Source organism: Nonomuraea sp. ZG12, assembly GCF_052068115.1.
Taxonomy (GTDB): Bacteria; Actinomycetota; Actinomycetes; order Streptosporangiales; family Streptosporangiaceae; genus Nonomuraea.
Genome location: NZ_JBQHCW010000014.1, coordinates 1 through 110,339 on the forward strand (window position 1 = coordinate 1; position 110,339 = coordinate 110,339).

109 protein-coding genes and 1 riboswitch are annotated in these 110,339 nt (G+C 69.9%); of the genes, 50 read left to right on the plus strand and 59 right to left on the minus strand.

The window, feature by feature from the left end; genetic code table 11:
- Positions 1-281 precede the first annotated feature (281 nt).
- On the plus strand, positions 282-1,214 hold the full coding sequence (locus ACTMTF_RS30715; protein ID WP_441113796.1) for a M23 family metallopeptidase: 933 nt from the start codon (positions 282-284) through the stop codon (positions 1,212-1,214).
- Positions 1,215-1,340: 126 nt separating this feature from the next.
- Here ACTMTF_RS30715 and ACTMTF_RS30720 read toward each other — a convergent pair whose 3' ends face one another.
- Both ACTMTF_RS30720 and ACTMTF_RS30725 read right to left on the minus strand, forming a co-directional pair.
- Entirely contained in the window at positions 1,341-2,387 is a 1,047-nt protein-coding gene (locus ACTMTF_RS30720; protein ID WP_441113797.1) for a CU044_5270 family protein, read from the minus strand.
- The gene (locus ACTMTF_RS30725; RefSeq protein ID WP_441113988.1) at positions 2,384-2,845 is read right to left on the minus strand and encodes an RNA polymerase sigma factor; all 462 of its coding nucleotides are present in this window, start codon (positions 2,843-2,845) and stop codon (positions 2,384-2,386) included. Before ACTMTF_RS30725 ends, ACTMTF_RS30720 begins: the two co-directional genes overlap by 4 nt.
- A 240-nt stretch (positions 2,846-3,085) precedes the next feature.
- Here ACTMTF_RS30725 and ACTMTF_RS30730 point away from each other — a divergent pair, with 240 nt between their 5' ends.
- Positions 3,086-3,973: a GNAT family N-acetyltransferase gene (locus tag ACTMTF_RS30730; RefSeq protein ID WP_441113798.1), complete on the plus strand. Its 888-nt coding sequence runs from the start codon at positions 3,086-3,088 to the stop codon at positions 3,971-3,973.
- Positions 3,974-4,037: 64 nt separating this feature from the next.
- On the opposite strand, the gene ACTMTF_RS30735 is transcribed toward ACTMTF_RS30730, so the two are convergent.
- On the minus strand, positions 4,038-4,160 hold the full coding sequence (locus tag ACTMTF_RS30735) for a hypothetical protein (protein ID WP_441113799.1): 123 nt from the start codon (positions 4,158-4,160) through the stop codon (positions 4,038-4,040).
- 130 nt (positions 4,161-4,290) lie between these two features.
- Entirely contained in the window at positions 4,291-4,434 is a 144-nt protein-coding gene (locus ACTMTF_RS30740; RefSeq protein ID WP_441113989.1) for a PhzF family phenazine biosynthesis protein, read from the minus strand.
- A gap of 178 nt (positions 4,435-4,612) precedes the next feature.
- Between ACTMTF_RS30740 and ACTMTF_RS30745 the strand changes: the two genes are divergently transcribed.
- Positions 4,613-4,996: a cell division protein SepF gene (locus ACTMTF_RS30745; protein ID WP_397017796.1), complete on the plus strand. Its 384-nt coding sequence runs from the start codon at positions 4,613-4,615 to the stop codon at positions 4,994-4,996.
- Here the strand turns inward: ACTMTF_RS30745 and ACTMTF_RS30750 are convergent.
- The 5 genes from ACTMTF_RS30750 to ACTMTF_RS30770 form a co-directional block, all read right to left on the minus strand.
- A complete protein-coding gene (locus ACTMTF_RS30750; protein WP_441113800.1) occupies positions 4,993-6,324 on the minus strand; it encodes a hypothetical protein in 1,332 nt (443 codons plus the stop codon). The genes ACTMTF_RS30745 and ACTMTF_RS30750 overlap by 4 nt on opposite strands.
- 107 nt (positions 6,325-6,431) lie before the next feature.
- The gene (gene argS, locus ACTMTF_RS30755) at positions 6,432-8,159 is read right to left on the minus strand and encodes an arginine--tRNA ligase (protein ID WP_441113801.1); all 1,728 of its coding nucleotides are present in this window, start codon (positions 8,157-8,159) and stop codon (positions 6,432-6,434) included.
- The gene (locus tag ACTMTF_RS30760; RefSeq protein ID WP_441113802.1) at positions 8,156-10,426 is read right to left on the minus strand and encodes an HAD-IC family P-type ATPase; all 2,271 of its coding nucleotides are present in this window, start codon (positions 10,424-10,426) and stop codon (positions 8,156-8,158) included. Before ACTMTF_RS30760 ends, argS begins: the two co-directional genes overlap by 4 nt.
- Before the next feature lie 43 nt (positions 10,427-10,469).
- On the minus strand, positions 10,470-11,489 hold the full coding sequence (plsX, locus tag ACTMTF_RS30765) for a phosphate acyltransferase PlsX (RefSeq protein WP_441113803.1): 1,020 nt from the start codon (positions 11,487-11,489) through the stop codon (positions 10,470-10,472).
- 114 nt (positions 11,490-11,603) lie between these two features.
- The gene (locus tag ACTMTF_RS30770; RefSeq protein WP_441113804.1) at positions 11,604-12,173 is read right to left on the minus strand and encodes a DUF1707 SHOCT-like domain-containing protein; all 570 of its coding nucleotides are present in this window, start codon (positions 12,171-12,173) and stop codon (positions 11,604-11,606) included.
- Positions 12,174-12,355: 182 nt separating this feature from the next.
- On the opposite strand from ACTMTF_RS30770, the gene ACTMTF_RS30775 reads away from it, so the two are divergent.
- Both ACTMTF_RS30775 and ACTMTF_RS30780 read left to right on the plus strand, forming a co-directional pair.
- The gene (locus ACTMTF_RS30775) at positions 12,356-13,678 is read left to right on the plus strand and encodes a KamA family radical SAM protein (RefSeq protein ID WP_441113805.1); all 1,323 of its coding nucleotides are present in this window, start codon (positions 12,356-12,358) and stop codon (positions 13,676-13,678) included.
- Between the two features lie 389 nt (positions 13,679-14,067).
- Positions 14,068-15,018, plus strand: a complete 951-nt coding sequence (locus tag ACTMTF_RS30780; protein ID WP_441113806.1) for a hypothetical protein — start codon at positions 14,068-14,070, stop codon at positions 15,016-15,018.
- Between the two features lie 473 nt (positions 15,019-15,491).
- Here ACTMTF_RS30780 and ACTMTF_RS30785 read toward each other — a convergent pair whose 3' ends face one another.
- The 3 genes from ACTMTF_RS30785 to ACTMTF_RS30795 form a co-directional block, all read right to left on the minus strand.
- Positions 15,492-15,647, minus strand: a complete 156-nt coding sequence (locus tag ACTMTF_RS30785) for a hypothetical protein (RefSeq protein ID WP_397017788.1) — start codon at positions 15,645-15,647, stop codon at positions 15,492-15,494.
- A 167-nt stretch (positions 15,648-15,814) separates the two neighbouring features.
- A complete protein-coding gene (locus ACTMTF_RS30790; protein WP_397017787.1) occupies positions 15,815-16,681 on the minus strand; it encodes an ABC transporter ATP-binding protein in 867 nt (288 codons plus the stop codon).
- Positions 16,674-17,609: an ABC transporter permease gene (locus ACTMTF_RS30795; RefSeq protein WP_441113807.1), complete on the minus strand. Its 936-nt coding sequence runs from the start codon at positions 17,607-17,609 to the stop codon at positions 16,674-16,676. The genes ACTMTF_RS30790 and ACTMTF_RS30795 overlap by 8 nt, the downstream gene beginning before the upstream one ends.
- A 471-nt stretch (positions 17,610-18,080) precedes the next feature.
- Here ACTMTF_RS30795 and ACTMTF_RS30800 point away from each other — a divergent pair, with 471 nt between their 5' ends.
- The 5 genes from ACTMTF_RS30800 (at position 18,081) to ACTMTF_RS30820 (ending at position 23,809) form a co-directional block, all read left to right on the plus strand.
- A complete protein-coding gene (locus ACTMTF_RS30800) occupies positions 18,081-19,718 on the plus strand; it encodes a peptide ABC transporter substrate-binding protein (protein ID WP_441113808.1) in 1,638 nt (545 codons plus the stop codon).
- Between the two features lie 128 nt (positions 19,719-19,846).
- Positions 19,847-20,791: an ABC transporter permease gene (locus ACTMTF_RS30805; protein WP_441113809.1), complete on the plus strand. Its 945-nt coding sequence runs from the start codon at positions 19,847-19,849 to the stop codon at positions 20,789-20,791.
- Positions 20,784-21,758, plus strand: a complete 975-nt coding sequence (locus ACTMTF_RS30810) for an ABC transporter permease (RefSeq protein WP_441113810.1) — start codon at positions 20,784-20,786, stop codon at positions 21,756-21,758. The genes ACTMTF_RS30805 and ACTMTF_RS30810 overlap by 8 nt, the downstream gene beginning before the upstream one ends.
- A 13-nt stretch (positions 21,759-21,771) precedes the next feature.
- Entirely contained in the window at positions 21,772-22,809 is a 1,038-nt protein-coding gene (locus tag ACTMTF_RS30815) for an ABC transporter ATP-binding protein (protein WP_441113811.1), read from the plus strand.
- Positions 22,793-23,809 carry an ABC transporter ATP-binding protein gene (locus tag ACTMTF_RS30820; protein ID WP_441113812.1) on the plus strand — a complete coding sequence of 339 codons (1,017 nt, stop codon included), beginning with the start codon at positions 22,793-22,795 and terminating at the stop codon, positions 23,807-23,809. Before ACTMTF_RS30815 ends, ACTMTF_RS30820 begins: the two co-directional genes overlap by 17 nt.
- 55 nt (positions 23,810-23,864) lie before the next feature.
- Here the strand turns inward: ACTMTF_RS30820 and ACTMTF_RS30825 are convergent, their stop codons facing one another.
- From ACTMTF_RS30825 to ACTMTF_RS30835, 3 genes are all read right to left on the minus strand, one after another.
- The gene (locus tag ACTMTF_RS30825) at positions 23,865-25,130 is read right to left on the minus strand and encodes a S8 family serine peptidase (RefSeq protein ID WP_441113813.1); all 1,266 of its coding nucleotides are present in this window, start codon (positions 25,128-25,130) and stop codon (positions 23,865-23,867) included.
- Entirely contained in the window at positions 25,127-25,699 is a 573-nt protein-coding gene (locus ACTMTF_RS30830; protein WP_441113814.1) for a hypothetical protein, read from the minus strand. Before ACTMTF_RS30830 ends, ACTMTF_RS30825 begins: the two co-directional genes overlap by 4 nt.
- Positions 25,700-25,826: 127 nt before the next feature.
- Positions 25,827-26,633 carry an S-adenosyl-l-methionine hydroxide adenosyltransferase family protein gene (locus ACTMTF_RS30835; RefSeq protein ID WP_397017778.1) on the minus strand — a complete coding sequence of 269 codons (807 nt, stop codon included), beginning with the start codon at positions 26,631-26,633 and terminating at the stop codon, positions 25,827-25,829.
- A 124-nt stretch (positions 26,634-26,757) separates the two neighbouring features.
- On the opposite strand from ACTMTF_RS30835, the gene ACTMTF_RS30840 reads away from it, so the two are divergent.
- From ACTMTF_RS30840 to ACTMTF_RS30850, 3 genes are read left to right on the plus strand one after another with little or no spacing between them, the layout of a single operon-like run.
- Complete coding sequence (locus tag ACTMTF_RS30840; RefSeq protein ID WP_441113815.1) at positions 26,758-27,060, plus strand: DUF3263 domain-containing protein; 303 nt, start codon at positions 26,758-26,760, stop codon at positions 27,058-27,060.
- 39 nt (positions 27,061-27,099) lie between these two features.
- Positions 27,100-27,870 carry a trehalose-phosphatase gene (gene otsB, locus ACTMTF_RS30845; protein ID WP_441113816.1) on the plus strand — a complete coding sequence of 257 codons (771 nt, stop codon included), beginning with the start codon at positions 27,100-27,102 and terminating at the stop codon, positions 27,868-27,870.
- A 34-nt stretch (positions 27,871-27,904) separates the two neighbouring features.
- The gene (locus ACTMTF_RS30850; RefSeq protein WP_441113817.1) at positions 27,905-28,501 is read left to right on the plus strand and encodes a hypothetical protein; all 597 of its coding nucleotides are present in this window, start codon (positions 27,905-27,907) and stop codon (positions 28,499-28,501) included.
- A gap of 6 nt (positions 28,502-28,507) precedes the next feature.
- On the opposite strand, the gene ACTMTF_RS30855 is transcribed toward ACTMTF_RS30850, so the two are convergent.
- A complete protein-coding gene (locus ACTMTF_RS30855; RefSeq protein WP_441113818.1) occupies positions 28,508-29,932 on the minus strand; it encodes an alpha,alpha-trehalose-phosphate synthase (UDP-forming) in 1,425 nt (474 codons plus the stop codon).
- Between the two features lie 31 nt (positions 29,933-29,963).
- Here ACTMTF_RS30855 and ACTMTF_RS30860 point away from each other — a divergent pair, with 31 nt between their 5' ends.
- The 5 genes from ACTMTF_RS30860 (at position 29,964) to groL (ending at position 34,665) form a co-directional block, all read left to right on the plus strand.
- A complete protein-coding gene (locus ACTMTF_RS30860) occupies positions 29,964-30,518 on the plus strand; it encodes an RNA polymerase sigma factor (protein WP_397017773.1) in 555 nt (184 codons plus the stop codon).
- Positions 30,519-30,602: 84 nt separating this feature from the next.
- Positions 30,603-30,744, plus strand: a riboswitch (SAM riboswitch).
- Between the two features lie 13 nt (positions 30,745-30,757).
- Positions 30,758-31,990, plus strand: coding sequence for a threonine synthase (gene thrC, locus ACTMTF_RS30865; RefSeq protein WP_441113819.1), 1,233 nt, complete (start codon positions 30,758-30,760; stop codon positions 31,988-31,990).
- A 25-nt stretch (positions 31,991-32,015) separates the two neighbouring features.
- On the plus strand, positions 32,016-32,291 hold the full coding sequence (locus tag ACTMTF_RS30870; protein WP_441113820.1) for a MoaD/ThiS family protein: 276 nt from the start codon (positions 32,016-32,018) through the stop codon (positions 32,289-32,291).
- 243 nt (positions 32,292-32,534) lie between these two features.
- Positions 32,535-32,738 carry a cold-shock protein gene (locus ACTMTF_RS30875; RefSeq protein WP_148035128.1) on the plus strand — a complete coding sequence of 68 codons (204 nt, stop codon included), beginning with the start codon at positions 32,535-32,537 and terminating at the stop codon, positions 32,736-32,738.
- A gap of 298 nt (positions 32,739-33,036) precedes the next feature.
- Positions 33,037-34,665 carry a chaperonin GroEL gene (gene groL, locus ACTMTF_RS30880; protein WP_441113821.1) on the plus strand — a complete coding sequence of 543 codons (1,629 nt, stop codon included), beginning with the start codon at positions 33,037-33,039 and terminating at the stop codon, positions 34,663-34,665.
- Between the two features lie 304 nt (positions 34,666-34,969).
- Here groL and ACTMTF_RS30885 read toward each other — a convergent pair whose 3' ends face one another.
- On the minus strand, positions 34,970-35,317 hold the full coding sequence (locus tag ACTMTF_RS30885) for a nuclear transport factor 2 family protein (protein WP_441113822.1): 348 nt from the start codon (positions 35,315-35,317) through the stop codon (positions 34,970-34,972).
- A complete protein-coding gene (locus tag ACTMTF_RS30890; protein WP_441113823.1) occupies positions 35,314-36,144 on the minus strand; it encodes an NAD(P)H-binding protein in 831 nt (276 codons plus the stop codon). Before ACTMTF_RS30890 ends, ACTMTF_RS30885 begins: the two co-directional genes overlap by 4 nt.
- A gap of 81 nt (positions 36,145-36,225) precedes the next feature.
- Here ACTMTF_RS30890 and ACTMTF_RS30895 point away from each other — a divergent pair, with 81 nt between their 5' ends.
- A complete protein-coding gene (locus ACTMTF_RS30895; protein WP_441113824.1) occupies positions 36,226-37,209 on the plus strand; it encodes an AraC family transcriptional regulator in 984 nt (327 codons plus the stop codon).
- Between the two features lie 47 nt (positions 37,210-37,256).
- Here the strand turns inward: ACTMTF_RS30895 and ACTMTF_RS30900 are convergent, their stop codons facing one another.
- The 3 genes from ACTMTF_RS30900 to ACTMTF_RS30910 all read right to left on the minus strand — a co-directional run bounded on the left by ACTMTF_RS30900 (position 37,257) and on the right by ACTMTF_RS30910 (position 40,353).
- Entirely contained in the window at positions 37,257-37,703 is a 447-nt protein-coding gene (locus tag ACTMTF_RS30900) for a GNAT family N-acetyltransferase (RefSeq protein WP_441113825.1), read from the minus strand.
- A 37-nt stretch (positions 37,704-37,740) separates the two neighbouring features.
- On the minus strand, positions 37,741-38,271 hold the full coding sequence (locus ACTMTF_RS30905; RefSeq protein WP_441113826.1) for a YbhB/YbcL family Raf kinase inhibitor-like protein: 531 nt from the start codon (positions 38,269-38,271) through the stop codon (positions 37,741-37,743).
- Between the two features lie 84 nt (positions 38,272-38,355).
- Complete coding sequence (locus ACTMTF_RS30910) at positions 38,356-40,353, minus strand: HelD family protein (protein WP_441113827.1); 1,998 nt, start codon at positions 40,351-40,353, stop codon at positions 38,356-38,358.
- Positions 40,354-40,466: 113 nt separating this feature from the next.
- Between ACTMTF_RS30910 and ACTMTF_RS30915 the strand changes: the two genes are divergently transcribed.
- Positions 40,467-40,802 carry a hypothetical protein gene (locus ACTMTF_RS30915; RefSeq protein WP_441113828.1) on the plus strand — a complete coding sequence of 112 codons (336 nt, stop codon included), beginning with the start codon at positions 40,467-40,469 and terminating at the stop codon, positions 40,800-40,802.
- A gap of 208 nt (positions 40,803-41,010) precedes the next feature.
- Here the strand turns inward: ACTMTF_RS30915 and ACTMTF_RS30920 are convergent, their stop codons facing one another.
- The 3 genes from ACTMTF_RS30920 to ACTMTF_RS30930 all read right to left on the minus strand — a co-directional run bounded on the left by ACTMTF_RS30920 (position 41,011) and on the right by ACTMTF_RS30930 (position 44,646).
- The gene (locus tag ACTMTF_RS30920) at positions 41,011-42,663 is read right to left on the minus strand and encodes a DNA repair helicase XPB (protein ID WP_397014665.1); all 1,653 of its coding nucleotides are present in this window, start codon (positions 42,661-42,663) and stop codon (positions 41,011-41,013) included.
- Positions 42,664-42,733: 70 nt separating this feature from the next.
- Entirely contained in the window at positions 42,734-43,084 is a 351-nt protein-coding gene (locus ACTMTF_RS30925; protein ID WP_397014663.1) for a hypothetical protein, read from the minus strand.
- Positions 43,085-43,164: 80 nt separating this feature from the next.
- Positions 43,165-44,646: a class I adenylate-forming enzyme family protein gene (locus ACTMTF_RS30930; RefSeq protein WP_441113829.1), complete on the minus strand. Its 1,482-nt coding sequence runs from the start codon at positions 44,644-44,646 to the stop codon at positions 43,165-43,167.
- A gap of 388 nt (positions 44,647-45,034) precedes the next feature.
- Here ACTMTF_RS30930 and ACTMTF_RS30935 point away from each other — a divergent pair, with 388 nt between their 5' ends.
- Positions 45,035-45,784, plus strand: a complete 750-nt coding sequence (locus ACTMTF_RS30935; RefSeq protein ID WP_441113830.1) for a hypothetical protein — start codon at positions 45,035-45,037, stop codon at positions 45,782-45,784.
- Here the strand turns inward: ACTMTF_RS30935 and ACTMTF_RS30940 are convergent.
- Positions 45,773-48,103: a helicase-associated domain-containing protein gene (locus tag ACTMTF_RS30940; protein WP_441113831.1), complete on the minus strand. Its 2,331-nt coding sequence runs from the start codon at positions 48,101-48,103 to the stop codon at positions 45,773-45,775. The genes ACTMTF_RS30935 and ACTMTF_RS30940 overlap by 12 nt on opposite strands.
- A gap of 45 nt (positions 48,104-48,148) precedes the next feature.
- On the opposite strand from ACTMTF_RS30940, the gene ACTMTF_RS30945 reads away from it, so the two are divergent.
- Complete coding sequence (locus tag ACTMTF_RS30945) at positions 48,149-49,024, plus strand: hypothetical protein (RefSeq protein ID WP_441113832.1); 876 nt, start codon at positions 48,149-48,151, stop codon at positions 49,022-49,024.
- Positions 49,025-49,043: 19 nt separating this feature from the next.
- Here the strand turns inward: ACTMTF_RS30945 and ACTMTF_RS30950 are convergent, their stop codons facing one another.
- The gene (locus tag ACTMTF_RS30950) at positions 49,044-49,700 is read right to left on the minus strand and encodes a TetR/AcrR family transcriptional regulator (RefSeq protein WP_441113833.1); all 657 of its coding nucleotides are present in this window, start codon (positions 49,698-49,700) and stop codon (positions 49,044-49,046) included.
- A gap of 159 nt (positions 49,701-49,859) precedes the next feature.
- Here ACTMTF_RS30950 and ACTMTF_RS30955 point away from each other — a divergent pair, with 159 nt between their 5' ends.
- The gene (locus tag ACTMTF_RS30955; RefSeq protein WP_397014651.1) at positions 49,860-50,480 is read left to right on the plus strand and encodes an HAD family hydrolase; all 621 of its coding nucleotides are present in this window, start codon (positions 49,860-49,862) and stop codon (positions 50,478-50,480) included.
- Between the two features lie 91 nt (positions 50,481-50,571).
- Positions 50,572-50,967 carry a cold-shock protein gene (locus ACTMTF_RS30960; RefSeq protein WP_397014649.1) on the plus strand — a complete coding sequence of 132 codons (396 nt, stop codon included), beginning with the start codon at positions 50,572-50,574 and terminating at the stop codon, positions 50,965-50,967.
- On the opposite strand, the gene ACTMTF_RS30965 is transcribed toward ACTMTF_RS30960, so the two are convergent.
- Positions 50,964-52,514 (minus strand): MFS transporter, encoded by a 1,551-nt coding sequence (locus ACTMTF_RS30965; RefSeq protein WP_441113834.1) that lies wholly within the window; start codon positions 52,512-52,514, stop codon positions 50,964-50,966. The genes ACTMTF_RS30960 and ACTMTF_RS30965 overlap by 4 nt on opposite strands.
- A gap of 168 nt (positions 52,515-52,682) precedes the next feature.
- On the opposite strand from ACTMTF_RS30965, the gene ACTMTF_RS30970 reads away from it, so the two are divergent.
- Together ACTMTF_RS30970 and ACTMTF_RS30975 are read left to right on the plus strand one after the other, a co-directional pair.
- Positions 52,683-53,483 (plus strand): DUF3027 domain-containing protein, encoded by an 801-nt coding sequence (locus tag ACTMTF_RS30970; protein WP_441113835.1) that lies wholly within the window; start codon positions 52,683-52,685, stop codon positions 53,481-53,483.
- A gap of 79 nt (positions 53,484-53,562) precedes the next feature.
- On the plus strand, positions 53,563-56,619 hold the full coding sequence (locus tag ACTMTF_RS30975) for a sacsin N-terminal ATP-binding-like domain-containing protein (RefSeq protein WP_441113836.1): 3,057 nt from the start codon (positions 53,563-53,565) through the stop codon (positions 56,617-56,619).
- A gap of 94 nt (positions 56,620-56,713) precedes the next feature.
- Here ACTMTF_RS30975 and ACTMTF_RS30980 read toward each other — a convergent pair whose 3' ends face one another.
- On the minus strand, positions 56,714-58,192 hold the full coding sequence (locus ACTMTF_RS30980) for an alpha/beta fold hydrolase (RefSeq protein WP_441113837.1): 1,479 nt from the start codon (positions 58,190-58,192) through the stop codon (positions 56,714-56,716).
- Positions 58,193-58,307: 115 nt separating this feature from the next.
- Complete coding sequence (locus ACTMTF_RS30985; RefSeq protein WP_441113838.1) at positions 58,308-58,520, minus strand: DUF2530 domain-containing protein; 213 nt, start codon at positions 58,518-58,520, stop codon at positions 58,308-58,310.
- Positions 58,521-58,704: 184 nt separating this feature from the next.
- Here ACTMTF_RS30985 and ACTMTF_RS30990 point away from each other — a divergent pair, with 184 nt between their 5' ends.
- The 4 genes from ACTMTF_RS30990 (at position 58,705) to thpR (ending at position 62,476) form a co-directional block, all read left to right on the plus strand.
- Positions 58,705-60,045, plus strand: a complete 1,341-nt coding sequence (locus tag ACTMTF_RS30990) for an NCS2 family permease (protein ID WP_397014637.1) — start codon at positions 58,705-58,707, stop codon at positions 60,043-60,045.
- Positions 60,046-60,159: 114 nt separating this feature from the next.
- Positions 60,160-60,612, plus strand: a complete 453-nt coding sequence (locus ACTMTF_RS30995) for a MarR family winged helix-turn-helix transcriptional regulator (protein WP_441113839.1) — start codon at positions 60,160-60,162, stop codon at positions 60,610-60,612.
- 32 nt (positions 60,613-60,644) lie between these two features.
- A complete protein-coding gene (locus ACTMTF_RS31000) occupies positions 60,645-61,868 on the plus strand; it encodes an MFS transporter (RefSeq protein WP_441113840.1) in 1,224 nt (407 codons plus the stop codon).
- Between the two features lie 50 nt (positions 61,869-61,918).
- Positions 61,919-62,476: an RNA 2',3'-cyclic phosphodiesterase gene (gene thpR / locus ACTMTF_RS31005; RefSeq protein ID WP_441113841.1), complete on the plus strand. Its 558-nt coding sequence runs from the start codon at positions 61,919-61,921 to the stop codon at positions 62,474-62,476.
- 94 nt (positions 62,477-62,570) lie between these two features.
- Here the strand turns inward: thpR and ACTMTF_RS31010 are convergent, their stop codons facing one another.
- Positions 62,571-63,539, minus strand: a complete 969-nt coding sequence (locus ACTMTF_RS31010) for an aldo/keto reductase (protein ID WP_441113842.1) — start codon at positions 63,537-63,539, stop codon at positions 62,571-62,573.
- A gap of 143 nt (positions 63,540-63,682) precedes the next feature.
- Here ACTMTF_RS31010 and ACTMTF_RS31015 point away from each other — a divergent pair, with 143 nt between their 5' ends.
- Positions 63,683-64,687 (plus strand): hypothetical protein, encoded by a 1,005-nt coding sequence (locus ACTMTF_RS31015; RefSeq protein WP_441113843.1) that lies wholly within the window; start codon positions 63,683-63,685, stop codon positions 64,685-64,687.
- Positions 64,688-64,742: 55 nt separating this feature from the next.
- On the opposite strand, the gene ACTMTF_RS31020 is transcribed toward ACTMTF_RS31015, so the two are convergent.
- The 6 genes from ACTMTF_RS31020 to ACTMTF_RS31045 all read right to left on the minus strand — a co-directional run bounded on the left by ACTMTF_RS31020 (position 64,743) and on the right by ACTMTF_RS31045 (position 71,380).
- Positions 64,743-66,155, minus strand: coding sequence for an alpha/beta hydrolase (locus ACTMTF_RS31020; RefSeq protein WP_441113844.1), 1,413 nt, complete (start codon positions 66,153-66,155; stop codon positions 64,743-64,745).
- 133 nt (positions 66,156-66,288) lie between these two features.
- Entirely contained in the window at positions 66,289-66,837 is a 549-nt protein-coding gene (locus ACTMTF_RS31025; RefSeq protein WP_441113845.1) for an SMI1/KNR4 family protein, read from the minus strand.
- Between the two features lie 953 nt (positions 66,838-67,790).
- The gene (locus ACTMTF_RS31030) at positions 67,791-68,771 is read right to left on the minus strand and encodes a methyltransferase domain-containing protein (RefSeq protein ID WP_441113846.1); all 981 of its coding nucleotides are present in this window, start codon (positions 68,769-68,771) and stop codon (positions 67,791-67,793) included.
- 155 nt (positions 68,772-68,926) lie between these two features.
- Entirely contained in the window at positions 68,927-69,904 is a 978-nt protein-coding gene (tgmB, locus tag ACTMTF_RS31035) for an ATP-grasp ribosomal peptide maturase (protein WP_441113847.1), read from the minus strand.
- 4 nt (positions 69,905-69,908) lie between these two features.
- Positions 69,909-70,151, minus strand: coding sequence for a putative ATP-grasp-modified RiPP (gene tgmA / locus ACTMTF_RS31040; RefSeq protein WP_441113848.1), 243 nt, complete (start codon positions 70,149-70,151; stop codon positions 69,909-69,911).
- Between the two features lie 98 nt (positions 70,152-70,249).
- Positions 70,250-71,380 carry a helix-turn-helix domain-containing protein gene (locus ACTMTF_RS31045; RefSeq protein WP_441113849.1) on the minus strand — a complete coding sequence of 377 codons (1,131 nt, stop codon included), beginning with the start codon at positions 71,378-71,380 and terminating at the stop codon, positions 70,250-70,252.
- A 158-nt stretch (positions 71,381-71,538) separates the two neighbouring features.
- Here ACTMTF_RS31045 and ACTMTF_RS31050 point away from each other — a divergent pair, with 158 nt between their 5' ends.
- A complete protein-coding gene (locus ACTMTF_RS31050) occupies positions 71,539-71,955 on the plus strand; it encodes a hypothetical protein (RefSeq protein WP_441113850.1) in 417 nt (138 codons plus the stop codon).
- The gene (locus ACTMTF_RS31055; RefSeq protein WP_441113851.1) at positions 71,952-72,173 is read left to right on the plus strand and encodes a hypothetical protein; all 222 of its coding nucleotides are present in this window, start codon (positions 71,952-71,954) and stop codon (positions 72,171-72,173) included. Before ACTMTF_RS31050 ends, ACTMTF_RS31055 begins: the two co-directional genes overlap by 4 nt.
- A gap of 96 nt (positions 72,174-72,269) precedes the next feature.
- On the opposite strand, the gene ACTMTF_RS31060 is transcribed toward ACTMTF_RS31055, so the two are convergent.
- The 4 genes from ACTMTF_RS31060 to ACTMTF_RS31075 form a co-directional block, all read right to left on the minus strand.
- Complete coding sequence (locus ACTMTF_RS31060) at positions 72,270-73,541, minus strand: RNA polymerase sigma factor (RefSeq protein ID WP_441113852.1); 1,272 nt, start codon at positions 73,539-73,541, stop codon at positions 72,270-72,272.
- Positions 73,538-73,876, minus strand: a complete 339-nt coding sequence (locus ACTMTF_RS31065; RefSeq protein ID WP_397014601.1) for a YciI family protein — start codon at positions 73,874-73,876, stop codon at positions 73,538-73,540. Before ACTMTF_RS31065 ends, ACTMTF_RS31060 begins: the two co-directional genes overlap by 4 nt.
- 43 nt (positions 73,877-73,919) lie before the next feature.
- A complete protein-coding gene (locus ACTMTF_RS31070) occupies positions 73,920-74,318 on the minus strand; it encodes a VOC family protein (RefSeq protein WP_441113853.1) in 399 nt (132 codons plus the stop codon).
- A 139-nt stretch (positions 74,319-74,457) separates the two neighbouring features.
- The gene (locus tag ACTMTF_RS31075) at positions 74,458-74,829 is read right to left on the minus strand and encodes a hypothetical protein (protein WP_441113854.1); all 372 of its coding nucleotides are present in this window, start codon (positions 74,827-74,829) and stop codon (positions 74,458-74,460) included.
- 96 nt (positions 74,830-74,925) lie between these two features.
- On the opposite strand from ACTMTF_RS31075, the gene lhgO reads away from it, so the two are divergent.
- From lhgO to ACTMTF_RS31105, 6 genes are all read left to right on the plus strand, one after another.
- Complete coding sequence (lhgO, locus tag ACTMTF_RS31080) at positions 74,926-76,137, plus strand: L-2-hydroxyglutarate oxidase (RefSeq protein ID WP_441113855.1); 1,212 nt, start codon at positions 74,926-74,928, stop codon at positions 76,135-76,137.
- Positions 76,138-76,154: 17 nt separating this feature from the next.
- On the plus strand, positions 76,155-76,847 hold the full coding sequence (locus ACTMTF_RS31085) for a response regulator transcription factor (protein WP_397014593.1): 693 nt from the start codon (positions 76,155-76,157) through the stop codon (positions 76,845-76,847).
- Positions 76,848-76,885: 38 nt separating this feature from the next.
- Positions 76,886-78,277, plus strand: coding sequence for a sensor histidine kinase (locus tag ACTMTF_RS31090; protein WP_441113856.1), 1,392 nt, complete (start codon positions 76,886-76,888; stop codon positions 78,275-78,277).
- A gap of 65 nt (positions 78,278-78,342) precedes the next feature.
- The gene (locus ACTMTF_RS31095) at positions 78,343-78,999 is read left to right on the plus strand and encodes a response regulator transcription factor (protein WP_397014683.1); all 657 of its coding nucleotides are present in this window, start codon (positions 78,343-78,345) and stop codon (positions 78,997-78,999) included.
- A gap of 9 nt (positions 79,000-79,008) precedes the next feature.
- Positions 79,009-80,721 (plus strand): ABC transporter, encoded by a 1,713-nt coding sequence (locus ACTMTF_RS31100; protein ID WP_441113857.1) that lies wholly within the window; start codon positions 79,009-79,011, stop codon positions 80,719-80,721.
- A complete protein-coding gene (locus ACTMTF_RS31105) occupies positions 80,718-82,421 on the plus strand; it encodes a GTPase (RefSeq protein ID WP_441113858.1) in 1,704 nt (567 codons plus the stop codon). Before ACTMTF_RS31100 ends, ACTMTF_RS31105 begins: the two co-directional genes overlap by 4 nt.
- Here ACTMTF_RS31105 and ACTMTF_RS31110 read toward each other — a convergent pair.
- The 3 genes from ACTMTF_RS31110 to tdh are packed head-to-tail and all read right to left on the minus strand — an operon-like array spanning position 82,399 to position 85,612.
- Positions 82,399-83,313, minus strand: a complete 915-nt coding sequence (locus ACTMTF_RS31110; RefSeq protein WP_397014585.1) for a LysR family transcriptional regulator — start codon at positions 83,311-83,313, stop codon at positions 82,399-82,401. The genes ACTMTF_RS31105 and ACTMTF_RS31110 overlap by 23 nt on opposite strands.
- A gap of 20 nt (positions 83,314-83,333) precedes the next feature.
- Positions 83,334-84,512: a glycine C-acetyltransferase gene (locus tag ACTMTF_RS31115; protein ID WP_441113859.1), complete on the minus strand. Its 1,179-nt coding sequence runs from the start codon at positions 84,510-84,512 to the stop codon at positions 83,334-83,336.
- Complete coding sequence (gene tdh, locus ACTMTF_RS31120) at positions 84,512-85,612, minus strand: L-threonine 3-dehydrogenase (protein ID WP_441113990.1); 1,101 nt, start codon at positions 85,610-85,612, stop codon at positions 84,512-84,514. The genes ACTMTF_RS31115 and tdh overlap by 1 nt, the downstream gene beginning before the upstream one ends.
- 164 nt (positions 85,613-85,776) lie before the next feature.
- Between tdh and ACTMTF_RS31125 the strand changes: the two genes are divergently transcribed.
- The 4 genes from ACTMTF_RS31125 (at position 85,777) to ACTMTF_RS31140 (ending at position 89,055) form a co-directional block, all read left to right on the plus strand.
- Positions 85,777-86,946, plus strand: coding sequence for a Gfo/Idh/MocA family protein (locus ACTMTF_RS31125; RefSeq protein ID WP_441113860.1), 1,170 nt, complete (start codon positions 85,777-85,779; stop codon positions 86,944-86,946).
- A 347-nt stretch (positions 86,947-87,293) separates the two neighbouring features.
- The gene (locus tag ACTMTF_RS31130; protein ID WP_441113861.1) at positions 87,294-88,214 is read left to right on the plus strand and encodes an ABC transporter substrate-binding protein; all 921 of its coding nucleotides are present in this window, start codon (positions 87,294-87,296) and stop codon (positions 88,212-88,214) included.
- 68 nt (positions 88,215-88,282) lie between these two features.
- Positions 88,283-88,537 (plus strand): hypothetical protein, encoded by a 255-nt coding sequence (locus ACTMTF_RS31135; protein ID WP_441113862.1) that lies wholly within the window; start codon positions 88,283-88,285, stop codon positions 88,535-88,537.
- A complete protein-coding gene (locus ACTMTF_RS31140; protein ID WP_441113863.1) occupies positions 88,534-89,055 on the plus strand; it encodes a hypothetical protein in 522 nt (173 codons plus the stop codon). Before ACTMTF_RS31135 ends, ACTMTF_RS31140 begins: the two co-directional genes overlap by 4 nt.
- A 131-nt stretch (positions 89,056-89,186) precedes the next feature.
- Here the strand turns inward: ACTMTF_RS31140 and ACTMTF_RS31145 are convergent, their stop codons facing one another.
- From ACTMTF_RS31145 to ACTMTF_RS31175, 7 genes are all read right to left on the minus strand, one after another.
- Positions 89,187-90,263 (minus strand): SPFH domain-containing protein, encoded by a 1,077-nt coding sequence (locus tag ACTMTF_RS31145; protein ID WP_441113864.1) that lies wholly within the window; start codon positions 90,261-90,263, stop codon positions 89,187-89,189.
- 3 nt (positions 90,264-90,266) lie between these two features.
- Entirely contained in the window at positions 90,267-90,698 is a 432-nt protein-coding gene (locus ACTMTF_RS31150; protein ID WP_441113865.1) for an NfeD family protein, read from the minus strand.
- Between the two features lie 78 nt (positions 90,699-90,776).
- Positions 90,777-91,946, minus strand: a complete 1,170-nt coding sequence (locus ACTMTF_RS31155; RefSeq protein ID WP_441113866.1) for an Ig-like domain-containing protein — start codon at positions 91,944-91,946, stop codon at positions 90,777-90,779.
- A gap of 72 nt (positions 91,947-92,018) precedes the next feature.
- Entirely contained in the window at positions 92,019-93,122 is a 1,104-nt protein-coding gene (gene fahA, locus ACTMTF_RS31160) for a fumarylacetoacetase (protein ID WP_441113867.1), read from the minus strand.
- On the minus strand, positions 93,119-93,907 hold the full coding sequence (locus ACTMTF_RS31165; protein WP_441113868.1) for a hypothetical protein: 789 nt from the start codon (positions 93,905-93,907) through the stop codon (positions 93,119-93,121). Before ACTMTF_RS31165 ends, fahA begins: the two co-directional genes overlap by 4 nt.
- Positions 93,904-95,073 carry a homogentisate 1,2-dioxygenase gene (locus tag ACTMTF_RS31170; protein WP_441113869.1) on the minus strand — a complete coding sequence of 390 codons (1,170 nt, stop codon included), beginning with the start codon at positions 95,071-95,073 and terminating at the stop codon, positions 93,904-93,906. The genes ACTMTF_RS31165 and ACTMTF_RS31170 overlap by 4 nt, the downstream gene beginning before the upstream one ends.
- An 80-nt stretch (positions 95,074-95,153) precedes the next feature.
- On the minus strand, positions 95,154-95,783 hold the full coding sequence (locus tag ACTMTF_RS31175) for a helix-turn-helix domain-containing protein (protein WP_397014566.1): 630 nt from the start codon (positions 95,781-95,783) through the stop codon (positions 95,154-95,156).
- Between the two features lie 123 nt (positions 95,784-95,906).
- On the opposite strand from ACTMTF_RS31175, the gene ACTMTF_RS31180 reads away from it, so the two are divergent.
- The 3 genes from ACTMTF_RS31180 to ACTMTF_RS31190 all read left to right on the plus strand — a co-directional run bounded on the left by ACTMTF_RS31180 (position 95,907) and on the right by ACTMTF_RS31190 (position 98,197).
- Positions 95,907-96,497, plus strand: a complete 591-nt coding sequence (locus ACTMTF_RS31180; RefSeq protein WP_441113870.1) for a hypothetical protein — start codon at positions 95,907-95,909, stop codon at positions 96,495-96,497.
- Positions 96,498-96,535: 38 nt separating this feature from the next.
- Complete coding sequence (locus ACTMTF_RS31185; RefSeq protein ID WP_441113871.1) at positions 96,536-97,663, plus strand: NAD(P)/FAD-dependent oxidoreductase; 1,128 nt, start codon at positions 96,536-96,538, stop codon at positions 97,661-97,663.
- Positions 97,664-97,735: 72 nt separating this feature from the next.
- On the plus strand, positions 97,736-98,197 hold the full coding sequence (locus ACTMTF_RS31190; RefSeq protein WP_441113872.1) for a hypothetical protein: 462 nt from the start codon (positions 97,736-97,738) through the stop codon (positions 98,195-98,197).
- On the opposite strand, the gene ACTMTF_RS31195 is transcribed toward ACTMTF_RS31190, so the two are convergent.
- Positions 98,189-99,433 carry an MFS transporter gene (locus ACTMTF_RS31195; protein ID WP_441113873.1) on the minus strand — a complete coding sequence of 415 codons (1,245 nt, stop codon included), beginning with the start codon at positions 99,431-99,433 and terminating at the stop codon, positions 98,189-98,191. The genes ACTMTF_RS31190 and ACTMTF_RS31195 overlap by 9 nt on opposite strands.
- A gap of 178 nt (positions 99,434-99,611) precedes the next feature.
- On the opposite strand from ACTMTF_RS31195, the gene ACTMTF_RS31200 reads away from it, so the two are divergent.
- On the plus strand, positions 99,612-100,901 hold the full coding sequence (locus ACTMTF_RS31200) for a hypothetical protein (RefSeq protein ID WP_441113874.1): 1,290 nt from the start codon (positions 99,612-99,614) through the stop codon (positions 100,899-100,901).
- Between the two features lie 11 nt (positions 100,902-100,912).
- Here the strand turns inward: ACTMTF_RS31200 and ACTMTF_RS31205 are convergent, their stop codons facing one another.
- The 3 genes from ACTMTF_RS31205 to ACTMTF_RS31215 all read right to left on the minus strand — a co-directional run bounded on the left by ACTMTF_RS31205 (position 100,913) and on the right by ACTMTF_RS31215 (position 102,585).
- Positions 100,913-101,350 carry an SgcJ/EcaC family oxidoreductase gene (locus ACTMTF_RS31205; protein WP_441113875.1) on the minus strand — a complete coding sequence of 146 codons (438 nt, stop codon included), beginning with the start codon at positions 101,348-101,350 and terminating at the stop codon, positions 100,913-100,915.
- Positions 101,351-101,354: 4 nt separating this feature from the next.
- Complete coding sequence (locus ACTMTF_RS31210; RefSeq protein ID WP_441113876.1) at positions 101,355-102,320, minus strand: helix-turn-helix domain-containing protein; 966 nt, start codon at positions 102,318-102,320, stop codon at positions 101,355-101,357.
- Positions 102,321-102,384: 64 nt separating this feature from the next.
- A complete protein-coding gene (locus tag ACTMTF_RS31215) occupies positions 102,385-102,585 on the minus strand; it encodes an EF-hand domain-containing protein (protein WP_397014550.1) in 201 nt (66 codons plus the stop codon).
- Between the two features lie 121 nt (positions 102,586-102,706).
- On the opposite strand from ACTMTF_RS31215, the gene ACTMTF_RS31220 reads away from it, so the two are divergent.
- On the plus strand, positions 102,707-104,365 hold the full coding sequence (locus ACTMTF_RS31220; RefSeq protein ID WP_441113877.1) for an alpha-amylase family protein: 1,659 nt from the start codon (positions 102,707-102,709) through the stop codon (positions 104,363-104,365).
- A gap of 4 nt (positions 104,366-104,369) precedes the next feature.
- Here the strand turns inward: ACTMTF_RS31220 and ACTMTF_RS31225 are convergent, their stop codons facing one another.
- A complete protein-coding gene (locus ACTMTF_RS31225) occupies positions 104,370-105,110 on the minus strand; it encodes a cytochrome d ubiquinol oxidase subunit II (protein ID WP_441113878.1) in 741 nt (246 codons plus the stop codon).
- Positions 105,111-105,289: 179 nt separating this feature from the next.
- Between ACTMTF_RS31225 and ACTMTF_RS31230 the strand changes: the two genes are divergently transcribed.
- Positions 105,290-105,754: an RNA-guided endonuclease InsQ/TnpB family protein gene (locus ACTMTF_RS31230; protein WP_441113879.1), complete on the plus strand. Its 465-nt coding sequence runs from the start codon at positions 105,290-105,292 to the stop codon at positions 105,752-105,754.
- A 46-nt stretch (positions 105,755-105,800) separates the two neighbouring features.
- Here the strand turns inward: ACTMTF_RS31230 and ACTMTF_RS31235 are convergent, their stop codons facing one another.
- The 3 genes from ACTMTF_RS31235 to ACTMTF_RS31245 all read right to left on the minus strand — a co-directional run bounded on the left by ACTMTF_RS31235 (position 105,801) and on the right by ACTMTF_RS31245 (position 108,938).
- Positions 105,801-107,051 carry a cytochrome ubiquinol oxidase subunit I gene (locus ACTMTF_RS31235; protein WP_441113880.1) on the minus strand — a complete coding sequence of 417 codons (1,251 nt, stop codon included), beginning with the start codon at positions 107,049-107,051 and terminating at the stop codon, positions 105,801-105,803.
- Positions 107,052-107,148: 97 nt separating this feature from the next.
- Entirely contained in the window at positions 107,149-107,817 is a 669-nt protein-coding gene (locus ACTMTF_RS31240) for a response regulator (RefSeq protein ID WP_397014542.1), read from the minus strand.
- The gene (locus tag ACTMTF_RS31245) at positions 107,814-108,938 is read right to left on the minus strand and encodes a sensor histidine kinase (protein WP_441113881.1); all 1,125 of its coding nucleotides are present in this window, start codon (positions 108,936-108,938) and stop codon (positions 107,814-107,816) included. Before ACTMTF_RS31245 ends, ACTMTF_RS31240 begins: the two co-directional genes overlap by 4 nt.
- An 80-nt stretch (positions 108,939-109,018) precedes the next feature.
- Between ACTMTF_RS31245 and ACTMTF_RS31250 the strand changes: the two genes are divergently transcribed.
- A complete protein-coding gene (locus ACTMTF_RS31250) occupies positions 109,019-109,231 on the plus strand; it encodes a hypothetical protein (RefSeq protein WP_441113882.1) in 213 nt (70 codons plus the stop codon).
- A gap of 33 nt (positions 109,232-109,264) precedes the next feature.
- Here the strand turns inward: ACTMTF_RS31250 and ACTMTF_RS31255 are convergent, their stop codons facing one another.
- Positions 109,265-110,200 (minus strand): fatty acid desaturase family protein, encoded by a 936-nt coding sequence (locus ACTMTF_RS31255; protein ID WP_441113991.1) that lies wholly within the window; start codon positions 110,198-110,200, stop codon positions 109,265-109,267.
- Positions 110,201-110,339 lie beyond the last annotated feature (139 nt).

Genomic DNA, 110,339 nt, shown 5'->3' on the forward strand with positions numbered 1-110,339 from the left:
CGGGAGGGTGTGGGAGAGTAGGTCACCGCCGGACAATCTTTCAGGTAGGGCTCCGACACTTTGGCTGTCGGGGCCCTACCTGCTTTGGAGGGGGTTCCACACCTGCGGGTGCGGAACCCCCTTTTTTTGCGTTCGAGGGCTCAGTCGCCGAACACCCATAGAGGGCGCATTGATCACGGTACGTCCCTCTTTGGCTACGATGTCGACAAATATCAACTCTCTGGGTGAAGTATCGGTTAATACGCTGGACGTCCTGATCATCGGGATGGCAGCCTTTCCGCATGCGCATGAAGATCCTGATCGCGGGCCTCTGTGGCGTCGCTCTCCCTTTGGTGGGCATGAGCACCGCCGGCACCGCCAGCACAGCGGAGACGGAAGGCGTGCGCGCCGCCGCCCCCACGTTCCAGCTGCCCTTCCCCTGTAAGGAGACCTGGGTAGGCAGCACCGGCAGCTCGGCCCACACCAGCTATGAGATCGACTTCAACGGGTCGGCCACCGATGGCAACGGCGATGAGGGCAGGACTGTGGTGGCCGCCGCGGCCGGCAAGGTCGTGATGTCGGAGTACCGCACCACCGACGGCTTCGGGAACGTGGTGAAGATCCGCCACTCCGACGGCAGCGTCACCCTCTACGCGCACCTCAAGAAGCGTCGGGTCTCCAATGGCGCCAACGTCGCCCAGGGCCAGCAGATCGGCGAGCTCGGCAGGAGCTCGGCCAAGTACAAGATGGCCGCCCACCTGCACTACGAGCAGCGCAACTCCAGCGGGAAGATCGTCCGGGCGTCCTTCAACGGCGCCACCTTCGGGTACCCGGGCCAGAAGATCAAGTCCAACAACTGCGGAAACGGCTCGACCCCGTCCAAGAGCACCTCGACCCAGACCAAGACGGGATCGAACCCCTACAGCCCTGAGCGGATCTGCGGATCCGGCTTCAAGCGCGTCGACTCCGCCAGTCTGGGCTCCCAGGGCAGCGTCTACCTGCTCTACTCCACGGCCACCGGCCAGAACTGCGTCACCGCCGTGCGCAAGAGCGGCAGCGGCAAGGCCAGCGCCCGCGCTTACCTGGAGGTCAAGGGTCACAAGCGCGTCACCGACGCCGGCTCCTTCCAGTACTACGCCGGTCCGGTCAAGGCCAAGGCACCGCGTACCTGTGTCAAGTGGGGCGGCGCCATCGGCTCGGCCACGTACGACAGCCCGTTCGAGCACTGCGACTGAGCACCGCGGCTGAGCATCCTGGCCCAGTTCCGCCAGGAGTGAGCCCGTACAGGCTGGACGGCGGCGGTCATCGCCGCCGTCCACGCCGCGCCCTCACGGTCCCGGCCCCGGAATGCCTGGACGCCGTCAGCAGAACGTGGAGCTGACCGCGTCCTGGGGCACCTTCGGCATGGCCTCGACGGTCTTGGTGGTCATCAGCGCTGTGCTGCCGCGCATGACCTCTGCCGCGCTGCCGTCCTCGCGCGTCATCTCCGTCCAACTGCGCCAGCCGAGGAAGCGGTACGTCTTCGGCTCGAAGACGAGCTCCTCCCGCTCCCAGGCGTCCGGCCCGTGATACCTGACCGAAACGCCCAGTCCGTGACGCCCCGCCGAGTCCGCCAGGTCGGGGATCAAGGTCGCGGTGGGCAGCTGCGACATCGCCTGGAAGACCGTGGCACGCAGCCGGGAGTCGGCCAGTGGATTCTGCACCAGCTTGATCAGCCGCATGGTGACGGACCGTTCGATTCCGCGGTTGAGCCGGTGTGTGGCAGGGGGCTGTGCGGCGGCGGCCGTCTCGTCGGCGCGGATGCTGTCCAGGAGCCGCTGAGGGTCCGCGGGCAGCTCGCCGATGGGGCGCGTGCCCGTGGTCGACGCCGTGCAGTGGCCGGCGCGCTGATACTCCACCTTCCCGGCCGCTCGGATGACCCGGTCGCTGGTGGACTTCGCGGTCCCGTACGTGACTCGTGCCAGGGCCCGGCCGGGATCGGAGACCGGCGTCCATATCTCCCTGCGCGCTTCCTGCGCGTGCTCGTGCCTGCCGCCGCCTCCGAGGATGATTCCCCACCTGATGTCCTTGCGATCCTCGTACACGAACTGCCCCGGTCGGGGGCGCGGCTCCTTGGCGGACGCCGCTGCCGCGTACTGGAGCAGCTCGGCCGCGTTGGCGGGAGGCACGCTGAGGGGAGAGGTGACGTCGGTCCCGTCCACCATGATCATGCCTGCGGTCATCGCGGCCGCCAGGCCGAGGACGGCGCCGGTCCTGCGCGCGAGGGCGGAGAGGCGGCGTGGCCGTACAGGAGGGCTGAGCGGCTCCGTCGCGAGCAGGGCTCGGGCTCGGGCTCGGGCGGTCACGGCGGGGGCCGGGGCGGGGAGGCTGTCGTGGTATGCCCTGAAGGGCTTGAGCTCGTCCGTCACAGCGTCTCCTCCTGTGGGCCGATGATGATGCGGAGCTTCCTGCGGGCGCGGTTCAGGCGGGAGCCGACCGTGCCGGGCGGGATGCCGAGGGCGTCGGCGACCTCCTCGTACGTCAGCTCGGCGCAGGCGATGAGCAGTACTACGGCCCGGTCCCCTGATGAGAGCCGGGCCAGGCCGGCGGCCAGGCGTGGCTGCATGGTGGCCGCCGACACGCGCTGGGCGACGCGGTCGTCATGGGCGGCGATCGCCGTCGGTTCGGCGCTTCTGGCCAGGGCCCGGTATCTGCGGGCCTCGTTGCGCGCGTGGTCGGCGATCAGGTTGGAGGCGATGCCGTACAGCCAGGCGCGGGCGCTGGGACGGCCGGGGTCGTAGCGGTCACGGCCGCGGAAGGCTCGCAGAAAGGTCTCGGCCGCGAGGTCGTCGGCCGCCTGTTCGCCCAGGCGCAGGTGTATGTAGATGGATGGTGTCGAAGTGGCGGTCGAAGAGCTCGCCGAACCGTTCGGGGTGACGCCGGGACTGCTCGATCACCTGGGCGTCGGTCATCTCCATGGCAGGCGGTCGTTCTTGTGGGAGGGCTTGCATGCACGCTGGCCTCTCGGTGGGTATGGCCGGATGCCCTTTGTTCGGCGATGGGCTGGTTCGTCTTCACGCGGATATGCGGATGCGGGTGGGATGCGCGGTCCGTGAGACTGCTGCGCATGGTCGACACGCGACGCTATGCCGGGCCCCGCGACCTGCGGGCGATGCAGGAGCTCACCAGCCGGATCTGGTCCCCGGAGTCCCGCTGGCATGTCGGGGATCTGGCCTGGGGGCGGTTCCAGCATGTGGGGCGCGAGGCTGAATGGCCGACCATGCTGTGGCACGCCGGCGGGCGGACGCTGGCGTGGGGGTGGATCGAGCTGCCGGGGCATCTTGAGCTGGCCGTGGATCCGGGCCGCCCGGAGCTGGCGGATGAGGTTCTGGGGTGGTTCGAGGAGACCGTACGCGACGCCGATCGCAGCGTCGTCGTCTCCAGCTCGGAAACGCACCTGGTCGAGGCGCTGGAGCGGCGCGGTTACCTGCGGGCCGACGGCGGGCCGTTCTTCGTGCACCTGAGCCGGGACCTCCAAGCGCTGCCGGAGATCCGGCTGCCGGCCGGGTACGTGGCGCGGGCTGTGGGCGACGAGGACGTGCCGGGGCGGGTGCTGGCACATCGGGCTGCCTTCCACCCGTCGCGGGTCAGTGTGGAGAGCTACAGCGCCGTACGGGTCGCCTGGCCGTACCGGCGGGACCTTGACCGGTGTGTGGTGGCGCCGGACGGGAGCGTCGCGGCCTACTGCCTGCTCTGGCTGGACGAGGCGGCCGGGGCGGCGAGGATCGAGCCGGTGGGCACCGTGCCGGAGCATCGCGGCCGGGGGCTGGCCGGGGCGGCGTGCTCGGCGGGGCTGCGCGCCGCGCGTGCGGCTGGGGCGGAGCTGGCGGTGGTGGCGCCCCGCGGCGACGACGCCTATCCCGTGCCGGCGCGGCTCTACCGCGGGCTCGGGTTTCAGGACAGGGCCCGGAGCCTGCACTTTCACGCCCGCGCCGCAAGCGATGCGCAATCGTGACATGCGTGGAGGTGATTTGCGATCTGAATGTGGGCAACCCCCGGGGGTAGTGGCTGTTGGGAGGCTAGATGTGCAAGGTGCCGGAGAGGACGGTGGCGGCGCGTCCCGCGAGACGGACGCGGTCGCCGTCGAGCGTCTCCCGCACGACACCGCCCCAGGCCGGCCAGGACGAAGTGGTTTTGTCCAAGCACTCGACAAGTGTGGCGGGAGTCACTTTCACAGCCCGGAAATCCATTGTGATCATGTCGTTGAGGTCGCGATTCACCATGAGGGCTCAGCCGCCGTGCGGAAATTGTCGGGGGCTGCCGTCATGATCGTCAAATACAGGATGTGGGTCGTGCCCCCGGCAGGCGCGGCTCCGTGGCGGCCGACTGCGTCCACTCGTCGGCAATCGGATCCTCCAGCAGGCAGAGCGCTGCAGGATTACCCTTGAATGCTGTGCCGGTGAAGGCGTCCGCGATGAACGGACGCGTGAACCGACGCTAAACGAGCCCAGATATTGAGATGAAACCAGGACGCAAGCCGTACAAAATACAATTAGCGCTGGGCGTGTCGCAAGGCGAACACGGAATCGTCGGTTACCGTCCAATGTGTCGGGACGTGCCGATTGCGGTGAGTTCCTGAGGAAAGGACAAGCCGATGGGGGCAGTGCGTAAGGTAGCGGGCTACCTTGGCCTGAGCGGGATCGACCACTACGACGAGGGCTACGACGACGACGGGCAGTACGAAGAGGAGTACATGCCTGCGACCGAGAGGGCGGCTCGCAGGTGGCGCTCCAGCGCCGAGTCGTCACGGATCGTCATGGTCCAGCCGCTGAAGTACAACGACGCACCGTTGATCGGCCAGTACTTCCGCGAGGGTCAGACCGTGATCATGGATGTGACGGGGATGGCGATGCCGGAGGCGACCAGGATGGTCGACTTCGCCGCGGGGCTGGCCTACGGGTGCGAGGGACGGATCGAGCGCATCGCCGACCGGGTGTTCCTGCTGGCCCCGGCGCACGTGGAGATCGAGACGAGCTAGGCCGCGCGCGGGCCGCGACGGATCAGCCGGGAAAGTTCGGTGGAGTCGTCGGCGGCCTGCTTGGCGCGGCCTTCGGCTTCGCGGGCGTAGGCGTGCAGCGCCCACACCGCGCCGTCGGCCAGCTCCTTCAGCTCGCTGATCTGGGCGGCCACGTAGCGAGCGTCGGATTCGGCGGCCTTGCGCCGCCGCCAGTGCCGCCAACCGGCCAGGCCCAGCAGGGCCACTCCCGCCGCCGCGAGCAGCGGAGGCCCGAGCACCGCCGCCACCGAACACGCCACACCTGCGACGATCAGCAGCGCCACGTCCCACGGGGGGCGGCGTGGCGTGGTGCCGGACAGGACGATCGCGGCCTCCGCGGCGGCGAGCGTGGTGGGGTCGGGGCCCTCGGGGTGGAGCTTGATGGGGTGGCCGAGCAGCGTCACGGTCACCGTGGCGGGCGGCTCCAGCCGGCAGTCGGCCTCCAGCTCCTCCGCGAAGCCGCGCAGTATCGGCCCGGCCACGTGCAGGGCGATGGCCGTCAGGTGCATGTCGGCGCCGGGGCGCAGGTCGTCGAGGAGATGCGAGCTGAGCGAGGCCAGCGGCCCCGGAGGGGTGCCCAGGCCGATCAGTGAGCGCAGCACCGCCAGCGGCTCGTCCTCGGCCCATGCCGTGGCCGGGCTGGCGGCGTCGTTGGTCAGCGTGGTGGAGGAGTCGTGGTCGGCCTGCCGGGTCGAGGTGATCTCCTCGCAGCGGGACCGCAGCCGGGCCAGCCGGGCGGCCGCCTGGGCGGGCCGGGCCAGCTCGGGGATCTCCGCCATCTCGGGGAAGTCGGTGAGAGAGGCGGGCACCACGACCGACGGCTCGCCGGGCACCAGAGCCTGCACCCACTGCTGCGGGTCGGCGTGCTCCTGCACCGCCAGCGCGTCCAGCTTGCGCAGCACGAAGATCTTGCCGGCCGGGCCGTAGGCGCCCCTGGCGGCGGCGAGCCACAGGGAGCGCTGGCCGTGGGTGACCGGGTGGTCGAGCGACAGGTCGCCGAAGGCGGTGCCGAGCCAGGAGGCGTGGACGCGGCTGCCGTGGCCCGCCACGGCCAGCGCCAGGCAGAGGAAGAGCGCTGTGCGCTGCTGGTCGCGGCCGGCCGCCTTGCTCAGCGGCTCCAGCGGGTCGTCCCCGCCGAGGATCGCCACCAGCGCCTCCACGGCGGGCGGCAGCCAGTGGCCGGGGATGTCGGCGAAGCCGGGCGCGGAGGGCGGCGCGGTGCCGTTGGCCGCCAGGTGCGACAGCAGCGCCTCCGCGTAGCGGCGAAGCTCCGCCGCTGCTTGGGGGCTCGCAGTCAGATCCGTGCTCAAGGCAGAGAACTCCCCCATGTCGGCCTCAGTTCATGACCGCGTAAAGCCTAACCCGGTGAGCGCGCCTTCGAGGCGTAGGCGCGCCCACGACGGGCCTAACGGCCTGCTTACATGCGGGCGGGGACCGGGACGCCCAGCAGGTCGAGCCCCGACTCCAGCACGCGCAGCGTCAGCGCGCACAGGGCCAGCCGGTGTGCGCTGGTCTCGGCGTCGACGCCTTCCTTGACCACCGGGCACTGCTCGTAGAAGGTGCTGAACAGGCTGGCCGTCTCGAACAGGAACGCCGACAGCCGGTGCGGCTCGGAGTGGGTCGCGACCTGGCCGACGACCTCGCCGAAGCCCAGCAGGTGCAGCGCCAGCGCGCGCTCGGCGGGCTCGGCCGGGACGATGGACGCGGTGGCCTCCGACGGCTCTGTCCCGGCCTTGCGGAAGATCGAGCGGATCCGGGCGGTGGCGTACTGCATGTAGGGGCCGGTGTTGCCCTGGAAGGCCAGCATGCGGTCGAAGTCGAAGACGTACTCGGTGTCGTGGTTGACCGACAGGTCGGCGTACTTCACCGCGCCCATGCCCACCGCGTGCGCGATCTCCTCGCGGGTGGCCTCGTCGTAGCCGCGGTCGGCCAGCCGCTCCGAGGCCCGGTCGACGGCCTCCTGCAGCAGGTCGGCCAGCTTGACGGACTCGCCGGAGCGGGTCTTGAACCTGCGCCCGTCCTTGCCCAGCATCATGCCGATCTGCACATGCTGGGCGTGGACGGTGTCGGGGAGCCAGCCGGCCAGCCGGCCCGCGGCGAACACCATGCGGAAGTGCAGTGCCTGGTCGGCGCCCACGACGTAGAGGATGCGGTCGGCCTTGAGGTCGTGCACGCGGTAGCGGATGGCGGCCATGTCGGTGGAGGCGTAGCCGTAGCCGCCGTCGCTCTTCCTGATGATCAGCGGGAGCGGCTTGTCGTCGGAGCCGATGAAGCCGGGCGGGAAGACGCAGAGCGCGCCGTCGCTGACGACGGCCACCCCGGCGGCCTCCAGATCCTGGCAGGTCTTCTCCAGCATCGGGTTGTACATGCTCTCGCCGGCGATGTCGGCGTCGGTGAGCGTGACGCCGAGCATGGCGTAGATCTTGTTGAAGTAGCGGACGGTGGCGTCCATGAAGACGTGCCAGAGCCGCATGGTCTCGGGGTCGCCCGACTGCAGCGTCGTCACCCGGACCCGGGCGCGTGTCTTGAACGCCTCGTCGGACTCGAACTTGGCCCTGGCCGCCTGGTAGTACTCGGTGCCCTGGCCGGCTTCGAGCTGCGCGACGGCGGCCTCCTCGCCGATGTCGAGGAGGTGCTCGATGAGCATGCCGAACGGGGTGCCCCAGTCGCCCAGGTGGTTCTGCCTGACGACATGGTTGCCGAGGCGCTCGTGGACGCGCGCCAGCGCGTCGCCGACGATCGTCGTGCGCAGGTGGCCGACGTGCATCTCCTTGGCCGCGTTGGGCGCGGAGTAGTCGATCACCACGGTCTGCGGCGGGGTGACGGTGGGGACGCCGAGGCGCTCGTCCTCGCGCATGCCGGTGGCCTCGCCGGCGATCCAGGAGTCGTCGAGCGTGATGTTGAGGAAGCCAGGGCCGCTGACCTCCACCGTGCCGGGGAAGCCGGTCAACGCCGCTCTGATCGACTCGGCGACCTCCCGCGGGGACCGTCGCAGGCGCTTGGCCAGGCTCATCGCGACGTTCGCCTGGAAGTCGGCGAACTGGGAAGGCCGGATCAGCGGGTCTGCGTCGGCGTGCTCGGAGCCGAACGCGGACGCCAGCGCCTGCTGGACGCGCTCGGTGAGCACTATCTGCGGGTCGGTCATGGTCTAAGGGTACCGGCGAGCCTGACCGCGATGCTGATCGCGGCGGCGGCCACCACGGAGATGCCGACGGCGGTCAGATCGTCGGCGAGATCGCCGGGCCGCAGCGCGAACAGATCCCGGACGAACGGCAGCGCCAGGGCCAGCCCGAACAGCGCGGCCATGGCCGCGACCAGGATGATCCGCCACCGGTTGAGCGGCCTGGCGACCAGCACGAGCACCCACCAGGTGGTGAGGAAGAGCGCGAGCACCGCCGAGGTGCGGTCCTGCTCCAGGCTGCCGCTGCGAGCCGCCGCGTACGCCAGCAGCACGGCGACGGCGCAGATCACCCCGGCCGGCACGGCCAGCCGGAGCACCCGGGGCACGAAGCCGGAGCGTGCCCGGTCCAGCGTCGGCGCCAGGGCCAGGAACAGGGCGGGGAAGCCGATGGTCACCGCGTTCACCAGGGTCGAGTGCCGCGGCGTGAACGGGAACATCATGCCCAGAACGCCCGTCGCCAGGGAGAGCACGATGGCGTAGAAGGTCTTGGTGAGGAACAGGCCGGAGACCCGTTCGATGTTGGCCAGCACCCTGCGGCCCTCGCCGACCAGGTGCGGCAGCGTCGCGAACCGGTCGTCGAGCAGCACCACCTGAGCGACGGCCTTGGTCGCCGGGCTGCCCGCGCCCATCGCGATGCCCAGGTCGGCGTCCTTCAGCGCGAGGACGTCGTTGACGCCGTCGCCGGTCATCGCCACCGTGTGGCCGCGCGCCTGGAGGGCGCCGACGAAAAGGCGTTTCTGCTGCGGGGTGACGCGGCCGAAGACGGTGTGGGTGTCGACCAGCTCGGCGAGCTCCTCCGGGTCGTCGGGCAGCGTGCGGGCGTCGACGGCGCGGTCGCCGCCGGGGATGTTCAGGCCGGTAGCGATGGCGGACACGGCGGCGGGGCTGTCGCCGGAGATGACCTTGACGGTGACGCCCTGCGCGGCGAAGTAGCGCAACGTCTCCTCGGCGTCGGGCCTGATCCGCTGTTCCAGCGTGATCAGCGCGACGGGCTTGCACCCCTCCGGCGCCGACAGGCTGCTCGTACGGCACAGCGCGAGCACGCGGGCACCGGTGGCGGACAGCTCGGCGGCTTGGTCGTAGCCGTCGTCGCCGGGGGCCAGCAGGACGTCGGGCGCGCCCAGCAGCCAGGTCCCGTGCGGTCCGAAGTCGGCGCCGCTCCACTTGCGGGCGGAGGAGAACGGCACGGTGTCGAGCGCCTGCCAGGGCGCGGCGGGGTAGCTCGCCCGGATGGCCTGGGCGGTGCCGTTGGGCCGGCTGTCCGCGCCGGCCAGCGAGGCGAGCGCGTCCTCCACGGGCAGCCCGTCCCGCAGGGGCAGCACCCGGTCCAGCTTCATGCCGCCGGCGGTGAGCGTGCCGGTCTTGTCCAGGCAGAGCACGTCCACCCTGGCCAGGCCCTCGATCGCGGGCAGCTCCTGGACCAGGCAGCCGCGCCGGCCGAGCCGTACGACGCCGACGGCGAAGGCGATCGAGGTCATCAGCACCAGACCCTCGGGGATCATGGTGACGATGCCCGCGACCGCGCCGGTGATGGCGGTGCCGAAGTCGACCGAGTTGCGCAGCTGGCTGTACATGAGCAGGGCGCCGATCGGGATGACCAGCCAGGTGATGTACCTGATGAATCTGGCCACGCCGTCGCGTAACTCCGAATGCGCCAGGTGGAAGCGGCTGGCCTCCTCGGCCAGCCGTACGGCGTAGGCGTCGGCGCCGACGGCGGTCGCCGTGACCGCGCCGGTCCCGGCGACGGCGAAGCTGCCCGAGAGGACCCGGTCGCCCGGCCGCTTGTGCACCGGGTCGGCCTCGCCGGTGAGCAGCGACTCGTCGATCTCCAGCCCGTCGGACGCGACGACCTCGCCGTCGACCAGCAGGTGGTCGCCGGGGCCGAGCAGGATGAGGTCGCCGAGCACCACCTGGTGGGGCGGGATCAGCCGGTCCTGGCCGTCGCGGCGGACCGTCACGGGGCTCTGGCCGACGACCGCCAGCTTGTCGAGGGTGCGCTTGGCGCGCAACTCCTGCACGATGCCGATCAGCACGTTGGCGACCATGATGAGGCCGAACACGCTGTCCTGCCACTCGCCGAAGATCAGGATGAGCGCCCACAACAGGCCGATGACCAGGTTGAAAAGGGTGAGGACGTTGGCTCTGACGATCGCGCTCAGAGACCTGCTCGACCGGCGCGGCACGTCGTTGGTCTTCGCCTCCGCGACCTGTGCGGATGTCAGCCCATGCACGCAGACCCCCCGATGTGCGAACGGGGCTTCACCCTACCGGGGGTCAGCGCGACCTGTGGGAACGTTGGACGGTGGTCACCCGCTCGCCGATGCCGGCCACGAGGCCGGCCGATGACAGGTCGGCCGCGAGCCGGCAGGCGGCGCTGATGCTCTTGGCCTTGGCCGAGCCGTGCGCGATGACCACCGTGCCGTTCAGGCCGAGCAGCACCGCGCCGCCCTGGGCCTCGGCGTCGAGGCGGTCGCTGAGCGCGCGCAGGCGGGGGCGCTGCATGAACGCGCCCAGTCTGGCCAGCGGGCTGCCGCCGATGGTCTGCCTGAGCTCGTCGAAGGCGTAGCGGACCGCGCCTTCCATGGTCTTGAGCGCCACGTTGCCGGTGAAGCCGTCGGTCGTGATCACGTCGGCCTTCCCGGTCAGCAGGTCGTAGCCCTCGACGTTGCCGACGAAGTGCAGGCCGGGTGCGGCCTCCAGCAGCTCGTGCGCCCGCCTGACGACCTTGCTGCCCTTCTCCGCCTCGCTGCCGATCGTGAGCAGGCCCACCCTGGGCGACTCGATGCCGTACGCCAGCTCGGCGTAGGCGGCGCCCAGGTGTCCGAACTGCACCAGCACCTCGGGCTTGACCTCGGCGTTCGCGCCCGCGTCCAGGAGCAGCGTGGGGTGCGGCAGGGTGGGCAGGGCGACGGCGATGGCCGGTCGCAGCACGCCCTGCTGGGTCTTGAGCCGCAGTTTCCCGGTGGCGACGATGCCCGCGGTCGAGCCGGCCGAGACCACCGACGACACGTCGCCGCGCCGCAGCAGATGGCAGGCGATCGCGATGCTGGAGCGTGGGCGGCGCAGGCTGGCCAGCGCGCCCTCATCCATGGCCAGCACCTCCTCGGCGCGCACGATGGGGATCTCGTGGGTGGCGTCGAGCTCGGCGAGGGACTCGTAGAGCACCCGCGGGGAGCCGACGAGCACCACCCGCAGTCCACGCTCCCGCACGGCGTGCACGGCTCCCGCGACGATCTCGTGGGGTGCGTGGTCGCCGCCCATGGCGTCGAGCGCGATCGGCCTGCTGTCGGACAAATGGTCACCTCGTACGGCCAGCGATCCGGTTCGTGTCGCGTGGCCGGAGCGCGGTTGTGCCTGATGTCCGCATCGTAGGCACGGCCATCCCCAGGTTAACCGGTGGGTAGACCGTCAGGCGTCGCCGCGCAGGTTCCAGTCGGAGACGGTGCGGGCTACGATGACCTTGCCGAACGTGGCCTGACCGACGACTCTGATCACCGGACCGTCGCCACCCGCGCCGCCGGAGACCTGGCGCTTGGCGAACAGTGCGCCCACCTCGTCGATGACCTGGGCGTTCGGCGGCACCCGGATAATCATTTTGGCGCAGAAGGCGCTGACGGACACCGTGATCTCGCGCCCCGGCAGGACGGCCTGGGACAGGTCCACGATGAGGGCGCCGAAGGTGGCCGCCAGATGGGTGTGCCGGGAGGCGATCCAGCGCCCGCGCTTGATGACCTTGCTGAACACGGCGTTGACGGTCTGCTGCTTGAGGGAGGCCGGGGTGCCCGTGTCGCCGGACACCTGGGGCAGGTCGCGGGTCAGGGGGACGAGCTCGCCCATGGTCTTGGCCGTGTACACGGCTTCGAGCCGGTCGGCGTGCTCGACGGTGGTCAGTCTGCCGGTGGCGTAGGCCTCGCCGAGCAGCGTGGCCACGTGGTCACGGTCGGCGTCGGAGGCTCGCAGGACGGGGTCGTCGGTCACGATGGCCAGTCTAGGTCGAATCACGATATGTCGCGAGTTCTTAGGTCACGAACCTCCCAAGAAACTTGGAGCTCACACGGAACCGTAGCCGTGGCGTGCCGCGTCCCGATATAAGAGCCCTAGACGCACGACGGGGGCATGAGGTTTACAGCAGATCGAACAAAAAAGATGGGAACGGCCTAGTGATCTTGAACCAAGCAGGAACGCGACGCTTCCGGGCATACACGTCCAAGCATCTCGATGACCTCCTGCTGCGAGCTGGACTCGACGATGAGGAGAGGCTGAAGGTGCGCGCCGTCGCGACGGTGCTGCCCTTCCGGACCAACGCCTACGTCGTCGACGAACTCATCGACTGGTCGGCGGCGCCCGACGATCCCATATACCGCCTGGTCTTCCCGCAGGAGGACATGCTCCCTGCGGCCGACGTCGCCAGGCTGGCCGACCTTCTGAAGGCCGAAGCACCCAACGTCGAGATCCAGGCCGAGGCCAACAAGGTGCGAGCCCAGCTCAACCCGCACCCCGCAGGCCAGAAGGAGCTCAACGTCCCGCGCATGGGCGACGAGCCCGTGCCCGGCCTGCAGCACAAATATCCGGAGACCGTGCTCTTCTTCCCCAAGCAGGGGCAGACCTGCCACGCCTACTGCACCTACTGCTTCCGCTGGGCCCAGTTCGTCGGCGACGCCGATCTGAAGTTCGCCTCCGACGACATCGACCAGATGGTCGGCTACATCCGCCAGCATCCCGAGGTCACCAGTGTCCTGATCACCGGCGGCGACGCCATGATCATGGGCGAGTCGGTGATCAGGCGCTACATGGGACCGCTGATCGAGCTGGAGCAGCTGGAGTCCATCAGGATCGGCACCAAGGCGCTGGCCTACTGGCCGCAGCGCTTCGTCACCGATCCCGACGCGGACGCCACGCTCGGTCTGTTCGAGGAGGTCGTGCGGTCGGGCAAGAACCTCGCGTTCATGGCCCACTTCTCACACCCGCGCGAGCTGGAGTCACCGCTGGTGGAGTCCGCGGTCCAGCGCATCCTCGGCAGTGGGGCGACGATCAGGACCCAGGCGCCGCTCATCAGGTCCATCAACGACGACCCCGCCGTGTGGACGGCCATGTGGCGCAGGCAGCACGCGATGGGGATGATCCCCTACTACATGTTCATCGAGCGCGACACCGGTCCTCAGGACTACTTCGCGGTGCCGCTCGCCCGGGCGTACGAGGTCTTCAGGGACGCTTACGCGAGCGTGTCCGGGCTCTGCCGGACCGTACGGGGACCGTCCATGTCGGCGACGCCAGGCAAGGTGTGCGTCGACGGCGTCACCGAGATCGACGGTCAGCGTTATTTCGTGCTCCACCTGATCCAGTCGCGCGATCCCGCGCTGGTGGGGCGGCCCTTCTTCGCCCACTACGATCCGTCGGCGGTCTGGCTGACGGACCTGCGGCCGGCATTCGCCGACCGTTTCCCGTTCGAGGTCTCCACTGAGGACGCCCTCCTGCCGGTCTGAGCGGTCAAGCGCGTCTACCGCAACCGGAAAATCTGCGCCCCCGGCCCGCGACATTTGTTTGTCGACGCTTGTTGACGGGCCGTGTGGGCGCGCTTCCATGTCGGCGGAGACGTCCGCTGAATAACCGAAATAGCCTCCTGCTATTTCCCGACTTATCCTCTCGCTCATTACCCTTACGCCGTTACGTAACTTGCCCACAAAGCCCGTGTCACGCTGGCTTTTAGTGGCCGACGCGGGCCTTCCGAGAGTGATAGAACTGCGTCAGTAGCTCAGCCGGGACGACGTGCTTCGTGTGGTGCCCATAGCGCGTACGCCACGGCATTCGGGGGTTATCGATTCGCATTTCCACTGCATTCGAGCGCGATCGATCACGAGCCGGGAAGGCAATCATGAAACGTGTAATCAAGACGGCGGTCGCCGTCACATCATTTGGGCTGGCGGCGGCTCTGGCCGCGCCGGTCCACGCCGAGGTCAACGACCACGGCGTCAACCACGCACCCAGTGACGACCCCATCGGCGGCCTGCTCGGCGGGGACGACGGAGGCATGGGGAACCTGCTCAGCCAACTCACGGGCGGAGGGGTGCTCGGCGGTCTGCTCAGCGGCGGCGCCCTTCCACTCGACGGTCAGGTGGACGACGCAGAGGACCAGGCCGAGTACATGGGCGGTCCCAACTCCTACGAGGACATCACCCCCGACTCCGAGCCGAGGCCCGAACTCGGCCCCAAGGTCGCCGGCCTGCCCTTGGGCGGCGAGCTGCTGGGCAACCTGCCCGCACTCGGCGGCATGGTGCCCGGTGGCACGACGCCCGGCGGCGCCTCCCGCATGGCGGCGCCCGGCGGCGTCAAGCAGGTCCAGAGCTTCCAGGTCAAGGCCGCCGAGCAGCAGACGCTGCACGGCGCCTTCGCCTCGGTGGCCGACCTGGTGGAAGGCTCCCTGGGCGGTGCGATGGCCCAGCTGTCCAGCACCAGCCTGCTGCCCGACACCACCGGCACCACCAGCAGGACGATGAACGGCACCACCCAGGGCGTCGGCAGCCTGTCCACGGAGAGCACGGTGGCCGGCCTGGCCGAGGCGGCCAAGCACGCGCTGCCCGCCGCCTCAAACGGCAAGCTGGCCCCGCTGATCGGGCGGGTGGTCCCGGCCGAGCTGGCGCCGCTCGTCGAGGTGCTTCCTGGCGCCACGCAGCTCGCCGCCATCGACGAGATCTCTCCTCTCATCGAGGACGCCTCCACGGTCGTCTCCGCCAACGGGACCAAGGCCGCCGGGATCTACGCCGACGCGATCACCTCGCTGGGCTGGACCACGGCCGCGCTGACCAGCAACGTCACGGGCCGCTAGGTCGCTCAGGTCGCTTCGGTCACTGCGGTCACGTGTTACTGCGGTCACCGAGGTCACTGCCGACCCCTATCGAACAGCGTGTTGAACGCCGGCCGGCCGGCGGCGATGCGGCGGTTCGCGAGCGTCAAAGGTGCCGACGTCTCGTAGACCACCGCGCCGCGGGAAGGTGGCGTTCACGCGCGACAGGTGCCCTTCGGCGGCGCGTCTCACGCGCCAGGGACACCGTCGCACCGGACGCGTCAAGCCTTCGAAGCCCCCTGAGATGCCAGGGCGTCGAAGCCTGACGCGTGCGGGTCAAGAGCCCTCGCGACAGCGAGCGAGCTCACCCCCAAGCCCGGCCGGACTCGTGCGGCGCCGCTACTTGCAGGGCAGCGTCGCCGCCGAGCCCCACCCGCCGCCGGCCCCGAGAGGGCCGGCGGCCTTTTCGTTCACGTCAGGCCGCCGGGCCGTCAGGCGGGGCTGGAACGTTGTCGTCAGGGCAGTCGGATCCCCGTGCGGCGAGCGATCTGGGCCTGCAGGCGCGCCATCTGCCAGTGCAACTCGAGCAGCTGCTCAGCCAGCTGCGTCCGCGGGATCTCGGACACGTCCTCGGTGTCCAGGTGGTCGATCGCGGCCGAAAGCTCGCCCATCGCGTCCCCCACTCCATCGCCGTTCCCATGCTCGAACCGACGTTCGAATCCTATCGGACACGGGTTGGCGATGTCAGTCTCTTACGCCACACCTGACTCGGTTTTCGCACACAGCAGCGAATGAAGTGGCACGGGAGAGGTCGGCTCAGCGCCGCGACAGTACCGGTCTAGCCCTTGGTGTAGGCGGCGAGGACCTCTTTGGGGTCGCCGTCCATCTTGATCTTCCCCTTGTGCAGCCAGATCACCCGGTTACACGTCTGCTCGATCACCCGCAGGTCGTGGGCGACGAGGAAGACGGTGCCGGCGGACTCGCGGATCTGGCGGATGCGCTGCTCGCTCTTCTTGCGGAACTCACGGTCGCCCGTCGCCAGCGCCTCGTCGATGAGGAGCACGTCATGGGTCTTGGCCGAGGAGATCGCGAAGCGCAGGCGGGCGCCCATGCCGGAGGAGTAGGTGGACATCGGCAGCTGGACGAACTCGTCGATGCCGGAGAAGTCGACGATCTCTTGGTACTTCTCGCGTACCTCGGCCGGGGTCATGCCCATCGCGTAACAGCCGAGGACGATGTTGCGCTCGCCGGTGAGCTCGCGCATGAGCGCGGCGTTGACGCCGAGCAGGGACGGCTGCCCGTCGGTGTAGACGGCGCCCTCGTGCGGCGGCAGCAGGCCGGCGATGGCGCGCAGCAGCGTCGACTTGCCGGAGCCGTTGCGCCCCACGACGCCGATCGCGTCCCCGTGATAGGCCACGAAGGACACGCCCTTGACGGCGTGCACCTCTTTCATCTCCGGCCGGCCCTGGCGCTTGAGAATGCGCGTGAGGGCGTTGACCGCGTTGCCCTTCTCGCTCTCCGACGCCGCGCCGTAGACGCGGTAGACGATGTGCAGGTCGTCGACGATGACGGTCGGCGTACCGGTGGGTGCGTCCAAGGGGCCCTTCGCCGGAGGCTCCGGGTTGGGGTGCACCCTGACGTCCTTGCCGCGGACGGCGGGCTCCTTACCCTTCACCTGTGACAGCTCCTTGGTCAGTTCAGCCACGCCCGTACCTCTCCTCGGCTCGCCAGAAGTACCAGAAACCGAAGCCGAGTGCGAACACTGCCCAGAATACGCAAGAGACCCACACCATTGTCGGGGGGTGGTGCCCCACCGAGTCGTTGTAGGTGCCGATGAGGATCTCCCGCATCCACTCGATGTAGGAGGCCGCCGGATTGAGGTACATCACGTTGGCGACCCACTGCGGGAGCTCGAGACTGCCGACCACCTTCTCCTGGATGGAGAAGAAGACTCCGGACGCGTAGAGCCAGGTGCGGGTGATGAAGGGCAGGAGCTGGTTGAGATCCCGCATGGAGGAGCCCAGCCGGGCTATGACCAGTCCCGCGCCGACGTTGAACATCGTCTGCAGCGTCAGCACGATCGGGATCATGAGCCAGTACCAGTTGGGCGCCTCGCCGGTCATCACCACGATCAGCCCGAGGACGCCCATGGAGATGGCGAGCTGCTGCAACTCCTGGATCGTGTAGGCGAGGGGCAGCGCGGCCCTGGGGAAGTGCAGGGCGCGGATCAGCGAAAGGTTGCTGGAGATCGATTTGGCGCCCGCGGTGAAGCTTCGCTGCGTGTAGGTGAAGACGAACATCCCGGTCAGCAGGAAGGCGGGGTAATTGACGATGTCGCCCTTGCCGCCAAGGATGAGGCCGAACATCACGTAGTAGATGGCGGCGTTCAGCAGCGGGGTCAGCACCTGCCAGAGCTGGCCGAGCGCGGAGCTGGAGTATTTCGAGACGTTGCGCGACGTGGCGTACGTCAGGATGAAGTGTCGCCGCTCCCAGAGCTGGCGAACGTAGACATGGAACCTCGGCCGCGCGATGGCGCGGCGAAGACCGTATCTCTGGGCGAGCTTGGCCAGCGGCTCCTGCGCGCTTCGGCCGCCCGCCTGGGCGTCCGCGACAGCGGATTCCGGCTGGCTCATGGCAAGGACTCTATTGGATCCGGGTGGTTGGGGTGCCTGCCACAGCGGACTGCGGCGACAGTTGGACGGACGCTCGGGGTGCTCGGTTCCAAGGCACCGTCAAGAGTCGCTCAACCGTAGCTCAGCGGCGGCGTCCGCGTCGGCAACGGCGCGAGCACCGTCTGGTAAGAGGTAATTTTCATCGTGCGTTCACGTCCTGGCCTATACCTGTCTGACCGTTTCGTTCGGTCTGGGGTCGTTTGGTGGGTATGGGTGTGACGCTGCATAGGCGCACGTGTGACCGAACTGCAACGCGCCAGAGACTCGCTGGTGGCAAGTAGTAAGGGATAGTCGCGATCGACTGGCAGGGCGTCAGCTGGTTTGACCAGGTCAGCCAAATCCGGGGATTCACCAGGAACCCCCCGTCAGGCTGCTCACGATCAACGCAGCTCAGGGCTTACGTCCACTTGGTTAGAGGGAGGATTTTTTACCATGCGTGTTACTAGAGGCGCACGGATCGTCGCCGGTACCGCGCTGCTCGCCCTCGCGGTCGCCGCGTGTGGCGGCGGTGCCACCCAGTCTGGCGACTCCGCGACGGGTGGCGGCGACACGCCGGTCCGCATGGAGCTGGGCGAGCCGCAGAACCTGCTGGTTCCCTCCAACACCACCGAGTCCGAGGGCGCCGAGGTGCTCGCCGCGGTGTTCGAGCCCCTGGTGAACTACAACGACAACAAGGAGGCGGTCGAGGCCGCCGCCGAGTCGATCACCAGCGATGACAACATCACCTGGACGATCAAGCTCAAGCCGGGCTACACCTGGCACAACGGTGAGCCGCTGATCGCCCAGAACTACGTCGACGCGTGGAACTACGCGGCCAACCAGGACAACGCCCAGGGCGCCGGCTACTTCTTCGGCCGCGTCGAGGGCTACGCCGACCTCAACCCCGGTGAGGGCAAGGAAGTCACGACCAAGGAGATGTCGGGTCTCAAGGTCGTCGACGACACCACCTTCACCGTCAAGCTGGCGGCTCCGTTCTCCCAGTTCAAGGTGATGCTCGGCTACACCGCGTTCTACCCGCTGCCCAAGGCCGCCTTCGGCGCCGACGGCAAGGTCACCGCGGCGTACGGCGAGCAGCCCATCGGTCAGGGTCTGTTCAAGCTCGACAAGCCCTACAAGAAGGGCACCGACCAGAGCATCGACATGACGGTGTACGACAAGTACCCCGCCACGAAGCCGAAGGGCTGGACCAAGCTCCAGTTCAAGCTCTACAACAGCTCCGAGACGGCCTACAACGACCTCCAGGCCGACAACGTGGACATCCACGACGCGCTGCCCGCCTCGGCGATCGCCAGCGCGAAGACGGCCCTCGGCGACCGCTACCAGGACCAGCCGGACGCCGGTGTCGGCTACATCGGCTTCCCCCTGCAGTACAACGACGAGTACAAGGACATCAAGGTCCGCGAGGCCATCTCGATGGCCATCGACAGGAAGACCATCGCCGAGACGGTCTTCTCCGGCACCCGTGCCCCCGCCGACGACTTCATCAACCCGGCCATCGCGGGCTACCGTCAGGGCGCCTGCGCGGCCTGCACCTACGACCCGGGCAAGGCCAAGGAGCAGTACGCCGCGGCCAAGGGCCCGGCGAAGCTGGAGCTCGGCTACAACGCCGACGGTGGCCACAAGGAGTGGATCGAGGCCGTCGCGAACAACCTGCGCGCCAACCTCGGTGTCGAAGTGACCGTCAAGCCGTTCGAGAAGTTCGCCAACATCCTCGACGACCTTGACGCCAAGAAGTACCAGGGCATGTTCCGCATGGGCTGGGCGATCGACTACCCGTCGGCCGAGAACTACCTGTCGCCGATCTTCTCGACCGGCGCGATCAAGACGGGCTCCAACTACGCCGGCTACTCCAACAAGGAGTTCGACGACCTGGTCGCCAAGGGTGACCAGGCGGCGACGGCCGAAGAGGGCCTGAAGTTCTACCAGCAGGCGGACGACGTCCTGATCAAGGATCTCCCGTACGTTCCGGTGTACTTCTACCGGAACAACTCCGGCTACTCGAACAAGGTCAAGAACGTAAAGATCAACCTGCTCAACCAGGTTGAATGGGCCGAGGTCGAGAAGGCCTGACATTGTTTTCGGAGGGTGGGCGACACTGGCGTCCCACCCTCCGGGAGCCCGCTTCGAAGGCAGTCGCCCTGGGCCCGAGTTGACCCTGGTTCCCAGGCGCTGCCTTCTGGCATGTACGGGAGACTTGTATGGGCCGATACATCATCAGGCGCCTCATCCAGGCGATACCAGTCCTGCTGGGCGCCACCCTGTTCATCTTCGCGATCGTCTTCGCGCTGCCCGGTGACCCCGTGGCGGCGCTGGCCGGCGAAAAGAGGCTGGACCCGAACATCGTCCGGATCATTCGGGAGCAGTACCACCTCGACGATCCGCTGTTGCTGCAGTACTGGTACTACATCAGCGGCATCTTCCTGCGCGGCGACTTCGGCGAGACCTTCGCGGGTGTCCCCGTCACTCAGTTGCTGGCGGGCAAGCTGCAGGTCACGCTCAACCTGGCGCTGGTCGCACTCGTCCTCGAAGCCGTCATCGGCGTCCTGCTGGGCCTGTGGGCGGCGCTGCGCCGCGGCAGGGCCACCGACACCGCGATCCTCGCCTCGACGCTGCTGCTCATCTCAGTCCCGACGCTGGTCAGCGGTTTCGTCCTGCAGTTGTGGCTGGGCGTCTGGCTCAAGCAGACCGTGGGCTTCGAGGTCTTTCCGATCGCGGGCGTGTCACAGGGGCTGAAGTCCTATCTGCTGCCAGGGTTCGTGCTGGCCGGAGGGTCGATCGCGTATCTCACCCGGCTCACCAGAACGAGCCTGGTGGAGACACTGAGATCCGACTACATCCGCACCGCCACGGCCAAGGGCCTGTCCAGGCGCAGAGTCGTCGGCAGGCACGGGCTGCGCAACGCGCTGATCCCGATGGTCACCTATCTGGGAGCCGACCTCGGCGCCCTCATGGGCGGCGCGGTGATCACCGAGACGATCTTCAACCTGCCGGGCATCGGCTTCCAGCTCTATCAGGGCGTTTACCTGCGCGAGCAACCGATCGTCGTGGGTATCGTGACCATCCTGGTATTGGTGTACATCGTGGCGAACCTGGTTGTCGACATGTTGTACGCAGTGCTCGACCCGAGGATCCGCTATGAGTGACACGCCACAGGCCGGGCCTGTGCCCCAGGACTCGCAGACGCTGACGACGGACGAGAAGGCCACGGCGGGTCCGCCGCAGGCCGAGGGCGGCAAGAAGAAGGCGGCCCGCTCGGCGAGCCTGTGGAGCGACGCCTGGTACGACCTGCGCCGCAGGCCGATGTTCATCTTCTCGCTGATCCTCATCGCCATTCTGCTGGTCATGTCGTTCTGGCCATCGCTGTTCACCTCGATCGACCCGCTCGACGCGCGCACCTGCGAGCTGTCCACCGCCCGTCAGGGGCCGAGCCCCGGTCACCTGTTCGGCCGCGACAGCCAGGGCTGTGACGTGTACGCCAGGACCATCTACGGCGCGAAGAACTCGATCATCATCGGGGTCACCACCACGGTCATCACCGCGCTGGTGGGCGGCCTGCTCGGCCTCATCGCGGGCACCCGGGGCGGTCTCACCGACACGATCACCTCCCGGATCACCGAGGTCTTCTTCGCCATCCCCGCGATCCTGGGCGCGCTGCTCATCACGGCGACATTCCGGGGCGCCGACCTGGGCATCTGGCTCGTGGTGATCGCGCTGTCGGTGCTGGCCTGGCCGATGACGTTCCGCATCATGCGGGCCGCCGTCCTCACGGCCAGAGGCCAGGACTTCGTGCTGGCCGCACGGGCGCTGGGGGCCGGGCAGAGCCGGATCATGTTCAAGCACCTGCTGCCGAACGCGGTCGCTCCGGTGATCGTCGTGGCCACCATCAACCTGGGCGTGTTCATCGCGGCCGAGGCCGCGCTGTCCTTCCTGGGGGTCGGCGTCCAGTCGCCCGACATCTCATGGGGTCTGATGATCGCCGACGCCCGCGCGCGGTTCCTGGAGGCGCCGTTGCCGCTGGTGTTCCCCGCGGTGTTCCTGAGCGTCACCGTGCTCGCGTTCATCATGATGGGCGACGCCGTACGCGACGCGCTCGACCCGAAGCTCAGGTAGGAGGGGGGATCAAGTGAGAAAGACATCGCTGGACGAGTTGCCCGCCGAGGGAGGGCGGGGCAACGGTCCACTGCTCGAAGTCGTCGACCTGCACGTGGAGTTCGCCACCCGCGCGGGCGTCGTACGGGCGGTCAACGGGGTGAGCTACTCGCTCAACCCCGGCGAGACGGTCGCCGTGCTGGGCGAGTCCGGCTCGGGCAAGTCCGTGACGGCCCAGGCCATCATGGGCATCCTCGACGTGCCGCCGGCGCGCGTCCCCAAGGGGGAGGTCCGCTTCCACGGCACCGACCTGCTCAAGCTCTCGGAGGAGGCGCGCACCCAGGTGCGTGGCCAGCGCATCGCGATGATCTTCCAGGACGCGCTCTCCGCGCTCAACCCGGTCTTCACCGTGGGCTGGCAGATCAGCGAGATGTTCCGGGTGCACCGCGGCATGTCCAGGCGTGACAGCCTCGTCAAGGCCGTCGAGCTGATGGACAAGGTGCGCATCCCGGCCGCCAAGCAGCGCGTCAACGACTATCCGCACCAGTTCTCCGGGGGCATGCGGCAGCGCATCATGATCGCCATGGCGATCGCGCTGGACCCCGAGGTGCTGATCGCGGACGAGCCGACCACCGCGCTCGACGTGACGGTCCAGGCGCAGATCATGGAGCTCCTCGCGGAGCTGCAGCGCGAGAGCAACATGGGCATGATCCTGATCACGCACGACCTCGGCGTCGTCGCCGACGTCGCCGACAAGATCGCGGTCATGTACGCCGGGCGCATCGTGGAGAACGCCTCCGTGCACGACATCTACAAGGCGCCCGCCCACCCGTACACGAAGGGCCTGCTGGAGTCGATCCCCAGACTCGACCACAAGGGCCACGAGCTGTACGCCATCAAGGGGCTGCCGCCGAACCTGCTCGACATGCCGACAGGCTGCGCTTTCCATCCGCGGTGCCCCTACCGCCAGGACAACTGCGTGACCGACGCCCCCCCGCTCTACGAGATCGGCGGCGCCCGTAACAGTGCCTGCCACTACTGGAGGGAGGTCCTCGATGGCGACCAAGGGTGAGCGCATCCTCGAGGTTCGCGATCTGGTCAAGCACTTTCCCCTGACCCAGGGGATCGTGATGAAGAGGCAGATCGGCGCCATCAAGGCCGTGGACGGCGTCTCGTTCGACCTCCACAGGGGTGAGACGCTGGGCATCGTGGGGGAGTCGGGTTGCGGCAAGTCCACGCTGGCCAAGGTCCTCATGGCGCTGGAGCGGCCGACCTCCGGCTCGGTCATGATCGGCGGCCGCGACATCGCCAAGGCCAAGGGCGGCGAGCTCAAGCGGATGCGCCGCAACATCCAGATGGTGATGCAGGATCCGTACACCTCGCTGAACCCGCGGATGACCGTCGGCGACATCATCGGTGAGCCGTTCGACATCCACACCGAGGTGGCGCCCAAGGGCGACCGCGCCCGCAAGGTGCAGGAGCTGCTGGAGGTCGTGGGCCTCAACCCCGACTACATCAACCGCTACCCGCACCAGTTCTCCGGCGGCCAGCGCCAGCGCATCGGCATCGCCCGTGGGCTGGCGCTGCAGCCGGACATCATCGTCTGCGACGAGCCGGTCTCCGCGCTCGACGTGTCGATCCAGGCACAGGTCATCAACCTGCTGGAGCGGCTGCAGGACGAGTTCAACCTGGCGTACATCTTCATCGCCCACGACCTGTCGGTGGTGCGCCACATCTCCGACAGGGTCGCGGTGATGTATCTCGGCAAGGTCGTCGAGATCGGCAACGACGTCGACATCTACGACAAGCCGGCGCACCCGTACGCCCAGGCCCTGCTGTCGGCCGTGCCGGTCCCGGACCCCGAGGGCCGGGAGCAGCGCGAGCGGATCATCCTGCAGGGTGACCCGCCCTCGCCGGCCAACCCGCCGTCGGGCTGCCGGTTCCGCACCCGGTGCTGGAAGGCGCAGGAGATCTGCGCGACGGAGGAGCCGTTGCTGCAGATCAGGCCCGGCACCACGCACGAGAGCGCGTGTCACTTCGCCGAGACGCACGACGTGGTCCACGTCAACTAGTCAGGCGCGAAGTAGTCAGGCGCCGAGTAGTCAGGCGCCGAGGCCCTCCACGGGATCACCGTGGGGGGTCTCGGCGTTCGTCGGGTCCGTACCAGCAGTGACGCCGCCGCTGCCGCCCGACCACCCGGGCGGACAGCCCCGCCACCAGCAGCACCATGCCCACCACCACGGCCATCCGCGAGGCGGGCGGCTCGGCGGGCGGCCCGTCGCCGAAGTATCCGCCCGGCAGCGGGGGCATCGAGACAGCGCCGGACCCGCCGGGCAGCGCGGGCAGTGTGGGCGTCGCGGCCAGCCGTCCCGCCTCGCGCAGGGCCAGCACCGCGTTCGCCACCCCGTGCCCGTAGGCCCTGTCGTAACCGCCGGGCGGCCGTTGCCGGGTGCCGCGCTCGATGGCCCGGCGCACCTTGAAGGGCGACAGCTCCGGATGGGCCGACTTGATCAGCGCGGCGATGCCCGCGACCATGGCCGCCGCGGAGCTGGTGCCGTCGCCTACCACGTAGTCGCCGAAGGCGCTCGCGGTGACGATCCCCGTGCCGGGCGCCACGACCGACAGATAGTCCCGCCGGTTGGAGAACCCGGCCGGTCTGAGCCGTCTGTCGATCGCGCCGACGGCGATCACGCCCGGGTAGGCGGCGGGAAAGGTCTTCTTGTTGGCCGTGTCGCCGTCGTTGCCGGAGGAGGCCACGAGGACGACTCCGTGGGTGATGGCGTACTGCACGGCCTCCTCCTCGGGGGCCGAGCCCTCCCACGCGCCGCTGCCTCCGCCCAGCGACATGCTGATCACGTCCGCGCCGTGGTCGACCGCGTAGCGGATGCCCTTGGCCAGTGCGTGACGCCCGCCCGCGCGCAGTCGCTCGCGGCGTGGGTCGGAGCTCTCCAGCGTGACCCTGACCGACAGCACCCTCGCCGCGGGAGCCACGCCGATCACCCCGAGGTCCGGGCCGTGGCCACGGCCGGCGATCAGGCTGGCCATGGCCGTGCCGTGGTGCCCCCACATGCCGCCGGTCGTGGAGGCGCCGGTCAGGTCGGGGCCCTGCACCACGGCGCCGCCGAGGTCCGGATGGTCGCCGCGGACGCCGGTGTCGAGCACCGCCACCAGCACGCCCTCGCCCCTGCTCGTCCGCCACGCCTCGGGCAGCCGCAGCAGGGAGATCTGCCACTGCCGGGCCCGCGCCATGGCGCCCACGTCGTCGTGGACCGTCTCCTGCGCGGACACCCTCGCCGTGGTGCCGCCGGCGGGCAGCGCCGCCACGCAGACCAGCAGCAGCAGGGGCATCAGCGGCAGCAGGACGGTTCGCGGCGGGCGCCGCCCGCGCCTCATCCGGTCAGACCTCGGTGCAGCTCGACGGCGAGTTGCCTGGCGATGCCGCGCAGCCGGCTGCCGGCCCGGTCGCCCGGCCGGTACGGCCTGCCGTCGGCGTGCCCGGCGGCCGTGGCCACCAGGTAGCGCTCGTGCGAGGCGATCACCACCCCGGTGACGTACTGGAGCTCGCCGAAGCGCTCGGCGGGCCCGCCGGGGAAGGCCACCGGCCGCACCGTGGGCGGCCGGGAGGTGCCGGACACCGCGGGCTCGCCGTAGCCGGTCAGGACGGCGATGCCGACCGTGGCCACGAAGGTGGACGTGCTGTCGGCGTACGTGGCGCGCAGGGCGGTGACGCACGACGGACGCGCGGGAAGCGCGCCGGGGTGGAACGCGGACCGGCAGGGCGCCTCGGGCGCGACGCCGGTCAGCAGGTAGGTGACCCGGGCCCCTGAGGGACTGATGCCGGGCACGGCCGCCGGGAAGACCCGGGAGACCGGCCACGAGCGCCAGCGGTCGGGGACGGGCGGTCCGGTGGCTGGCCAGACCGCGAACAGTATGGAGATCAGGACAACGCAGACGTGATGCACGGCGACCTCGAACGGGGGGAGGGGGCGCCCGAACTGCCGTGCATTCTGACACGCGATCGATGATTCAATCCGACGCTTCGGTAAACAGTCCGATACGCCGTGTAATTACCGTTCTGTGGCTTTCGTCTTAGCTCGTGGGGGAAAGCCTGACATGTGCACCTGGTGGCAGGCCCAGTCGCTGCGCCGCGTCACCGCTGTTCACGGCGAAGGCGATCAGCCCCGCCGAGTCCGCGAAGGCCACCAGCTCGCCCGGCGGCACCGCAGTGTACGACTCGCGGTAGGGCATCGACAGGCGGCGCCTGCCCAGCATCACCCCGAGCGTGTCGCCCACCCGCACCCCCAGCGCCTCCAGGTCGCCCGCCGAGATCGACAGCTGGGTGTTGCCGTAGCGGTCGACCGAGACGACCTCGCCCTCCACCGCCCCCTCGCGCAGCACCGAGGTCGGCTCCGGCAGCGCCACCAGCCGCTCCAGCGGCACCGCAGGGCCCAGGTCGGCCGGGTCGAGCCCGCCGCACAACCGCCCCGCGACCGGGGCGTACACGTCGCGGCCGTGGAAGGTGGGCGAGACCGGCCGCAGGAAGTGACGCTCGTCGCTGATCTCGTACGCCGCCCGCGCGCCGCCGCTGGCGTGGATCGCCCACGACAGCAGCCCGTTGTCCGGCCCCACGAACACGCTGCCGCCCGCCTCCACGGCCACCGCGCGCCGCGCCACGCCCGCCCCGGGGTCGACCGCGCCGATATGCACCCCGCTGGGTAGGTACGGGATCGTCTGGGCGAGAATCGCCGCACCGCGCCGTACATCACCAGAAGGGACGAGGTGGCACACGTCGATCACCCGGGCCGACGGCGCGATCGTGGCGATCACTCCGTGGCAGGCGGCGACGTAGCCGTCCTCCAGCCCGTAATCGGTGAGAAGCGTGATGACAGAGGTCACACCTGGTGACTGTACGTCTCCCGATACGCCATGAACAGCCGCACCACGCACATTACGATGGCGACGGGCCCCGTGCGCCGCCAATCTCTACGGTGCTCGCGCGCCCCTTCCCGAGGAGGACACCATGGACACTGCGCCGGCCGGCGGTGACAGTGCTGCCCCAGGACCCGATCGACAGCCCCTCACGGACCGCGAGCTCGAGCTCCTCGCCTTCGAACGCCACTGGTGGCGCTACGCGGGCGCCAAGGAGCAGGCCATCAAGGAGACCTTCGGGTTCTCCACCACCCGCTACTACCAGTTGCTCGGCGAATTGATCGACAGACCTGAAGCCCTGGAGCAGGACCCGATGCTGGTCAAACGCCTGCGCAGGATCCGCGCCGGCCGCCAGCGAGAGCGCGCGGCCAGGCGCTTCGGCATGCGTCCCTGACACGCTGGGTAGGGCAGGCGCGTGACGAACATCCCTGGTATGGAAGCGATCCTGAAAGATCCGACGGGCGCCGTGATCGGGCTCGACTTCGACGGGACCCTGTCCCCGATCGTGGCCGACCCCGCGACGGCCCGCGTCCATCCCGACGCGCCTGCCGTCCTCGCCGAGCTCGGCGAGTACGTCAACGCGGTGGTCATCGTGACCGGCAGGCCGGCGGCCACCGCACTTCAGCTGGGCCCCGGGCTGGAGCGCGTGCCGGGCCTGGTGGTGCTCGGCCACTACGGGTTCGAGCGGTGGGAGAACGGCCAGATCTCCGCCCCACCGCCCCCGGCCGGAGTGCCGAGGGCCGAGGCCGAGCTGCCGCTGCTGCTCGACTCCCTCGGCCTGCCCGGCGTGACGGTCGAGGACAAGGGCCGCGCGGTGGCTGTCCACACCCGGCGCGACGCCGACCCCGAAGGCGCGCTGGCCGCGCTGCGCGAGCCGATGGCCAAGCTGGCCGAGAAGCACGGCCTGGTCGTCGAGCCGGGCCGGCTGGTGCTGGAGCTCAGGCCGCCGGGCATGGACAAGGGGCACGCGCTCAGCCTGTTCCTGGCCGAACGGGCCGCCAGGTCCGTGCTGTTCGCCGGCGACGACCTGGGCGATCTGGCCGCTTTCGACGCGGTCAGGGCGTCCGGCCTGCCCGGCGTGACGGTCTGCAGCGGCTCGGCCGAGGTGACCGCGCTGGCCGAGCGGGCGGACATCGTGGTGGACGGCCCTGACGGGGTGTTGGCGCTGCTGAGAGAGCTGACGACGGCTTTCAGTCGATCGTGAGTGGCTTGCAAGTGCCTCGTTCTAACGTCGCCTCATGTCGAAGCGATCCCTTGCCGTCGTGGCGGTGGCCGCGGCTGCCGTCCTCATGGCGCCCGCCACCGCCACCGCCACTGCCACCGCTGCCGCCCCCGCCCACCAGCTGAAACTGCGCAACGGCCTGACCCTCTACCTGCCGATGAAGTGGCGGATCCACGGCGGCGGCACCGACTGGATCCACGTCGTCACCGGCAAGTGCGCCCACCCCGAGGGCGGCTTCTTCACCACGGACTGCAAGGGATTCTGGATCCTCGGACCGAAGGCGATCAAGCTGGGGGCCGAGGGGTTCGGGCCGTACAACGTGGACCGGGGCGGCTACTACCCCGCCTCGGACGTGCAGCGGTGCCCGGTCGACGGCAAGCTCCTGCGCGTGGAGAAGATCGGCCCGCACAAGAAGGGGCTGCGCCAGGTCGGGCCCGGCCACAAGGCCGCCTACCACGAGTTCCAGACCCGCTGCCGGACCCACTCGGGCAAGATCACCAGCACCCGCTTCACCACGCGCGAGTGGTATCTGCCGAAGACCAAGATCCTCGTCGTCGACACCTGGAAGACCCCAGGGCTGGCCACCGCCCTCCGGAACGCCGACTGGAACTGACCGGCCTCAGCCCAGCGCGTCGAGCTGGGCGGCCAGCCACTTCTGCGGGGGCAGCGCGGTGGCGGCCGACTCCAGCCCCTCGCGGCGGCGGGCCCGCTCCTCCTCCGGCATGACCAGCGCCTGGTGCAGCGCGCCGGCCGTGCCGCTGATGTCGTAGGGATTCACCATGAGCGCGTGCGGCCCGAGCTCGGCCGCCGCGCCCGCCTCGCGGGACAGCACCAGCGCGCAGCGCGGCGACAGGACCGGGCCCTCCTTGGCGACCAGGTTCATGCCGTCGCGGATCGGGTTGACCAGCAGCACGTCGGCCATCCGGTAGGCGGCCAGGGAGCGGGGATAGTCGTCCTCGACGTTGAGGATCAGCGGATCCCAGTCCTCCGTGGCGTACTCGTCCTCGATCTCCTGCGCGCAGCGCTGCACCGACGCGGTGTACTCGCGGTATTCGGGCAGGTCGTGCCTGCTGGGATAGGCGAACGCCAGGTGCACCACGCGACCGTGCCACTCGGGATGGGCGGCCAGGAACTCGCGGTAGGCGAGCAGGCCGCGCACGATGTTCTTCGACAGCTCGGTGCGGTCGATGCGCACGATGAGCCGGCGCTCGCCCACCTGCTCCCGCAGCGCCGCCATGTGGGACTCGACGTCCGGCTCGCCCGCTCGCGTCCACAGCGCCTTGCCGTCGACGCCCAGCGGGTGCACGCCGACGCGGGTGACCCGTCCCTCATGCGTGATCGTACGGTCCACCCGGTTCACCCGCGCGCCCAGCACGGCCTCGCAGCAGTCCATGAACGCCCCCGCCCACCGGTGGGTGAGGAAGCCCGCGTGATCGGCCCCCAGGATGCCCTCCAGGACCTCGCCGGCCACCTCGTCGGGCAGCAGCGAGAAGTACTCCGGCGGCGCCCACGGGGTGTGGCTGAAGTGCGCGATGCGCAGATCCGGCCGCTCGGCCCGGAGCATCGCCGGGGTCAGCGTCAGGTGATAGTCCTGCACCATCACGCGCGCGCCGTGCCCGGCCTCCTCGGCCAGCGCCAGTGCGAACGCCCCGTTGTAGTCGCGGTAGGACTCCCAGTCGCGCTGGAACCTGGTGCCGAAGTGGGGTGCGTTGGGGATGTCGTAGAGCAGGTGGTTGACGAACCACAGGGTGGAGTTGGCCACGGAGTTGTAGGCGCGGTGGAAGACGGCCGGCGCGATCTCGAGCATCCGCAGCGCCCCGGTCTCGTAGCCGGCGTGGTCGAGCCTGCCGCCGGGGGCCTGGCGGACGGCGCCGCGATCGCCGTCGGACAGGGCGGCGCACACCCAGAGCACGCCCTCGTCCTTGGCCACGCCGGACAGGCCCGACACGAGCCCGCCACCACCGCGTTTCATGGTCAGGTCACCGTCCTCGGATACGGTGAACGAGACCGGGCCTCTGTTCGAGGCGAGCAGGATGCTGTTCATTAAAGCTCCCTCCGACCTTAGGATCCCAGCTATGGCGCTTGATGAGCTAACCGAGGAACTGGCCCGCTCCGCCGCCGTCGGAGATCATCGCGCACTCGGCGAACTCCTGCGGAGGATCGAGCCGGACGTGCTGCGGCACTGCGCCCGCATCCTGCCCTACCACCAGGACGCGGAGGAGGCGGCGCAGGACACCTTGCTCGCCGTCGCGCGCAACATCGGGCGGTTCGAGGGGCGGGCCAGGTTCAGCACCTGGCTGCACATCGTGACCGCCAACTGCGCGCGCACCACCTACCGGTCGCTGAAGCGCAGGTCGGCCGAGCAGACCTCCGACGAGCTGCCCATGCAGAAGCCCGACGTCCGCCGGGTCAGCGTGATCGCCGGATCGCGGCTCGACCTGCTCGACGCCATGGAGGCGCTGGAGGCCGACAAGCCCGATCTGGCCCAGGCGCTGGTGCTGCGCGACATCGTCCAGCTCGACTACAGCGAGGTGGCCGAGCAGCTCAAGATCCCGCTCGGCACCGCCAAGTCGCGTATCCACCAGGCCCGCAAATATGTCCAGGCGGCGCTGGGCGAAGACTACCGATGAGACCTCGTATCTCGCATACTGAGATGACCGGGCAGGTCACGCGATTGATTGGGTAGAGTCCGGTCAGCAGCAACAACTGAATATTGCTCATCCAGAGGGGTGGAGGGACCGGCCCTGCGAAGCCCCGGCAACCCTCCCGGCTTGTGACTCGCGACCTGGCGAGGCCGACCGGGACTAGGTGCCAATTCCGGTCCGTGGTCAGGGTGGCCACGGGCGAAGATGAGGGAAGGCCTCGCTTCATGTCGCTCGACTTCGGTCCCGCCGTCGCTCTCTCCTGCCGCGAGTGCGGCACCCGCTATCCGCTCGGCCCGAGCTTCGCCTGTGCGGAGTGTTTCGGGCCGCTCGAAGCGGCCTACGATTTCGGCAACGTCACCCGGGCCTCCATCGAGGCCGGACCGGCCAACATCTGGCGGTACCGCGCGCTCCTGCCGGTGCCGGCCGACGTCGCCACCAAGCCCAACATGAACCCCGGCTGGACCAAGCTGGTCAAGGCGGGCAACCTCGGCAAGGCGCTGGGCATCAGGTCCCTCCACGTGAAGGACGACTCCGGCAACCCCACCCACTCCTTCAAGGACCGGGTGGTGGCCATCGCCGTCGAGGCGGCGCGCAACTTCGGCTTCCACACCCTGTCCTGCTCCTCCACCGGCAACCTGGCCGGCGCCGTGACGGCCGCGGCCGCCAGGGCCGGGCTGGACGCCTGCGTGTTCATCCCCGCGGGGCTGGAGCAGGCCAAGATCGCCATGGCCCGCGTGTTCGGCGGCAGGCTCGTCGGCATCGAGGGCACCTACGACGAGGTCAACCGGTTCTGCTCCGAGCTCATCGGTGACCCGATGGGCGACAAGTGGGGCTTCGTCAACGTCAACCTGAGGCCCTATTACGCCGAGGGCTCCAAGACGCTCGCCTACGAGATCGCCGAGCAGCTCGGCTGGAAGCTGCCCGAGCAGATCATCATCCCGGTGGCCTCCGGCTCCCAGCTCACGAAGATCGACAAGGGCTTCAAGGAGCTGATCGAGCTCGGGCTCGTCGAGGACGGCCCGTACAAGATCTACGGCGCGCAGGCGCTCGGCTGCTCGCCGGTGTCCACGGCCTACAAGGCGGGCCACGACGTGGTCCAGCCGGTCAAGCCCGACACCATCGCCAAGTCGCTGGCCATCGGCAACCCCGCCGACGGCCCTTACGTGCTCGACATCGCCCGCCGCACCGGCGGCGCGGTGGAGGACGTGACGGACCCCGAGATCGTCGCCGCGATCAAGCTGCTGGCCTCGACCGAGGGCATCTTCGCCGAGACGGCGGGCGGCGTCACGGTGGGCGTGCTGAAGAAGCTCGTCGACACCGGGCGGCTCGACCCGGAGCTGGAGACCGTGGTGCTCAACACCGGCGACGGGCTCAAGACGCTCGACGTCATCGCCGACGACGCCCAGCCCACGGCCGTGATCCGGCCCTCTCTCGACGCGTTCCGCGCGACTGTCTGACAATCAGGAAAGGCGAGGTTAATTCATGAGTGTTTCTGTGCGGATTCCCACCATCCTTCGCACCTACACCGGCGGTAACGCGGAGGTGAGTGGAGAGGGCGCGACCCTGCGTGACGTGCTCGCCAAGCTCGACTCCGACTACCCGGGGATTGGCGCCCGCATTCTCGATGAATCGGGCAAGATTCGGCGTTTTGTCAACGTTTATGTTGGCGAAGAGGACGTCCGTTTTGCCCAGGGCCTTGACACTCCGGCCCCTGAAGGCACTCAGGTCTCCATCATCCCGGCGGTCGCCGGCGGCTGAACCCGGTCACTGAAGAAGGCGCCCGCATGCGGGCGCCTTCTCTTTTTTCCGCAATCAAATTCAAGGTTGAACTACTTTCCGCACATGGTGAAATTTCCGGTTTGTCGGTTGACTCTGGTGCCAAACGTCGTGTCGCAGGTATGGTCGAGTGCGGTCGTCTGACTGATTCCCCAATTGTCACGACGATTGTGGGTCTCGCGGAGGAATGGGCGGGACCTATGAGCCCAGTAAGAGGAGTCGGAAGTGGCGCAGGGCACCGTCAAATGGTTCAACGCGGACAAGGGCTACGGCTTCATCGCGGTAGACGGTGGTAAGGATGTATTCGTCCATTACTCGGCAATCATGATGGATGGCTATCGATCTCTCGAACAGGGGCAACGGGTCGAGTTCGAGATCACGCAGGGCCAGAAGGGGCCGCAGGCGGAGTCCGTCCGTGCGGTCGCGTAGCTGGTAAGCCCCGGCAGCCCGCACGTCAGCGCAGTGCGTGCGGCCTGCCACCCCCTCGGTGTACGGCGGGCCGCCCTGGCCCGCCGTTCGCGCTGTACGGACTTGACCTGGGCGTGGGTGACGTCAGCTTGCACTCGACAGGGTAGAGTGCTAAACAATTCGTTGGCACTCTCTGTTGCAGAGTGCCAACCTGGGATCGAGACGATGGGGTCTGCCGACGGAGTTGCGGACCCACATGCCGTCGCGGGCGTCGGCTCGGTCCACAGCCAGCCACCCTGCAACTGGGAGGTCCAGCCTTATGGCAGCCAAGATGATCGCGTTTGACGAGGAAGCCCGGCGCGGTCTCGAGCGTGGTATGAACCAGCTCGCCGACGCCGTCAAGGTGACCCTGGGGCCCAAGGGCCGCAACGTCGTACTGGAGAAGAAGTGGGGCGCCCCCACGATCACCAACGACGGTGTGTCGATCGCCAAGGAGATCGAGCTCGAGGACCCGTGGGAGAAGATCGGCGCGGAGCTGGTCAAGGAAGTCGCCAAGAAGACGGACGACGTCGCTGGTGACGGCACCACGACCGCCACCGTGCTCGCCCAGGCGCTGGTGCGCGAGGGCCTGCGCAACGTCGCCGCCGGCGCGAACCCGATGGCCCTGAAGAAGGGCATCGAGGCCGCTGTCGAGCGGGTGAGCGAGGAGCTGTCCAAGCTCGCCAAGGACGTGGAGACCAAGGAGCAGATCGCTTCGACGGCCTCCATCTCCGCCGCCGACCCCGAGATCGGGGCGCTCATCGCCGAGGCGATGGACAAGGTCGGCAAGGAAGGCGTCATCACCGTCGAGGAGAGCAACACCTTCGGTCTGGAGCTTGAGCTCACCGAGGGCATGCGCTTCGACAAGGGCATGACGTCGATGTACTTCGTCACGGACTCCGACCGTATGGAGGCCGTGCTCGAGGACCCGTACATCCTGATCGTCAACTCGAAGGTCTCGGCGAACAAGGACCTGCTGCCCCTGCTCGACAAGGTCGTGCAGTCCGGCAAGCCGCTCCTGATCATCGCCGAGGACGTCGAGGGCGAGGCGCTGGCGACCCTGGTCGTCAACAAGATCCGCGGCCTGTTCCGCTCGGTGGCCGTCAAGGCCCCCGGCTTCGGTGACCGCCGCAAGGCCATGCTCGGCGACATCGCCACCCTCACCGGTGGTCAGGTCATCGCCGAGGAGGTCGGTCTCAAGCTGGAGAACGCCACGCTCGACCTGCTGGGCCGCGCCCGTAAGGTCGTGGTGACCAAGGACGAGACGACGATCGTCGACGGTGCCGGTGACGCCGACCAGATCGCCGGCCGGGTCAACGAGATCCGCGCCGAGATCGACCGCACCGACTCCGACTACGACCGCGAGAAGCTCCAGGAGCGTCTCGCCAAGCTGGCCGGCGGCGTCGCCGTCATCAAGGCCGGCGCGGCGACCGAGGTGGAGCTCAAGGAGCGCAAGCACCGCATCGAGGACGCCGTGCGTAACGCCAAGGCGGCCGTCGAGGAGGGCATCGTGCCCGGCGGTGGCGTCGCGCTGCTGCAGGCCGGCGCCAAGGCGTTCGACAAGCTCGAGCTCCTGGGCGACGAGGCCACCGGTGCCGCGATCGTGCGCAAGGCTCTGGAGGAGCCGCTCAAGCAGATCGCGGTCAACGCCGGCCTCGAGGGCGGCGTCGTGGTCGAGAAGGTGCGCAACCTCACCCCCGGTGAGGGCCTCAACGCGGCCACCGGCGAGTACGTCAACATGTTCCAGGCGGGCATCATCGACCCGGCCAAGGTGACGCGCTCCGCGCTGCAGAACGCCGCTTCCATCGCGGCGCTCTTCCTCACCACCGAGGCCGTCATCGCCGAGAAGCCCGAGAAGTCCCCCGCAGCCCCCGCCGGCATGCCCGGTGGCGGCGACATGGACTTCTAGCCCTTCAGTACCACGCGCCGGGTTTTTCCGGCACGTACAGCACCACATCAGAGCGGCCCGAAACCTGCCGGTTTCGGGCCGCTCTGGCGCTCTCCCCGCCTTTGCCCCGCTTTAGGCGCGGGCTTTTTTATTTACGGCCAGCCCGGTTCGACCGCCCGCCGCACAGGGCTGAGGGCCTCCAGGGAAACGGCCGCTGACCGGGTGACGGCGGGCCGCCGTTACGCGAGCCCGCACTTGACCATCCGCCGAATAACACGTCATCCCTCCACGTCCAGCCGCAGGCCCGGCCGATCGACCTAGGGAACTAGGCGAAGAAGCCGACCACCCGGCGAATGCGGTCGCCGGTGAAGTCCACGACGTCGTAGCCGGTTGCCGCAGGTGTGTCCGCGTTCGGTGCGCCCAGTTCCCAGGTGAACAGCGCCGTGTCATGGTGGGCGTTGATCACCCTGCCGAGGGTGAACACCATGTCGCCGAACTGCTCCTGGGAGCGGCCGATCGCCTCGGACAGCTCGCCGTGGCCGTGGAGACCGGCGTGGTCGGGAGCACTGTAGAACGAGTCCTCGGTGAAGACGGCCTTGATGAGGGCCTGGCGGGCGGCGGTGTCCCGCTCGTTCCAGATGTCGAGGTACCTGAGGATCAGGAGCGACCTCAACGCCAGGCCCCCGCTGCCGCCGCGCGCGCGACATAGGTCTCGAAATCGCGGGGTCGGCGGCCCAGGACGCGGTGCACGTCGTCGGTGACCTTGGCGGTCGCACCGCTGCGCATCAGGTCGAACATCTCCCCGACGTAGCTCGCGGTCTCGGGCGGGACCCCCTGCGCCACGAACGCGGTGACGTACTCCTCGGGCGAGACATCAAGGTAGCGAACCGGCCGACGCGACACCCGCGCGATCTCCTCGGTGGCCTCCCGGAACGTGAGCGCTCGCGGGCCCGACAGCTCGTAGATGCGGCCGTCGTGCCCGCGCTCGGTGAGCGTCGCCACCGCGACGTCGGCGACATCGTCCACGTCGATGAAGGGCTCCACGATGTCGCGGGCGGGCAGTGCCAGCTCACCCGCCATGATCGGGGCGTAGAAGAGGTCCTCGTCGAAGTTCTGGTTGAAGTTCGTCGGGCGCACGATTGACCACTCGACCCCGGACACGCGCACCGCCTCCTCGGCCGAGCGCATGTCCAGGCCGAAGGGGGAGTCGCCCCAGGTGTCGGCGCCGCGGCCGGACAGCAGCACGAACCGTCGCACGCCGGCGGCCACCGCCCTGGGGACGAAGTCGTGCGCGGGACCCGGCACGTCGGGCGCGATGACGTACACCGCGGAGACACCGTTGACCACGTCGTCCCAGGTGGACGGATCGGCCCAGTCGAAGCGCGCCGCACTCGATCGGGAGGCCGCCCGAACGGTCCTGCCGGCGGCCCGCAGCCTGGCGGCCACCCGTCGGCCGGTCTTTCCCGTGGCGCCCAGGACAAGGAATACGTCTTGACTCATGGTTCCCATGAAACCGTGGCGGACATGGACTCACCATGGGTCAAAACGGCGTATGCATGTCCATTCGTCTACGCTTCAGTCATGGACGCCTTTGCCGATCTCCTGCGCGGGGTACGCGCCGACGGCTCTGTCTTCGGGCACACGATGCTGTCGCCGCCGTGGTCGTTGCGGTTCGTCGACGGCGCGCCGCTGACGCTGTGCGCCCTCCTGCGAGGCGAGGGGTGGATCATGGCTGAGGCGCAGGCGCCTCAGCGCATCACGGCCGGTGAGACCGTGGTGGTGCGCGGTCCACGACCGTTCCTGTTCGTTGACGACCCGGCCACGGACGCGTCGGCGGGCATCGACTGCGGGGAGCACTGCGCCATCCCGGCGAACGGCGGCACGGTCCACCATCTCGGCTGGACGTGCGGCGACCCCGACGCGTCCACGACGCTGATCGTGGGCGCGTATCCGGTGCGCGGCGACGTCGGGCGGCGGCTGCTCAAGGCGCTGCCGCCGGTGCTGACCGTGTCGGAGGACGGCGACACCGCCGCGGTGAGCGCGTACATCGCGGCGGAGGTCGCGGCCGACCGGCCGGGACAGCAGGTGGTGCTGGACCGCCTCCTGGACTGGATGCTCGTCTGCACCCTGCGCGCGTGGTTCGACCGCCCGGAGACCAGCGCTCCGGCCTGGTACACGGCGCTGAGCGATCCGATCGTGGGCGAGGCGCTGCGCCTCATGCATGACGATCCGGCGCGCCCCTGGACGGTGGCGCAGCTGGCCTCCCGGGGCGGCGTCTCGCGCTCCGCGTTCGCGCGCCGGTTCACCACGCTCGTGGGCGAACCCCCGCTGGCCTACCTCACCCAGTGGCGCATGACCATCGCCTCGGACCTGCTCATCGAACCGGACACGACCATCGCCGACGTGGCCAAGCGGGTGGGCTTCGCCGACGCGTTCAGCTTCAGCGCGGCGTTCAAGCGCGTCAAAGGCATGAGCCCCAGCAAGCACCGGGCACAGCACACGCGACCGGTCGCATCCACCCGCTCGGCCCTCCGCACGCATGGCCAGCGTGACCTCACGCAGTAGTAGACGCCCGGCCCTGCCGGCCGTGAAGAGGACGAGCGCCCGCGTCGTCAGGGGAGCGGCTTCACCCAGCGGGACCATTCGGGTTGGGGTGCGTAGCCGACGGCGGACCAGGCCGGATGGGCGAGGGTGTTGTCCCGGAGGACCATGGCGTCGGCGCGGAAGGCGCCGAACTGGACGAAGCGGTCCTCGGCGGCCGCCAGGAGCGCGGTGGCGATGCCCTTGCGGCGGTGGGCCGGGTGGACGGCGAGGCGGTAGAGGTGGGCCCGCCAGCCGTCCCAGCCGGCGATGAGAGTCCCCACCAGCTCGCCCCCGGTAGTGCTCGGCTCGCCGAGTTCGGCGAGCAGCAGCGCGCCGGGGTCGCGGTGGAGGAGGGCGGTCACCTTGGTGGGGGAGTCGCGTCTGTCGGTGCCTTCGGCGGCCTGGAGCCAGAAGTCCAGGATGCGGTCCACGTCGTCCAGGCCGCCGGCACGGATGCTGATCCCCGGAGCGTTCATGGCCGCTGAACCTACCAGGCCCCGGAATCGGCCCGGTTCAGGTGCTGTAGAGGGCGACGATGTGGCCTCGGGCCAGGGTGTTGGCGGTGATGTTGAAGCCGACCACCGCCGGGCTGGTGTCGCTGTCCACGCCCAGGGAGTCCACCGACAGGGCGTGCACCGTGTAGACGTAGCGGTGCGGGGCCCCGGGCGGGGGCGCGGCGCCGCCGTAGGACTTGGTGCCGTAGTCCGTGCGGGCATGGGTGGCGCCCGGTGGCAGGCCCTTGAAGTCGGGGGCCGTGCCCGCTCCGGTGGGCAGCTCGGTGGCCGTGGCCGGGAGGTCGAAGAGCACCCAGTGCCAGAAGCCGCTGCCGGTCGGGGCGTCGGGGTCGAAGCAGGTCACGGCGTAGCTCCGGGTCTCGGCGGGGGCGCCGGACCAGCGCAGGTGCGGGGACAGGTTCTGGCCTCGCATGCCCCAGTCGTTGAAGACGTGGCGGTCGTTCAGCCTCTCGCCGTCGGTCAGGTCGTCGCTCTCGACCACGAGCGCGGGGACTGGCGGCAGGTATTCGTGGGGCAGCGGTGCCGGCACGGCATCCTCCTCGGTAGATCGTCCTGTCGTCATCCTAGAAGTCGAGGGGGCGGGCGCGGCCCCACCCGGGGCCGCGCCGGGGCGTCAGGCGGTCAGCTGGGCGGGCAGGGGCCTGCGGTGCAGGACCGTGAGGGAGGTGACGGCCCGGGTGAGCACCACGTACAGGCGGGCCAGGCCGCGGGGCTCCGCCTCGACGATGTCCGCCGGCTCCACCACGATCACGTGGTCGTACTCCAAGCCCTTGGCCAGCGTCGCGGGGACGATCAGCAGCCGGTGCTCGTCGGTCGAGTCGGGGCCGAGCACGACGTGCGGGACGTCGGCCAGCGAGGCGGAGGCCTCGGCGGCCATCGCGTCCGGCACGATCACGCCGATCGAGCCCTCCCTGGTCAGGACCTCGGCGACAGCCTGCCCGAGCTCGCCGTCAGGCCGTACGGACAGGGAGCCCGCGCCGGGGCGCAGCGAGCGGGGGGCGGCGAGGTCGGGGGCGATGGAGGGCAGCAGGCGGGCGGCGTAGTCGAGCACCTCGCGCGGCACGCGGAAGCCGAGCGTCAGCTCGGTGACCTCGCCCTCCTGGCCGAGGTGCTTGAGCACGGTCTGCCACGAGCTGGTCGACCAGGCGGTGGTGCCCTGGGCGAGGTCGCCGAGCACGGTGGCGGAGCCGTTGCGGCAGCGGCGGCCGAGGGCGCGCAGCTGCATCTCCGACAGGTCCTGCGCCTCGTCGACGACGAGGTGGCCGATCGAGGGCGTGCGCTCGATGAGGTCGCCGAGCTCGTCCAAGAGCGCGGCGTCCGCGGCGGACCATTTCGCGGACTTCCAGCTCCGGTACGGCTTCCGCCAAAGCAGCATTTCCTGCTCGTCGGGCGAAAAATCGGATTTGGCGGCTCGGGAGAGGAACTCCGGGTCCGACAGGAGACGGTGGAGGACCTGCTCGGGGGTGAGCTTCGGCCAGACGGCGTCCACGAGTTGCCTGACCGGCTTGGAGCGGGCCACCGCGTCCTGCACCCGGTCGTCGGGCGACTCGCCGCGCTGCTCCATCCGTACGAGGACCAGGTGCGCGAGACGCTGGGTCAGGGCCGCACGGCCGGGACCGTAGCGGGTGGTGCCGCGCAGGGAGGCCACGATCTCGCGCACCTCGTAGTCGGCCACCCGGTGGCGGTAGGCGCCCTTGCTGAAGACCAGGCCCTCCTCCGGCTTCACGATGTGCAGCCAGAGGGCGCGGCGCAGCACCTCCGCCATCCGGGCGTCGCCCTTGACGGCCGAGACCATCGGGTCCTCCGGCGTCGCGTGCTCGCCGAGCAGGCCGGACATGGTCGTCTGGTCGACCTTGACCTCGCCCAGCGCGGGCAGCACGGAGGAGATGTAGGACAGGAAGGCGCGGTTCGGGCCGACGATCATCACGCCTGACCGGGCGAGCCGCTCGCGGTGAGTGAAGAGCAGGTAGGCGGCCCGGTGCAGGCCGACCGCGGTCTTGCCGGTGCCGGGGGCGCCCTGGACGCACACGGTCTCGGTCAGGGCGGCGCGGACGATCTCGTCCTGGTCGGGCTGGATGGTGGCGACGATGTCGCGCATCGGGCCGGTGCGCGGGCGTTCGATCTCCTCGGTGAGGATCCTGGACGGGCCGATCTCGGCGCCCTGGCCCAGCGGCTCGTCCTCGAACGCGGTCAGCGCGCCGCCGTGGTAGCCGAAGCGCCGGCGCAGCGCCACGCCCATCGGGTCGGCGGGGCTGGCCTGGTAGAAGGCGCGGGACACCGGGGCGCGCCAGTCGATCACCAGCGGACGGCTGTTGCCGTCGTGCACGTGGCGGCGGCCGACGTAGATGACGGACGGCAGGTCGTCGTCCATCGAGCGGTCGAGCCGGCCGAAGAACAGCGGCGTGTCCGGATGGTCGGCCAGCGCGGCGACCCGCTGGTCGAGCAGCGACTGCAGGATCTGCTGCGAGACCCAGTCGCCGGCCGCGTCCGACGACAGCGACTGCGCGTGCGCGCGCATGGCCTGGAGCGCGGCCCTGGACTCGGCGAGATGGGTCTGTTCGGCGGCGAGCACGTCGGCGGGTATGTCGGGGGCCAGCTGGTGTGCGGGCATGCGAAAGTGCCTCCCGGAGGTGGTGGTCAAGGTAGCGAATCCATCAGCTTAGTGGGCCCGCCGACGGCCCTCCAAAGCATTTAGCCGGGCCTGTAGGAGGGTAGGAAGTCGGCGTGTCGCGCGTCCGGCTCGGTATCTCCCCGATCATCCCCACCGTCGCGAGCTTCCTGCTGGCGGCCCTCTGGAGCCTGTCGGTGTTCGCGGGCTGGGGGCTGGAGGCGTTCTGCGGCAGCGGTGAGTCGTCGTCCGCCTGCTCGCGCCGGCTGGCCACCGTCTCCACCGTGTCGGCGCTGTTCGCGGCCGTCGCCGCGAGCTTCACCCTGGCGGCGTGGCTGGTCCCGTCCGCCAGGTACGACCCGCGTCTGTTCGGCCGGCTCATGGGGACGGGCGTCGTGGCGTGGATCGCCGCCGAGGGGGTGCTTTTCCTCGGCGGCATGCTCGCGAAGTGATCGACACGGCCGCGTAACGAACCCCGGAAATACCGAAAAATCCGGGCATACCAGGTGGGAATGCCGGATCATCAGGGTATGTCGCTGCCGGATCCGGCAGTGTCGCGGAGAGGACGCAGTGAGGGGGGTGGTTCGATTGTCGACGGCCCGCGGAGTCTCGTGGACATAAGGCATTAGCGCCTGGCCGCTCCTGTCGGGCGGCCGGGCGTCACACCTCGTCGTGGATGTCGTCCGCGTCGATGATCTGGTAGGCGTATCCCTGCTCGGCCAGGAACCGCTGGCGGTGCGCCGCGAACTCCTGGTCGACCGTGTCCCTGCTCACCACCGTGTAGAAGCGCGCCCCGCCGCCGTCGGCCTTGGGCCGCAGCACCCGGCCGAGCCGCTGCGCCTCTTCCTGACGTGAGCCGAACGTCCCGGACACCTGGATCGCCACGGCCGCCTCGGGCAGGTCGATGGAGAAGTTCGCGACCTTCGACACCACCAGCACCTGGATCTCCTTGTCACGGAAGGCCTGGTAGAGGCGCTCCCGCTCCTTGATCCTGGTCTCGCCCTTGATGACCGGCGCGTTCAGCTGCTCGCCCAGCTCGTCGAGCTGGTCGATGTACTGGCCGATGACCAGCACCTGCTCGCCCAGGTGGCGGCGGACCAGCGCCTTGGTCACCTGCGTCTTGGACGGCGTGGAGGCGCAGAAGCGGTAGCGTTCCTCCGCCTCGGCCATCGCGTACGCCAGCCGCTCCTCGTCGGTGAGCGTGACGCGGACCTCGACGCAGTCGGCCGGTGCGATCCAGCCCTGGTTCTCCATCTCCTTCCAGGGCGCGTCGTAGCGCTTGGGGCCGATCAGGGAGAACACGTCACCCTCGCGGCCGTCCTCGCGCACCAGCGTCGCCGTCAGCCCGACCCGCCTGCGGGCCTGCAGGTCGGCGGTCATCCGGAAGATCGGCGCGGGCAGCAGGTGCACCTCGTCGTAGACGATCAGGCCCCAGTCGCGCGCGTCGAAGAGCTCCAGGTGGCTGTAGACGCCCTTACGCCTGGTGGTCATCACCTGGTAGGTGGCGATGGTGACCGGGCGGATCTCCTTCTTGGAGCCGGAGTACTCGCCGATCTCGTCCTCGGTCAGCGAGGTGCGCTTGAGCAGCTCCTGCCGCCACTGGTGGGCCGAGACGGTGTTGGTGACCATGATGAGCGTGGTCGCCTGGGCGTGCGCCATCGCGGCCGCGCCGACGATCGTCTTGCCGGCGCCGCACGGCAGCACCACCACGCCGGAGCCGCCGTCCCAGAACGCGTCGGCCGCATCCTGCTGGTAGGGACGCAGCGTCCAGCCGTCCTGGGTCAGGTCGATCTTGTGGTGCTCGCCGTCGACGTAACCGGCCAGGTCCTCTGCGGGCCAGCCCAGCTTGAGCAGCGCCTGCTTGACGTTGCCCCGGTCGCTCGGGTGCACGGCGACCGAGTCGGGGCCCAGGCGCTCGCCCAGCATCGGCTGGATCTTCTTCGAGCGCAGCACCTCTTCGAGCACGGCCCGGTCGGTGGAGGTCAGCATCAGGCCGTGGACCGGATCCTTCTCCAGCCGGAGCCGGCCGTAGCGGGCCATGGTCTCGGCGATGTCGACGAGCAGCGCGTGCGGCACCGGGTAGCGGCTGTGGCCGATCAGCGCGTCGATGACCTGCTCGGCGTCGTGCCCGGCGGCACGCGCGTTCCACAGCGCCAGCGGCGTGACGCGGTAGGTGTGCACGTGCTCGGGCGCGCGCTCGAGCTCGGCGAACGGCGCGATCGCCTTACGACACTCGGCGGCCTTGTCGTGATCGACCTCGAGCAGCAGCGTCTTGTCCGATTGGACGATGAGCGGGCCGTCGTTCACAGACATCCCTTCTACGGTTGACGCCTATCCAACACGCACGACGGCCGAATCAGTCCCGATCTGCGAAACGGCCCGGCTAGTCGTCGAGATAGCCGTTGACGCCGAGGAAGAGGAAGGTGCCGATGGTGAGCAGGAAACCCAGCCCGAACAGGACCCAGCTCCAGATCACCATGGTGCGGGCGGCACCGGGCTCGGTGGACGCTCGCAGGGACAGCCCGGCGAGGATCGCGCCGGGGATGGCGAGCAGGTTGCAGCAGCTGACGATGGCGATGAGGTTGAGCACGAGCGAGACGATCGCGTTGGCGTTCGGCCCGCTGTGTCGTGGGGGCGGGGGATAGCCGTAGCCGTACTGCGGAGGGGGCTGCTGGCCGTACGGCGCGCCGTAGGGCTGGTAGGGGTATCCGCCGGGGGGTTCTTCGTGGCTCATGTCACCTCCTTCGAGGTCAACATTTATCACGGATCAGCCACACGCCCGACCCGGCCATGCCTTACCGCACTGGATCGGCGTCAGTCGCGGAGCCTGGCTCGCAGGGCCTTGCGGTCGAGCTTGAGCACGCTGGTGACCGGGATCGAGTCGACGAACGTCACCTCGCGCGGATACTTCACCCGGCCGACCCGGTCGCGGGCCCACGTCATCAGCTCCTCGGCGGTGACCGTGCCGCCGGTCCTGAGCTGGACGAAGGCCACGACCTCCTCGCCGAGTCGTGGGTCGGGGCGGCCCACCACGCCGGACATCACCACGTCCGGGTGCTCGTTCAGCGCGTCCTCCACGTCGCGCGGGAAGACGTTGAACCCGCCCCGGATGATCAGGTCCTTCTTCCTGTCCACGACGTGGAGGTAGCCGTCGTCGTCCAGGCAGCCGATGTCGCCGGTGCGCAGCTCGCCGTCCTGCAGCGCGGTGCCGCCGGGGTCGGGCTCGTGCTCACCCCAGTAGCCGAGCATCAGCGCCTCGCCGGCGACGCAGATCTCGCCCACGTCACCGGTCTCCATGACCTCGCCCCACGGGTCGCGGATGGTGATCGTGTAGCCGGGCAGCGGCAGGCCCACGCTGCCGGGCTTACGCCTGCCCGGCGGGTTGAACGTGGTCACCGCGCTGGTCTCGGTCAGGCCGTAGCCTTCGAGGATCCGCACGCCGGGCATCCGCCGCTCGAACTCCGTCAGCACGTCCCTGCCGAGCGGGGCCGCGCCGCAGGTGAGGAAGGTCAGGTCGGGCAGCGGGTGTGACTCCAGCGGCTCGGCCAGCAGCATCTGCAGCATGGCGGGGACCACGGTGCCGTACTGAACGCGCTGCTCGGCGGCGAGGCGGAGGAACGCCTTGGGGTCGAACCAGCGCATCAGCACGGCCTGTGGCGGCTCGGTGGCGTGCATGCCGGCGACCGTGACGATCAGCCCGTAGGCATGGGAGAGGGGCACCGGCACGATCGCACGATTTATCCCCTCCTGGTGGGACATGTCGTAGGAGGCCTTGGCCACCTGCCACAGGCCCGCGTGGCTGAGCATGACGCCCTTGGCCTTGCCGGTGGTGCCGCCCGTGTACATCAGCGCGGCGAGGTCGCCCGGGTCTCTCGGCACCGGTCCGTGCTCGTCGGCGCGTTCGAGCTCAGCCGTGTCCACGAACACCGGCACGTCCACCCCGGTCGCCTCCACCGTGGCCACCAGCTCCGGCGAGGTGACCACGGCCACGGCGCCGCTGTCGAGCAGGATGTGCCGCAGCTCCTCGGCGCCGACCAGGAACACCACAGGCGTCACCACCGCGCCCGCCGCCCACAGCGCCTGGTAGATGAGCCCCACCTCGGGCGAGGTGGCCATCATCATCACGACCCGGTCGCCGGGCCGGATCCCGGCCTCGACGAATCCGCCACAGGTCCGGCGGACCCGCTCGGCCAGCGTGTGGCTGCGGTGCCAGACCCCCTCGTAGAACACCGAGTCGAAGTCCTCGAACCTGGTCCACGATTCCTCGGCCAGCCGGCCCAGTGTCTGCTCGGTCACATGCCCTAACTTGATGCGGTTCGCGGGGCGGCGTCAAGCCTCGGCGGCGCGCGAGTCGCGGGCTGACTAGTCATTGTGGAGGGTGCGCCACTTCCCTTTATTTAGGCATAAATCCGCCCTGTGGTGATTCCTGTTTTTCGCACCGGCCGATCCAGGATTGGGGGAGATGTGTTTAGATACCCAACTCCGGCCTTGTCCGGGCATGACAGTCACCAGCAAATGAAGGAGAAGATCGTCATGGCCACGCTCACCCCCGTTCGCGGGGATACGCCCAGCTCAGAGCGGCAGAAAAGTAATGGCCAACAATCCTTACCACTGGTGAAAGAGCCTGCCGGCCCACGATTACCGACGAGAACGAGCTTCATACCGCCTACTCACGGTGCGGTCCGTGGACCACGGGACTGAGCCGCCACGCGAGCACCCCGCCGACGTCCCCGAGCTCCCACCGGCCGTCCCACCGTTCGTCCCACCGGCTGTCCCACTGGCTGTCCCACTGGCCGTCCCACCGGCCGTGCTGGCGGACCTCAACCCCTACGACGTCGACCGGCTCCTGCGCACCTACCTGGAGCCGCCCTGCTTCCCGGACGCGGTGCGCAGGCTGGCCGTCGGCCACCTGCTGGTCCTGGCGGGCGCCGCGTCGACGGGCAAGAGGCTGGGCGCCATCGCCCTGCTCTCGCGGATGCCGCTGGCCGAGGGCAGCGTCGCGGTGCTCTCCCCGGTGGCGACGGTGGTGGAGCTGGCCGCGCGGATGGAGTTCGAGCCCGGCCGCGCCTACCTGCTGCACGACTGGGCCGGTGACGCCGGCGAGCGACACGACCTGCTCAAGCTGGCCGACGAGCTCACCGAGGTCGGCTGCTTCCTCGTGCTGACCAGGACCGGCCCGCCCGCGCCGGCGGTCGAGGTCGAGCACCGCTGGGAGCCACCCGCCTCCGGCGAGCTGTTCGAGCTGTGCGTCGCCGGATCCGGCACCACGCCGCGCAGAAGCGGCCACGAGCTGGCCGCGGCCAGAGCGTACGCCGCCACCCTGTCCTCACCCGCCGCGGTCGTGGACCTGGCCCGCCAGACGGTCCACCTCGACACGCCGATGGCGACCCTGTTGGCGCGAGCGGGAACGGGAGAGCGCGGCTCAGAGGCTTGAGACGCCGGTGATCCGGTGCAGGGCGAAGCGGTGGACGGCGGCCCTGGTCTCGTCGTACGCGGTCAGGTAGCCGCCCTCCATCCTGGCCGGCTCCAGGATGCGGGAGGTGGCGTTGCCCTGTGAGTCGCGGTAGCCGATCCACACCCGCACGCCCTGCCTGATCGCCTCTCGGAGAACCGAGATCGTGGCGGAGTTGGGGCTCTGCGGGATCTGGCCGCTGGGGGCGTCGACGGGCTCCCGCCGGGCCAGGTGCGCGGCGTCACCGGCCCGCAGCGCCCGCACGGCCGCCGTGGCCACATCCGGGTCGAGGCCGTTGGAGGAGGTCATCGGCCGGGCCGGCGCCGATCCCTCGGTGCGCCTGCTCTCCAACTGGGAGATGATCACGTCGCCGTCCAGCGACTCGGGGACGGGGGCGTACCCCATGGCGCGCAGCGAGTCGACCAGCGCGGCCCGTGACGAGCGCGAGGCGATGACGGTGGGCGCCAGCCTGCGCAGGCGCAGCGCGGCCGAACGGCGGTCGGCGGTGATCTGGTCGAGCAGCGCCGGGTCGTCGCAGCGGATGTAGGCGCCGGCGGTGCCGACCCGCATCCGGCCGTGCCTGCGGCCCACGTCGGAGATCAGGTAGGACAGCGCCTGCGGGACGGGCGTGGCGGAGTGGCGCTCCAGCATGGCCAGCAGCTCCTCGACGCCCTGACCGGCGTCTAGAGCGCGCCGGATGGAGCTCTCGCCGAACCGGTAGACCGTCGCGCCGCCCTTGGACTCCACGTCGGCGGCCAGCGTCATCCAGCGGTTCAGCTCGCTGGTCAGCGGCCCCGGCGCGACCGCCGTCAGGTCGGCCTGCAGCAGCACGTGGTCGACCGGCTGGGGCAGCAGCGGGTCGAGCACCGAGGCGGCGTCCTCGCCCGCGAGCAGGGCCCGCCCGTGGCCGGACAGCACGCCGAGCCCGGTGAGACCGAGCTGCTCGGCCTCCCGCAGCGCGAACTCGGTGAGCTGCTCGCGCAGCGGGCCGCGGCGGCGCGGCTGCTCCCATTCGAGCCGGCGCAGGACGCTGTCCCGCGAGGGCGCGAGGCCGGGCGCGGCGTGCAGCACGCTGAGGGTGGCGGCGCGCACCGCCGGCGCGGAGGAGCGGCGCAGGTCGGGGTGGAGCGCGTTGAGCGGGCGGTCCCGGTCGTCACGCTCGCCGACCAGGCCGGGCACCCGGTCCATCTGCAGCCAGGTGGTGGCCAGCACCACCCACCGGTCGGCGGTGCCTCTGATCCGCCACAGGTCGTAGCCGCTGGTCGGCAGCCACTCGCCGTCGACGCTGCCGCCCGAGGCGGTCAGCCCGGCCGCGTGCGCGACCTCCACGGCCAGCGCGGCCGCCCACTCGGGCAGATCGAGCTCGTTCGCCGTACGTTTCATGTCGCGTACGCCCAGGCCGCCGGTGCGCAGCACGCCGGGCGGCTCGATGCTCCACCGCTCGCACAGCTCCTCCACCGCCCGGACGAACATGAACGCCTGCCCGGCGGCGGTCCGGTCGGCCATGGCCTGGTCGCGGGTGGTGCCTTCCAGCGCGGGCGGAACGGGGAGCAGGTCCCGGTGCACCCGCCCGCCACGCAGGTGCAGGCCCACCTCGCGGGGCAGTGTCACGCTCTCCTCGCCGGTCGCCGCCAGCAGGCCGCGGGCCAGGAGTTGCTCGATGGGCGAGCGGGCGGAGGCGAGCCGCACCTCGCGGCGGGCGTTGGGCACCCGGCCGGTCGGCGGCCCCCAGGTGAGCTGTTCGAGCGCGTTCTTCGCCTCGGGCGAGACCTGATCGATGAGCGCCGCCGGGTCGGCCAGCGCGGCGGCCAGGCGTTCCTTGCCGGATCCCGCCGTGTCGGGCGCGATCTCGTCGGCCATCTCCTGCAACTGCTCCGGCGGGTGGTGCCGGAACGCCGTCTCGGCGGTCGGACCCAGCCCCGCCGGGTCCTCCAGCACCTTGCGCACGCCCGGGGCCAGGTCGATCGCGCTGTCGGGGCCGAAGACGAGGGCCAGGTCACGCAGCCGCGCCAGCGCCGCGCTCAGCGCGGGCTCGGGCTTGCCCGCCGCCAGCGCGCCGCCGACCCGCTCGCGCAGCGCCGTCTTCCTGACCGGCCCCTGCTGTACGGCCAGCGTCTCCACGACCGCCAGCGTGAAGCGGTCCAGCCGGTCGAGCACGCGCGCGATCGCAGAAGGGCTGCCCGCCCGCGACGCCAGGCCCTCCAGGTGTGCGGGCACCGGACTGATCAGCTCGGGACGCGCTGAGACGAGCGTCCGCAGCTCCTCGTCGGTGCGCCCCCTGATCCACTCCGTGAACTCCATCGTTGCCATGGTATGTCCCGGCTCATTGGGGCAGCATTGCTAGGCGTGACAGAGCGAGCGGACCAGCTCATCCTCAACTACGTCAGCAAGGCGGCCGACGCGGCTCACGGTGTGCTCCGGCCCGACCAGCGGCTCGACTTCAGCAGGCGGCTGCGGGCCAGGATCGAGGAGGAGCGGCACGGCAGCCAGGACCCCCGGCGGGTGTCCAAGGTGCTCGCCCGCTTCGGCGACCCTGTCCTGCTGGTCGAGCGGGAGGTGCGCAGGCTGGCCGAGTCCGCCCCCGGCACCGTGCGAACCCAGGCCGCACCGGCCCTGCCCACCTCTGGCCCCGCCCCGACGGCGCTCTCTCCCGCGCGGTCCGGCTCTCCCGCGCGGTCCGGCGCGACGGCGGCGTTCCCGAGGATCGCGGACGACGTGAGCCTGCCGCCGGGGGCGGTGCGCGGCCCCGGGCCTGCCGGGCGGGAGCGCGGTCTGCCGTTCGCCTCGCTGCGCAGGGCGGCCATGTTCTCCGCGAACCCGATGGCGACCGGCGGCAAGGACGCCAGGACCGTCGTCAAGGACCACCCGCGTGAGACCGCAGCCCTGGTGATCCTCGTGGTGGCCGCGCTGCTGGTGCCCTTCAACCTGCCCGCCGTGGCCATCTTCCGGGTGCCGGTGATGGTGTGGGCGCTCGGCGCGATCCTGGTGATGGCCGGCGACACCTGGACACTGCGCGACCGGTTGATCGGGGTCTGCGCTCCGCTGCTCGGCTACACCGCGGGCGGCGTGGTCGTGGGCGGCCTGCGGGTGGGCGACCAGCCGGGGCTGCAGGCGTTCATGCTGCAGTTCTTCAACGTCAGCGGCGTGATGTTCATGATCGGGACCGGCGCGGGCGTCGCCTGGCTGGTCTACCGGCTCCTCGACGGCGACGTCCACAGGTGAGACGTCCACAGGTGAGACGTCAGGTGACGGGCGCGGGGCTGGGCAGCAGGCCGACGGCCAGCCGCACCCACGCGGTCACGAACTGGTCCTTCTCGGCGTTGCCCGGTGACCTGCCCACCGTCTCCTGGAACAGCCGGTAGTGCACGACCGCCCCGCCGAGCACCGCGCCGATGCCCGCCCAGTCGACCTCCGCGCCCCGGTATTCGGGCTGGGCGCCGAACCAGGTGGTGATCGCGTCGAACATCGGCTGCAGCAGCCCCTCCCGCACCACCGCCACCAGCTCGGGGAACTGGCTGAGGTCGCGGAAGAAGACCCGGGTCAGCTCCGACTCCTCGCGGACCTTGGCCAGCCCGGCACGGCACAGGCGGGACAACCGCACCTCCAGGTCGACCGAGGCCTCCATGCCGCTCAGCTCCGCCAGGCTCTCGGCGACCTGGGAGCGGGTCCTGGCGGCGTGCTCGTTGATCGCCGCGGACAGCACCTCGTACTTGGACCTAAAGTGCCGGTAGAGCCCGCCCGCGCCGGGGGAGAGCCCGGAGGCGGCCTCGATCTCGGCCACGGACGTGGCGGCGTAACCCCGCTCGGCGAACAGCCGCAGCGCCTCGTCGACGATCCGGGCACGGGTGCTCACGGGCACGCCGGTGGGCTTGGCGCCCGTGCTTGACGATCTGGTCATCTCTCCTGATACCTCCGGGTAAGGAGCGTAGTCGTAGCGCCGGACCCTGCCCGCGATGGTGGCCCCCCGTCCCGGTAAGTAATTCCTTTCTGTCTTTCCCACGGTCCCACGGCCGGTGCCCGTTACGCGGACCGCGTCCTTCTTTGGCATCCTTCACCTGTGGGAACTTCGGTGGGATTCGACCTGGACATGACATTGGCGGATACGAGAACGGGGATCGCGGCGGTTTACGATGAGCTCTCCTCCCGGCTGGGTGTGCGCATCGACAGCCAGGCGATCATCACGCGGCTCGGCCCGCCGCTGGAGCACGAGCTGGCCAACTGGCTGCCCGCCGAGGCGATCCTGGACGCGGCCGAGCTCTACCGGGAGATCTACCCCGACGTCGGCGTGCCGGCGCACACCGTGATGGCCGGGGCGCACGAGGCGATCGAGAGCGTTCGCGCAGGTGGCGGCCGAGTCATCGTCGTGACCGGCAAGAACTCCCGGGACGCGAGGAGCACCGTGCGCCGGCTCGGGCTGGACGTGGACGAGGTGGCCGGCTCGGTCTTCGGCGCGGCCAAGGGCTCGGCGCTCACCCGCTTCGGCGCGGAGGCGTACGTGGGCGACCACGTCGCGGACATCGAGGCGGCGCGGGCGGGCGGCGCGGTCAGCGTGACGGTCGCGACCGGTCCCTACACGGTGGGAGAGCTGCGCGATCACGGGGCGGATGTGGCGCTGAGCGACCTGACGGAATTCGGCACCTGGTTCGCCGCTTGGCGCTCGCGCGAGGAAGTCCGCTAATTCAGCGGCATTTACCCGGTCGCCCTGCCGCTCTGCGGGGCATAACCTACGTCCATCACCTTAATCACGACTGTTTGAACGAGGTCCTCCTGTGCCGAGTGGCAAGGTCAAGTGGTACGACGCCGACAAGGGTTTCGGCTTCCTCACCCGTGACGACGGCGGTGAGGTCTTCGTGCATTCCTCCGCGCTCCCGGCCAACGCCGGGCCACTGAAGCCCGGCCAGAAGGTCGAGTTCGGCGTCGCGGAGGGCAGGCGCGGCCAGCAGGCGCTCTCGGTGCGGATCCTCGAGCAGCCGCCGACGCTGGCGAAGACGAAGCCCAAGGCCAAGCGGAAGAAGCCGGACGAGCTGGTGGTCATCGTCGAGGACCTGATCAAGTTGCTCGACGACGTCTCGACGTCCTATCAGCGCGGCAAGCACCCGGACGCCGCGCACGCCAAGAAGATCGCGCAGGTGCTCCGGGCCGTGGCCGACGACCTCGACGCCTAACCGTGCGGGTTCGTCAGCGGCTTGGTGGTGTCGAGTTTGGTGGTGTCGAGCGGCTCGGCGTCTGAATAGCGGTCCGGCCGCCGGCCCGCAGGTTGTTCCGCGGCCTGTTCCGCGGTCTGGGCCGGCTGGTGCTGGGCGCGCGCCCGGCGGTTGGCGGCACGGATGCGGGTGCGCCTGGTCACGACCAGCCAGCCGAGCACGGCGGTGAGCACCACGGCCAGCGTGACGAGCCCGGCCGTGCTGCTCTCGGTCAGCGACAGGACCAGCCCGATCAGCCCGCCGAACACCCAGGCGAGCTGGAGCATCGCCTCGACCACGCCGAACGTGGACGAGCGGACCTCCTCGCCGATCTCGCGCTGCACGATCGCGTCGAGGGCGAGCTTGCCCAGCTCCTGGGCGAACGCGGTGATCAGCGAGACCGCGACCGCGGCCCACAGGCCGAAGAAGATCGCGGCCAGGATCGTGGTCACCGCGGTCGTGCCCAGCGTGAGCAGCACGACGACGCCGGGCGCATGGTTGCGGGTCCAGTTGGCGGCGAACGCGCCGATCAGGCCGCCGATCCCGGCCGCCGCCGCGAGCACCGCGATCGTCTTCGGCGTGTCGAAGAACGGGTCGGGCACGGCCAGCCACGGCACGCCCTTGTCCTGCACCAGGAAGAGCAGGAAGAACAGCAGGAAGCCGGAGAACAACCGGATGGCCACGTTGGCCCAGACGGCCTCGCCCACCGCCGGGCCGACCTTGAGCAGGGTCCGCCAGCGCGGCGCCCGGCCCTCCTCGGGCGTCTCCTCGTCGAGGTCCGGCGAGTCCACGTGCCGTGGCAGCCGGACGGCGAACACGCCGGCGACCAGGAACACCACCATGGCCACCCGCAGCATCATGGTGCTGCCCAGCCAGAGCGTCAGCCCCGCGCCGACCGGCACCATCACCCCGGCCGTCACCAGCGAGAACAGCGCCACCCTGGCGTTGGCCGAGACGAGCGTGATGTCGGCGGGCAGCACGCTCGGCATGATCGCGGCCCGCGACACGTTGTAGGCCTTCGACAGCACCAGCACGCCCAGCGCCCCGGCGAACAGCGTCAGCAGGTCCTGCGGCCCCACGGCGGCGGCCATCGCGAAGCACAGCAGGCCACGGCCGAACAGCGTGCCGGCCATGACGTAGCGGCGGCCGGACCTGAACCGGTCGAGGATCGGCCCCACGAACGGCGCCAGCAACGCGAACGGCAGCATCGTGATGACCAGGTAGAGGGCGACGGGCCCGCGGGCCTCGCCGACCGGCACCCCGAAGAAGACGGTGCTGGCCAGCGCCACGGTGACCAGCGTGTCACCCGCGCTGTGCCCGGCGGTGAGCTCGATCAGGCGGCCGAGTCCGGTGCGGTCGGCGCCGTGGGCGTGGGTGAGGCGGCGGGTGGCCTGGCCGACCTTGCGCACCCCCCGGCCCGTGGCGAGCACGCCCCGGCCGGTGGCCCGGCCCGCGCGGGCGGTGCCGCCGGCGGTCGCCTTTCCGGCGCGTGCGGTCGCGCGGCCCGCGTCGGCGACGCCGCGTCCCATGCGTCGCGAGATCTCTCTCGCTCGCTCCCAGCCTCCCTCCACGCCTACAAGTCTTACCCGATCTCGGGGCGATCTCAGCGCCGGATCCGCACTAGAGGTCCCCGTCCGGTCCCGTCATGGGTGAGAATGAAGTGTGAGCGAACAGCACCTTTCGGCGGAGGCGGGCCGATGAGCCGTGCCAGGACCCGCGTCTCCGCGCCCGATCAGGCATGTGTCGACGCGGTTGATCTGGCGCGCGCCGCCGCAGGGGAGCTCGCGCGACCGGGCGAGCCGGGCGAGCACCTCGGCTACGAAGGCGAGGGCGACCGGATCGTCACCCACTACTTCGCCTGCCTCGACCGCGCCTACCGCGGCTGGCGCTGGGCCGTCACGGTCACCCGTGCCTCCCGGGCGAAGAAGGTCACGGTGAGCGAGGCCGTCCTGCTGCCCGGCCAGGGGGCGCTGCTGGCGCCCGAGTGGCTGCCGTGGAGCGAGCGGCTGCGGCCGGGCGACCTGGGCGTGGGCGACCTGCTGCCGACCCCGGAGGACGACGACCGGCTGGAGCCGGGGTTCAACGAGACCGACGACGACGCCGATCGTCAGATGATTTTCGAGTACGGCCTGGGCCGGGCACGTGTGCTCTCGGCCATCGGCAAGGACCGGACCGCCAGACGCTGGCATTCGGGCGAGCACGGGCCGCATACTCCGATCGCACACGCCGCTCCCGCGCAGTGCTCCACCTGCGGCTTCTACTGGCTGCTCGCGGGTGGGCTCCGGCAGATGTTCGGCGTCTGCACTAACGAGTACGCGCCGGACGACGGCCGGGTGGTCGCCGCCGACCATGGCTGTGGCGCGCACTCCGAGGCCGCCGTCATGCCGCCGCCGGTGGACCAGGCGATGCCGATCCTCGACGAGTTGACTTTCGACATGATGGAGGAGGAGGCGGGCTCGGTCGACGAAGCCGCCTCCGAGGAGCTCGGCCACTCCTGATCCTTTCCCGTCGGGGAGTGTCGGTGAGGGCCGCTAACCTACGGTGTCTCGCCTACTTCCATGTACAGGATCGTGATCGATGACCGACACCTTCGGCACCGACCGGATGCGGGCCGCCGTGCTCGCCTCCTGGACGGCCTCGCCTGCCCGATTCCGCGAGGACGCCAACGCCGAGGAGGACTTCGCGCTCGGCGGCTACCGCGACCGGCTGATCGTCGAGCTGGCGCAGAACGCCGCCGACGCGGCGCTGCGCGCGGGCGTGCCAGGGGTGCTCCGGCTGACGCTGCGCGGTGACGTGCTGACCGCCGCCAACACCGGCGCGCCGCTCGACGCCGTCGGGGTGGAGGGCCTGTCCACGCTGCGCGTCTCCGGCAAGCGTGACGAGGTGGGCGCGGCGGGCCGGTTCGGCGTCGGGTTCGCGGCGGTGGTCTCCGTCTGCGACGAGCCGTCGATCGGCTCCCGCGCCACGGGCGCGGTCCGCTGGTCGCGCGCGGAGACGGCCGCGCTGGTCTCCTCCGTGCCGGGGCTCGCGGGCGAGCTGACCTCCCGTTCGGGCCACGTCCCGCTGCTGCGCCTGCCGTTCGCGGCCGACCCGCTCGACGTGCCCGACGGCTTCGACTCTGTCGTACGCCTTCCGCTGCGTGACCAGGCGTCGGCCGAGGCGGTGCGGCGGATGCTGCTGGAGGCGAGCCCGGCGCTGCCGCTGGGCATGCCCGCGCTGACCGCGATCGAGATCGACCTCGACGGCGAGATCCGCACGGTGTCGGCCGACGGCTGGCACGTGGTCTCCGTGTCCGGGGAGTTCGCCTCCGACGAGGTGGCCGGGCTCTTCGCCGACCGCCCGACCGAGGAGCGCGCCCGTCCGTTCTGGTCGGTGCGCTGGGCCGTCCCGCTCACCGGCACCGGGGAGCCGGGGCCGCTGCCGGCCAACGTGCCGCCCGTGGTGCACGCACCGACGCCGAGCGATGAGCCGCTCGCGCTGCCGGCGCTGCTCATCGCCTCCTTCCCGATGGCCACCGACCGCCGCCACGTGGCCAAGGGGCCGCTGACCGACTTCCTGGTCGACAGGGCCGCCGACGCCTACGTCACGCTGCTCAGGGAGCTGCCGCGCACGCCCAGGCTGCTCAGCCTCGTCCCGGCCCTCATGGGCAAGGGCGAGCTCGACGCCCGGGTGCGCCGGGCCATCCTGCAGCGGCTCCCCGACGTGCCGTTGCTGCCGGCGCTGTCGGCCCCGGCCCCCGCCGTGCAGACGCCGTCGTTCGCTGACGCCGACGTCTACGAGCCCGACGCGGAGTGGCAGGTCGAGCACCCGGCCAAGGAGCCGGAGGCCGATGGCTGGGTCGTCACCGGCCGGGAGGCCGCCGTGGTGGCCGGCTCGTCCGAGATGCTGGCGGCCGTCGCCGACTTCGTCCCGGGCCTGCTGCCGACCGGCTGGCCCGCCAGGGATCCGGCCATGGGCTCGCTCGGCGTGCGCCGGGTGGAGCTGGCCGAGGTGGTGGACCTGTTGTCGGGGGAGGCGGTGGAGTCGCGCGACCCCTCCTGGTGGCGCTCACTGTACGACGTGCTCCCGGCCGACGACCCCGAGTCGCTGGGCGCGCTGCCGGTGCCGCTGGCCGACGGGCGGTTGGTGCGCGGGCCGCGCGGCACGCTCATCCTGGAGCCCGGCTCGGTCGCCTCGGGCGGCGGAGCCGAGCAGGTCGGGCTCGATCTCGCGCCGCTCGGGCTGCGCATCGTGCACCCGGACGCCGCTCATCCGGCGCTGGTGCGGCTGGGCGCGGCCGAGGCCACCCCCAGGACCATCCTCGAAGACCCGCTCACCAGGGAGGCCGTCTCCAGGTCGCTCGACGGCTCCGATCCGGAGCCGCTGGCCAAGGCGGTGCTGTCGCTCGTCCAGGCGGCGTCGCTGGCCCCCGGTGAGGCGCCGTGGCTGGCGGAGCTGGCGCTGCGTGGCGCCGACGGCGAGCTCTATCCGGCCGGTGAGCTGATGCTGGCCGGTGGCGCGCTGGCGGGGCTGCTGGAGCCCGACACGCACCTCGGGGTGGTCGCCGACGACCTGGTGGAGACCTACGGCCCGCGGGTGCTGGCCGCCGTCGGGGTGCTCGACGGCTTCGCCGTGGTGCACGACTCCGACGTGCTGCTCGACCAGGACGACTGCGACCACGACCTCGACGGCGAGGACGACTGGCTCGACCATCTGCACGACCTGCTGCCCGATCTCGAGGTGCCGCCGGTGGTGCCGGAGTTCGTGGCGGTGCGCGACCTGGAGCTCGTCGCCGACTGGGAGGCCGCGCTGGCGCTGCTGACCAGGCCGCCGCTGCGCGCGGCGCTGCACCCACTGCGCGTCGAGGGCGTCGAGGTGCCCTCCTACACCGCCTGGTGGCTGGCCGGTCACCCCGTGCTCGGCGGGCGCAAGCCGCGCGAGCTGCGGCTGCCGGGGGCCGATCCGCTGCTGCAGGGCCTCTACGGTGACGCGCCGACGGGGCTGGACGAGGCGGCGCTGGCGATGCTGGGCGTGCGCAGCACGCTGGCCGAGCTGCTCGACTCCCACGGCGGCCCGGAGGAGCTGCTCGATCTGATGGCCGACGAGTCCATCGTGGTCGACCGGGCCCAGTTGCGGGCCCTGTGGATCGCGCTGGCGGGCGTGGAGCCGTCCCGGGTGGCGCCGCCGCCCCGGGTCCGCTCGGTGCTCGGCGGCGACATCGTGGTGGCCGACGCCGAGCGGGTCGTCGTGGTGGAGGCGCCCGACCTGCTGCAACTGGTCACCCAGCATCCTTTGGTGCTGGCGCCGTACGACCTGGCCGAGTCCCTGTCGGAGCTGCTCGACCTGCCGCTCGCCGGCGAGATGACCTCCGGCGAGGTCACCTCGGCGGGCGAGACGCGGCCGGTGCCGCCGCAGGTGCGCTCGCTGCTCCCCACGGCCCCCGAGACCTACGTCGAGCACGACAAGCTGCTGGTGGACGGCGTGGGTTGCGCGTGGCGCTTCTTCGAGGGCGCCGTGCACTGCACCGGCCTGGACGGGCTGGCGCGGGGCCTGGCCTGGGCCACCGGCCAGTGGAACGACCGGCTGGCGGTCGCCGCGCTGCTGCGCGACCCCGACGCGGTGCCTCTCCTGCTAGCGGAGGCGGACCTGTCGTAGACCGGCCCCGAGCACGACGTCCGCGCGGGCCCGCCTGGGCAGGCCCGCGCCCAGCCTGCCCGGCGGGTTCGGCCGGGCAGGCTCGGTGGGTCGTTCAGTTGGCGGGGCAGGAGGTGTCGGCGGCGGGGAGCTTGCCGTTCAGCAGGTAGGTGTCGACCGTGCGCATGACGCAGCTGCTGCCGCTGAGATAGGCGCCGTGGCCCTCGCCCTCGTAGGTGACCAGCACGCCGGTCTTGAGCTTCTCGTTGAGTGAGACCGCCCACTGGTAGGGCGTGGCCGGGTCGCCCTTGCCGCCGATGACCATGATGGGCGCGGAGCCGGTGGCGTCGATCTTCTTGGCCTCGTCGGACCCCTCGGCGGGCCAGTGGGCGCAGGCCGCGCCGGAGCCGTCGGCGGCCAGGATCGGGAAGACCTTCCGCACCTTCTCGTTGATCTCGGCCGTCTCGGCCTCGGTGGGCCGCTCGGTGCTGTCCACGCAGGTGATCGCCTGGAGGCTGGTCATCATGGTGGAGTAGGTGCCGTCGGGCTTGCGGCCGGTGTAGGAGTCGGCCAGCGACAGCAGCATGGCGCCGTCGCCCTTGATGGCGGCCGCGGCGCCCTGCTCCAGCATCGGCCAGGTGGCCTTGGCGTACAGCGGGGTGATGATCGACAGCTGGGCCAGGCCGTAGGTGAGCTCGCGGTCGCCGACCTTGAGCGGCTTGTCCTTGAGCCCGTTCAGCAGCTTCTCGACGGTCCCCTCGACCTCGTCGCCGGTCTTGCCCAGGTCGCAGCCCTGGGCGATGCAGCTCTCGCTGAAGGCGTCGAAGGCCTGGGCGAAGCCGGTGGCCTGGATGACCGCCCGCTCCTCGAAGGTGACGGCAGGGTCGTAGGCGCTGTCCAGGACGAAGCGGCCGACGTTCTGCGGGAACTTGGTGGCGTAGACGGCGCCGAGGTGGGTGCCGTACGACAGGCCGAAGTAGTTGAGCTTCTCGTCGCCGACCGCGGCCCGGATGCGGTCGAGGTCCTGGGCGGCGTTGACGGTGCCGACGTGCGGCAGCACCTTGCCGGAGTCCTTCTCGCAGGCGGCGGCGAACTCCTTGGCGAGCCGGTCGCCGTCCGCCGCGACGGCCGACTCCAGCAGCTTGTCGATCTCGCCGCCGCAGGCCACCCCGGCGCTGCGGTCGACGCCGCGCGGGTCGAAGCTGACCAGGTCGTAGCGGGTGCCCAGGCTGGCGAAGGCGCGGTGGGCCAGGACCAGCGTGTCGACGCCTGATCCGCCGGGGCCGCCGAAGTTGAAGACCAGCGAGCCGAGCCGCTCGCCGGTGGCCTTCACCCGGATCAGCGCCAGGTCGATCGTCTCACCGGCGGGCTTGGCGTAGTCGAGGGGAACGGCGACCTTGCCGCATTCGACGGCCGGGTCGGGGGTGACCGGCTTGCCGTCGGCGCCGGTGAGGCCGGTGCACGTGCTCCAGGCCACCGTGCCGGCGCTCTGGGCGGCCGGCGTCGAGGTGGGCTGGGCAGCGGGCTCGCCGGTGGTGCCGCAGCCGGCGAGAGCCGTCACACCCACGAGGAACGCGAACAAGGTCTTCTTCATGACATCTAGCATGATGGGAAGACGATTGCCCAGGTAGTGCGGCGTAACAGCTCTTTTGGGTGACTTCTTGAAGCGGTCCGGGGTGACAACGGGCAGGCCCCGGACGTGACAGATGTCAGCTGTTCCGGGGGCGGCGCACCAGCCAGATCCCGCACAGGCCGAACCCGACGCCCGTGACGCAGGTCCAGATCCACCAGGCGTTCTCCGGGGCGGGGCGGAAGATCAGCAGCGCGACCAGGGCGATCGCCCATAGGCCGGTGCCGATGGCGACCGCCGCCGTGTCGTTGGTCTCGATCGGCTCTGGGTCGGGATGCCACTGTCGGGTCACGACATCCACCCTAGCTTCCAATCGGGTCTCGATCCGATTACCGGTCCTTTTCGCAAAACGCCCCAACTGTCACTCTTCGCGCGTGAACGACACTCGTCATGCAATAGATCGTTTCTTCGCAATCTCCGCACGAGGCTCAACCGTATCCCGTGAGGTCCGGGGCGGGTTGGCCACCTTCTTCACCATGGCCTACATCGTCGTGCTGAACCCGATCATCATCGCCAACGGCAAGGACATCCAGGGCGAGGTCATCGGCGACGGCACCACGCCCAACGTGGCCCTGGTGGCCGCCGGCACCGCGTTCGTGGCCGGTGTGCTGACCATCCTCATGGGCGTCGTGGCCCGGGTGCCGTTCGCGCTGGCGGCCGGGCTGGGGCTGAACGCCTTCGTCACCTTCAACATCGCGCCGTTGATGACCTGGGAAGAGGCCATGGGCCTGATCTTCCTGGAGGGTGTCGTGATCGGCATCCTGGTCCTGACGGGGCTGCGGGTGGCGGTGTTCAAGGCCATCCCCGGTCAGCTCAAGACCGCCATCAGCGTCGGCATCGGCCTGTTCATCGCGCTGATCGGCTTCGTGGACGCCGGGTTCGTGCGCCGGGTGCCGGCCGGGCCGCCGCTGGAGATGGGCATCGCGGGCAGCCTGACGTCCTGGCCGATCTTCGTGTTCGTGGTCGGCCTGCTCCTCACCGCGGTCCTGGTGGCGCGGAAGGTCAGGGGCGCGATCCTGATCGGCATCGTCGTCACCACCCTGCTGGCGATCGTCGTGGAGGCGCTCACGGCGTCCGGCCAGTTCTCCGCCGAGAACCCGGGCGGCTTCCAGCTCACCGTCCCCGCCTGGCCCACCGAGGTCTTCGGCTTCCACAACCCCCTCGTGCTGTTCACCGAGTTCGACCCGTTCGGCGCCTTCAGCTCGGTCTCCGTCCTGCTGGCCCTGCTGTTCGTGTTCACGCTGCTCATCACGGACTTCTTCGACACCATGGGCACGATCGTCGGCGTCGGCCGCCAGGCGGACCTGGTGCAGGAGGACGGGACACTGCCGCGTACCAAGGAGATCCTGCTCGTCGACTCGCTCGGCGCCGTCGCCGGCGGCGCCGGCTCGGTCTCCTCCAACACCACCTACATCGAGTCGGCCGCCGGGGTCGGCGAGGGGGCGCGGACCGGCCTGGCGAGCGTGGTGACCGGCCTGCTGTTCCTGGTCGCGATCTTCTTCACGCCGCTGGTCAGCGTCGTGCCGTACGAGGCCGCCGCGCCGGCGCTGGTCATCGTCGGCTTCCTGATGATGACCGCGATCCGGGACATCGACTGGACCGACTACGAGATCGCCATCCCGGCGTTCCTCACCATCGTGCTCATGCCGTTCACGTACTCGATCTCCAACGGCATCGGCGCCGGCTTCATCTCGTACGTGCTCATCAAGGTCGTGCGGGGCAAGGCCAAGGAGATCCACCCGCTGATGTGGGGGGTCGCGGTGCTGTTCGTCGTGTACTTCGCGCTCGGGCCGATCCGGGTCCTGTTCGGGCTGTGACCTGGCCGGGGCGGCTCGCGCGTCGCAGGCCGCCCCGGTGTATCAAGGAGTGAGACACTTCCTCCGTTAGGGAAATAGCTTGATCTCCTATATAGTTAGCAAAGGTAATGACGCATGCTAACAAAACCCCAGTCCCAGACGGACCTGCGCACCGGCGCAGGCCTCGCTTCAGCGCTGCGCGTCTCATTGGCAAGGCTGACCCGGCGGCTCCGCCGGCAGGCGGCGGCGCACTCGCTGACGCCCACACAGTTCGCGACGCTCGCCGCGGTGGAACGGCATTCCGCGATAACCCCCGGCGAGCTGGCCGGGCTCGAGAAGGTGCAACCACCCTCGATGACGCGCGTGATCGCCGCGCTAGAGGAACGTGGGCTGCTCCAGCGCACCCCGCATCCGACCGACCGGCGCCAGGTGACCGTGACCGTGACGGAGGCCGCCCGGCAGTTGCTGAAGGAGGAGCGCGCCCGCAAGGAGGCGTGGCTGACCCAGCGGCTGAAGGAGCTGACCCCCGAGGAGCGGTCGATACTCAGGCAGGCGGCTCCCATCCTGGAGAAGCTCAGCAGGATCTAGAGCCCGAAGAGCCCGAGGAACCCAAGACCGGGATGTTCCGGTCACTCAGGATTCGCAACTACCGCATGTTCGCGGCCGGTGGCGCCGTGTCCAACATCGGCACCTGGCTGCAACGCACCGCCCAGGACTGGCTGGTGCTGGACCTGACCGACAACAACGCGACCGCGCTCGGCATCGCGACGGCCCTGCAGTTCCTGCCGATGCTGCTGTTCGGGATGTTCGGCGGCGTGCTGGCCGACCGCTACCCCAAGCGGCCCATCCTCATCACCGCGCAGATCATGATGGCGGTCCTGGCGCTCGGCATCGGTGTGCTCACCGTCACCGGCAACGCCGCGGTGTGGCACGTCTTCACGATGGCGTTCCTGCTCGGCATGATCTCCTGTGTGGAGGTGCCGACCCGGCAGGCGTTCGTGGTCGAGATGGTCGGGCGGCGCGATCTGTCCAACGCCATCGCGCTCAACAGCTCGATCTTCAACCTGGCCCGCGTGCTGGGCCCGGCCCTGGCCGGTGTGCTCATCCACCTGCTCGGCGGGACCGGCCCGATCTTCCTGATCAACGCGCTCAGCTTCGCCGCCGTCATCTCCAGCCTGGTCTTCATGCGCAGGTCCGAGCTGACCCTGGCCGAGCCGGTGCCGCGCGCCAAGGGACAGCTCCGCGAAGGGCTGAAGTACGTGCTCCGGCACGAAGAGCTGCTGATGCCGATCCTGCTGCTCGCGTTCGTGTCGATGTTCTCGCAGTCGTTCTCGATGTCGATCGCGCTGATGGCCCGCGAGGTCTTCCAGGCGGGGGCGTCCTCCTTCGGCCTGGCCTCCAGCATGTTCGCCGTCGGCGCGCTCGCCGGCGCGCTGCTGGCCGCGCGCAGGGCGAGGATGTCGCGCAAGGTGCTGCTCGCCGGCGCGATCGGGTTCGGGCTGTTCCAGATCGCCTCCGGATTCGCCCCCTTCTACCCGATCTACCTGGGGATGCTGATCCCCGCCGGCATCGCGTTGATCACCATCAACACGGCCGCGAACTCCATCGTCCAGCTCGCCACCTCCCCCGAGATGCGCGGCCGGGTGATGGGCATCTACATGCTGGTCTTCACCGGTGGCGCGCCCCTCGGGGCACCGCTCGTCGGCTGGCTGTCGGAGGTGGGCGGCCCCAGGATGGGCGTCGTGCTCTCCGGCGCGCTCGTGCTCGTGGGCACCGCCCTCGCGATCCTGGCGACCAAGCTGATCGTCGCGCGGGTCGCGCGCCGGGTGCCCGCGACCGCCTGAGTGCCGCCCGCGACCGCCTGAGTGCTGCCCGCGGGGCACAATCGGTGGGCATGAGGCTCTTCGCGGCCGTGGTGCCGCCCGACGAGGTGCTCGACGAGCTCGAACGCGCCATCGCGCCGCACGTCGGGCAGGTGCCCGGCCTGCGTTGGCCGGACCGCGCCACCTGGCACATCACGGTGGCCTTCTTCGGCGAGGTGCCCGAGGAGGTGCTGCCGGACCTGCGGGTCCGCCTGGCCCGCGCCGTCCACCGCCACACCGTCCCCACCGTGGCCTTCACCCGGTTCGGGGCGTTCTCGTCCGTACGACGCGCCAGGGTGTTCTGGGCGGGCCTGTCCGGCGACCCGATGACACGGCTGGCCGAGTCGGTCAAGGCAGGGGCTCGCCGGGCGGGAGCCGTACACACTGATGAAAAGCGCTTCCACCCGCACCTCACGCTCGCCCGCGCCAAGGCGGAGACGGACCTCCGCCCGCTCGTCGAATCGCTGTCCGGATTCACCGGTTCGACCTGGCGGGCGGAGAACGTCCGTCTCGTCAAAAGCGAGCAAGGCGCCCAAGTGAGGTACGAGTCACTCGACGAATGGGCGCTGACACCCACGCCACGGGGTTAGGCTCCAGGGCGTGGATCGTCCTCGCTCCTGGCTGCTGCCCACCGTGCTCGGCCTCCTCTTCCTGATCGTGATCGTCGGCGCCCTGCTGGGCTGACTACCAGGCGTAGTCCTCCGGAGCCGGGCGGTGGCCCGGGAAGATCTCGTCCAGCCGGGCCAGAGCCTGCTCGTCCAGCTCGATCTCCAGGGTCCGCATGGTGCCTTCGAGCTGCTCCAGCGTGCGCGGGCCGATGATCGGGGCCGTGACCGCAGGCTGCGCCAGCAGCCAGGCCAGCCCGACGTGGGCCGGGTCCTCGCCCAGCTCGTCGCAGAACTTCTCGTACTGCTCGATCTTGTCGCGGTGCTTCTCCAGCTCCGTGACCATCCGGTCGGTGGCCGAACGGCCCTTGTCCAGCTTGCGCAGGATGCCGCCCAGCAGGCCACCGGCCAGCGGGCTCCACGGGATCACGCCGAGGCCGTAGTCCTGGCAGGCGGGCAGCACCTCCAGCTCGACCGTCCTGGTGAGCAGGTTGTAGTGGCTCTGCTCGCTGGTCAGGCCGAACATGCCGCGCTTCTGGGCCGCCTCCTGCGCCTTGGAGATGTGCCAGCCGGCGAAGTTGGACGACCCCACGTACACGATCTTGCCCTGCTGGCGCAGGACGTCCATGGCCTCCCAGAACTCGTCGTACGGGGTGTCCCGGTCGACGTGGTGGGCCTGGTAGAGGTCGATGTAGTCGGTCTGCAGGCGCTTGAGGGAGGCGTCGCAAGCCCGGCGGATGTTCAGCGCGGACAGCTTGCTGTCGTTGGGCCACTCGCTCATCGCGCCGTTGAGCTTGGTCGCGATGACGGTCTTCTCCCTGCGGCCGCCGCCCTGCGCGAACCACCGGCCGACGATGTTCTCGGTGATGCCTTCGCCGAGCTTCCAGCCGTAGACGTTGGCGGTGTCGAAGAAGTTGATCCCCAGCTCAAGAGCCCGGTCCATGATCGCGAAGGAGTCTTCCTCCGTGGTGTGCGGACCGAAGTTCATGGTGCCGAGGCAGAGCGGACTGACCCGGAGGCCACTGCGTCCGAGTTTCACGTAATCCATGACTATCACCCTAAGTACCTGGAGTGCGCTCCAGGCCAGAGGGGGGTGACCGTGAGTTCGGCCTGTCGTCCAGCAGGGGCGGGCTCCGCGTGGGGGAGCCGGGCATGGGGGCGATTGGGGCATGATTGCGGCGTGGGGGATTCATGATTCGGGCCGGCGTGGTGGCGGGGGTGCTGGTCGTCGTCTGCGCGGCGCCGGCGTACGGTCTGTCTGCCGTTGATGATGACAAGCTGTTCACGTTCAGGGACGCTCGGATCACCGAGTCCAGTGGGCTGGCCGTCTCGCCCGGTCACGACGGGGTCTACTACACCCACAACGACAGCGCCGCGCGGCCCGAGTTCTACGCCGTGGGCGAGGACGGGCGGACGAAGGCCACGTTCCGGCTGCGGGGGGCGGAAGCGCGCGACTGGGAGGGCATGGCGGCGAGCAAGGACCCGGCGACGGGGCGCGGGGTGCTCTGGTTCGCCGACATCGGCGACAACTTCGACGGCGCCTGGCCGGACATCTCCATCTACAAGGTCAACGAGCCGCGCAGCCTCACCGACGCCACCCTCCCCGCCATCCGCTACCGGTTCCGCTACGCCGACGGCGCTCGCAACGCCGAGGGCATCATGGTGCATCCGAAGACCGGGCGGCTCTACGTCGTGTCCAAGGAGTTCGCGGGCGGGGTCTACGCGGCGCCCAAGAAGCTGCGGACCGGCCGGGTGAACGTCCTGCGCAGAGGGGTGGCCGCGCCGCTGATGGCCACGGACGCGGCCTACGCGCCCGACGGGTCTTCGTACGTCGTCCGTACGTACTTCTCCGCCACCCTCTACCGGCCGTCGGGGGAGCAGATCAGCAAGGTGACGATGCCGGATCTGGAGCAGGCGGAGTCCATCGCCTATACCGCCGATGGGAAGGCGCTGCTCACCGGCTCGGAGGGGCCCAAGAGTCCCGTCTACCGGGTTCCGCTGCCGGATGCCGCGCTGCCTTCGGTGACACCGCGGGCCTCCGCGCCGCCGGACCGGCCCACGGCCCAGGGCACTCGTGCCGCCGCCGAACCGGCGAGCGAGCCGGTGGGGCTGACCGGGCGGGACATTCTCATCTGGCTGGTCGCCGCCGCGCTGGCCATCGGCGGCATCGTACTGCTGGCCCGCCGTACCCGCTGATCAGGGCCTGGTCCGTCCACCGCGAGGGGCCGATTGCCGCCGGCTGACGTCGCGGCTATCCCGCGCAGACCGTGCCGGCGGCCGGCAGTACGGCGTCGAGCAGGTAGCGGTCCACTGCTTCGGTGACGCAGGCGTTGTCGCCGTAGGCGGCGTGCCCGCTGCCGTCGCGGGTCAGCAGCCTGCCGTTGGCCAGGTGTTTCGCCGTTGACCGGGCCCATTCGTAGGGCGTCGCGGGGTCGCGGGTGGTGCCGATCACGAGGATCGGCGCGGAGCCACGGGCGGTCACCGTTTTGACGCCGCCGCCGTTCGGCCACAGGGGACACATCGTGCCGGAGGTGAACTCGTACCCGAACACGGGCCGGCTGCGGGCCGTTCGGTTGGCGTCGGTGAGGACCTGTCGTGCGGTGCGGCGGTCCGGCAGGTCCAGGCAGTTGATCGCCAGGTTGGCGATGTCCACGGCATCGGTGGGCTGGATCGCGCTGTGGTCGCCGGCCTGGATCTTGGCGAGCTGACCGTCCAGACCGGGCCAGTAGCGGGGCGAGCGGAGCAGCGCGGCCATCATGCTCACCAACTCCTCCTGCTCCGCCGGCCGCGAGTCGGCGGCCCGGAGCAGCTTCGCCACCTCGGCCCGGCCCTGCGTCTCGCTGAACGGGCACCCTGCCCGGTCGGCACAGCCGGCCAGATAGTCGTCAAGTGCCCGTTCCACACCTCTTGCCTGGCCGTTCAGGAACGCCTTGTTGTCACTCGCGGGGTCGACCGCCGAGTCCAGCACCATCCGTCCGATCCGGGTGGGGAACGTGTCGGCATACCAGATCCCGATCCGGGTGCCGTAGGAGGTGCCGAGGAACGACAGCTTCGCCTCGCCGAGGACGGCCCTGAGCACGTCCAGATCACGGACGTTGCTCAGCGTGTCGACGTGGTCGAAGAGCGGTCCCGACGCGGCCCTGCACTGCCGGACCCAGGTGCTGACCGCGGCCTCCTGTCTCTTCCGTTCGGCGAGCGTGTCCGGCGACGAGTCCACCGCCCGCAGGGCCGCGTCCGCTTCGTCCGGGCAGGTCAGCGGCGCGGACTCGCCGACGCCACGGGGATCCCAGCTGACCAGGTCGAAGCCGGAGGTCACCGCACCACTCCACGTCCGTGCCGCCTCGGCGAGGTACCTGACGCCGGATACACCGGGTCCGCCCGGGTTCGTCAGCAGCGATCCGTGGCGGGTGCCGGTCGCTTTGTGGCGGCGGACCTTGAGCGTGATGGTGCTGCCGTTCGGGCGCGCCCAGTCGATCGGGACGGTTACTCCGGTGCAGTCCAGTGGCAGGCCCCGGTCGTCGCAGGCACTCCAGGACACGTTCTGCCGGTAGAACTCGTCGTACGCGGCCGCGTGGCCGCCGGCATCGGCGTTCGCCACCGGCACGCCGACTGCCGTGAGACCACCCAGGATGACCGCCATGACGGCCCGTCGTCGCCTTGTCATGACGCTCAAGCATCGGCGGCCGGAACAGCCGTCGCCAGCCCGGTAGCGGTACGCGCCTGGGTAGGGCGGGCCTTACCGCATGCGGTCCGCCGTTCGTGAGGGACGGCATGCCGCACCTGTCGCAGGAGGTCGTCTACGTGGGCTGACTCAACTGGTCCTTCATCAGGTCCCAGAAGGACCTGTGACGATTGGCGCCGGCTAGCCAAGGTGCGAGATACCAGGCCTCCCACTCGCCATCAGAGGTCTTGATGTGGGGGTTGAGGAGAAATACTCCATCGTCCCAGTGCCCGACCAGAAGGGTGTCAGGCAGATACTCCATTCTCAGATGGCCGCAGTCCTGCTCCTTTCCATAGACGAAATAGAGGTCATCGGGCACACTCCAGGACTCTCCGCCCTTTGGCGTCCAGCACTCGATCATCCAGGGCTCAAGGTCGCGGAGCCAGCCGACCTTTGAGATCGGCCGCAGGGAGTATTCATCGAGGCCCCAGCCGTTGGCGAACAGGAGGAACTGCCGATAGCTGGGCGGCAGGATCGTACCCAAGCGCTCTTCGAGTCGGCTGACTTCCAACTCATCGGTCGGGGGGTGGAGACCGTGCTCCGGTCCTAACGCCGGCTGGTCAGAGCCTTCGGCCGCCGGCTCCTCCGCTGGGAAGAGGTCACGCCATGCGTACTCGGTGGTCATGGTGGGAGACGATATCCATCACGACTGACCTTTCCCGGACCGAGTTCGGTCGGCTGTAGGCTGCCTGGTCCCGCCCCAGGCCAGGATGCTGGATGGACGGGTTCATCGGCCAGTCGTTGGTCGAGGTCGAACTACTCGAATGGATGGCTCAGGACGCTAACCATCGAAACGTCGCAATCTATTTCGGTTTCAGCGACGGAGGCTTGAGCGTTCACAACTGGATCGACTCCACTCAGCTGAGTTTCGACCCTCCGGACCCTCGTTACGAACGTCACCGACTCTGACATGCTACGGCTTGCGGCGGGACGACCGTCCAGCACCGGCCACCGCACTACCGTTGTAGCGACGGGTGGAAGCCTAGCTCTGCTTGAGGTCCGGCAGCGTCATTGCCCACTCAATAATTGGAGATCATTATGAGGGCTCACTCCTGGTCGCTGGTGAGGAGGGGCATTAGTGGAAGAATTGCTGATCGAGAGGGCACGTAGCAGCGAAAGTGAAATGGCTCAGTTGAAGCGTATCGCGGACCAAGTCCAGGAAGCTGTAGCCAATATTCTTGGCATCCCTTAGGCCAACTGTCGGAGGCGAAGCCCATTTGGCTTCGCCCAGGTCAGCGAGGGGGCTGCGGGGACGACGAGGGTCCCGCCTGGTGCAGGCGACCAGGATCTTTCCGCGATCTCCGTTGAGGCCGTATCGGCCGCCTCGCACCTATCCGGGCGAAACTGTGAGTCACCCACGTCTCATCGGTGTAGGCCAGGCGAAGCCAGTCTTCGGCGCTCGTCTCGGAGCGCCGCATCAGCACCCGGCCGCGAACACTTCGCGGGGCACCGTCTCCAGCGCGGTGCGCCAGTCGGGGGAACCGATCGCGGCCGCCAGTTCGTGCGCTTCGTTACCGGACCAATGGAGGTCATCCCTCCAGCAGGGTCTCCGCGAAAGCGTCGGCTATTGCCTCCGGATCAGGCGTAGGTTTCGTATGACGGTAGTTGCCAGCTTGGCCCGTCAGGGTCGCCGAGCCAGACGTGCTGCTCTCTTGCTGTCGCGGTGAGGCCGAAGCCCGACTGGTGGGGTCGGCCTGCCTCCATCCAAGTCAGGATGATCTCTTCTACCTGGTCCCACAAGCGGTGTGGCCCGTGCTGATGGACCACCCAGCCGCCACCAGGCGATGGGCGGATGTCGGCCTGGGAGCCGGTGGTCACGTCATGCAGGACCAAGATGTCCTCCGCCCACCCGTGGTGGGCCTGCGGGATGGCGAGTTGGGCCACGAAAAGCGCCGTATCGTCCTTCAGGGTTGCCGGGTCCACCTCGCTGTGACCGACTTCGCCGATGCCCATCCGCAAGGTAGGCCGTGGAGGCGCGGCGTGTGCCCGCGCAGGCATGAAGTAGACGTCATCCTCGCGAAATCGGCCGCTTGCAGTGCTGCCCCCGCTGACGTGGAGATGGGCGAACGCGACCCCGCCCAGCCAGCCGAGCATGGGCGCCGTGATGGTTCCTTCATCTCTAATCTGCCGGAGCCAGGCCGGCGGAATGGTTCGTACTGCGCATGTGGCGATCAGCCGATCATAGGGAGCATTGCTCTCATGACCCAGCAGCCCATCGCCCTCGATGAGCGTGGGCGAGAAGCCGGCCTCGTTGATGGCTCGCCTCGCACGAGTCGCGATCACGGGGTCGTACTCGATCGATGTCACCGACGCCGCGCCCAGGCGGTGGCACATCAGCGCCGTGGAGTAGCCGGTACCCGTACCAATCTCCAGAACAGTGTCCCCTTCGCGGATGCCCGCAACTTCGAGCATTCGCACGACCAGGCTCGGTTGCGTGGATGATGACGTGGGCCGCAGGATCGTGACGGGCTCGGTCGCGTCCTCCGCGAGCACCCCGTCGATCTGGGTCACCCAGGTCTCGTCCTCGTACGCCAAGGCGAGCCACTCTTCGGTGGTCATCTCTCTGCGATGCGTGGGTACCCAGCCGAGATGAGGGTCGTGTCTCTAGACGGCATCTCCCAGGAAGATCGCGCGGGGCACCGCCTCCAAAGCCTCGCGCCATTCGGGAGACTTGATGCCCTCCGCCAGTGCTCGGCGGAGGTGTGCGGCAGCGGTCACGACCACCATCCTTCTAGGATCTTGTCAGCGAAGGCCTGAGCCATCGCCTCGGCGTCGGGCAGCCAAGCCCACTGCCCGTTGGGGTTGCATTCGATGAAAACCCATTGTCCGGTCTCTGCCTCGATCGCGAAGTCGAAGCAGCCGAAGGCCAGGCCATAGGCGTCGAGATAGGCGTGCAGAGCTGTCTCGATCGGCTTGGGCACGTCGACCGGTTCGTGAACCAGGGCGCCCCAGTCACCCCGACGCCAGTCCAGCGCGCCGTCAGGAGTCGTGATGCGGTACGCGAACACCTTCCGGCCGATCATGGTCACCCTGGCGTCCGCGTTCTTGAGGACCTGTGCCTGGAACATGTGCGCGGTCATCGCGATCGAGTCATCAATCTCGTGCTCGGCGACCGGCTGCGTCCATATCGCGGCGACCTGACCAGCCGAGGTGTGTGGAGCCCCTCGGAAAGACTTGTAAATGATCGGGCCGTGCTCGGCAGCGAACTTTCGTGCCCGCGCTGCGTCGTTGGTGATCAAGGTTCGTGGTACGGGCATGCGGAGCTGGGCGGCCGTTTGGAGCTGGGCAGGCTTGAAGTCCGCCCGGTTGATCGCGCTGGGATGGTTGACGTACGCGGCACCGCGCAGGTTATAGAGGACACCGCCAAGTCCATGCCAGGCCTCGGTGACGGCGAACTCCTTCGCCCTCTCCGGTAGGTGAGTGAAGTGGCTGGAGAAAGGGCTGGGGCGGCGGTAGTACACCGCCCCGACCTCGTCCAGTGCGACGTCACGGCTCGGCGTGTGGAGCCGGCCTGACCACTGGCCGAGCTCTGCACCCATGTGTGCGTCGAACGACAACGCATCACCGATGTCAGCAGGGTCTACGCGCGCAACCTGCACGCCTCGACGCTCGTTGAGCGCCATGATCACCAGGTTGGCGGTTACGTCCTCCGCCGATGTGATCACTATGACGGTGCTCTGCGGGGACTGCATTCTGCTACTTCTGGTCGGTGTTGGAGTCGTCCGCCGATTGGGGCGCGTTCGTTGCGCCGTCATGCGGTCTGGACTGGGTCACCGTTGCGAAGGTGCCCATGTCCACCATCCTCAGTTTGTCGTCGAGAAAGCGCGTGACCTGAGTGGCGGGGTCGATCTGAACCGTGGCGTAGGGCGTGGGGGTGAGCGTGTGGAGACGGGTGGCTCGGGTCAGGCCCCAAGGCATGGTGAGTTGCGCGTTGGACATCAAAGACCTCCGTGTGCGGGGAATTCCTGGACGGAGATTGCCACGGGGCCGCATGAGATGCATGCCTACGTATGGTCACGCACAAAAGAGCATTGCCGTCAAGAGATGGGCGGTGCAGAGGAGACCATCTCAAGATGCTGCCGGGCCTCTGCAACTTCGGGTATTTTCTGCCATTTTTCTGATTCGCGAAGAATGTCCGCTACGCGATTATTCACCCGCGCTGATGATATGAAGGGCACTGCCCTTGTCAGCAACGCCATGCGGTCAGCAGCGAGGCCAGGATCGGCGGCCTTTATTGCTGTCTGTACTTGACGGCCAATGTACTGCGCCCGGAAAAGTGGCGAGTACTCTCCTATGTCGTCCGCTGCCCGCCGTAGGAGAGAGCCCGCCTCGTCATAGCGACCGAGCCTGCTCAGACCTATGGCAACATCGCCCACAATGGCCGCCTCGGTGAACGGTGACAAGCCGTCAATGTTGAGCGCCCTGTCGAGGGTTTCTCTCGCCGCTACGGCGTTTTCCGGTATACGTGCTAGCGAACGACCGAGCCGCATGGCCAGCGACGCCGCTCTGCTGGGCGGAAGTTCCGGGAGGTTCAGCCCTCGACGGGCATACATGATGGCCCTGGCGGCATCTCCACGGTAGAGGGCAACGCGGCTCAGGCTCTCCAGGGCGTGGGCCTCCGCACCGGTGTCGGCGGCGCGGTGCGCGAGCTCCAGGGACAGCATGCCCGTGCGCTCGGCATGCGCGAGTTTCCCGGCGTCGTACAGCACCAGCGTGGCTTGATACGCCATCTCGGAGACGGCACTCTGGAGCTGGCTCCCGGATATGTCGGCCACCTTGTCAACGTTTTTGACGTGGCTCAGCGCGCGAGAGGCGAGAGGTATGCCGCCGCATTCGTAGCGGTTCCGTGCCAGGCTTTCGGCCAAGGTGCTTACATAGCTAGGGTCCTGGTAGGGGTTCTTGTTAGTAGACGGTACGAATACGGACGCGGCGGCTACGAGAAATTCCCGGCGTTCCACAGGCTCCTCCGTTGCTGGAGACATTCGGACTTCCCAGCCAACGCGGGCGAGCAGGGCGGTTGCCCTGGCAGTCGTTGTGTCCCTGAGTCCTCTGGACACATGACTGACCCAGGTCTGTGACACGCCTAGTTCCCGTGCAAGACCAGCCTGCGTCCATCCCCGCTGCGCCATGATCGCTTTGAGGGCATCTGGGAAAGTGCGAACGTCCATGACGTGAGCGTATAGCTGAAAGCAATCTCTTCTCTATGTCTCTATTGCTCTAAGCAATTCCCTTGCTGGTGCTGCCAGAAACCGGTCGTAACCATGGTCACCCAACCGGGAGGGAAATCACCGCACCCGGAGTGCGCTGAGCCGATGGAGGTCAACGGGTGATTCACGAACTGTTGGGAAGAACAGCCGAAGAGGGCCGAGCGAACCCTGTCCGCGAGCCGATCAGCGACGTCGTCGCGGGCCGGCATGACGAAGCGCTGGCCAAGCTACGGGAACTGCTGGCCAGGCGCGGAATGCGTAGCCAGGTGGTCGAATGGCTCAAGCTCACGCTCAGGTCATCAAGGTTTCCCCTGCAACCCACGAGTTCTCTGGTCCGGTATCCGCCGGAGCTGCTGGTCTTCTCTCCTCAAGGGTGGCGCGTCGCCACCGTGCGAATAGCGCCACGGTCCAGCGCGTACATCGTGGAGGTCGCCCAGGCCGGGGAGAAAGACGTTGTCCTCCCCGACAGGGTGACGCTGGTCCCCGGAGACTCGCCGGACAAGGCCGCCGCGCTGATCCCGCGCTACAGGCCATGAACTGCGAAGAGCTCGAAGCGAGGTACGGCCGGGAGTGGCACATCTACCCCCTGCGCTGGGGGACTGCGGCGGTCAGGAAGCGCGTACCGACTCCCGAGCAGTTCGCGCAGGGCTACTTGTACGCCCTGATCGGTGCGAACCCAGACGACCTGGCGAGCCAACTCGACCACCAGCCGGACCAGCGTCCTGCCCAGGCTGACGACGCATGGCGGTGGTGAACATGTCGCCGTGCAACTAGCGGCCCACCTGCACGGCAGGTCAACGGCCAGGCCCGCCACGCGGACCCGGACGTGCCCTGACGGTCCGGCCGAGGGTCAGCTCCAGGTGAGCCGCTCGGCCAGCAGCGCCTGCTGGGCAGGGTTGGTCGTCAGCGCCAGCGCCCGCTCGTCGCAGGCTCGCGCCCGCTCGGCCTCGCCCAGCTCGCGCAACAGCTCGGCGCGGGTGGCGTGCCAGAGCGCGTAGCAGGCCAGGTCGTGCTCCAGAGCGTCCACTTCGGCAAGCGCCGCCGCGGCGCCGTGCACCTGGCGGAGAGCGATCGCCCGGTGCAGCCGGGTGATCGGCGAAGGGGCCAGGTGCGTCAGCATGTCGTAGAGCACCAGGATCTGCGCCCAGTCGGTCTGCTCGAAGGAGGTCGCCTCCGCGTGACAGGCCGCGATCGCCGCCTGCAGCTGGTACGGCCCCGGCCGCCGATGCGTATGGGCCGCGCGGGTCAGCAGGGCGATCGCCTGCTCGATCGCCTGATGATCCCACCGGGAGCGGTCCTGATCGGCCAGCAGCACCAGTCGGCCGCGCTCGTCGAAGCGGGCGGGGCCGCGCGCCCGGTGCAGCCGGATCAGCGCCAGCAGCCCGGCCACCTCCGGCTCGCCCGGCGCCAGACCCGCCAGCAGGGCGGCCGGCCATTCGGCGTCGTCGACCAGGTCGCGCGCCTGGGCCCGCTCGGGCGTGCTGGACAAATAGCCCTCGTTGAACAGCAGGTAGACGACCGCCAGCACCGAGCGCAGCCGCTCCGGCAGCTCCTCCTGAGCGGGGACACGGTAGGGGATGCCGGCCTGGCCGATCTTCTTCTTCGCCCGGGTGATGCGCTGCGCCACCGTGGTCTCGGGCACCACGAACGCCGCGGCGATCTGCCCGGTCGACAGGCCGCACACCACCCGCAGCGTCAGCGCGATCCGCGCCGCCGGGGCGAGCGCCGGGTGGCAGCAGGTGAAGATCAGCCGCAGCCGGTCATCGGCCGCCTGCGGCTCGAGCCGGTGCAGCTGGGCCAGCTTGGCCCGGTAATTCGACTCGCGCCGCAGCACATCCAGGCCACGCCTGCGCGCCACCGTGTACAGCCACGCCTGCGGCCGCTCCGGGATGCCCTCGACAGGCCAGCGGCGCAGCGCGGTCTCCACCGCGTCCTGTACGAGGTCCTCGGCGGCGGAGAAGTCGCCCAGCAGCGAGATCAGGCTCGCCGCCAGCCGGCTCGCGTGCTCGCGCACCACCTGGGCCAGCACCCGCCCGCTGTCGCCGTAGAGGCCCCGGGCGTGGCCGGGCCGCCCGCAGACGGGGTCGTCGGCGGGCGGGTGCCGGTCTCCCGGGCTGGTCATGAGGCGGGGCGGATCTCCACGATCGGGCACGCCGGCCATGAGCGGGCCAGCTTCAGCGCCTCATCGAGATCGGCCACCTCGACCTCGGCGAACCCGCTCACCACCTCCTTGCCCTCCACGAACGGCCCGTCGGTGACCACCGGCTCGGCGCCGTCCAGACGCAACGTGGTGGCGGTGTGCACCGGCGCCAGATGCGTATGGTGAGTGATCACCTCGGCGTTCTCGGCGAACCACCGGCCCACCGCCTCGTATGCCTGGCGCTGCTCCAGCTCGCCCATCGCCTCCAGTTGCTGGGCGAACTGCTCGGTCTCGATGAACATCAGCACATACTTCACGCTCTGCTCCCTCCCGCTCGCCGACTGATGTACCCAGGCACGCTCAGTTGGACGGGAGCGTGGCGTACAGGTCGACCCCGCACCCGTCCGGGTCGGCCACCGTGGCGTAGCGCATCCCCCAGAAGGCGTCGAACGGCTCGGCGATCCCCTGATAGCCGGCCTGGAGGAGCTCGGCGTACTTGGCGTCCACCCCTGCCGGGGTGTCGAACTCGAAGCACAGCAGGGTACGCGGCCCTCCGGACGGCTTGGTCCAGCCGGGCAGGAACGGGGTGCGGAAGCTCTCGGTGTCGAGCATCACGTGCAGCCCGCCGGGAAGGTCGCAGCCGGCGTGCTCGGACGAGTGCTCGTCGATCTTGAACTCCAGCCCGAGGTGGGCGTAGAAGGCCATCGACGCCTGGAGGTCGGACACCACGACGTCGATCGTGTTGAGCGTCGGATTCATGATCGTGCTCCCTGTCTTCCTGGTCGATCGTGCCCGGTGCGGCGCCATCCGGGCCCTTCACCAGCACGACGATCGGGGCAGACCCCGATACGACACCTCCCGGCGCGAAGTTTCCCAGCTCCACCGAGCAGGGCGACGGTCACGGACGGCGCATGGTGGCGGTGAACATGTCGCCGCGCAGAGCCTGCTCGACCACGGAGATGGAGCGGGACAGCCGCACCAGCCGGGGCCCTTCCTCCCGGTAGGTGTCCAGGACGGCCTCGATGGCGTGTGGCGGGAGGTGGCCCTTGAGGTCGACCGCCGCCCGCCGATAGCCGGTGCGGGCCGCCTCGATGGCCGAGTTGACATGGTGGTTCGCCATCCGGGCCAGGGCGATCGGGTGGCGGCGCAGCACCTCGTAGGCTCGGTAGTCCGGCGGGACCGCGTCGAGCAGCCAGGCCACGGCCGAGGTCTCCCAGTCGGGGACGCTGGGTGGCCGGACCTCCGCGGGCCATTCTGGCGGGACGTACATGAATCCATCGTACTCATGTTCGATTGGCCCGCCCAGATGGAGGTCAGTGGTGGTGGAAGACACCGCTTCGGGGGCCTTCTGGTGGTCGAGGGCTGAATGCGCGGGCACACTGGCCTGGTGACGGAGAAGATCGGGATCGTGGGGGCCGGGATCGTCGGCCTGGCGGTCGCTCGTGAGTTGGCCGTGACGCGGGGTGCCGAGGTCACCGTGCTGGACAAGGAGGACCGCGTCGGCGCGCACCAGACCGGCCACAACAGCGGCGTTGTTCACGCGGGCATCTACTACCCGCCCGGCTCGCTCAAGGCCAGGCTCTGCCGCGAAGGCGTCGCCCTGCTCAAGGCCTACTGCGCCCAGCACGCGCTGCCGTACGACGAGGTCGGCAAGCTGGTGGTGGCGAGCACGCCGGCCGAGCGGCCGCTGCTGGCCGCGCTGGCCGAGCGGGCCAGGGCCAACGGCGTGCCGGATCTCGCCGAGCTCGACGGGCTGGGGCTGCGCGAGATCGAGCCGCACGCGGTCGGCGTCGGCGCGATCCACTCGCCGCGCACGGCGATCACCGACTTCCCGGCGGTTGCGCGCCGGCTCGCGCTCGACCTGGAGGAGCTCGGCGGTTCGGTACGGCTTGAGCACGCGGTCCACGGCATCAGGGAGACCGCCGGTGGCGTCGAGGTGGTGGCGGGGCGGCGGAGGTTCGGCTTCGACCGGCTGGTGGTGTGCGCGGGATTGGGCACCGACGCGGTCGCCAGGATGGCCGGGATGCCGGGGGATGTGCGGATCGTGCCGTTCAGGGGTGAGTACTACGCGCTCGAAGGAAATGCCAGGGAGCTGGTGCGGGGGCTGATCTACCCGGTGCCCGATCCGCGCTATCCGTTCCTGGGCGTACATCTGACCAGGCACATCGACGGCGAGGTGCTGGTGGGGCCGAACGCGGTGCTCGCCACCGCCTACGAAGGCTACAGATGGCGAAATTTCAGTAATTTTCCGGCAATTGTCCGCTGGCCCGGCACCCTCCGCATGGCCCGGCGGCACTGGCGTACCGGCGTCAAGGAGGTCTACGGCTCCCTGGTCAAGGGCGCCTTCCTCAAGGCGGCGCGACGCTACGTACCCGAGCTCACCGCCGCCGACCTGCGACGGGCCGAGGGCGGTGTGCGCGCGCAGGCCGTCGCGCGGGACGGCGGGTTGGTCGACGACTTCGCCGTGGACGTGCACGGCAGTGTGGTGCTGGTGCGCAACGCCCCCTCACCGGCGGCCACGTCCAGCCTGGCCATCGCCCGGCACATCGCCGGAATTGTCCCAGCACCCGTCCGATGAGTGCATCCTTGGTGGTGATGGAAGCGCGACTCCTGATCGTCGAAGACGACCAGAACATTCTCGAACTCCTCGCCGCGAGCCTGAGGTTCGCGGGCTTCGACGTGTCCACCGCCAAGAGCGGCATGGACGCCGTGGCCACCGTCCAGCGCCAGCGGCCGGACCTCGTCGTCCTCGACGTCATGCTGCCCGACCTGGACGGTTTCGAGATCGTCCGGCGGATGCGCGGCGGCGGCATCCGTACCCCCGTGGTGTTCTTGACCGCCCGCGACGAGACCGAGGACAAGATCCGCGGCCTGACGATCGGCGGTGACGACTACGTGACCAAGCCGTTCAGCCTGGAGGAGGTCGTCGCCCGGATCCACGCGGTGCTCCGGCGCACCAGCGGGGAGACGCAACCGCCGCCGCCCAGGCTCACCTTCGCCGACATCGAGCTGGACGAGGAGAGCCACGAGGTGTGGCGGGGCGGCCACCCGGTCGCGCTGTCGCCCACCGAGTTCAAGCTGCTGCGCTACTTCATGACGAACGCGGGCCGCGTGCTGTCCAAGCCGCAGATCCTGGACCACGTCTGGGACTACGACTTCCGGGGCGAGGTCGGCATCGTCGAGTCCTACGTCTCCGTGCTCCGCCGTAAGATCGACAACCGCAGTCCCCGGCTCATCCACACGCTGCGCGGCGTCGGCTACGTCCTGCGACTCCCGCCGGGCGCGTAGTGGCCGGGTTGAGCGGCCTGCCGCTCAGAGTCAAGCTCATGACGTCGATGCTGGCGCTGCTCGGGCTCGGCATGAGCTTCATCGGCGTGGTCAGCGTCTCGGTTCTGAACGGCTACCTGCTCGACCGCGTCGACAGCCAGGTCAACCTCGTGTCCGTACGCGTGCACAAGCGGCTGATCAACGAGGAGGACAGGCGCCGGCTGGGCAGGAGGTCGCTGGAGAAGGCGCTGCTCATCGAGTCCGACACGATCGTGCTGATGAAGGACTCCACCGGCCGCCTCACCCCGACGCAGAGTGACCGGGACGTCGACATCAAGCCCAAGCCGGTGCTGGAGGAGTCGCCGGGGCCGGGCATCTACACCGCGCCGGCCGTCGACGGCGACGGCGCCTGGCGGGTGAAGGAGATCACGACGCCGCAGGGCACCTTCGTGGTCGCCACGGACCTGGAAGAGGTCAACGAGATCACCTGGCGGCTCGTCCTCATCGAGCTGCTGGGCGGCGGCGGCATCGTGCTCATCCTCGCCGTCGTGGGCGTCACCATCGTCCGGCGCAGCATGCGGCCGCTGGCGGAGATCGAGCACACGGCCGGCACCATCGCCGCCGGCGAGCTGAGCCGCAGGGTGCCGGACAGCGATCCGCGCACGGAGGTGGGCCGGCTGGCCGGCGCGCTCAACGGGATGCTGGCCCAGATCGAGAGCGCGTTCGCGGCCCGCTCGGCGTCCGAGGAGGCGGCCCGGCGGTCGGAGGACCGGATGCGCCAGTTCGTCACCGACGCCTCGCACGAGCTGCGCACCCCGCTCACCTCGATCCGCGGCTTCGCCGAGTACGCCAGGCAGAACCCGAACGCCGACACCGCCGAGCTGATGCTCCGGGTGGAGAGCGCCGCGGGCCGGATGGGCCTGCTCGTCGACGACCTGCTGCTGCTCGCCCAGGTGGACCAGGCCAGACCGCTGAAGATGCGTCCGGTGGACATGCTGGCGCTGGCGGCCGACGCCGTGCAGGACGCGCGGATCCTCTCGCCGTCCCGCGAGATCGGGCTGGACGTCGTCGGCGGCGCGGCCCTGATCGTCTCCGGTGACGAGGTACGGCTGCGCCAGGTCGTCGGCAACCTCATGTCCAACGCCCTCATCCACACCGAGGACGGCACCCCGATCACCGTCCGGGTCGGAGCCGACGACGAGACGGCCTTCCTCGAAGTGGCGGACAAGGGCCCCGGCCTCACCCCCGACCAGGTCGAGCGGGTCTTCGAGCGCTTCTACCGGGCCGACTCCGCCCGATCCCGCCGCAGGTCGGGCGAGGACCGGGGCAGCGGGCTCGGCCTGGCCATCGTGCAGGCCCTGGTGCGGGCGCACGGCGGGACCGTGGTGGCGACGAGCGCGGTGGGCGAGGGCGCGACGTTCCGGGTGGAACTCCCACTCGCTTTGGATTAGTCCTTCAGCAATTCCTCAGGTGCCTTTGTCACTGTGGGTACGTGACCGATCCCGAGGCGCTGATCATGGTGGTGGACGACGAGCCCAGTATCAGAGACCTGCTCTCTGCCAGCCTGCGCTTCTCCGGGTTCGAGGTGGTCACCGCCGCCGACGGGCACGAGGCCGTCGAGGTGGCGCAGCGGGTCGAGCCCGATCTGGTCGTCCTCGACGTCATGCTGCCTGACCTCGACGGGTTCGAGGTGGCCAAGCTCCTCGACGCGCCGGTGCTGTTCCTGACCGCCCGCGACGCCACCGAGGACAAGATCGCCGGGCTGCGGGTGGGCGACGACTACGTCACCAAGCCGTTCAGCCTGGAGGAGGTCCAGGCCAGGATCCGCGCGGTGCTGCGCCGTACCAGAGGAGAGGGCGCGCCCGCGAACCGGCTGAAGGTCGCGGACCTGGAGCTGGACGAGGAGGCGCGCGAGGTGTGGCGCGCCGGCCGGGCGGTGCGGCTGTCGCCGACGGAGTTCAAGCTGCTGCACTACTTCATGGCCAACGCCGGGCGGGTGCTGTCCAAGGCGCAGATCCTCGACCACGTCTGGAACTACGACTTCGGCGGCGACGCGGGAGTGGTCGAATCGTACGTTTCCTACCTGCGGCGCAAGGTCGACGACGTGGAGCCGCGACTTATTCACACGCTGCGCAGCGTCGGTTACGTGTTAAGGGAGCCTCCTGCGGGCTAGCTTGACCGTATGGACCTGTTGGGCGCGCTCGAAGGACTGCGCCGGCCGCTGGACCGGGAGCTGTTCCCGCTGGCGGTCGGTGAGGCCGCCGCGGATCGGCGCGCCCTCAAGGAGCTGACGGGGCAGCTCGACGACTATCTGCTGCCCAGGCTGCGCGCCATCGACGCGCCGCTGCTCGCCGTCGTCGGCGGGTCCACCGGCGCGGGCAAGTCCACGCTGGTCAACTCGCTGGTCGGCGCCGACGTCACCGAGCCCGGCGTGCTGCGCCCCACCACGCTGGTGCCCACCCTGGTGGTGAGCCCCGCCGACCGCGACTGGTTCATGGGCGCGAACGTGCTGCCCGGCATGTCCCGCGCCACCGGCACCGGCGTGGGAGCGCTGCGGGTGGTGACGGCCGAGGCGCTCGGCGCCGGGCTGGCGCTGCTCGACGCGCCCGACATCGACTCCGTGGTGACCGCCAACCGCGAGCTGGCCACCCAGCTCCTGGCCGCCGCCGACCTGTGGCTGTTCGTCACCACCGCCGCCCGCTACGCCGACGAGGTGCCGTGGAGCTTCCTGCGCTCGGCCCGCGAACGCAGCACCGCGCTCGCCCTGGTGCTCGACCGGGTGCCGCCGGAGGCCGCCGGGCCCGTCACCCGCGACCTCGAACGCCTCCTGGCCGACAACGGCCTCGACGGCACCCGCCTGTTCGCCGTACCCGAGGCCACGCTGCCCAGCGAGAAGGCCCGGCTGCCAGCCGAGTCGGTGGCGCCCATCGTCGGCTGGCTCACCGGGCTCGCCGCCGACGCCGTCGAACGATCCCGGGTGGTACGCCAGACCCTCTCCGGCACGCTCGACAGCCTGACCGTCCGGGTGCCGGCGCTGGCCGACGCCGTCGAACGGCAGGAGGCCGCCTTCGCCGGGCTGCACGACATCGTGACCGCCGCCTACGCGGGCGCCATGGCCGACTTCGACGAGGGCATGCGCGACGGATCGCTGCTGCGCGGCGAGGTGCTGGCCCGCTGGCAGGACTTCATCGGCACCGGCGACCTGATGCGCTCACTGGAGACCCGGGTCGGCTGGCTGCGTGACCGGGTGGTCGGCTTCTTCACCGGCCAGGCGCCCAGCACCCAGCTGCGCGACGCGCTGGAAAGCGGCGTCGAGGCGCTGATCAGGGGCGCGGCCGACGGCGCTGCCGAACGCGCCCTCGACGGCTGGTCCGCCGCACCCGGCGGCCCCGGCCTGCTCGACCGCGTCGGCGCCGTCGAACGGGCCCGGCTCGGCCGCGCCTCCCCGGACCTCGGCAAGCGGGCCGAGGCGGCGGTGCGCGGCTGGCAGGAGTACGTGCTCGATCTCGTACGGGAGGAAGGGGCGTCCCGGCGGACCACGGCGCGGGTGGCGTCGTTCGGCGTGAACGGGGCCGGGGTGCTGCTGATGCTGGCCGTCTTCGCCTCCACCGGCGGGCTGACCGGGATCGAGGTGGGCATCGCGGGAGGCACCAGCGTGCTGTCGCAGAAGCTGCTGGAGGCGGTGTTCGGCGACCAGGCCGTGCGCACGCTCACCGTACGGGCCCGGGAGGACCTGCGGGAGCGGGTACGGGCGCTGGTGGACGAGGAGGCGGTCCGCTACACCACGTTGCTGGACGCCGTCCAGCCACCCCCGGACACCGCCGCCATGCTGCGGGCGTCCGCCCGTTCGATCCGCACCCATCAGGCTGAGCTACCCGAGGGCGGGCCCGAGTGAAGCTGCTGCGCCGTAAGAAGGGGCCGTCACTGGACTCGCGGCTGACCGCGCTGCTGGAGGCGGTCGAGCTGGCGGAAGGGCGGCTGCCCGCGGAGGCGGTGGCCGCGGCGCGGGGAGTGACCGAACGGGCGGGGGTACGCCGCCGGCTGTCGGTGGAGCACACCGTGGCGGCGCTCGCCGGGGCCACCGGCAGCGGGAAGTCGTCGCTGTTCAACACGCTGGCCGGGGACGAGCTCTCGGCCGTCGGCGTCACCCGGCCCACCACGGCGACCGCCCAGGCGGCGCTGTGGGACGGCGAGGGGGCCGGTCCGCTGCTCGACTGGCTGGAGGTGCCGCGCCGGCACTCCGCGTCCTCCGCCGACCTGTCCGGGCTGGTCCTGCTCGACCTGCCCGACCACGACTCCATCCGGCTCGCGCACCGGCTGGAGGTGGACCGGCTGGTGGAGCTGGTCGACCTGCTGGTGTGGGTGCTGGATCCGCAGAAGTACGCCGACGCCGCCGTGCACGAGCGCTACCTGCGGCCGCTGGCCGGGCACCAGGACGTGATGGTGGTGGTGCTCAACCAGATCGACCGGCTGCCCGAGGCCGCCGTCGCGCGGTGCCTGGGCGACCTGCGGCGGCTGCTCGACGAGGACGGGCTGACGGGAGTGCCCGTCGTCGGGGTCTCCGCCCGTACCGGCGCGGGCCTTGCCGAGTTGCGGGCTCTGCTGGCGAAGCGGGTGAGCGAGCGGCGGTCCTGGTCGGCCCGGCTGGCCGCCGACGTCGTCACCGCCGCCGACCACCTGATCCTGGCCTCCGCCACCGCACCGGCCCAGCAGGACGGGGGCGAGGCCGGGACCGGCTCCGGTGGGGCGGAGTCGGTGCGGGTGGCGGACGGGCGGGGGGCGGAGTTGGTGCGGATGGCGGACGGGCCGGGGACGGGGCGGTTGGATCGGCCGCTCACGGCGGCGCTGTCGAAGGCGGCCGGGGTGCCGCTGGTGGTGGAGGCCGTGCGCAAGGGGCATCGGCACCGGGCCGTCGTCGCCACCGGCTGGCCCGTCACCCGGTGGATCCGCAGGTTCAGGCCCGATCCGCTGCGCAGGCTGCGGATCGGGCTGTCAGCCGGCTCGTCCGAGGGGGAGATGGTGGGGCACACCTCGCTCCCGGCCGCTTCAGTCGTACAGCGAGGGCAGGTGGAGACCGCGATCAGGGACGTCGGCGAGGGGGCGGCGGCGGACCTGCCGGGGGCCTGGGGCGCGGCGGTGCGGCGGGCGGCGCGCTCTCGGGAGGCGGAGCTGGCCGACGCGGTGGACCGGGCCGTCGGCCGGACCTCACTCCGGGAGACCAGGAGGCCGCGCTGGTGGCGGGCCGTGAACGTGCTGCAGTGGCTGCTGTTCGCCACCATGGTGGCCGGGGGCGGCTGGCTGGGCGCGCTGCTCGCGATGGACTACCTGAGGCTGCCGCAGCCCCCGCTGCCGACCGCCGGGGAGCTGCCCTGGCCCACGGTACTGCTGGCCGGTGGCGCGCTGGCCGGGGTGCTGGTCGCGTTGCTGTCCAGGCTGGCCGCCTGGCTGGGGGGCCGCCGCCGGGCGCGCCGGGCGGCGAAGGCGCTGCACGAGGCGATCGGGCAGGTGGGGCAGGAGTACGTGCTCGGGCCCGTGGCGGAGGAGTTGACCCGCTACGACCGGTTCGCCGAGGTCATCGAGGTGGCGCGAGCGTAGCGGCGAGGGAGCCGGCGACGTCGCGGAGGGTGTCGAGCAGCGGACGCAGCAGAGGGTGGGAGTCCGCGCCACGGCGGACGGCGGCGAAGACGCGGCGCTCAGGGCCGGGCGTGTGGTGGACGGTCACGCCGGAAAGGGCCATGTCCCGCAGCGCGAGCCGGGGGACCAGCGCCACCCCCGAACCGGCGCCGACCAGGGCGACCACCGCGCGGAAGTCGTCGGAGCAGTGCGCGAAGCGAGGCGTGAAGCCCGCCTGCTCACAGGCGAAGGCGATCACGTCGTGCACCGGATTGCCGGGATAGGGGCCGATCCAGGTCTGCTCGCCGAAGGCCGACAGCGGGGCGGCGGCCAGGGCGTGCCCTTCGGGCAACACCAGGTCGAACGGCTCGGCGTACAGCGGCAGGCGGGACAGGCGGCGGTCGGTGGCGTCGGGGCCGCCCCGGTACTCCACCGCGATCGCGGCGTCGGCCTCGCCGTCCAGCAACATGGTCAGGCTCTGGTCCCCCTCGGCGTCGCGTACCCGTACCTGAAGGCCGGGAGCGGCGGCGCGCAGCGAGGTGATCGCGGGGGAGAGGACGGCGCTGATCGCGGTGGCGAAGCAGGCCACGGTCACCTCGCCCGCCGTGCCGGAGCTGTAGGCGGCGACCTCGGCCTCGGCGCGTTCGAGCTGGGCGAGCACCTCGTTCGTGTGGCCGAGCATGATCTTGCCCACGGCGGTGAGGCGCACGCCGCGGCCGTCGCGCACGAACAGGCGGTGGCCCACCTCGTGCTCCAGCGCCACGAGCTGCTGCGACACCGCCGACGGGGTGAGATGCAGGGCGGCGGCCGCGGCGGTCACCGTGCCGTGGTCGGCCACCGCGCGCAGCGTCCGCAGCCGCCGCGTATCTATCACGCGGCGAGCTTATCCAGCGCTCAGAGCTGGTCGGTGCGGGCCTGGACGAAGGCGGCCACGGCGTGGTCGACGTCCTCGGTGGAGTGCGCGGCGGAGAGCTGGACGCGGATGCGGGCCTGGCCGTGCGGCACCACCGGGTAGGAGAAGCCGATCACGTAGACGCCCAGCTCCAGCAGGCGCTCGGCCATGGCGCCCGCGGCGGCGGCCTCGCCGATCATCACCGGGACGATCGGATGGTCGCCCGGCAGGATGTCGAAGCCGGCCTCGGTCATCTTGGCGCGGAAGCGCTCGGTGTTGGCGCGCAGCCGCTCGCGGGCCTCGCTGGAGGTCTCCAGCAGGTCGAGGATGCGCAGCGAGGCGGAGGCGATGACGGGGGCCAGAGAGTTGGAGAACAGGTAGGGGCGTGAGCGCTGGCGCAGCAGCTCGCAGATCTCCGCGCGGGCCGCCACGTAGCCGCCGCTGGCGCCGCCGAGTGCCTTGCCGAGGGTGCCGGTGATGATGTCGATCCGGTCCGTGACGCCGTGCAGCTCGGGGGTGCCGCGCCCGGTGGGGCCGACGAAGCCGACGGCGTGGGAGTCGTCGACCATGACCATGGCGTCGTAGCGCTCGGCCAGGTCGCAGATGTCGGCCAGCGGCGCGAGGTAGCCGTCCATGGAGAAGACGCCGTCGGTGACGATCAGCCGGCGGCGGGCGTCCGACGCCTCCTTCAGGCGGGCCTCCAGCTCGGCCATGTCCCGGTTGGCGTAACGGAAGCGCCTGGCCTTGGACAGCCGGATGCCGTCGATGATGCTCGCGTGGTTGAGCGCGTCGGAGATGACCGCGTCCTGCGCGTCGAGCAGCGTCTCGAAGACGCCACCGTTGGCGTCGAAGCAGGAACTGTAGAGGACGGTGTCCTCCATGCCGAGGAAGTCCGAAAGGCGGGCTTCGAGCTCCTTGTGCACCTCCTGCGTGCCGCAGATGAACCGCACGGAGGCCATGCCGAACCCCCACCGGTCCAGCGCCCGCTTGGCGGCCTCGACGACCTCGGGGTTGTCGGCCAGGCCGAGGTAGTTGTTGGCGCAGAAGTTGAGCACGTCCTGCCCGGCGACGCCGACCGAGGAGCTCTGCGGGGTGGTGATCACCCGCTCGGGTTTGTGCAGCCCGGCCTCGGTGATCTCGTCCAGCGTCGCCCGCAGCTGGTCGCGTACGTTCGTGAACATCAAGCGCTCCTGTTCATGGTCGCGGCCGCTTCGGCCTCCGTTGGCTCGTTCCTCGCTCTCTCCGGCCGAGCTCCTCCGCTCCAATCCAAAATGACCTTGCCGGTACGGCCACTCGCGGCGGTGTCGAAGGCGGCGTCGAAGTCCCGGTAGGAGAACCGGTCGGTGATCACGGGGGAGAGGTCGAGGCCCTTCTCCAGCAAGACGGACATGTTGTACCAGGTGTCGTACATCTCCCGGCCGTAGATGCCCTTGATGGTGAGCATCGAGGTGACGACCGTGGACCAGTCGACGGCGAACTCCTCCGCGGGCAGGCCGAGCATGGCGATCCGGCCGCCGTGGGTCATGTTCGCGATCATGTCGCGCAGGGCCGCCGGGTTGCCGGACATCTCCAGCCCGACGTCGAAGCCCTCCCGCATGTCGAGCCGGCGCATGCCCTCGGCGAGGGTGTCGCGGGAGACGTTCAGCGCCAGGGAGACGCCGAGCTTGGTGGCCAGGTTGAGGCGCTCGTCGCTGACGTCGGTGATCGCCACGTTGCGGGCGCCCACGTGGGTGGCCACGGCCGCCGCCATCAGCCCGATCGGGCCGGCCCCGGTGATCAGCACGTCCTCGCCGACCAGGGGGAACGACAGCGCGGTGTGCACGGCGTTGCCGAACGGGTCGAAGATGGCGGCCACGTCGGGATGGACGGGCACCCGGTGAACCCAGACGTTCGTGGCGGGCAACGTCAGGAATTCGGCGAACGCGCCGTCGCGGTCGACGCCCAGCCCGATGGTGTTGCGGCACAGGTGGCGGCGGCCGGCCATGCAGTTGCGGCACTTGCCGCAGACGATGTGGCCCTCGCCGCTGACCAGGTCGCCCACGGCGATGTCCTCGACGCCGTCGGCCACCTCGACCACGTGCCCGGAGAACTCGTGCCCCACGATCAGGGGGAGCTTCAGCGTCTGCCGCGCCCAGTCATCAAATTTCCGGATATGCAGGTCTGTGCCGCATATGCCGGTGCGTAGCACTCTGATTTTCACCTCGCCCGGTCCCAGAACGGGCTCCGGTACGTCGACCAGCCACAGACCCGGCTCGGCCCGCTCCTTGACCAGCGCTTTCATCGCGTGCATCCCCCCATCCGAACCTAACGCACTGTGCCCGCTGTCTCCCCGCCGTGTCCATCGAGGGATTCTTAAGTGCCCCCACAGCTCAGCTTCACGCGGTGGGCTCTGCCCGGTTAGAAGTAGTTTCGTACGGAATGCCGTACATGATGGGAAGGACACCCGTGGAAGACCTGCGTTTCGGAGTCGTCGGCCTCGGCCTGCGCACCAGCCTCGCCCTGGCCGCACACCAGCCCGGCCGGGGGTCGGTGGTGGCCGCGGTCTGCGACGTGGACCCGGCGGCGCTCAAGGCGCAGGCCGCGCTCTTCGGCGAGCCCGCGACCACCCTGGACTACCGGGAACTGCTCGGCCGCGACGACCTCGACGCGATCGTCGTGATGACGCCGGACGACACCCACGAGCGCGTCGCGATCGACTGCCTCCGGGCCGGCAAGGCCGTCTATCTGGAGAAGCCGCTCGCCATCACCGTGGACGGCTGCGACAACGTGCTGCGCGCGGCCCGCGAGAGCGGCACGAGGCTGTACGTCGGCCACAACATGCGGCACATGGGCGTCGTCAGGCTGATGCGCGACATCATCGCCAGAGGCGACATCGGCGTGCCGAAGACCGTCTGGGTGCGCCACTTCGTCTCCTACGGCGGCGACTACTACTTCAAGGACTGGCACGCCGACCGCACCCGCACCACCGGCCTGCTCCTGCAGAAGGCCGCGCACGACCTGGACGTCATCCACTGGCTCGCGGGCGGCTACACCACGCGGGTCAACGCGCTGGGCGACCTGATGCTCTACGGCGACCTGCCGCGCCGGGAGCCCGGCACGGCGCGGCCCGAAGGCTGGCTGCGCGACTTCGACTGGCCGCCCACCGCCCGGCGGGACCTCAACGACGTCGTCGACGTCGAGGACGTCTCGGTCATGAACATGCGCCTGGACAACGGCGTCATCGCCGCCTACCAGCAGTGCCACTTCTCCCCGGACTACGTGCGCAACTACACGGTCATCGGCACCGAGGGGCGGCTGGAGAACTTCGGCGACGGGCCGGGTGACACCGTCAAGGTCTGGAACACCGGCCCCAGCGACTACCGCGACGACTGCGACATCGCCTACCAGGTCCCCCGGGCCACCGGCAGCCACGGCGGCGCCGACCTGCAGATCATCGCCGAGTTCCGCCGCTTCGTCAGGGAGGGCGGCGTCACGGACACCTCCCCGGTGGCCGCCCGGATGAGCGTCGCCGCGGGTTACATGGCCACCATGTCGCTGCGCGACGGTGGCATGCCGTACGACGTCCCGCCGCTGGACGCGGACCTGGCGGCGTATTTCGACAACGGCCAGCGCTGACGGACGAGAGCCGCGACTTCGCCCCCCGTGGAAAGGATGTCGCGGCGCTCTCGTATCCTGCCGGAAGTGGTTTATCCGACAGTCGCCAGGTATTTTATTGCCTTCCGATATGCGGAAAAGTGGGTGGCATTTACGGAAATGTGGCACAAGTCTCTTTCGGTCGGCTGGGGCTGTGAGCCGGCCTGAATACCTCTAGGAGACGACCAATCGTGCCCATCACCCCCCATAACTCCCTTTCTCTCAACCGTAGGTCTTTCCTCAGGCGCTCGGCCTTCGCCGCCACGGCGGCCGCCTTGGGCTCAAGCTCGCTGGCCGCGTGCGGGTCGGACAGCGGCGACGGCGGCCGATTGACCTTTCTGAGCCCCATCCCGATCGAAACCCTGTCCCTCGCGCCCGAGTTACTCGCCGTGGCCGGGGGACACTTCAAGAAGCACGGGCTCGACGTCACTCTGCAGCCCGCCAAGGGCACGTCCCAGGCGATGCAGGCGGTGCTCTCGGGTGTCGCGCCGGTCAGCCGCCTCGGCCAGATCGACGTCATGACGGCGCTCACCACCACGAAGCAACCCCTGGTCAACATCGCCACGCCGTTCCGGACCTCCGCCGTACGGTTCGTCTACAGCAAGAGGAAGCATCCGGTGGAGAAGCCGGAGGACCTCGTCGGCCGGACGATGGGCGTGCCCTCCGAGGGCGGCAACAGCGACAAGGTCGTCTCCCTCGTGATGGCCGCCGCCGGGCTCGACCCGAAGGAGTGCGAGCGCCAGGTCGTCGGGCTGACTCCCGGCACGTTCAACCTGGTCCAGCGGGGCCGGATCGCCGGCTACGTGGTGAGCGTCGACACGGCCAACGTCCTGAAGGCGCAGGAACCCGACGCGGGTGTGTTCGACCCCAGCAAGTACGCCAAGTCCGACGCGCAGGTCTACGCCACCTCGAAGGACGCCCTGGAGAAGCAGGCAGACGGCCTCCGGGCCTTCCTGGCGGCCATCCAGGACGCGATGGCGGCGATGGTCGCCGACCAGTACTTCGGCGAGACGATCGCGCAGCTGCGCGGCGCCTACTCCTTCGCCACGCTCGACGACGACCAGATCGCCAGGGCCAGCCTGACCATGCTCCGGGAGGGCTGGACGGGAGGCGACCCGAGCAGGCCCTTGCTGGTCACCGAGAAGGCGGCCTGGGCGGCGGGCTACCGGGAGCTGGCCGACGCGGGCATGCTCGACGGCGGCCGCGACCCCGCCCCCTGGTTCGACAACAGCCTGCTGCCCACGTCCTGAAGGATCAATGGGCACTCCTGGCTTGGAAAGACCGTTCTAACTGTGTAACACTGTTGCACAGTTAGAACATGGTCGGTCGAGGAAGACACCAACACAACGAGATCAACGCGGCGCTTGCGGCACTTCGTAAGGTCAACCGTGCCTTCACGGTGGTGCAGGATCACAACGGGCATCGCTGGGGGTGGGTCCTCTGCTCCTGCGGCGAAGACAAGTTCGTGATCAACTGCACGCCGCGTAATCCCGGTGTGCACGCAAAGCAAATCCAGCGATGGACGGTCAAGCACGATAAGTGTGGCGCCGAAGAGCAAGAGGAGGGCTCATGACTGTCTGGGACTTTCGTATCATGCTCAATCGAAATCCGGACGATGACGAGTTCGATCGCCTCTTTGAGGCAGGTCTGGATGACTGCGCACTGGTCAGTGGCCGCTCGCCCTACTTCATGTGCGATCGAGAGGCCGACAGTCTGATGGAAGCGATCCTGTCCGTTCTCGTTCAGCTAAGAGCGGTCGATCAGTTGTGGGCAGTGGGAGTCCAGCACAACGACGGGGTGACGCTGGGGGACGCGGCGAGGCGGCATGGGGGGCGTACGCAGGCCAGCCTGAGGCAGTTGGCCGCCGGGCAGCGAGGGCCGGGGGGATTTCCGGAGCCGGTCATCGAGGCCGACAATATCAGCGTCTACTCCTGGGCGGAGGTCTCCGACTGGCTGCGCACCGAGATGGGAGACGACATCCCCCAGGTGGATCGGAGTCTCGCGCTGGCGGACGCGGCCGTCAAGCTGGCCTGCAGGGCGCGGATCATGCACCGGGAGAACGAGGTGCGCCGACTGCTCGAAGTCGCTTGAGGATCCGCCGGAGGGCTCGGGCGACTGACCTCTGAAGGCACGTGGTCTGGCCCGGAGGCCTGATCAGAGGCCCATCGGCTGAACGAGGATGCCCGCCACAGAATGTCCGTGGCGGGCATCTCGTGAGCGGGTCAGCGGCCGGACTCGCGGTGCTCCCTGTCCAGGTCGGGGAAGGGGGACGGGTCGGCGACGCCCTTGGTGAGCTGGCGGGGGCCCTTGGGGCTCTCGGCCTCCTGGGCGTCGGCGACGGCCTCGGCGGCCGCCTCGGCCGCCTTGGCGATCTCCTCTTCGATGGCCGCGGACTCCGTGGCCGACTCCTGGCGGGCGGCGATCGAGGGCAGGGCTTCGGTGAAGGCCTTGGAGACGCCCTGCAGGGCCGAGGTGACCTCGCTGGGGATGACCCAGAAGGTGTTGTTGTCGCCCTTGGCGAGCTGCGGCAGCACCTGGAGGTACTGGTAGGCGAGCAGCTTGGGGTCGGGGTCGTTGCGGTGGACCGCCTGGAAGACCTGGTCGATGGCGCGGGACTCGCCTTCGGCTTCCAGGATGGCGGCCGACCGGGCGCCCTCGGCCCGCAGGATCTGGCTCTGCTTGTCACCCTCGGCGGTGAGGATCTGCGACTGGCGCTGGCCCTCGGCGTTGAGAATCGCGGCGCGCTTGTCACGCTCGGCCCGCATCTGCTTCTCCATCGCGTCCTTGATGGACTTGGGCGGGTCGATGGCCTTGATCTCGACGCGGTTGACGCGCAGGCCCCACTTGCCGGTGGCCTCATCGAGCACCCCGCGCAGCTGGCTGTTGATGGTGTCGCGGGAGGTCAGCGTCTTCTCCAGGTCCATCGAGCCGACGACGTTGCGCAGCGTGGTGACGGTGAGCTGCTCGACGGCCTGGATGTAGTTGGCGATCTCGTACGCCGCGGCCCGCGGGTCGGTGACCTGGAAGTAGAGGACGGTGTCGATCTCGACGACCAGGTTGTCCTCGGTGATGACCGGCTGGGGGCGGAAGGACACGACCTGCTCACGCAGGTCGATCATGGGATAGACGCGGTCGACGTACGGGATGACGAAGTTCAGGCCGGGCTTGAGCGTCCGGTTGTAGCGGCCGAGCCGCTCGACGTTGCGCGCACGGGCCTGCGGCACGATGCGCACGGCTTTCAGGACGGTGAAAACCGCGAAAAGGATGATGAACAGCCCGACTATCAACAGCGGATCCATGGGTCACTCCCGGGGATATACGAGGGCGGTCGCTCCGTCGATCTCGATGACGTCGACGGTGGCGCCGGTGGGGATCACGAGGGTCTCGTCATATGCGCGTGCGGACCATTCCTCGCCGGCGAGGCGAATTCTGCCGTCACGCCCGGTGACCTCGGACAGCACGTAGGCGGGCTTGCCGACGAGGGCTTCCACCCCGAAGCGGCGCAGTTGCGGCTGGCGGATGTGGCGTGCGGCGATGGGCCGGATGACGGCCAGCCCCGCCGTGGATGACAAGGCGAACACGAGAAGCTGCAGTGGCACGGGCAGCCCGATGGCGGCGGTCGCCGCGGTCAGGAGCGAGGCGATCCCCAGAAGCCCGAGGGCGGCGGTGAGAGTGAATATCTCGGCCACGCCGAGGACGACCGCGAGGATTATCCAGATGATCCATGCATCCATGCTCCGCCTCCTATAGGAACAACGGTCCAGAACGTGAGACCGTTCCCCCCTCCCCCCACCGTAATGCTGGATTTGCCCTTATGGCAGGGGCCGTGATGGCTTCGAGGCCTCGGAAAAAAGGGCGCTTCCGCGCCGCCATTCTTCCCACGGCAGCTGCCAGTAGCCCCAGCCGTTCTGCCAATCGAGCTCGCGGGTGGTGCCGGTGATCGTCACCGGGTCGCCGCGCAGCGAGTTGGCGTAGAACCAGGCCGCCTGGTCGGGCCGGGCGTTGACGCAGCCGTGGCTGACGTTCGCCCGGCCCTGGGCCCATACGTTGTCCTTGGCGTGCACGTACTCCCCGCTGTCGGAGATGCGGACGGCGTGGTCGATCATGACGTCGTAGTAGCCGGGATCGCCCTCCGTGCGGCCGGGCGAGATCATCCGGACCGGGTCGCCCTTGTCCATGGTCAGGTGGACGCCGCTGGTCGTGGTGTATTCGCGGGTGGTGCCCATGCCGGCGCTGATGGCCATGTCCTGCACCGTGCGGCCGTCGCGGTGGACGGTCATCCGGTGGGTCCGCACGTTGACGGCGGAGGTCTGGTCGCGTCCCACGGTGAAGCCGAACGTCTGGTCGGCGGCCCCGTAGACGCCGGTGGCGAGGCGGACGCCGGCCAGGTGGGCGGTGACCGTGACCTTCCGCCTGGCGGGCCAGAAGCGCCGGGTGCGGTAGACCGCCCGGGTGTCGCTGGTCCACCGCCAGGCCCCTTCGACGGGCGGCGTCGTCCGGACCTCCAGCGCCCGCTCGACGGCGGCCTTGGCGCGCACCGGGGTGTCGAAGTCGAGGATGATCGGCATGCCGACGCCCACGGTCTCGCCCGGCAGCGGCGCGATGGCGGCCAGGCCGAACGTGCGCTCGGCCGGGCGGGTGCGGAACCGCCCCATGGCGACCGTCGCCGGGCCGTCCGGATCTCCGGCAGCGGTGGCGGTCACCACGTATTCGGAGCCGGGGCGCAGCGTCCAGTCGGAGCGCCAGGTGGTGCGCGCGGCGTCGAGCGTGCCCCGTACGGCGGTGCCATCGGTGTAGGCGAGGACCTCGCTGAGCGTGCCGCCCTGGGCTCTGACCACGATCCCCCGCTCGGGGCGGGCCCGCATGGTGTCGAAAGACGGGGAGACGTGGACCACGGCCGGGCGGGGCGGAGGGCCCTGAACGCCGCAGCCGCCGAGGGCGAGCAGGGCGGCCAGGCAGATCGTCGCGGCACGCCGCAGCATGTCACTCCTGCTGTCCGGGGAACGGGACCCTCAAGGTTAGCGGTGAGTCATGCCTGCGGCACCCTGAGTCACTTATCCGATGGTTCCGGAAACTTCCCCCAGGCTGACCTCGCCCGCCGTGGCGCGGATGGTCACGGTGTCGCCGTCCTCCAGGAACGTCCTGGTGTCGCCGTTGGCCAGCTTGATCGGGTCGGCGCCGTTCCAGGTGAGCTCGATGAGCGAGCCCCGCTCCTCGCGCTGCTCGCCGGAGACCGTGCCGCTGGCGAACAGGTCGCCGGTGCGCAGCGAGGCGCCGTTCACGGTCAGGTGGGCGAGCATCTGGTCCGGCGTCCAGTACATGCCCCGGTACGGCGGCCGGGAGACGACCTCGCCGTTGATCGCCACCTCCAGGGTGACGTCGAGCCCCCAGTCGCCCTGCCGGCGCAGGTAGTCCAGCGGCAGCGGGTCCTGGGCCCGGCCGGGGACCCTGGGCAGCGCCTCCAGCGGCGTGATCCACGGCGAGATCGAGGTGGCGAACGACTTGCCCAGGAACGGCCCGAGCGGAACGTACTCCCAGCCCTGGATGTCGCGCGCGCTCCAGTCGTTGACCAGCGTCACCCCGAAGACGTGCTCCTCGAACGCGCCCGCCCGGGAGCCATGCTCGGACGGCACGCCCACCACGAACCCCAGCTCGGCCTCGATGTCCAGCTTGGCGGTCGGGCCGAACACGCCCGCCCCCAGCTGGCCGTGCGGCCGTCTCACCGGCGTGCCGGACACCACCACCGTGCCCGCCCGGCCGTGGTAGCCGACGGGCAGGTGACGCCAGTTGGGCAGCAGCGCCTCGGCGTCCGGCCGGAAGATCCGGCCGAGGTTGCCCGCGTGCTCCAGCGAGCAGTAGAAGTCGACGTAGTCGGCGACCTCGAACGGCATGTGCAGGCGCACCCGGTCGAGCGGGATCAGGTGCGGCTCGGTGACGGCCAGGTCGCTGGTGAGCTTGTTCTGGATGAGCGCCCTGGTGTCGTGCCAGGCGCCGCGCCCGCGGGCCATGAACGGGTTGAGCGTCGGGGCGGCGAACACCTCGTCATGCAGGGCGGCGGCCAGGTCGAGCACCTTGTCGCCGTAGCGCACGCCCACCCTCGGCCGCTCACCCTGCGGGGAGAAGGCCCCGTACGGCAGGTTGTCCAGTCCCCAGCTCACGCTTCCTCCTCGATCAGTCCCAGGGTGAGCATGTCCTCGATGGGCGTCACCGTGCTGCACGAGCCGTAGCTCACCATCAGGTGACGCGCCCGCTTGGCGGTCTCCTCGGGCACGGAGCGCGCCAGCCGTACGAGATGCCCCGCGTCCGCGGAGCGCAGGACCGGCACCGCGTCGCGGTGCTCGACCGTCTCGCAGACCGCCAGTAGCACGTTGAGGAAGCCGTGCCGGTCGACGCCGAGCGCGGGGTCGAAGTGGCGGACGGCGTGGTGCAGCCCGGCCGTGGCCTTGAACGGTATGTCGTTGTCCGCACAGAACCGGATGAACCCGGCGAGCTGCTCCGCCGGCGGGAAGTCGCCGGCCTCCGGCCCGCCGCAGCGGACCTTCAGGCCCACCCCCTCGGGCACGTCCGAGAAGTGCTTCCTGGGCGGCACCTCGACGAACAGCCGCACGCCGGGCGGCAGCGACGTGTGCAGCTCCCGGACGGCGTGATCGAGGCTGTGGTCGTCGTTCGGCCGCACCTCGACGAAGTCGACCGGCAGGTCGTCGAACGGCGGCACCTTCTCGGTGTCGACGATCAGCCCGATCCGCCGGGGCGTGAACGGCTCACGGCGCAGCGCGTCGAGGCGGCTGGCCGGGCACAGGAAGCGGTGGGTGAGCATCCGGGTGCCGCGCTCCTGGTCGCGCTCGTGGCGGCCCAGAGCTTCGGACATGTGCAGTGACGTCGGCGGGAACAGGCCCGCGTCGTCGACCAGAGCGGTGAAGAGCGTCGTCGGGAAGGAAGTCATCGTGACCAAGTCCAGGCATAGCCGGTGTCCTCGCAGGACAGTGCGCCCTGTCCGAGGTCGAGCGGGCGGAAGGTGTCCACCATCACCGCCATCTCGCTGGTGGTGGTGACGCCCTTGGCGACGGCGTCGATGACGGCCTCCACCGCGCCGGGCTGCGGCCCGTGCGTGAAGCCGGCCGGATGCAGGGAGATCGAGCCGACGTCGATGCCCGAGCCCTTGCGTGCGGAGTAGTCGCCGCCCACGTAGAACATGAACTCGTCGGAGTCCACGTTGTGATGGTTGTAGGGGATCGGCACGGAGTCGGGGTGGAAGTCGAGCGGGCGCGGGCAGAAGGAGCACACCACGAAGCCGGGCCCCTCGAACGTCTGGTGGACCGGCGGCGGCGCGTGGGTCTTCTTCACCACCGGCTCGAAGTCGTCGATGTTGAACGCGTACGGGTAGAGGCAGCCGTCCCAGCCGACCACGTCGAAGGGGTGGTGGCGGTAGACGAGCCTGGTCAGCCCGCCCCGGGTGCGCACCAGCACCGGCACCTCGCCGCCCTCGACGGTCAGCGGCTCGGCGGGGGCGCGCAGGTCGCGCTCGCAGTAGGGCGCGTGCTCCAGGAACTGGCCGTGCTGGGACAGGTAGCGCTTGGGCGGCCTGATGTGCCCGGACGCCTCGATGGCCAGCACGTTGACCTGCCCGTCGGGCACCCACCGGTGGATGGTGCCGGTAGGGATGACGACGTAGTCGCCGGGCCCCGCCTCGATCACCCCGTAGGTGGACTCGAAGCGGGCCCGGCCCGCCTGGACGTACACGCACTCGTCGCCCATGGAGTTGCGGTAGAGCTCGCTGGGCTGGTCGCTGGTGGCGTACGACAGGCGGACGTCGGAGTTGCCCGCCAGCAGGATCCGCCCGGCCACCAGGTCGCCCGCGCCGGTGAGCTCCTGGGTGCGGAAGTGGCGGGGGGACAGCGGCAGGTTGGGCTCCAGCCGCGTGTCGGCGGTGGCCGTGACGGCCTCGGCCTTGACGATCGCGGTGGGCAGATGGCGGTGGTAGAGCAGCGAGGAGTCGGACGAGAAGCCTTCCTCGCCCATCAGCTCCTCGGCGTAGAGCCCGCCGTCGGGCCGCCTGAACTGGATGTGGCGCTTGCGAGGCACCTCTCCCACGACGCGGTAGTACGGCATCTACTCCTCCACAAGCTGTCCGTATAGCGGACGCATCCGTCCTCTATGTGTGACCACGGTCCGTCATCGCCCCGGACATGTCAACCCAGGGCGCCGGCCAGTTCGGCCGCGGCCTCGACGACCCGCGCGCCGGTGGACTCCTCCAGCGGCCCGAACGTCACCACCCCGACCGAGGCCTCCAGCCAGGGCAGCCCCGTCACCGGCGCCGCCACCCCCCGTGCGCCCTCCTGCAACTGCCCCTCGGTCGCGAGATATTCGGCCCGTCCCTCGCGCAGGGCCAGGATCGCCTGTCCGGCCGCGCCTTTGGTCAGCGGATGGCGCGACCCCTCGCGGTAGGCCACGTGCATGTCGGTCCACGACGGCTCGACCACCGCCACGGCCAGCCCGTCCGCACCCTCCGCGACGGTCAGGTGCGCGGTCGCGCCCACCCGCTCGGCCAGCCGCCGCAGCGTCGGCAGCGCCGCCGCTCTCAGAAGGGGTTGTACGGCCTGCGCCAGCACGAGCACCCCGAATCCCAGATGCACCCGGCCTTCGGCGTCGCGGCGCACGAACCCCTCGTTGAGCAGCGTGGTCAGCAGGCGGTACACCACCGGGCGGCTCAGCGAGAGCTCAGTGCTCAGCTCGGTGGGCGTGCGGCCGTTCCTGCCGTCGGACAGCAGCCTCAGCAAGCGGAGCCCGCGCTCCAGGGTCTGGGCGGATTCAGCGACCATGACCCGATTATCTATGCGTGAGATGGGGGTGACGCTACGCGCTTAAAGGGGTACGTAGCTGGACAGAAGCACCGGGGGGTAAACATGCGGCAAACGTGGACACTCCTGGTTGCCGGATTGGCCATGTGCGCCCTTCTGCCCGCCCTGCCGTCGGTCGGGGCGAAAGCCATCCAGCTGGCGTGGGGCGCCCCCGAGGCGACCCGGTCGGACCGGCTGCTGGAGGACGTCTTCTACGTCACCGAGGGCATCGAGGTGAGCCGGAGCCTGACGCCGACCGAAAAGGGCGTGACCTTCCAGGCGGCCACCGACCTCGCCCCCGGCGTCGGGGTGGACGCGAGCGGCAGACTGTACGGCACGCCGGACCGCGTCGGCACCTACAACGCGCCCGTCCGCCTGTGCAGCGGCCGGGCCTGCGCCGAGGAGCGGGTCACCTTCGTGGTGCTGCGCAACGTGCCCTGGTATCCGAGCTCGCTCACCTTCCCCGGCAGGATCGGCCGGCCGCTGGACGGCCGGATCCAGATCAACGGCGGCCCCTCCGGAGTGCTCCCGACCTTCACCGTGACCAGCTACGAAGCCGTGCCCGCCGGTGTCACCATCGGCCCGGACGGCCGGGTCGGCGGCGTCCCCACCGCGTCCGGAGTGTTCCGGGTCCCGGTGCGGATCTGTGTGGCCGGCAACTGCGCGGGCGTCGTGGCCACGCTCATCGTCATTTGACCTTGCGCGAAACAGTGTTTTGCGGTCACCGTAATGCCATGAAGACGGTCGTCGTGGTCGGGGCGGGCATCTGGGGATCATCGCTGGCGTTGCGGCTGGCCGAGAGCGGCTGGCAGGTGACGCTGGTCGAGCAGCACAAACCTGGGCATGTACGGCAGGCCAGTGCGGGCGAGACCCGGTTGATGCGCTGCGCGCACGGCACGGAGGACTGGTACGCCCGGATGGCCTGGCAGGCCCGGGACGGCTGGCGGCGGCTCTCCGAGCGGGCAGGGGAGGAGCTCTATCACGAGGCGGGCATGATGTGGTTCGCCGGGACGCCCGACGGCTGGGAGAGCGCCAGCGCCCGAGTCCTGAAAAATCTGGATATCCCGTGTGAGGTGCTGGACCCGTCGGACGGCGCCCGGTTCTTCCCCGAGTTCCGCGGGGACGACCTCAGCTTTCTGCTCTGGGAGCCGAAGGCCGGCGTGATCAGGGCCCGGCGGGCCACCCAGGTGACCGCCAAGCTGGCCGAGGCCGCCGGAGTACGCCTGGTCAGGGGCCGGGCGGTGCCCGTGACCGGCGATGACGCGCCGTACCGGAGCGCTGTCCGGGTCGGCGGCGAGGTGCTCGCCGCGGACCGGGTGGTGTGGGCGTGCGGCGCCTGGCTGCCGGGACTGTTCGACGTCCCGCTGACCGTCACCAAGCAGGACACGCTGCACTTCGCGGTGCCCGCCGAGTGGACCGTCCCCGGCACGCCCGCCTGGGTCGACCACGGCGCGGCCGCGTACGGGCACGGTGACGTGGACGGCGTGGGCATGAAGGCCACCTCCGACATCGAGGGCGCGCCGTACGATCCCGAGCACGGCGAGCGGACCGTGGACGAGGCCGGCGTCGCCCAGGCCAGGGCCTACCTGGCGCGGCGGTTCCCCTCGCTGGTGTCGGCGCCGGTGCTCTTCAGCCAGGTCTGCCAGTACGCGCTCACCCCCGACACCGAGTGGATCATCGCCGAGGTCGCACCGGGCGTGTGGCTGCTGGGCGGCGACTCCGGGCACGGCTTCAAGCACGCCCCGGAGTTGGCCGCGTACGTGGCCGGGGTCCTCGACGGCGACCACGAGCCGGAGGCGCGGTTCGGGCTGCACGAGCGGACCCCCTCGCGCGGGCTGCGGACCAGCGGAACGGCCGGGTAGGGCGGGCCCCACCTGCGGTTCGGGGGGCGGCGGGCATGCCCGGACAGGGGGTGGCGGCGCAGACTTCTCGGCGTGACCAAGACCGTCGCACCACCCACGCAAACCCCGCAGACCGTGCACGCCGCCGCCATCCTGTGGCTGGTGGCGGTGGCGGCCGGGATCTTCGAGACCGTGCTCGCGGTCACCGGCCTGTTGTCCAGCGGCACGGCCGGTGCCGGTGAGGTGCTGTCCGGGGTCGGCCTGCGGGTCGTCGTCTTCGGGACCGCGTGCTTGCTCATCTGGCGGATGTGGCAGGGCCGTGACTGGGCCCGTTGGAGCCTGACGGGCCTGCTGGGCGTGCTCGGCCTGCTCTCGATGGTGGTCGCGCCGGTCCAGTGGCTGCTGGCGGGCGGCTCGATCACCGAGGCCGTCGCCCAGGCCGGCGTGCGGGACCTGCTCTTCGGCGGCAGCAGGGCGCTGCACGTGCTGGCCGTGCTCGGGGCGGTGACGCTGATGTTCCAGCCGCGGGCCCGCGACCACTTCCGGTCAGCCTGAGACCGGCTCGGGCAGCGGGGCGCGCAGGTTGCGCACGGCGGGGGAGAGCAGCGCGGCGCAGGTGGACAGCACGATGAGGATCCCGCAGCCGATCAGCGCCGCCTGCGGGCCGATGACCGCCGCCGCCGGCGCGGCCAGCAGAAGCCCCAGCGGGCCGAACATCAGCGAACCGAGCGCGTCGTACGAGGCCACCCGCGACAGCGACTCCGCCGGCACCTCCCGCTGCATGGTCGTCTGCCACAGCACCCCGAAGACGTCGAAGCAGACCCCCAGCCCGAACGCCGCCAGCACGCTCGCCCAGAGCGGGGCCTCCCCGCCCAGCAGGAAGTACGGCAGCGCGGAGGGCAGGCAGAGCAGGGTGCCGACCAGGATCGGGCGGCGTGGCCGCACGCGCAGGGAGACGAAGACGCCGGCGATCGTGCCGACGGCCTCACCGGCGAGGAACGCCGACCAGGCCGGGGCGCCGCCCAGGCTCTCCTTGGCCAGCAGCGGCCCGAGCACGCCGTGCCCCGCCTGCAGCGCCATCACCAGCACCGAGAACTGCGCGACCACCACCCAGATCCACTGCCGGGAGCTGAACTCGCGCCACCCTTCGCGCAGGTCCGACAGCACCGACTGCGCCGGGCCCTCGGCCCGCTCGCCGGGCGTCAGCCGCAGCGCCGCGAGCAGCAGCCCCGCCACGGCGAACAGCGCGCCGCTCACCGCCAGCGCCCAGCCGCCGCCGACCAGCACCACCGTGCCGCCGCCGAGCACCGCGCCGGCCACGCGGGACACGTTGGAGCCCAGGCCGAGCAGCGCGTTGCCGGTCTGCAGCCGGTCGGCGGGCACCACCTCGGGGATGATCCCGGTCAGCGCCGGGTAGAGCACCGCCATCGCCACGCCGCTGAAGGCCGCGGCCGTCGCCATCGCGAACAGCGGGGTCCAGCCGCTGAGCATCATCGCGGCCAGCGCGAAGAACGCCAGCGCGTTGACCCATTCGCCGACCATCATCACCCGCTGGCGCGGCAGCCGGTCGGCGAGCACGCCGCCGAACAGCATGAACAGCACCATGGGCAGCGCCTCGGCGGTGAGCACCACGGACAGCGTGGTGGCGGTCGCGCCGGGGAGCTCAAGGATGCCGAAGGCGAGGGCCACGGGGGCGAAGGAGCTGCCGAGCATCGAGATGGTCCGGGCCGACAGGAGCAGGGCGAACCGCCGATCCCGGAGCAGGCCGAGATCACCCATGAAAGTACGCACGCCGCCCCCTTGGAAACACCCAAACAGGTACCAGTGTGCCCGTACCGCTGACCTGGTGTCGCGCCATTTTCCTACGGCCACTCGTGGTACCTCAAAGGGGCTGATCGCATTGAACGATACTGATCAGCCGGATATTGTGCGATATGCCCGACGATCACCCCCTCGGAAGTTAGGCGCCATGCGACTGCGGCAGATCTTCGTCATCGGCCTCGCCCTCTCCCTGCTCGGCATCGGCGTCCCCGCGTGGTCGGAGGACGACCCGCGCAGCTGCAACGACCTGATGTCCGAGGACGCCCCCGCGTACGTCGTCTGCCACTGGATGGCCACCCCGGACGAAGTGGACGACATCGCCAACTTCTGGCTGGGCAACGACGGCCAGAACATGAAGGACACCGGGCCGATGGACGGCAACGTCGTCGACTGCACCACGTCCGGCGAGCAGTGCGCCGACTTCGACGTCGAGGGCGACGGCGAGATGCACGATGGCGGCGCCCCCGGCCCCGACGACGGCGGCGGTGACGGCGGCACCCCCGAGTGCCAGACCGCCGAGCCCTGCTTCGTCGGCCCCGACGGGGTCACCCAGGCCCAGGCCAAGCAGGCCGCCGAGACCCCCACCGGCCAGGCCGCCAAGACCGCCGCCGACACGGGCATGCGCGTGTGGATCGACGCCGAACTGGCCGACGACTACAAGGCCGGCAACCTCGCGGCGGCGGCCAAGAAGCTCGCCGCCCTCGCCGTACAGCCGGGGGTCGTGGGCGTGCGGTTCAGCTCGCAGCTCGGGTACGACAAGGACTTCGAGACCGCCGACGACCTGGACGCCTTCGTCGCCCAGGCCTCGGCCGCGCTCCGCCAGGCGGCGCCGGGCAAGAAGCTCGCCGTGCACACGCTGATGCCGGTGTTCGGCTGCGGCGTCAACGAAGAGTGCAAGACGGCGATCACTGAGAAGTATCCGCTGCTCGACGCCGACCGCGTCGGCGGCTGGCTCACCAAGGGTCTCGTGGACCAGCTCGCCCTCGACGGCGGCCACCTGGCCACGGAGTACGCCACCTGGCAGATCGACGCCGCCACCGCCCAGCGCAACCAGTGGATCCAGGTCCGCGCCCGCGCCTGGGACGCCTACGCGCAGATCGCCGCTGAGGACGCCGGCTTCGCCGCCCCCGGCACCTCCCAGCTCACCCCCGAGCAGGCCACCACGTCGATCACCGACCGCGTCGCGGCCCCGCTCCAGCACGACGCCGCCGAGACCGTCACCCTCTGGACCCGCTGGCAGGACGGCCAGGGCCAGGTCAGCCGGGCCTACGGCGAGAAGTGGGCGGCCAACACCACCTGGGACCAGCTCAAGAAGCTCACCACCATCCGCCCGCGCCTGGCCACCGTCTACGACCCGGCGTCCCCCGAGGTGGACAACGCCACGGACCTGAAGCACCTGTCAGAGGTCTTCGGCCAGGTCTACCTGCACACCGCCTAGCCGCCGCCTGGTCAGGCCAGGGACTCCAGGGACTCCAGGGCTGCCATGGTCTCCAGGGACAGCAGGCGCGCGTTCTCCAGAGCCACGACCACCCAGCGGTCGTCCCGCCACACCACGACGAAAAGCTGCATGGAGAAGCGCGTCGGCGGTGGCTCCTCCTCGCCCGGCATGAGGATGCCGACGCGGCTGTGGACCACGCCGACGCCCGGGCTGATGATCCGGGCGAACGGCACCTCGCCCCGCACCAGCCGGGAACCCTTCATCACGGTGCCGAGGAGCGCCTCGTGTGCCGTGATCGCCTCCGCGCGGCTCCGGTAGATGGTTCCCTCAAGCTCCGCGAAAAGGGCGTCCTCGGCGAAATCCGCGAAGAAACCGGCGACGTCCCCGCGGTTCCAGGCCTCGTACATGTTGGTTGGAATGGTGCTCATCGCCTCGACCGACTGTTCCATGCGATCACCTTTCTGTAGTTCGGGCGCCCCCATCCTCGCTGGGCCGGGCGGCGGGCGCCTTGACTGCCCGTGCACGGTCACTGGACGTCAGCGCCGACGCGTTGTAGCCGTACGTCGCCTTGAAGAGCCTGCTGAAATGCGCCGGATCGGCGAATCCCCAGCGGGCGGCGACAGCCGCGACCGTCCGGTCGCTTCGCGCCAGGTCGGCGCGGCACTGCTCCAGGCGGCGTCGGCGGATGAGGGCCGCGACGGTCAGCGGCTGGTCTTCGAAAAGCTTGTGGAGCCGGCGTACGGAGATGTGATGTGCGGCGGCGATCCTGGCCGGGGCGAGATCTCGGTCGGACAGCCGCGCCTCGATGTAGCCGAGAACGCGGTCGCGCAGCGCCTCGTCGGCGCCCGGCCGCGCGTTGCCCAGCTGGGCATCGAGCGCCACCGAGATCAGCTCGATCACCGCAGCTGCCGATCGGTCCGCCTCGCCGGCGCGGAACCCGGTCAGCGACCGGGTCATGTTCCGTGCCAGTGAGGACACCAGGGCGCCCGGGCCGCGGTCACCTTTGATGCGTACGCCGGCCAGGCTGGCGGCGTCGCCCGGGCGGAGCCGCAGCTCCCGCCGGGGCACCAGGATGGTCACGTGCGTGGAGGCGGTGCTGGCGAACCGGACCGGCCGCGCCGGATCGATGAGGACCAGGTCGGTCGGCCGGAGGTCGGCGATGCCGCGGCCCTGCTCGATGCGTGCCCGGCCCCGCGTCATCAGGTCGATCTGCCACAACTCCTCGTCGGCGTCGCGGACGCGACGAGCGTCTCGGAAGCACTCGCCCTCGGGCGTGACCAGCTCGATCAGCTTGAGAGGCCCAAGGTCGCGCGCCGCGACGGTGGCCCGGAATTCCCTGCAGTCGTGGCGCGCGCTGAGGACAGGCGGCATCCCGCTGGTTGCGAGCGTCTCCTGGAAGGTTTCGATGTCGGTGAACACGGCCCCACGCTAGCGCCGCCGGTGAGGCTCCAGGCGACTCGGCCAGCAGGACGTGGCCGCCGCGTCAGGGCTGCAGGAACGTGCCGAGTTCGGTGACGTCGATGAGGCCGTCGCCGTCGCGGTCGAGCCTGCGGACGCCTTCCTGGGCCGCGTCCAGGGTGATGGGGCGGCCGAGGACCTCCATCAGCCGCACCAGCTCGACGGCGGAGATGCGGCCGTCCTTGTCGGTGTCGATCAGGTCGAAGGTGATCGCGTAGTCGCTCATGGTGGCCCTTCCAGTGGATCGTGTCGGGTCAGACCTTAGTGGCGACTTGTCGTAGTGCGTCAATGAATGTGGTCACTTGTGGGCGTTGTGAGATCGCGGCCTCCCGGGGTAGTGAGGCGCGATGCGACTGACGTACACCAGCGACCTTTGGTGGAAGAACGCCGTCATCTACTGCCTGGACGTGGAGACGTTCAAGGACGGGAACGGTGACGGCATCGGCGACTTCCGGGGGCTCACGCAGCAGATCGACTATCTGGCGGGGCTGGGGGTCACCTGCCTGTGGCTGATGCCGTTCTATCCGACGCCCAAGCAGGATGACGGTTACGACGTCACCGACTACTACAGCGTCGATCCGCGGCTGGGCACGCTGGGTGACTTCGTGGAGTTCATGCGCACCGCCCACGACCGCGGCCTGCGGGTCATTGCCGACCTGGTCGTCAACCACACCTCCGACCAGCACCCCTGGTTCGTGGAGGCGCGCTCGGGCAAGGACTCGCCGCGCCGCGACTGGTACGTCTGGTCCGACACGCCGGGGCCGGAGCCCGCGCAGCTCGTCTTCCCCGACAAGGAGGACAGCGTCTGGGAGCTCGACGAGGGCAGCGGCCAGTACTACCTGCACAGCTTCTACCGCCACCAGCCCGACGTGAACATGGGCAACCCGGAGGTACGCGACGAGATCACCCGCATTCTCGGCTTCTGGATGGAGCTCGGGCTGGCCGGGTTCCGGGTCGACGCGGTGCCGTTCCTCATCGAGAACATCGCCCCCAAGCTGGCCGACCCGCACGAGGTGCTGGCCGACCTGCGTGCCTTCATGACCCGGCGCAAGGGCGACTCGGTGCTGCTCGGCGAGGTCAACCTGCCGTACGAGGAGCTGCTCGGCTACTTCGGCGAGGGGCTCGGCGACCAGCTCAGCATGTGCTTCGACTTCATCGGCATGCAGCGCGCCTGGCTGTCGCTGGCCCGTGGCGACGCCGCGCCGCTCGCCGCCGCGCTCAAGGAGCGGCCCGCGCCGCCCAAGGACTGCCAGTGGGCGGTGTTCCTGCGCAACCACGACGAGCTGACCCTGGACAAGCTCACCGAGGACGAGCGCCAGGAGATCTTCGCGGCGTTCGGCCCCGACAAGGACATGCAGCTCTTCGGCCGCGGCCTCCGCAGGCGGGTGCCCCCGATGCTCGGCGGCGACCCGCGGCACGTCAAGCTCGTCTACAGCCTGCTGTTCTCGCTGCCGGGCACCCCGGTGCTCTTCTACGGCGAGGAGATCGGCATGGGCGAAGACCTGGGAGCCGAAGGCCGTATGGCGGTCCGCACGCCCATGCAGTGGTCCAAGGAGGGCGGCTTCACCAGGGGCACGCCGGTGCGCGCGATGACCGAAGGCGACTTCGGCCCCGACCGGGTCAACGTGGCGGACCAGCTGCGGGACACCTCGTCACTGCTGCGCTGGATCCAGCTGCTCATCGAGCGCTACCGCCAGTGCCCCGAGCTGGCCTGGGGCACGTACACGGTGCTGGCGTCGGGGGACCCGGCGGTCTTCGCGCACCGCTGCGACGCCGACGGCGCGACGGTCCTCGCGGTGCACAACCTCGGCGACGGCCGCGCGGACGTCGAGCTGTCGCTGACGGGACTGGAGGGCTGCCGGCTCACCGACCTTCTGGTGGACGGCACGCTGGAGGTGCCCGAGAGCGGCCGGGTGAGCCTGCCGCTCGACGGGTACGGCTGCCGCTGGCTGCGCGTCTCGGCCCCGGAGGTCCCCCCGGAGGACGCCTCGGTCCTGGCGCACTGACTCCTCAGAGGTACGACGGGCCGCTGACACGGTGCCTGAACGTCCACCACACCCACGCCTGCGACGCCACCAGCAGCGGCATCATGACCAGGATGATCGGCACAAGCAGCGCACCGGACGTCCCCGGCTCCAGGGGCAGCCGCAGCCCGGCCAGCACCCCGACGACGGCCATGGCGGTCGCCGTCAGGGCGAGGGTGCGTACCTCGCCCGCGCCGCCCGACAGCACCGCGGCGCGCTCACGCAGCGTCCCGCGCAGCCGCAGCGCGGCGAAGGCCAGCCCGTGCGTCGCGAACAGCGCCGCCAGCACCAGCGCGGGCAGCAGCGAGAGCGGCCCGCTCATCCCCAGCAGCACGTCCCCGAGCAGCATCCCCCAGCTCAGCGCCAGCCCCCAGCTGCCGGCGACGATCGCCCCGTCCCACAGCCGCCGCCAGCCGGCGCCCGCCACCCTGCCGCGCAGCCACAGCCCCATGTCGCGGACCACCCACGACAGCAGCAGGACCACGACCAGCGAGTAGTGCCCGACCAGCAGCTCGGTCTCCAGATGGGGGAACAGGCCGACGAGCACCCCGGCGGTGGCCACCAGCCACACCTCGTTGCCGAGGAAGAACGGCGCGATCGCGGCGATCGTCTCCCGCCGCTCCTCCGAGGTCCGCCCCAGGTAGGGCAGCAGCATGCCGACCCCGATGTCGGCCCCCGCCAGCACCAGATAGCCGAGTGCGAAGAAGGCCAGGATGAAGAGCTCCATCAGCTCCTCCCGAGGGGACCGTCGCCTTGAGGCGACGGGGGAATCGGGAGCGGGAGGGCCGTCAAGGCCCGAGTGTGCCCTGGCCTGTCAGGTTCGCGCATCACGGATGTCCTTCCTGGTTTTGTCGGCGCCGGCCGATATCGTGGTGTTGTCATTACCGAGCGTGATGGGAGGTGGGTGTGCGCAGGTCGTTCACGTTCGTGTTGCGTCCCACCGCCCGGCAGGTTGCGGCGCTGGCGGCGAAGGCCGCGCTCGCCCTGGTCCGCGCCTACGACGTGATCGCGCACGAGGACCTGCGGATCACCAACATGACCCGCAGTGCCTCCGGTACGGTCGAGCAGCCCGGCCGCAACGTCGCGCAGAAGTCCGGGCCTAACCGTTCGATCCTGGATGCGGGCTGGGGGGTGTTCCTGACGATCCTGTCGCACAAGGCTGAAAGCGCCGGTCGCAAGCTGATCGCGGTGAACCCCGCCGGCACCTCCCGCACGTGCGCCCGCTGCGGGCACTGTGCGAAGGACGACCGCCTCACCCAAGCCGCGTTCGCCTGTACGGCGTGCGGGCATGCCGCGCACGCCGACGTGAACGCGGCGATCAACATCTTGAGGGCAGGGCTTGCCCTTCGCCAGGCTGCGCAAGCGGCTTAGCGAGAAGCCGCTCTCTTCAGGGAGCGGAGGAGTCACGTCCGCTCCCTCAGAACGTCAGGACGGGGGTGGCCGTCTCGATCGGGCGATCGCCCAGGGTCACGCCGGCGGGCCCGCGCCGCGCGGCCCTGGCCAGCAGCCAGTAATTGATCACGACCAGTACGGCGAACACCGAGGTGAAGGCGATGACCGAGAATCGCATCTGCCCGGCGGTCACCGGTGACATCGCGTCGGCCGTCGTCAGCAGCCCGTAGACCGCCCACGGCTGCCGCCCCATCTCACGGAAGATCCACCCGGCCAGCATGGCCACGAACGGCACCGGGATCATCGCGGTCAGCAGCCAGTGCCAGATCCGCAGCCCCCGCACCACCGGCCGGAACAGCATCAGCAGGAAGCTCAGCCCGGAGAAGAAGAACATCAGCGCGAACAGGATCAGCATCGTCATCGCGCCGCTCTGCACCCACGCCACGGGCGGCAGGTAGTCGCCGGGCCCGTGCAGGGCCACCATCTCGGCCTGCGCCTCGGCCATCCGCCCGGCGTCACCGACCCAGGCCGCGCTCTTGGTGGGCTGCAACTCCTGGAACCCGATACCGCCGAACGTGGCGGTGACCAGCGTCGCGGGCAGCGCGACCGTGATCCCGACGCGCAGCGACTTGCGGAAGAAGTCCTGCTCGGCCGTCCGCCTGCGCAGGTGGTAGGCGCTCACCCCGGCCATGAAGAACCCGGCGACCACCAGCGCGCCGCTCAGGATGTGCCCGAACGCCACCAGCGCCGCCGGGTTGGCCACCATCGCGCCGAAGTCGGCCAGGTGCAGCACGCCGCCCTGCATCCGGTGACCGACCGGGTTCTGCAGGAAGCCGTTGGACACCATGATCCAGAACGCCGAGGCGTAGGCGGTGAGCGTGACCACCCAGATCAGCGCCAGGTGGGCCCAGCGGTTCAGCTTGTTCCAGCCGAAGATCCACAGGCCCAGGAACGTCGCCTCGACGAAGAACGCGATCATCGTCTCAAGTGCCAGCGCGGAGCCGAAGGCGTTGCCCGCGAACTCCGTCAGGCCGCTCCACGACAGCCCGAGCTGAAACTCCATGACCAGCCCGGTGACGATGCCCATCGCGTAGTTGATGATGTAGAGCTGCCCCCAGAACCGCGTCATCGCCTGGTGCACCGGGTCGCGCCCGAACGTGGCCCTGGTCTGGACGACGGCCACCAGTGTCGCCAGGCCGAGCGTCAGCGCCACGAACAGGAAGTGCGCGCCCGCGGTGAGCGCGAACTGCAGGCGGGCGAGTTCCACTGTCTCCATGCCGAGCAGCATCCGGCTCGGGCCTGCCCCGGCGCGTCAGCCCGGGGCGGGCACCTGGTGTACACCCCCGGTGACACGGCGCCCGGAAGTGTACGACTCAGGGGGTAAGCCAGCCCGGCGTGATGACTCCGGCCTCGTAGGCGAGCACCACGAGCTGGGCCCGGTCGCGCACCCGGAGCTTGCTCATGATCCGGCTGACGTGGGTCTTGGCCGTGGCGGGGCTGAGCACCAGCCTGGCCGCGATCTCGTCGTTGGACAGCCCGCCCGCGACCAGCGCCAGGACCTCCCGCTCCCGCTCGGTGAGCGCGTTGAGCTCCGGCCCCGGCTCGGGGCGCTTGACCCGGCCCGCGAACTCGGCGATCAGCTTGCGGGTGACCGACGGCGCGATCAGCGCGTCGCCCCTGGCGACCACCCGCACGGCGTGGATCAGCTCGGCCGGCTCGGTGTCCTTGACCAGGAAGCCGCTGGCGCCCGCGCGCAGCGCGCCGTAGACGTAGTCGTCGAGGTCGAACGTGGTCAGGATGATCACCTTGACCTCGGCCAGCCGGGGGTCGGCGCAGATCCGGCGGGTCGCCTCCAGGCCGTCGAGCTGCGGCATGCGGATGTCCATGAGGACCACGTCGGGCCTGCTCTCGCGGGCTCCCGCCACCGCCTCGGCGCCGTTGGCGGCCTCGGCGACCACCTCGATGTCGTCCTCGTCGCTCAGGATGGACCGGAAGCCGGCCCGTACCAGGTGCTGGTCGTCGGCGAGCAGCGTGCGGATCATGACGCTCCGTTCAGCGGTAGTGCGGCGACGACCCGGAAGCCGCCCTCGGGCCTGGGGCCGGCGTCGAGGCTGCCGCCCAGGGCGGTGGCGCGCTCGCGCATGCCCTGCACGCCGAAGCCGCTGCCCTCGGTGAAGGCGACGCCCGGACCGTCATCCTCGACACGGATCATGATATTTCCGGACGTGTTGCTGACGGTCAGGGTGGCCTCCTTGCTGCCGGAGTGCCGGGACACGTTCGTGAGCGCCTCCCGGATGATCCGGGCGGCGGCCAGATCCACCTCCACGGGCACCCCGTCCAGCGGCCCCGACACCTGAGTGCGCACGGTCAGCCCCGAGGCCTCCACCAGCGCTTCCAGCCGCGCCAGACTCCCGGCGGGCGCGGTCGGCGCGCCCTCGTCCACCTGGCGCAGCACGCCCAGCGTGGTACGCAGCTCGCGCAGCGTCTCCTTGCTGGTGTCCTTGATCGTACGCAGCGCCGACTCGGCGTCCTCGGGCCGCTTCTTCAGCCCGTGCAGCGCGGCCGAGGCCTGCACGTTGATCATGGAGATGTTGTGCCCGAGCACGTCGTGCAGCTCCCTGGCGATGCGCAGCCGCTCCTCGCCCGCCCGCCGCCGCGCTTCCTCCTCCTTGCCGTGCTCGGCGTCGCGCACCCGCCGCTCGGCCTCCTGGAGGAAGGCGCGGCGGTTGCGGGTCACGCTGCCCGCGGCGATGGCCGCCGCCACCCAGCCCGCGATCATCACGAACGTGCTGTCGTCGACGTGCCGGACGCCTCCGGCCTCGCCGAGTCCCATGGCCAGCAGCGAGGCCGCGCCGGTGGCGATGGCGGAGATGAGATGGCCCCGGTCGGCGGCGGTGTAGAGGACTATGAACGGCAGCAGGATGAGCGGCCCGTCGAGCCTGGCGAAGGGGTAGTAGGCGACCACGGCCGCCGACACGACCACCAGCGCCACCACCGGATAACGCTCGCGGAGCAGCACCCCGGCCGCCGCGACGAGCGGCAGCAGCACGTCCAGGACGTTGGGCTGCCGCTCCGCACGGAGGACCCCCGTGACGACCACGGCGGCCAGCACCACACCGACCACGGCGAGCGACACGACAGTTCCCGTCGTGAACCTGCGCATGCTTGCCATTCTGTACGGCCGCCGTCATGGATACATCCACCTGGGGTGGTAGCCGAGGTACACGCGGGTAGTGCTGGGGAATGAGCACCAAAGACGACCTGCGCCGACTCGACGAAGACTTGGCGAAGCTGAAGCAGGACAACCAGGATCTGCGCGACCAGATCCGCGACATGGGGGCGACCGACCAGTTCGAGATCGCTGCCATGATCGCGCAGGCCGATGAGCGGGCGGGACTCATCGCCGAGCTGGAAGTGCGCAGGGAGACGCTGCGCCGGCGGCTGGAACAGGACTGAGCGCTCCGAGGGCCGAGCGGCCCCCGAAGCGCGTCAGCGCAGCGGCACGCCGACCTCGTTGAGGTGGCTGAGAGCCTGGCTGTAGGACTTGATCAGCCCGGTCTCCAGATAGCTGACGCCGATCTCCTCGCAGTAGCGCCGGACGATCGGCTGGGCCTTGCGCAGGTTGGGCGAGGGCATGTTCGGGAAGAGGTGGTGCTCGATCTGGTAGTTGAGCTGGCCGAGCAGCACGTCGGTGAAGACGCCGCCCTTGACGTTGCGCGAGGTCAGCACCTGCTTGCGCAGGAAGTCGAGCTTGTCCTCGGCGGTCAGGATCGGCATCCCCTTGTGGTTGGGCGCGAACGAGCAGCCCAGGTAGATGCCGAACAGCCCCTGGTGCACCACGATGAACGCCAGTGCCATGCCGAACGGCAGCACGGTGAAGATCAGGCCGAAGTAGAGGACGAAGTGGAGGGCCAGCAGCGCGCCCTCGGTGCCGCGGCGTTTGGCCGTGGGCTTGAACACCTCTTTGATGCTGGCGACGTGCAGATGCCAGGCTTCGAGGGTGAGCAGCGGGAAGAACCAGTAGGCCTGCCGCTTGGCGATGAAGCGGGCCAGGGGGGTCGTCCTGCCCAGCTGGTCCTGCGACCAGACGATCACCGAGGGGGAGACGTCCGGGTCGTGGTCCTCATGATTGGGGTTGGCGTGGTGACGGTTGTGCTTGTTGTTCCACCAGCCCCAGCCGAGCCCGATGGCGAGGTTGCCGAACAGCAGCCCGGCGACGTCACTGGCGCGGCGGGTCCGGAAGACCTGCCGGTGTCCCACGTCGTGGGAGACGAGCCCGATCTGGGTGGAGATCACGGCGAGCAGTACGGCGACGAGCAACTGCCACCACGAGGCGCCGACCCAGGCGAACAGCGCCCAGGCACCCAGGTAGGCGCCCATGACGAGGCTCATCCGGATCGCGTAGTAAACGGGTCGCCGGTTCAGCAGACCGGCTTCGGTGATCTTGTCGACGAGTCTGGCGAAGTCGCTGCCTCGGGTTCCGAGCGTGACGGGATCGGCCACTGGTCTCCTTCTTTCGCGGTGGAAGCTGCCCCCACATTGGCGCATTCCCCGCGATTGCGGA

Bases quoted from the DNA above. Each gene is read 5' to 3' on its own strand.
- ACTMTF_RS30820 (WP_441113812.1), top strand. From the start codon at position 22,793: ATGGCGACCAAGGGTGAGCGCATCCTCGAGGTTCGCGATCTGGTCAAG.
- ACTMTF_RS31085 (WP_397014593.1), top strand. From the start codon at position 76,155: ATGGAAGCGCGACTCCTGATCGTCGAAGACGACCAGAACATTCTCGAA.
- ACTMTF_RS30825 (WP_441113813.1), bottom strand. From the start codon at position 25,130: ATGAGGCGCGGGCGGCGCCCGCCGCGAACCGTCCTGCTGCCGCTGATG.
- ACTMTF_RS31060 (WP_441113852.1), bottom strand. From the start codon at position 73,541: ATGACCAGCCCGGGAGACCGGCACCCGCCCGCCGACGACCCCGTCTGC.
- ACTMTF_RS30895 (WP_441113824.1), top strand. From the start codon at position 36,226: ATGGACGCCTTTGCCGATCTCCTGCGCGGGGTACGCGCCGACGGCTCT.
- ACTMTF_RS31185 (WP_441113871.1), top strand. From the start codon at position 96,536: ATGAAGACGGTCGTCGTGGTCGGGGCGGGCATCTGGGGATCATCGCTG.
- argS (WP_441113801.1), bottom strand. From the start codon at position 8,159: ATGACCGACCCGCAGATAGTGCTCACCGAGCGCGTCCAGCAGGCGCTG.
- ACTMTF_RS30715 (WP_441113796.1), top strand. From the start codon at position 282: ATGCGCATGAAGATCCTGATCGCGGGCCTCTGTGGCGTCGCTCTCCCT.
- tgmA (WP_441113848.1), bottom strand. From the start codon at position 70,151: ATGTCCAACGCGCAACTCACCATGCCTTGGGGCCTGACCCGAGCCACC.
- ACTMTF_RS30860 (WP_397017773.1), top strand. From the start codon at position 29,964: ATGGCGCTTGATGAGCTAACCGAGGAACTGGCCCGCTCCGCCGCCGTC.
- ACTMTF_RS30805 (WP_441113809.1), top strand. From the start codon at position 19,847: ATGGGCCGATACATCATCAGGCGCCTCATCCAGGCGATACCAGTCCTG.
- otsB (WP_441113816.1), top strand. From the start codon at position 27,100: ATGGAAGCGATCCTGAAAGATCCGACGGGCGCCGTGATCGGGCTCGAC.
- ACTMTF_RS30855 (WP_441113818.1), bottom strand. From the start codon at position 29,932: ATGAACAGCATCCTGCTCGCCTCGAACAGAGGCCCGGTCTCGTTCACC.
- ACTMTF_RS31100 (WP_441113857.1), top strand. From the start codon at position 79,009: ATGGACCTGTTGGGCGCGCTCGAAGGACTGCGCCGGCCGCTGGACCGG.
- ACTMTF_RS31220 (WP_441113877.1), top strand. From the start codon at position 102,707: ATGCGACTGACGTACACCAGCGACCTTTGGTGGAAGAACGCCGTCATC.
- ACTMTF_RS30730 (WP_441113798.1), top strand. From the start codon at position 3,086: ATGGTCGACACGCGACGCTATGCCGGGCCCCGCGACCTGCGGGCGATG.
- tdh (WP_441113990.1), bottom strand. From the start codon at position 85,612: ATGAAAGCGCTGGTCAAGGAGCGGGCCGAGCCGGGTCTGTGGCTGGTC.
- ACTMTF_RS30925 (WP_397014663.1), bottom strand. From the start codon at position 43,084: ATGAGCCACGAAGAACCCCCCGGCGGATACCCCTACCAGCCCTACGGC.
- ACTMTF_RS31225 (WP_441113878.1), bottom strand. From the start codon at position 105,110: ATGGAGCTCTTCATCCTGGCCTTCTTCGCACTCGGCTATCTGGTGCTG.
- ACTMTF_RS30950 (WP_441113833.1), bottom strand. From the start codon at position 49,700: ATGACCAGATCGTCAAGCACGGGCGCCAAGCCCACCGGCGTGCCCGTG.
- ACTMTF_RS30990 (WP_397014637.1), top strand. From the start codon at position 58,705: ATGGCCTACATCGTCGTGCTGAACCCGATCATCATCGCCAACGGCAAG.
- ACTMTF_RS30890 (WP_441113823.1), bottom strand. From the start codon at position 36,144: ATGAGTCAAGACGTATTCCTTGTCCTGGGCGCCACGGGAAAGACCGGC.
- ACTMTF_RS30745 (WP_397017796.1), top strand. From the start codon at position 4,613: ATGGGGGCAGTGCGTAAGGTAGCGGGCTACCTTGGCCTGAGCGGGATC.
- ACTMTF_RS30920 (WP_397014665.1), bottom strand. From the start codon at position 42,663: ATGTCTGTGAACGACGGCCCGCTCATCGTCCAATCGGACAAGACGCTG.
- ACTMTF_RS31000 (WP_441113840.1), top strand. From the start codon at position 60,645: ATGTTCCGGTCACTCAGGATTCGCAACTACCGCATGTTCGCGGCCGGT.
- ACTMTF_RS31140 (WP_441113863.1), top strand. From the start codon at position 88,534: ATGACTGTCTGGGACTTTCGTATCATGCTCAATCGAAATCCGGACGAT.
- ACTMTF_RS30800 (WP_441113808.1), top strand. From the start codon at position 18,081: ATGCGTGTTACTAGAGGCGCACGGATCGTCGCCGGTACCGCGCTGCTC.
- ACTMTF_RS30900 (WP_441113825.1), bottom strand. From the start codon at position 37,703: ATGAACGCTCCGGGGATCAGCATCCGTGCCGGCGGCCTGGACGACGTG.
- ACTMTF_RS31150 (WP_441113865.1), bottom strand. From the start codon at position 90,698: ATGGATGCATGGATCATCTGGATAATCCTCGCGGTCGTCCTCGGCGTG.
- ACTMTF_RS31015 (WP_441113843.1), top strand. From the start codon at position 63,683: ATGATTCGGGCCGGCGTGGTGGCGGGGGTGCTGGTCGTCGTCTGCGCG.
- ACTMTF_RS30810 (WP_441113810.1), top strand. From the start codon at position 20,784: ATGAGTGACACGCCACAGGCCGGGCCTGTGCCCCAGGACTCGCAGACG.
- ACTMTF_RS31240 (WP_397014542.1), bottom strand. From the start codon at position 107,817: ATGATCCGCACGCTGCTCGCCGACGACCAGCACCTGGTACGGGCCGGC.
- ACTMTF_RS31095 (WP_397014683.1), top strand. From the start codon at position 78,343: ATGGTGGTGGACGACGAGCCCAGTATCAGAGACCTGCTCTCTGCCAGC.
- ACTMTF_RS31070 (WP_441113853.1), bottom strand. From the start codon at position 74,318: ATGAATCCGACGCTCAACACGATCGACGTCGTGGTGTCCGACCTCCAG.
- ACTMTF_RS31155 (WP_441113866.1), bottom strand. From the start codon at position 91,946: ATGCTGCGGCGTGCCGCGACGATCTGCCTGGCCGCCCTGCTCGCCCTC.
- ACTMTF_RS31245 (WP_441113881.1), bottom strand. From the start codon at position 108,938: ATGCGCAGGTTCACGACGGGAACTGTCGTGTCGCTCGCCGTGGTCGGT.
- ACTMTF_RS31235 (WP_441113880.1), bottom strand. From the start codon at position 107,051: ATGGAGACAGTGGAACTCGCCCGCCTGCAGTTCGCGCTCACCGCGGGC.
- lhgO (WP_441113855.1), top strand. From the start codon at position 74,926: ATGCGCGGGCACACTGGCCTGGTGACGGAGAAGATCGGGATCGTGGGG.
- ACTMTF_RS31200 (WP_441113874.1), top strand. From the start codon at position 99,612: ATGCGACTGCGGCAGATCTTCGTCATCGGCCTCGCCCTCTCCCTGCTC.
- ACTMTF_RS31145 (WP_441113864.1), bottom strand. From the start codon at position 90,263: ATGGATCCGCTGTTGATAGTCGGGCTGTTCATCATCCTTTTCGCGGTT.
- ACTMTF_RS30870 (WP_441113820.1), top strand. From the start codon at position 32,016: ATGAGTGTTTCTGTGCGGATTCCCACCATCCTTCGCACCTACACCGGC.
- ACTMTF_RS30965 (WP_441113834.1), bottom strand. From the start codon at position 52,514: ATGGGACGCGGCGTCGCCGACGCGGGCCGCGCGACCGCACGCGCCGGA.
- ACTMTF_RS31030 (WP_441113846.1), bottom strand. From the start codon at position 68,771: ATGACCACCGAAGAGTGGCTCGCCTTGGCGTACGAGGACGAGACCTGG.
- ACTMTF_RS31250 (WP_441113882.1), top strand. From the start codon at position 109,019: ATGAGCACCAAAGACGACCTGCGCCGACTCGACGAAGACTTGGCGAAG.
- ACTMTF_RS30795 (WP_441113807.1), bottom strand. From the start codon at position 17,609: ATGAGCCAGCCGGAATCCGCTGTCGCGGACGCCCAGGCGGGCGGCCGA.
- ACTMTF_RS31020 (WP_441113844.1), bottom strand. From the start codon at position 66,155: ATGACAAGGCGACGACGGGCCGTCATGGCGGTCATCCTGGGTGGTCTC.
- ACTMTF_RS31010 (WP_441113842.1), bottom strand. From the start codon at position 63,539: ATGGATTACGTGAAACTCGGACGCAGTGGCCTCCGGGTCAGTCCGCTC.
- ACTMTF_RS31205 (WP_441113875.1), bottom strand. From the start codon at position 101,350: ATGGAACAGTCGGTCGAGGCGATGAGCACCATTCCAACCAACATGTAC.
- ACTMTF_RS31025 (WP_441113845.1), bottom strand. From the start codon at position 66,837: ATGACCACCGAGTACGCATGGCGTGACCTCTTCCCAGCGGAGGAGCCG.
- ACTMTF_RS30780 (WP_441113806.1), top strand. From the start codon at position 14,068: ATGAAACGTGTAATCAAGACGGCGGTCGCCGTCACATCATTTGGGCTG.
- ACTMTF_RS31135 (WP_441113862.1), top strand. From the start codon at position 88,283: ATGGTCGGTCGAGGAAGACACCAACACAACGAGATCAACGCGGCGCTT.
- ACTMTF_RS31090 (WP_441113856.1), top strand. From the start codon at position 76,886: ATGACGTCGATGCTGGCGCTGCTCGGGCTCGGCATGAGCTTCATCGGC.
- ACTMTF_RS31175 (WP_397014566.1), bottom strand. From the start codon at position 95,783: ATGGTCGCTGAATCCGCCCAGACCCTGGAGCGCGGGCTCCGCTTGCTG.
- thpR (WP_441113841.1), top strand. From the start codon at position 61,919: ATGAGGCTCTTCGCGGCCGTGGTGCCGCCCGACGAGGTGCTCGACGAG.
- ACTMTF_RS30980 (WP_441113837.1), bottom strand. From the start codon at position 58,192: ATGAAGAAGACCTTGTTCGCGTTCCTCGTGGGTGTGACGGCTCTCGCC.
- ACTMTF_RS30940 (WP_441113831.1), bottom strand. From the start codon at position 48,103: ATGGAGTTCACGGAGTGGATCAGGGGGCGCACCGACGAGGAGCTGCGG.
- ACTMTF_RS30995 (WP_441113839.1), top strand. From the start codon at position 60,160: ATGCTAACAAAACCCCAGTCCCAGACGGACCTGCGCACCGGCGCAGGC.
- ACTMTF_RS30975 (WP_441113836.1), top strand. From the start codon at position 53,563: ATGACCGACACCTTCGGCACCGACCGGATGCGGGCCGCCGTGCTCGCC.
- ACTMTF_RS31180 (WP_441113870.1), top strand. From the start codon at position 95,907: ATGTGCGCCCTTCTGCCCGCCCTGCCGTCGGTCGGGGCGAAAGCCATC.
- ACTMTF_RS31045 (WP_441113849.1), bottom strand. From the start codon at position 71,380: ATGGACGTTCGCACTTTCCCAGATGCCCTCAAAGCGATCATGGCGCAG.
- ACTMTF_RS31170 (WP_441113869.1), bottom strand. From the start codon at position 95,073: ATGCCGTACTACCGCGTCGTGGGAGAGGTGCCTCGCAAGCGCCACATC.
- ACTMTF_RS30910 (WP_441113827.1), bottom strand. From the start codon at position 40,353: ATGCCCGCACACCAGCTGGCCCCCGACATACCCGCCGACGTGCTCGCC.
- ACTMTF_RS31075 (WP_441113854.1), bottom strand. From the start codon at position 74,829: ATGTACGTCCCGCCAGAATGGCCCGCGGAGGTCCGGCCACCCAGCGTC.
- tgmB (WP_441113847.1), bottom strand. From the start codon at position 69,904: ATGCAGTCCCCGCAGAGCACCGTCATAGTGATCACATCGGCGGAGGAC.
- thrC (WP_441113819.1), top strand. From the start codon at position 30,758: ATGTCGCTCGACTTCGGTCCCGCCGTCGCTCTCTCCTGCCGCGAGTGC.
- ACTMTF_RS30850 (WP_441113817.1), top strand. From the start codon at position 27,905: ATGTCGAAGCGATCCCTTGCCGTCGTGGCGGTGGCCGCGGCTGCCGTC.
- groL (WP_441113821.1), top strand. From the start codon at position 33,037: ATGGCAGCCAAGATGATCGCGTTTGACGAGGAAGCCCGGCGCGGTCTC.
- ACTMTF_RS31055 (WP_441113851.1), top strand. From the start codon at position 71,952: ATGAACTGCGAAGAGCTCGAAGCGAGGTACGGCCGGGAGTGGCACATC.
- ACTMTF_RS30840 (WP_441113815.1), top strand. From the start codon at position 26,758: ATGGACACTGCGCCGGCCGGCGGTGACAGTGCTGCCCCAGGACCCGAT.
- ACTMTF_RS31165 (WP_441113868.1), bottom strand. From the start codon at position 93,907: ATGACTTCCTTCCCGACGACGCTCTTCACCGCTCTGGTCGACGACGCG.
- ACTMTF_RS31215 (WP_397014550.1), bottom strand. From the start codon at position 102,585: ATGAGCGACTACGCGATCACCTTCGACCTGATCGACACCGACAAGGAC.
- ACTMTF_RS30970 (WP_441113835.1), top strand. From the start codon at position 52,683: ATGAGCCGTGCCAGGACCCGCGTCTCCGCGCCCGATCAGGCATGTGTC.
- ACTMTF_RS30785 (WP_397017788.1), bottom strand. From the start codon at position 15,647: ATGGGCGAGCTTTCGGCCGCGATCGACCACCTGGACACCGAGGACGTG.
- ACTMTF_RS31115 (WP_441113859.1), bottom strand. From the start codon at position 84,512: ATGTTCACGAACGTACGCGACCAGCTGCGGGCGACGCTGGACGAGATC.